Here is a 97,319-nt window from a genome sequence, read left to right on the forward strand (position 1 = left end):
AGGCCTCGAACAGTTCCGCCTGCTCGATACCCGGCTCATCCAGCGCCTTCAGTTCCCGGTCGGCACACTGCCGGACGGGCAGCCGGGATTCGCCACGCAGGCCACGGCGACCCGGCTCACGCTGCGGGTACTGCACCGCCTGGAGGGGCACGGCCTGGTCGCCCGTGTCGGCCGCCGTGTGGGCGGACACGGCCGCGGTTCGGGCCAGACCGTATGGCAGCTGGCTTCGGCCGGAGAACGCCTCCTCCGCGCCCGACGCGGCGAGACCGGCAGGCGGCGCTACGTCGACCCCGGTGCCGGGTTCCTGGCCCACACCCTCGCGGTTGCTCGGTACGCCGCAACCCTCCGCGAAAAGGCACAATCTGACGGCTTCGACATCCTTGAACTGCAGACCGAGCCTGCATCGTGGCGGTCGTTTCAGGCCGCGCAGGGCGGGGCGCTCACCCTCAAGCCTGATCTCGCCGTGGTGACCGCTGATGCTGAGAGCGAGACGCACAGCTTCGTCGAGATCGACCGCGACACCGAGCACCTGCCCGCCGTGCTGCGCAAGTCCGGGCTCTACCAGCGCTACTGGGAATCCGGCACCGAGCAGGCGAAGAACGAGGGATTGTTCCCGCTCGTCGTCTGGACAACCCCAAGCACGGAGCGCGCCGACAAGATCCGGTGCGCCATCCAGGAAGACCGCCGCCTCAACGCCGCGCTCTTCCATGCCGCCACCACCGAGCAGTCGCTCGCCGTGGTCGCCCCCTACACATCACCTAATCCGAAAGGAGGTTCATTATGACTTCACCAACAACAACTTCACCATCAACCGCTCGCAACAAGGCCGCGGCGACTACCCGGACGCGACGAGCGGTAGAGAACATGCTCGCGCTTGACAGGGAAGCCCTTCAGGTCGCGTTCGCCCGGACGGTCGCAGCGATGCTGCATGACGGCCCCGGCACCGCGCTTGAACATTTGGCCTTCACCGGGGAACTGGATGCCGAGGCTCTCCTGGACGAGCTCGACCGGGTCGAGGTGCCCTTCGAGGAGGAGGCGTGGGTCGATGCCCTCGCACGCTATGTGCTGTTCACCAGTGGAGGGCGGTCATGAACGAGTTCAACTATCCCGCACCGCCACCAGACCAGATACCGGGCGAAAAAGACGAGCGCGCCAAGGCTGCTCGCTACTGCGACGAAGCCGCCACGCTCTACCGCACGCATCTGCAGTCGGTCGAACACGCAGCAGAGGCGCTGGAGCCGTTCACCGAATCCTGGCTCGACTTCGAAACCCGCTACGCGGGCAGTTTCGAGGGGCGCCTGGCGTTCGTCGAGCACGTCGCGCACGAGCTCGGCTGGTTCCAGACCATCCACACGATGACCACCCACATGGGCATCCCACTCGCCGCTGTACGGCTCGACCATGCCGCGATCTACGACTATCTCAGCCGCTACTTCCACATCTTCGACACCCCCGAAGGCATGCTGCACGTGTTCACCCGGGACGGCATCAAGCCGATGACCGCCGACATCTCCTGGAAGGGAGGACGGTTGTGATGAACGAACGACACCTCCCGACACCGGGGCAGGGTGAACAACTTTCTTGCTCACCCGACCGACCAGGCATGCCTCGTCCTGTACAAGAAAGTGGAACACCCGACTGGCGACGCTACGAGGTCGCCGCGCGCCGCTTCGGTGAACTCATCGCCTCCGGCATCACCGAGGCGATAGCTGAGAAGCGGGACGTCGACCGAGGAACGGCCCGCTGCATCGCACACGTTCTGGGCCGCAGTCTCGGTCGCCACAGTGCACTGGCGGACTTCGCCCGCACCGGCGAGGGCGACTACGAGACCCTGCGTGAGGAATACCTCCGCCTGCACAACGATGACGGCGTCGCTGCGTCGACGCAGGAACTCATCGACTGGCTCGGCACCCACCTCATCCGCCAGCAGCACCCCGATGCAAGGTCAACGACTTACGTCGAGAGCTACCCGCCCCGGCTGGACAACATCCTCGTCCCGACCGGCGTCGAGGTGGGCGACTGGTACCTGCGCGTCAACATCCCCGGCATCTACAGCGCGAAAGACATCCACGAGTTGACCGAGACCCTTGCGGAGCTCGCTGTCGACAAGGATGCAGCGCTGCGTGCCTACCTCTGCCTGCCGGATACCAACGCGATGAGCGGCGACATCATGGAGGACTTCCACTCGCACTATCTCGGGGTCTTCACGACCACGCAGGAAGCGATCCACGAGCTTGCCGAGGTGGAGGAACGCGAACGCGATGTCTTCACCTACGCCGAGGACCGCCGTCTCGTCATCGAGCAGATGAACCCCGACTACGAGGCACTCCGCGAAGAAGTCGCGGACGCCTTCGACCTTGTCGAGGAGGAGGGCCGGGTCTATGTCTTCCACAAATAGCCGAGCCGTCTCCCGTCGTGATGGGGCGGTGTTCTCGGAGGGCAGACGGAAAGCGATGCGGAATAGTCAACAGCGGCAAAAAGCCTGGTCAGGCGAGGTAAAATGGGGAGGTAAACGGAGAACGCAGCCGATGGCAATTCCTGCTTCGGGCTTGCGCCCCGGCCCGATCAATCTCGGGGCGCCGCTCCCACATCACCGCTCTCTCGAAACGCGAGGCTCTGCTCGCGTCCGGGGGCTGCTCTCACCGGAAGGAGGGCAGTCATGAGCCTGCCTGATACCGACCTCGCGCCGTTCGCCTTCGACGGGATGCCGCCCGCGCTCGCCCCGGTCGAGGAGGAGGACGACGCCCGCACCGATGAGGGCATGGTCTCGTCGCTGCCGACCGGAGCGGTCGACGCACCACCGGGTAGCCGCGCGGTCATCTACCTGCGTGTGTCATCCAAGGGGCAGGTGAACACCGACTACGACCCTGAAGGCATCTCCATCCCAGCGCAGCGCATCTCCTGCCAGCGCAAAGCCGAAGCGCTCGGGCTGACGATTGTGCACGAGTACATTGAGCCGGGCCGGTCAGCAACGGAGATGACCAAGCGCGTCGCCTTCCAGGAGATGCTCGAACGTATCCGCCGCGACCGCGACGTGGACTACGTCATCGTCTACAAGCTCTCCCGCTTCGCCCGTAACCGCACCGATGACGCGATCGTCATGGCCGATCTGCAGAAACGCGGAGTCACCCTGATCTCCGCGACCGAGCAGATCGACGCCACTCCGGTCGGGCAGCTCATGCATGGCATCCTCGCCGCGTTCAACGAATACCGCTCCCGCGAAGACGGGGCAGACATCGCCTACAAGATGAGCCAGAAGGCCAAGAACGGCGGCACCCTCGGCCGCGCACCCATCGGGTATCTCAACGTCACCGAGAACATCGACGGGCGCAAGATCAACACCGTCAAGGTCGATCCCGAACGCGCACCGTTCGTGAAGCTCGCCTTCGAGCTGTACGCCACACGCGACAAGACGTTCCAGGACATCGCAGACGAACTCACCGACCGGGGCCTACGCACCCGGCCCACCCAGCGGCGCCCGGCCGGGCCGATCTCCGACTCGAAGATCCAGCAGATGCTCCGCGACCGCTACTACCTCGGAGAAGTCCGCTACAAGGGCGAGAGCTACCCCGGCCGGCACGAGCCGCTCATCTCCGAGGATCTGTTCAACCAGGTACAACAGCTCACGGACGAACGCGGCTACGCCCGCGAACGCCGTAAACGGCACGACCATTACCTCAAGGGCACCATCTGGTGCGGGCAGTGCCGCCTCGAACAGCACGTCAACCGCCGCATGATCCTCATGCGCACCACCGGCAGGCACGGCAACGCCGACTACGGCTACTTCTTCTGCCGAGGCGTGCAAGACCACGTCTGCGACGCCCCATACTCCTCAATCGACCGCGTCGAGGACGCCGTCGCCGAGCACTACAAGACCATCCGCCTCAGCCCCGCCTTCGTCACCGCCGTGCGCAACCACATCGAATCCGCGCTCAACGACCAGGTCGCCGCGCAGCAACTGCTCCGCAAGAACCTCGAAGACCAACTCGCACAGCTCACCGTCAAAGAAGACAACCTCCTCGACCTCGCCGCCGATAACTCGCTCCCGCAAGAACGCATCCGCCAGCGCCTGCGCGACATCGCCCGTGACCGGCAACGCGTGACCGAGCAACTCAGCCAGGTACACGGCGACCTCTCCAGCGGTCGAGCGTTCCTCGACGCGCATCTGAACCTGCTCGAGAACCCCTACGAGCTGTACCTCCACGCCAGTGAAGTGACCCGACGCAAGCTCAACCAGGCGATCTTCGCCCACGTCTACGTCGCTCACGACGAAGTCATCGGCGACGACATCCGCTCTCCGCTACGGGAACTTCTCGCCGCCGAACGCGGCTGGGAAGCCCTCACAGCGGGCGCAACACCCGAGGCCGCCCGCGCCGCCACCCAAGCCGCGACAGCGCGCCACAGCGGCCCAGAAACGCCAAAAACCGCCCCGAAGGGCGGCCTGGCCGAACTAACAAACCTCTGGCTTGACCTGCCTGGCGGCGTTTACGAGGACGCCAATTGCAGTAAGCCTCTTATGGTGGAGCTAAGGAGAATCGAACTCCTGACCTTTTCATTGCGAACGAAACGCTCTACCAACTGAGCTATAGCCCCGCGCCAATTCCGGTATCCACCACAAGGGCATCACCAAGAACCAACCACACCACTTTAGCAACATTCGCGCCCGAGTTGTTCCCGGCTCCCGCCACACAGGCGAGGCGCGCCGAAAACCCAGCCACTCGCCGTCGTCCATCGCATAAAACCGGTGGCAAAAATTGGCAACCCGCCCTACCGCAATACATCGGATGTTTATACACTGGCCGAATGGCCGCCAAAGAATCCGCCCTGCCCGAATCCCCGCAGCTCGAACCCGACGCCCCCACCCAGCAGCACGCCAACCAAAACACCGACCAACAAGCCAACCTCGCCTGGTTCCGCGAGGCCCGCTTCGGCATGTTCATCCACTTCGGCCTCTACAGCGTCCTCGGCCAGCACGAGTGGGCACTGCAAACCCAGGGCATCCCCTTCCCCGCCTACGAGGCGCTCCGAGCGAACTTCCGCCCCACCCCGGACACCATCCAATCCTGGGTCGACCTCGCGAAAACATCGGGCCAAAAGTACATCGTGCTCACCGCCAAACACCACGACGGTTTCAGCCTCTGGGACACCCAGTACACCGACTACAACAGCCTCAATTCGGCCGCCAATCTTGACGTCGTCAAGGAATTCACCGACCGCGCCCGCGCCGCCGGCCTCAAGGTCGGACTCTATTACTCGCCCGCGGACTGGCACCACCCGGACATCGTCCCCGCCTCCCGCGTCGGCACCCCGGAAGAGCAGCCCACCGACCAACAAGCCCTCGAGCGATTCCGCGAATTTTCCCACGGCCAGGTCCGCGAACTGCTCACTAATTACGGCCAAATCGACGTGCTCTGGTATGACGGCATCCACCCGCTCAACCCCGAGCAATACCGCGCCGAAGAACTCGACGCCATGGTCCGGCAGCTCCAACCCCGCATACTCACCAACAACCGCGGCGGCGTCCCCGGGGACTTCTCCACCCCCGAGGGCACGATTGACCCGGCCGCACCCGGCCGCGGCTGGGAAACGTGCATGACCCTCGGCGGCGCCTGGGGCTACGACGCCTCCAACCCGCCCGGCAAAACCAGCTATGACGTCATCCGCGACCTCGCCGATTGCGCCGCCGGTGACGGCAACTACCTGCTCAACATCGGCCCGCGCGGCGACGGCACCGTCCCGGAGGACCAGGCCCGCACACTCACCGACGCCGGCGCCTGGCTCGCGCGCAACGGCGAGGCCATCTACGGCACCCGCGGCGATAACTTTTCCTTCCACAACTACCTGAAGTACACGCGCCGCGGCACCACGCTGTACGTGATCGTGCACCGGTGGCCCATGCACGACGGCGTTGCCTCCTTTCCCACGGACGCTCACCTTCCAGCCACCACCATTAATATCGGCGGCTTCTCCGGCACCGTGAAGAGCGCAGCATTTCTGGATGGGACACCCATTGATTTTCACCAGGACGAGTTGGCGCTGCGCCTCACCGGCCTGCCTCAGGACGCGCCGGATCCGATCGCTACGGTCATCAAGATCGAGTGCGAAGAGCCGCCAATGATCAACCATTTCCCACTGGCGCGCACCCGTCACCGGTTCGGCGTCAACGCTCTCTGACCGGTGGACTGCTGACCTACACCGGACTTGGCACGTGGACCGCGGGGGAGTGTCATCATGACCGTCCACGTGCGCACACCGGAGACGCCTTTCTGGTCCATCCGGCCAGGGGGCGACAGCCGCGTCTTCACCGACCCGTCCAATGCAACCGCGCGCTCGCGCAGTCCAAGCAAACCGTAGCCGGAATCGCCGATCCCATGGTTCGTGCTCTCGCTCGGAACCACCCCGTTCATCGACGTGATGGTCGTGTCCGCGTCGGTGGCGTTGAGCACAAAGGAAACGGGAACTTTCGGGGCGGCATGCTTGAGAACATTAGTGACGCATTCACGGATAAAGCGTTGCAGTGTCGGTCTGTGCGCCATGGGTATCGCGTCGATCTCGCCCTCAATGGTGACCTCGGAAGCGATCCCGTATCCAGCAAGTGCACTCACCGCATTATCCAGCTCCTCATCGAGACGGACATTGGCAAGCGAGTCCGCCGAGCGCGCTTCCCCGGACTCTTCCCTCATGGTGGCAAGGAGGTTTCGCAAATCGGCGAGGGCGGTACGGGATACGTTCCCAATGTCGTGCAATTCTTCCTGCAGCGCATCAACCGATTGGTTACGCTCCCCCACTCGCGCGCGCACCGCGATGATGGTCAGGTGATGTGCAATGACGTCATGGAGTTCGCGTGCCAGTTCGCTCTTGTGCGCGTTGATGGCATGTTCTCGTGACAGCTCTTCGGCAGAAAGGCGCTGACGGGAGTCCCGCTCCCGCACCGAAATGATGCGGCAGCTCAGCCCGATAAACACCGCGATAAGCCAGATCAGTCCATACACCGGGACGAAGTCCACCAGGCTGACTTCGTTGAACGTAGGCCAACCGAACATCCATGCCAGATACGCCAAGGAAATCGGTATCAGGCTGATCAGCGGCGCCACATAACAGGCCAAAAGCAGGAAGACCGGGAGCAAAAAGGCATAGGCCCCCGGCGAGGTAAAGCTGAAGAGCACGGCGCACTCAAGGACAAACGGGATCCATGCGAACCCCGGGCGCACCGCCAAACACAGGAAACCCGCAAACTCGAGGACCAGGTAGACCACGGTCCACGGCAAGGAATCAAACTGCGCGTCACTCTCATTCGCAACGCGCACGATCGCCAATAGTAATTGCAGTGCCGCCAGCGCGATCAGGACGCCCTTGAGCCGCCCGCCGACCGGTTGCTTAGAGGCAAACCCAGGCGGAAACCTTAGCGACTTCTTGAGCGTGCGTATCGAGTCAGGGTCTATTTGGGGCACAGCCACCCTGCGAGCTTACAAAACATGTCACGCATGTCCATAGGCACAGCAACGCTGGACGCGCTGACCTGATCACCCGACACTCCGCCCGAGCCGCGGGCGTCCGGTGCCATAGGGGTGCTGGTGGCCAGCCCTGCGCTGAGAACGGTTACTGCCAAGGCAACTTTGACGGTGGTGGTCATGAATCTCAACCTTCTGATTGGACGGCAATCGTAGGCGTCGTGGCAACGCCTATCAACAGACTTCCGCATCGAGAAGCGAACACGAAATACCTTTGCATAACTGCGAACTCATCCTTTTGGATGATTGATAGACCGTGACGACCCCGTTTTGGCCTGCGTAGGCTGGAAAACGGGACGCGCCCTGGGGCGCAGGCCAAAGAACAACGAGGATGTGAAAAGAGCATGGCACCAGTCAGCGTCCTAATAGTGGAGGACGAGGCTCTCATTCGACATGCATTGCGGGTCTTCGTGGAACGCGATCCAGAATTGCACGTGGTCGGCGAGGCCGGCGACGGCACCACCGCGATCGCGCAAGCCAGAGCCCTCAAGCCGGACGTGATCTTGATGGATCTGCAACTCCCGCGGATCAATGGGATCGAAGCGACGCGCGCCATCCTGGAGACTCTTCCGGAAACCCGCATCCTCGTTTTGACGGCCTTCCTCACCAATGACTTTGTCATCCCTGCCCTCCAAGCTGGCGCCGCGGGTTACCTCGTCAAGGATGAAGAACCCGAAGTCATTACCAGGGCCATCCACACGATTGTGCGCAACGAGTGTGTCGCGAGCCCTTCGGTGGCAGGTCAACTTGTCGCGCACGTGCAAGAAAGCCCCGGTGATTGGGTTGCCGACCAACAGCAAAGCAAACTTAATGGGCTCAGCGCGGCCGAGGTCGAGGTCCTAGATCTCCTCTGCCAGGGGAAGAGCAATCGGGAAATCGCCAAAGAGCTTTCATTGTCAGAGCCCACCATCAAGCTCCGTCTCTCCCACATTATGGACAAGCTTGGTGCCCGCGACCGGGTGCAGGTGGTCGTGCACGCGTACCAGAACGGATTGGTTACCCCTCCGCAGGCAATGCAGGGGACGTGACGCCGTTCCCCGACGTCGCGGCAGCAAGATCAAAGACCTTCGCCCCGAGGGACAACACTCCATCCGCAGGTGGCCCCTGCTCGTGGTGGGTATAGATAACCGTCGCACCCTCGTGTGCCCAAGCCCTCATTTCCCCGCTCAGTACTTCAGCCGATCCCGCGTCTAGCCCGTTGAAGGGCTCATCTAGGAGATAGACCACGCCGGCCCCGGGGTCACCACGGAACAAGCCACCAAACCCCCCTCCTCCTCCGCTGTTCATCGTATTCAAAATAATGTTGGCCTTTTGCCGATTACCGGCGGACAACTCCGCCACCACAACGTCCACAAATGGCGTGAGCCGATATTGTTCAATCCGGGATTCCAGGCGATGCGCGCTCTCGGGACGTATATGCCCAAACAGCGCCACATGCTGACTCACGGTGAGCTCGGGAAAGAGCGGCGGCTCAGCAGGGACAAAGCGCACCCGACCTCTTACCGCCCCCGAGGCCGGGTCGGCCCCAGCAACACACAGCTCACCGGCAAAGGGTGCCACCAGCCCCGCGCACATCGAAAGAAAGAGTGACTTGCCGCAACCATTTGCCCCCACAATCTGCGTCAGCCCACCAGCGGCATCGAAATTTAGACCAGTAAATATTCTTTTGTGTCCGTATCCTGCCGCGAGTGCTCGCGCGGTAACACCTTCTGACATGGACTCATTACCTTTCGTAGTTCCCGAACGTTCAGCCACAACAACACTGGCAATGGAGCGAGCACCAGTATCGCGGCCGGTCCCGGCAAAAACACAAGCGACTGCGACGCCATGATGAGCACTGGCCCCAAGATCACACCCACCAATCCCGGCTGCACGCTTCCATCCGCTTCTCGCATCGGCCGCGGGTCCCATAATGCCGCCAACTGCATGGCAAGGACCGCGATCGCCGGTGCCACCACCGAAAACACCACTGCCTCCCACCGCTGAATCAGAACGGCCATGCCAAGAAGCAGCGGGATCAGCACCAGGTAGGCCGCCCACAAATAGCCGCCCCAGAAGGTCCACCCAATGCTGGCGATCGAGTCCCCCGCCCGCCAACGCCACCGTGCTGCTGCAAGCCTTGCGCGGATTCCAATGGAGACGCCCAACATCGTGGCCACCAGCACACAGCACAGCGCGCTGAAGCTCACAAAATATCCGACAAGATCCCCGTCAAAGATGGAAATCCACGCGCCGCCGCCCGCGACGAGAACACCGATGCTCAAACCAAGAACCAACCAACCACAAGCCGAAAGCGCCCGGAAGAGCCCGCGCGACGCGACCGCACCGCCCAGGGAGCTCAGGTTAAAAATCGTGGCCATGAACCGCAGGCGCCACCAAATTTCGAGCCACCCCCGGCTCGGCACGGGCCCAAGCTTCAGCCCTTTCGGGGCCTCCGCACAGTCGGCAGGCAGAAATCTAGTTGCCCTGATCGTGGCACGCCGCGAACCTAAGAGACAGATCGCGCCAAGAAGCAGGGCGGACGCGCAGGCGATCGCAAGCAGCGTCCCCGCACCCTCAAGCCACCGCGAAATTTCCGTGATCGGAAGTCCACCTTCTCGAATGCGTCGCCATAGAAGCACGACGGCGATGCCTCCTGATGCCCCACAGCTCGCCACAAGTGCGGCCCGCCAAGGCGAACACACAAATCCACGGCGGGTCACGCGGGGCGGCAGGCTACGCGCGCACACGTAGCAGCATAGGGTTCCGGTGCCGAGTAGCAAGGGGACAATAAACCAACTCGAAGGATCGATAGCGAGGATGGCGCCGAGCGCCAGAGCCCACAGCGGCAGTGTTTTCAGCAATTGCGGAAAGATCACGCGTTGCGTTATCACCGCAGATATCGGGATCCATGCGTGGCGCAGGACGCGCCGATCCTCACTGATCCAGAGTCTGCACCGCGGTCCTGGCGCGGCTCCCACAAGAACAATGCCCACAGTCAGAATGACGAGCATCGGATAGAGGAAACCGTACAACTTCGGCCCATTGTCCACGTCCAGCAATGACCACAGGTCCTGGGCGTGGGAACTCAACCACAGTGTCCCTCCAAAACCAACAATGGTCGCCGCCGGCAGTACCAGCGCATAGAGCGCAGAAGCGATGACAAGACTGTGGAAGAGTGGAAATCCCCATCGGTACCGCCTGGCAAGGATCAGGAATTCAGCTACCAGGAGGAAGCGCAGTGATTGGAGGTAAAGACGCACGGGCGGCTACCCTCGGTCAGCGGGCTTCACCGGGTGCCTGTCCAATTTGGATTGCGGCGGCCGCAATTGCGCACACGATGACCGGCCAACCCAGGACGAACCCGCCGGTATCCGGGATTCTTAGCATGAGAACGCCGGAAATAACCAGTAGAACGCTGGACGCGTACAGGAGAGCACGGCGACCGCGGATAGCTGGCAGAGCTAGTGCCGATGCCAAGAGCCAACTTCCAACGCTCAGCCAACCCAACCAGGCAAAGAGCGGTGTAAAAGCGGCACCAGTGAGCACGGCGATCACAAAGATGATCGAAAAGATTGCGGCCGAGGCCACCCCCAGCAAAAGAAACATGATTCTTGCCGTTTCCCACCGTTGGCCCCGAAGCGCCTGGCTGCTATTTGTCGTCATGGTCTACCTCCATGTAGTGCGCCTGCGTGGCGCTCGGTGATTGTAGATCTTGGAATGTCTAGATGAAGCAGGCCACCGACGCGATGACGATGCTCCCGGCAATTTGCCAAGCTAACATGCCTCTCAAACGCGATCCAGATTTTGCAATCCCTTGACCACCGAAGATGGCAAGCAGCCAATATATGGCGAGCAACGCCGTCGCACTTAAAATCTTGACCGCGACCGGTGTGCCGCCGAGATCGAACGCGAGGTTGGTGACCATCACCAGCACTAACACCACATTGACAAACATGTAGGTGGGGCCGAACGTGTATGCGGTGTGCACGCGGCTGGTGGAACCGGCGCCGCGAAGCCCCTTGTCAACGATGCGGGCCAGAAGTTGAGTGATGAAGACCCCGAACCACACGCACAGTATCAGCGTCACGAATCCGGACATGAGCGCGATACCCGGGAGTTCGCGGGCTGCGGGGCTGTTTTGCTCGTCTATCAATCGTTGCAGTGACGGAAGGAAGAGCACGGCAGCCGCGATGGCGAAGAGCCAAGGAAGCAGACCGAAGACAAGTCGCAAGGCTTGCGAGCGTCCGGTGAGGCGAATATCCACCGAGTCTTCGGCGGATGGCGGGTGGGCGGCTGGTCGAAAACTGATCGGTGTAGCGCTCATGAGTAAGTCACTCCCCAAATGAGTTCGATAACGGCTGCGATACCTAGCAGGCAAGCACCCCACAGAAGTGGTTTTGTACTGTTCCTGATCGCAGAAAAGTATGTGGGCAAAAAGCGGTGTGCGGTCCCAACGCGTAGGGATTGGGTAAGAGGAAGTAGCCCTGCCACCGCAATCAAGGTGAATCCGAGCATTTCTACGGTGGCGAACGGGACATAGCGAAAGAGCCATTCGGGACCCATGACCTCCATGGCCGTTCGTGACATGACCCCGAAAAACAGCGAGATGACCAGAAGGAATACGCCGGAAAATACGCCAAAGGTCACCACTCCGGCCAGCAACGCCGCCGCCGCTAGGGCATTTCGACCAACAATCTCCGCCGCTGCAGCGGCTACGGAGTCATAGGCGCCAACCTCCGCGCGGGGGGCTACGTTGAGTTCGCCACCCACGGCGAAGCCCGCAGCCGCAAGCAGAATAACCGCCGCCAGAACGGGCAGCACCAGGCTGGCTGGCGCTCCCGCAATAGGGAACGCCAACCGGCCAGGCTGCATGGATATAGAGGACATACTCAGGCGATGGCCGCTTTGCGTCCTGCAGTCTTCAGTGCCCACCGGACGGCGGCCAGTCCGATTCCGGCGAAGCCGCCGCTCAGCAGGATTGCGGCAATTGTTGCGGCAGTCGAGCCAGCAATGATGGCGTCGACGACCTTTGTTGCGAGTGCGGCGTTGCCGCCGAGTGCAGCAGCAAGCACTCCGATGGCAGCGGTTCCAAGAATGACGCCGAGGACCGCGATCGAGGAGATGAGGATACTGCTCTTGTGCTTGGACAAACCCGCGGGGGTTGAAATAGCGCTCATAATGCTCGTGACCTTTCTCGATGTGGTGAATCGCCAGACAACTTGCCTGACAACGTTGACGCTACCGATCAGGCACGCGCCGGGCCCCAGCTTTTTGGCTACGCATCTTAACCAAAGGTCTATTGCGCACCGCACAACGCCTACCGTATGGAGCACGCAGGAAATACCCAGCCGTGAAATGCTAAAAGCATGAACGCCCCGGAGCCGCTGATGAGAGCAGAAAACGTCGAGTCCGGCTACGGTTCGCTCACGATCGTCGCCCCCACGAGCTTCACGCTCGCCCCCGGCGAGGCCCTGGCGATCTGCGGGCCCAATGGCTCCGGCAAATCCACTCTGTTGCGCACCTTGATCGGTCGGCAGACGGCGCTTTCCGGTCCCACCTACTTTGCCGACGGACTCCTCGATGAGTCGCGAGCCACGGTACGCCGCGCCCTCGCATCCGTCTTTGACGAGGATGCCTACTTCCCCGAGCTCACCGTGCGCGAGCACCTCGAGATGGTCGCCGCGGCTCACGGCCTCACCGGGCAGGACACGGTGGATCGCGAGTTGGAGTTCTTCGATCTGGTTCCCCTTGCCAACCGCTTTCCCGAGGTGCTTTCTTCTGGCCAACGACGGCGATTCCTCCTTTCTGTCGTATTCCTCCGCCCCTTCGGGTTACTAGTTCTCGATGAACCGGAACAGCGGTTGGATCTCACCATGCGCGCCCGGCTCACCGAGCGCTTGGCTTCCCTTCGCGCCGAAGTTTCTCCGGCGATCTCCGCGCAGCCTCCTGCGCTCCTGTTTGTTACTCATGACCCGCACCTCTTAACCAGCGTCGCCACGCGGGCCCTCTATTTGGAGGACGCCGCTGCTGGCAATGGCATGGCCAGTAGCAAGGCGGTACCGATGACGCCGCGTGAGGCCGCGGAAAGACTGAACCGGGAACTCGCCTAAATGTCCGGGAACGCCACACGCCTGCCGGCACCGACTCGAGACACCACTGCGTTTAACCCCGCTCGCTTCGTGACCGAGCGTGCCCGTGTCAACTCCACTCGCACCGTCGGCGAGCGCCTCTCAGATGTCTACCTCGGCGCGCTGACGCTTCTCACCTTGGGTGCTTACGCATACGGTGTCGCTCTGGGAATCGGCGCCGAACTCACGGTCGGTACCGCTGGACTGCTGAGCGCACCCGTTCTTCCCGATGCTGCTCGGCGTATCACCCCGGCTGGGGTGTCATGGATTGTGCTCCTACTCGTGACGGCCCTCATCATTTCGTGGTGTGCGCGCTTTGGACCGGCAAGTCTGAGCCGGCCGCAAGCGGTGTGGTGGTTACCGCTGCCGATTTCGCGCGCACCGATGCTGTTTCCGAGCGTGCGCGGATTCTTTGCCGCCTGTGCCTTGGTTTATGTGCCGGTTGCGGTGGTTGCCAGCGGCCTCACCTCCGGGTGGCATCTGATTGTGCAATTGTGTGCGGCGGTGCAGGGTGTGGTGTTCGTGGCGGCGCTGGTCGGAACGGCGACGTATCTGCAGTCGCGGGGTTGGCGGGCGAGAACGTTTCGCCGGATATCGGTTCTCACCGCATTGGTGGCAGCCGCCGTCAGCGCAGCGCTCTTCGTGTGGCCCCTACCAAGTCACGCCATGCTGGATCAATCTGGCGGCGTAAGCACATCTGCCACGCCCAGTTGGCTTCAAATCTTGCCACCACTGTGGCCGCTGTTCAATCCGTGGAGTTCGCCGGTGATCGCCGCACTCGCGGTGGTCACTGTGCTCGCATGCGCCGTCTGCGCGGTCTGGGCGTTTCGCACCGCGTTTGCGCACGCGGATGAGTTTAGCGCCGCCGGACTCACCGCGCGTGGCGGAAACCGTGCGCAGATATTCAACGCCGTCTACCTCTTGCGCTTCGATGAGTTGCGCTCGTATCGCGAGCCGGATGACGCCAGCAGGAGATCACCTCGAATCGGAGTTCCGTTTGGCATCCTGGCAAGGCTTGCCCGGCGGCGTTGGTTTCGACACCTCGCGCCCGCGCTGGCCCAGACGCTGGCCGAACTCACCGTATATATGCGCACCCCGCGCATCCTGCTCGCGCTTGCTGCACTGACCCCCGTTCCGATCCTTGTCGCGACGATGGGCCCCTTGGGGTCGCTGATCCTGGTCACCGCCACCGCGCTCGGGTGCGGAGTGGCTATGGCTCACCTCGCGATCGGCCCGTCCTCGCGTCTGGCGATTTCACCCGCGCTCTCGGCGCTCTTTCCATCTTCTGAGGCGCTCGTGAAGGTGAGAAGCGCGCTCGTGGCGAGCATCGCCGTCGTACCCTTCTATGTGGTGATGTGGCTTCCGCTGGTGATTGCCGCGGGACGCAACCCGCTCTTACTGGTTGCGGCCGCGATGGCTGGAATCGGTGTCGCAGCGGCGAGCGTGCGGCTTGCGCTGGCACCGGAGGTCGATCTGACCCAACCCGCAATTCCCACGCCGATGGGCACGGTCCAACGCGGGCTCTGGCGCACCGTGATTCACGGGAACGACGCCGCGGTGATTGCGCAAATTCCGCTCGCGGTGGCGTACCTGTTGGGGCTCGCGTCTCCAGCGCTGTTTGTCATTCAGGCGCTGGCGACTCTCGTCGCGGTATTTCTGGCCGCGCGTCGAGCTACCTAACTGGTTGGAGTCGCTGCGTTGAGCGCGCTCAAGTACTCCTCGCGGATCTTGTCGCCGCCACCGTTACGCCACGCCTTGACGGCATTGTCGAACTCGCTGAACGGTTTACGTCCGGCAATGATGTCGGTGACCGTAGCCCGGAAAGACTCGCCCAGATTTCCACCTTGGCGTACATCGGTGGGCGACTCAATATTGCCGGTCGGGTCCTCGATCGCCATCGGAATCAGCGTGGAGTAGGCCTCGTACAGGGTCTTCGTATCCTCCGGGTATGCAGCGCTGTACAGGAATGGCGCGGGGGCAGCGAGGTAACGCCACGGGACGCCGGTGTTGGCATCGGAGCCCTTGCTGGGAACCGGGTTATTGTTCTCATCCATGGTGTAGTCCTGGCCCTCCACACCGAACGTGTACAACAGGTACTCCGCAGAGCCGAAGGGCGCGGCCATGAAATTCGCGACGCCGAGCGCGGCCTTGATTTTCTCCGGATCATTTTTCTTGAGCGCCACGTTCGAGTACACAATATTGTCCGCATGCGCGATCGGGTCCGAGCCGTCATAGGCGAACGGAATGATGCACTTGAGCGTCTCGTTGCGTCCGGAAACGCGGAAGGACTCGGCGTGCCCTTTCCATCCCGGCAGGCCGTCATAGATCATCGCGACCTGGCCGGTCGCAAAGGCCGAAATCATTTGCGGCTTCGTCCAGGCCTCGGAACCGGGGACGTAGGATCCGTCCTCGCGGAGCTTGATGACGTACTCAACCATCCGCTTGTACTCTTCGGTCTCATACTCTCTGGTGAGCTCGCCGTTTTCGTAGCGCCACTGGTTGGGCAGCTTAAAAATCAGGCGGAAGGGGCTCAGGACGAAGTTGGGGCCGCCGATGGCCCATTGGTTGTTGCCTGTTGACAGCTCTTTGAGCGCGCTGCGGAAGTCATCGGCGTTGGCGACCTTGGAAATGTCGGGGACGCCGACCTTTTCAAAAAGGGTGCCGTTATAGAACCCGGCGCCGCCGGTGATCGGGCGCGGGATGGGCAAAAGATAGAGCGTCCCGTCAAAGACGCCGGTGCGCCAGAATACTTCGGGGATCGCGGCCAAGTTCGGGTAGTCCTTGACTTTGTCTCCGGCCAGGTACTCTTCCAGATTCGCGCACTCCGATTTTAAGAAATCGGTAGCGCCGTCGCCGCCGCCGTAGCTGAAAATGTCCGGGAGCTTGCCCGAGGCTATGTTTGTGGTGAGTTTCTGGTCATAGTCGCTACTCGGCACGGATTGCAGTTCTAGAGTTCCTCCCATGCGCTTATTGATTTCCTGCCACACCGGATTGCGATCCATTTGGTTGGGCGGAGCGCTCGCACTGGCGGCCATGGCAGTCACAGTAGCGCCGTTCAAAAAGGGCTCCGGCACGGTTTGTTTAGGCTCTTTCGGATAGGTGAGGTAGCCCGCAGGAACACCCTGGTCGTTGCCGGGAAGGTCGGCTTGGAGCCCTTCCGGTTCCGTGTAATTCGGCAGGTTGGCGCTCGAGGCACTCGTCACGGTGTTGTTCCGTTGCCCGCACCCGGCGAGCGTTCCGGCACCTAGTACGGCGAGCGCGGACAGACCGAGTCCGCCAAAGAGCGCCTTACGACGGGTGACGCCGTTCTCGATTGTGGTGTTGATCTTCATTGATTCTCTCCTTAGGTTTGGGATGACACCCTGGTGGGCTGCCGCCGGCCAGCGCTTAGCCCTTGATGGCGCCGGTCAGCACTCCCTTGGTGAAGTACTTTTGCAAGAACGGGTAAACGAGCAGGATCGGCACGAGCGATACCACCACCACGGCCATCTGAATGGCTTGGCTTGGCACCACAACCTCGGAATTGAAATTGCCGTCCGCCATAGGTGCGCCGAGCAGCACGTATTCGCGCAGGATCATGGGAAGCGGCCACTTGTCACTCTCCAGATAGAGCAGCGCGCCAAAGTAGGAGTTCCAGAAACCCACCGCGGTAAACAGGGTGATAACCGCAATAACGCCCTTGGAGAGCGGCAAGATGATGCGCCACAGGATAGAGAGGTCGCCGGCGCCGTCGATGCGAGCAGACTCCTTGAGCTCTTCAGGGATGTTCATGAAGAAGGAACGTAATATCACCATGTTGAACGCCGATATGAGCCCGGGGAGAATTAGCGCGGCGTAATTGTTCATGAGGCCTAATGCGTTGACCATCAGGAAGCTCGGGATTAGGCCCGGGCTGAACAGCATGGTGAGCAAAACCGTCATGAGGAAGAACTTGCCTCCCACGAGGTCTCGCTTGCTCAGCCCGTAGGCCATCAGGATGGTTGCCACCACGTGGACTGCGGTGCCGATGACGGTGATAAGTATCGAGCGAATGAGCGCCCCGGATACGGTTCCGCCGGAGAAGATGGCGTAGTACGCGTCCAGGCTGGGACTGTCCGGCCACAACACCAGACCGCCCTTGCGGTTGATTTCCTCGGTGGTGGACAGCGACGTGCCGATCACGAGAACAAACGGGTAGATCGTGACAAAGCAGATGATTGCGATGACCAGGAACTTGCCGACAACCGCGAGCGGATGCGGCTTTTCCATCCACGCCGGACGCACACCGGACTTTCGCAGACCCTCCGGTGTGACCGAGTTGGGCTTGAGGAACCCTGGGACCTTGGGTCCGCCGGGGATTTTAACGGTTGCCACGGGAGTAGATTCCTTCCTGGCCAAAGAGGTGTGCGAGCTTGTTGGCGCCAAGAACCAAGATGGTGCCGATGACGCCCTTGACGAGACCAACCGCCGTGGCCATACCCCAGTTGCCGCCCTGAATACCGTTGAAGTACACGTAGGTGTCCAGCACGTCGCCGGCTTCCGCGCCGACGAAGGGGCGTTGCAAAATGATTTGTTCGAAGCCCACCGAGAGGATGCCGCCGAGGTTCAGGATGAGCAGCAGAATGACTACCGGCAAGATGCCGGGCAGTGTGACCGTCCAGAACCGCCACCACTTATTTGCCCCGTCAATGGCGGCTGCTTCATATAAGTTCGGGTCGATGTTGAGCAGTGCCGCCAAGAAGATGATGGTGCCCCAACCGGTGTCTTTCCAGATGGTTTGCAACGTGAGCATGAACGGGTAGAACTCGGGGCTGTTCATGATGTTGGGCCGCCCCCATCCCCATTGGTCGAAGAGCGTGGGGATAAGACCCGTTGCGCCGAAGATCTGCACAAAGATCGAGACGATAATGACCCAGCCGATGAAGTGGGGCAGGTACACCACCGATTGCACGAACCGTTTGAACTTGGAAGAGAGAATCGAATTCAGCAGTAGCGCCAAGATGATCGGAAGCGGAAAGAACAGCACTAGTTGTAAAAACGTGATGACCAGTGTGTTGCGCAGCGCGGCCCAAAATAACGGGTCATCCAACATACCGGTGAAGTTCTCCAAGCCCACCCAGGCGGAGTCGATGAACCCCAGGTAAGGCTTGTAGTCCTCAAAAGCGACGATGTTGCCCAGCAGCGGGATGTAGTGGAAGACCACGAAGAAGAGGAATCCTGGTAGCACCAACAGGAGCATGATCTTGTCCCGTTTGATGCGCTCCCAAAGGCTCTTCTTGGGATTTGGCTTCGGGGCGCCTTTGTTCGCAGCGCTCGCGGCGCCATCCTCCGCACGGGCCCGATCCTCTGTTTCGGCCTTTGTCCCGGTGGGCAACACGTGCGTCACTCTTTCTCCTCCGCTCGGTTGAAAGCGCGTTGTTGCGAGTCCGGCTTCGTGAACTCGGTAGACGTCAGATGTGAAACGATTCACAGCGACGATTTTGCTCAGCCTAAAGTGACCCAGCTCACAATGTCAATCGTTTGCCAACGTTTGCCATAAATCGTGGCCAAATTGTGGTTCTGAAAATAACGACCCACGTCAGCCCGGCAATGGGCGATTTCATGCGAATGATTCTGAAAATCAATCGCAACTACTGACGGGTACTCCCTTACACTTGTCTGCGTGTCAGTTAGCGAACTCTCCCCCAGCACGCAGAACTACTTGAAGGTGATCCAAAACGCCTCCGAATGGTCCAATGATCCGATCACTACCACTGAACTCGCCTCTCGGCTGGGGCTCAAAACGTCCACCGTGTCCGATGGACTTCGCAAACTTGCCGCGCAAAATCTGGTAGCGCACGCGCCCTACGGCACCATCGAGCTCACCGACAAGGGCCGCAATTACGCGCTCGGCATGATACGCCGCCACCGCCTCATAGAGTCTTTTCTCGTCTCGGTGCTCGGCTACGGCTGGGAAGAGGTGCATGACGAGGCCGACAACCTCGAACACGCCGTCTCCGACTTCATGGTCGATCGCATCGACGCGCTTCTTGAGCATCCCACTAGAGACCCGCACGGCGACCCGATTCCGGATGCCAAGGGCAAGGTGGCGCCCTGCGAAATGCGCCTCTTGGAAGCGGCCACGCCGGACTCGCGCGTCCGGGTGGAGCGCGTGAATGACGCCGATCCCCAACTCCTGACCTACCTCGCCACCGCAGGGATCACCGTGGGGAGCGAAATCAATGTCTCCGGGCGCGACCGTTTCGCCGAAACTCTGGAAATCACCTCGCCCACCGGCAAAGCGATCAACCTCGGTCCGCGCGCCGTGTCCGCCATCCGCGTCAGCGCCCCCCTCTAACCCCCTCGACTGTGTAGCAGTTAATGCCCATGTTTGTGCGTGGAATGGGCATTAACTGCTACATAGATGCGGGGCGGGGAGGTGACGGAAAGGTTAAGTCCGCAGGTTTTCCCACTGAAGCACGACGGCGATGCCTTGCCTTCTTAAGGTGAGTCACCGCCGTCGTACCTCACCAAAGCCAGCCCCGCACCCTCCGCACCTTTTTTGCCCTGGCGCCACCGCCGTTAGACACGTGTGCACCTAATTGGGTGAGAATTACGTGCACACGAGTCTAACGGCGAGCGCGAACACCTTCTCAGGCCGCGTCTGCGAGGAAACCCGCTGTGAGGGCTAGGAGCACCGCGTTGAGCGCGACGATCAGCAGGGCGCTTGTCCATCCGAGGACGCGCACCGCGATGCCGTCGGCGTGTTGTCCCATGAGTTTTCGGTCGCCGGTGAGCCGCAGGAGCGGAATGAGAGCAAACGGGATGCCGAAACTCAGCACCACTTGACTCAACACGAGGGCGAGCGTCGGGTTGAACCCTACTCCCAGGATGACGAGTGCAGGAATGAGCGTCACGGCGCGGCGGGCGATGAGTGGGACGCGGATACGGAGCAAGCCGGACATAATCGTGGATCCCGCATAGGCGCCGACCGAAGTGGACGCGAGGCCGGAGGCGAGCAGTCCGAGGCCGAAGAGCACGCCGATGACGGGACCGAAGGTGTCCGCGATGGCCGCGTGCGCGCCCTCGATGGTGTCGGTGTCGGCGCGGCCGGGGAGGCTGGTTGCGGCGACGAGGAGCAGGCCGATATTGATGGTGCCGGCGATGACCAGCGCGATGATGACGTCGATGCGGGTGTGGCGCAGGAGTTGATCGCGCACCTGTCGCGGGGGCGCGCCAAACCGGTCGAGGACGAGTTGGGAATGGATGTAAATCGCGTGCGGCATGACGGTTGCGCCGATCATCGAACACGCCAGCAGGATGGATTCGGTTCCGTCAAAACGCGGCAGGAGGCCGCCGAGCATGGCGCCGCCGTTGGGCGGCTGGATGAATAGTGCGGAGAGGAAGCCGATCAGAATGACGGCCAACAGCGCAATGATGACACCTTCAAAACGGCGCTGCTGATGGCGAGACTGAAGCAGCAGCAAAGCCAGCGAGACGGCACCGACGATGATGCCGCCGAGAACGAGGGGCAGCCCGAAGAGGATCTTGAGGGCCAGCGCGCCGCCGATCACTTCGGCGATATCGGTCGCGGCGGCGACGAGTTCGGCCTGCAGCCAGTATGCCCTGCGGGTTGTCGGTCGGGTGCGCTCGCCGACAAGTCGGGGCAGGCTGCGCCCGGTCACGAGTCCGAGCTTCGCGGATTGGTACTGGATGAGCATGGCCATGAGGTTCGCGAGGACGAGCACCCAGAGGAGCAGATAGCCAAACTGGGCGCCGGCGGAGAGATTCGCGGCGACGTTTCCCGGGTCCACGTAGGCGATAGCGGCGATGAATGCGGGCCCGAGTGCGAGCAACCAGCGGGGGGATCTGGCCGGTTGGTGCCGGGGTCGGCGCCGCGTCCGGTGCCGGGCTTGAGCGCGGTCGCGAGTCTTCACGAGATCAGTATTATTACGCACTTTCGATCATTCAAGTTCGCTTGTCCAAACAATTGCATCCTGGAGTCCTGAGATTAGCGTTCCCCACCAGGGCTTGCACTTGACGCAACGTCAAGCTCTATCGTGGACTGTGTTCCAAACAGTGAGGGATCGAGGTGTACCGCGTGGACATTTTGAGCATTCAGGAAGTGACCCGGGTGACCGGTGTGACGAGTCGAACCCTGAGGCATTATGACCAGATCGGCCTGTTGCCGCCGCTCGAGGTCGGTCACGGTGGGGTGCGCTACTACGGGCAGTCGGAATTGGTGCGGCTGCAACGCATCCTGCTGTTGCGGGACTTGGGGTTGAGCCTGGAGGCGATTCGTCAGGTCCTCGAGAGTCGCGTGGATGAACCCTCGGCCTTGCGAGCGCACCTGCACTACCTGCGGGCGGAACAAGCGCGGCTCGGCAAACAGATTGCCAGCGTGCAGAAAACCATCACGGCTTTAGAAAAGGAGGAACTCATGATGGCACAGGATATGTTTGACGGCTTTAACCACACACAATACAAGGACGAGGTGGAGCAGCGATGGGGCAAGCAAGCCTACGCAGACTCGGACAACTGGTGGCGCTCGATGAGTGCTGAAGAGCAGGCGGCGTTCAAGAAGCGCGTTGCCGATCTCAGCGGCGAGTGGGAGCGCGCCGCCGCGGATGGCGAAGACCCTACGGGCGAGCACGCGCAGGACTTGGCCCGCCGCCACGTCCAATGGCTCTCTGGGGTACCGGGCACACCCGGCGCTGGCGCAAACACCCCGGATAGGGACTACATCTTGGGACTTGCGGACATGTACGTCGCGGATGAGCGCTTTGCCGCCAACTACGGAGGCATCACCGGCGCCGAGTATGTCCGGGATGCGCTACGCGAATACGTGAAGAACAGTCTCTAGCGTTCCTTGCTCATGAGGTTTAGCGCCGTGGAATAGCCGTTTCGTTCATAGAATGGGACGGCTTTTTCTCGTGGATGCAAGATCGTGCGCGTGACGCCCACGCTTTCGAGGTAACGATCGGCCGCCGCCAGCACATCAGCGCCCACTCCCGCATTGCGGTATTCGGGACTGACGTACAAGGAATTGATGTACGCGTTTCCCGTCGGCGCCAGTACCCCGGGACGCGGCGGGCGGGTCATGACTCGGGCGATCACCATGCCGACGGCGCGATCCCCGCCGCGGTTCATCGCCAGAAAGCCCACCGTGTAGTTCTCCACCTCGTTCCACCACTGCAAAAATCGGTCAGCGTAATCCGCGAAGCCCTCAGCATCCACCGCATCGCCAGGCGACGCATCCGCACGCGGATCGTTGCCAGTCTGATCGCTCTGCCATTCCCAGCGCAACCGTGCCAGTTCGCGAACCTGCTCTTCAGTCACAATCTGCACCACATCCATACCCGCCACGCTACCGCGCGCGATAGGGTCAACATATGACTGACACCACTCCCCCTACCAAGGATGCCGCGACCGAACCGGAAACCACTGAACCGCCGAAAGTCAGTGACGACTTTGTGCACCGCACCCACACCCACAAGCCGTCCGGGCTCGAATACACCACCACTACTGGGCGTCTGGTCATTCGTCACGAAGGCATCAAAGACGGCAACGTTGAGGCCGTCAAGCCCAAGGCCGAAATTTTCATTACCGCATACACCGCCAACCTCCCGGAAGGAACCAACCCGGCAAGCCGCCCGGTTACCTTCGCGTTCAACGGCGGCCCGGGTTCCGCCTCGCTGTGGCTCCACCTGGGGCTGCTCGGCCCGCGCCGAGTCGACTCGGGCGATGTCGGCGCCCTCACCCCGCCGCCCTTTGGCATTACAGACAACGTCGAGACGCTCCTCAAACACTCCGACCTTGTCATGATTGACCCGGTCAACACCGGTTACTCGCGTGTTGTCGAGGGCGGGAAGGCAGACGAATTCCACGCCTTCGTCGAAGACCGCGACCTCGTCGCCGAAGTCATCCGCCTCTGGACCACCCGCAACAATCACTGGCTCTCCCCGAAATACCTCGTCGGCGAATCCTACGGAACCTTGCGCGCGGTGGCGGTCGCCGGTCGGCTCTTCGACGCCTACGGCATGGCCGTCAACGGTCTCGGGTTGATCTCCTCGGTCCTGAACCTGAGCACGGTCAGCTTCCCGCACGGCGCCAATGACGCCTACCCGTTGCACCTCCCCACGTACGCGGCGATCGCCCACTACCACGGCCTCCTCCCCGACAAGACTCTCGAGGAAGCGGTCCGGGATGCCGAAGAGTTTGCCCGCAAGGATTTCACCCTGGCACTTGCCGAAGGCAACCGTTTGGCACCCGAGGCGATGAACGCCGTCGTGCTTAAAATTGCCGAGCTGACCGCACTTAGCCCGGAATTCATCCGGCGCAAGAACCTCCGCTGGACCTACATCGAGTTTGCGCACGAACTGCTGCGCGAGAAGGGGCTCATGGTCGGGCGGATTGACGGGCGGTTTAGTTTTCAGCCGAGCGATCTGCAGGCCTCGGACGCGTACGAGGACCCGTCGATTGACGCGATCACGGGGCCGTATGCGGCGGCGATCAATCACTATATTCGCAGCGAGCTCGGCTATGAGAATGACCTGCCCTATGAGGTGCTCTCCGGGCGCGTGCAACCGTGGAGTTACCGCACGTTTGAGGGCGAGCCGATCGATGTCTCGCGGACCTTGGAACGGCTCATGGTGCGCAATCCGCACCTTCGCGTGCACGTAGATTATGGCTATTACGACGGCGCCACTCCCCATTTCGCGGCAGAGTTCACTTTTGCGCAACTTCAGTTGAGCGAGGACGCGAAGGCCCGCTTTTCGCATCACTATCACGAGGCTGGGCACATGATGTATTTGTTGCCCGAGGCGCGTGAGGCCCAGTTGGCCGCGTTGGCAGATTTTGTGCGTGTGTCCGGAGGCGAGGCGTAATGGCGGAGGCGACCCGGCTGGAATATCTGGACGGCTTTGACCTGGTTTCGGGGTCGGCCTCGGTGGTGTCTGTGAGCGCGGCCGAGGGGGAGGACGGGTTGCTCGACGTGGTGCTGGATTCGACAGTTTTTTATCCGCGCGGCGGCGGGCAAGACTGGGATTTGGGGGTAATTCGCTCTGGCGCCACCGAGTTTATTGTTGAGTCGGTGACGCTCGATGACGGCGGTGTGGCGCATCACTACGGGAGATTTGGCGGCGGGGCGCCGGAAACGGCGGATTTTGGTGCCGGCGCCGAGGTGTCGCTCGAGGTGGATCGGCCGCGACGCAACGCGAACACCCGATTGCACTCGGCAGGTCACATTATTGACCGGGCAGTGGAGAACTTAGGGCTGGATTGGGTTCCCGGGCGTGCCGGACACTACCCGCATATGTCTTTTGTGGAATATGCCGTGCAACTGGATCCGGAGGAGACGGAGAAGTATCGCGAACTCCTCGAAGCAGAGGCGAATGCCATCATCACGGTGGGGAGCGAGAACACCGTGCGGTTCATGCCAGCCGAGGAACTCTCGACGGTGGTCAAGCACGTTCCGGACAACCTGCCGACCAACAAGCCGACCCGCTTGGTCATGTACGGCACGGATTTCGGTATCCCCTGCGGCGGGACGCACGTGAAGGATGTCAGTGAGATCGGCGGCATGCTGATCACCAAGATCAAGTCGAAAAAGGGCGTCACCAAGGTTTCATATGCCGTACTCGGGATAAACGCCCCCGCCTAATTTCCCATCTATGTAGCGCGACACGCCGAGGAAACCGGGGTTTCCTCGGCGTGTCGCGCTACATAGACGAGGGGGCGGGGGGAGGTATGCGGCGAGGGGCATATACGCGTGACTACCGCACGCCCTTGATCCGCGTGACAAAGACCGCCCCAATTACCGCTGCGATCGCCCCGAAAACAAACAGTCCCGAGTACCCGAAAACGCTCGTCGTCACAAAACCAGCCACCACGGGTGCAATCACTTGCGGCAGCGAGGCCGCAACGTTGATGACACCCAGGTCCTTGCCTCGATCCGCACTCGAGGGCAGCACTTCGGTCAACAGCGCAAAGTCCACCGCCAAGAACGTGCCGAATCCTGCACCCAGAATGGGCGCCGCAATAAGCGCGCCGGTCCAGTCCTGCGTAAACAGCACAATCATGAACGCCACGCACACCACCGCAGCGGCCGCAATCACAAACACCTTGCGCCGCCCCACGCGGTCGCTCAAGAATCCGCCCACCACCGAAAAAAGCACCACAGAAAGCGCATATTCCACGGTCAGAATGAATACGCCGCCCGCCGGGTCCGGGTATTTCACGCGGTCGGACAGGAAGAAGAACATGTAGTTCGTGAAGGAGAACACGCCAAGGTTCACCATGAATCGGGTAAACCACGCCCAGGCGAAATCCGGGTGTTTCCGCGGCGAGATCCAAAACGAGCGCAGAAACGGCAACCACTCGAACCGTGACACCGAACCAGGCGCAATCACCACATCCTGACGGCGCAAAACAAACCACGACATGCAGGCCGCGAGCGCCACCGCCGCAACCACATACCCCACCGCATACCCGGAAACCACGGCCCCGATCAACGCGCCCAACATGATTCCCACGGTCTGCCCCATCGCGAACAGCCCACTCACCGACCCGCGCTGCGAACTCGGAACCTGATCCGGAATCGCGGCACTAAGCGCCGCCAGCGCCGCATTCGCCCCGGTCTGCACCAAACACCACGCGGCCACCATGACAAAAACGCCCGGCGCCCCGGACAAGACCAGCAACGCCACCACGGCCAGTAGCGTCCCGCCCACAATCCACGGCAGGCGGCGCCCAAAGCGCGAGGCCGTCCGGTCTGACAGCGCTCCGAAAATCGGCGTCACCACGAGGGAGACGATCGCCCCGGTGGTCAAAGCCAGAGACAGCACCGCCTCTTTATTAGCGGGATCAAACGCTTCGGCCTGTTGCGGCAGGAACACCTGAATAGCAGAGAAGAACGCGATATTAATGCCCATATTGGCGAGCACCAGCGAAGAAATCCATGCTGGCTTAGCCCGCTCAGTTGGCTCGTTTGACGCGGAAGGAGGCAACGCCGTCGTGCTTTCCATGCTTTTGATCCTAGACCGCGGCACTCACTTTCGCGCCACACGGCGCCGCGCCATCTTTTTCATGCCGTCGGCCGGGCGGATCGGTTCCGGCCATTTGGCTTCGAGCGCGTCGCCGAGCGTCACGCCGCGCAGTCGGCGTCCAAACATCGGGAGCACCCATTCGCCGAGCCACTCGCGTTCGCGGCGTACCCACGCGCGCATGCCGGGCGGCGCCGGGTCCGGGACGGCTGGAGGCGAAATCGTGTGCGGCACGCCGATGTGCGCAAGGACATGCGCGGCGAGGACGCGATGCCCGGCGCTGGACATGTGCAGGCGGTCGACGTCCCACAGTCTGCGGTCGTGAAATTCCTCGAAGCACCAATAGTCGATGACTTCGGCGCCCTCTTCGATCGCGATGCGCCGCACATTCGCGTTGTAAACCCAGTTGCGGCGCTTGAGCGGTTCCAGCGCGGGGTGGAGCGGTACGTCGAACCCGGTGAAAAGCAGGACGCGCGCGCCGGTTGATCGTAGCGTCCGCACCATGCTTTGGTACCCGGCCATCAGGGTGTCCATATTGTTGCGGACCTCGAGGATGTCGTTGCCGCCCGCGTACAGCGTGACGAGCGTGGGGTTCATGGCGATGGCCGCCTCGAGCTGTTCATCGCGGATTTGCGCGAGCCGTTTCGAACGTATAGCCAAATTGGCATATTCGATGGTGGGGTCGTTTTTGGACAGCTGTTTTGCGACGCGATCGGCCCACCCGCGCACCCCGTTCGGGAACCGCGGATTCCAATCGCCGACCCCCTCCGTGAAGGAATCCCCCAGCGCTACATAGCGTTCCGGCACACGCCCACGGTAGACGGGGCAAGTAAACGCCCGGTGAACCGGAGCGGCTCGCGTTACTGAAGCACGACGGCGCGTCCCCGACTTCCGCGCCACGCCTCACCGCGGGCTCGGGCTACTTAGGCGTTCCAGAGACCGTACGAATCGGCGAGTTCGGAGATCTTTTGGGCTCGGGCCAGACGCGGCAAGTACGAGCCGTCACCGACAACGGCACCCGCGGCGTGTGCGTCAAGCAGGTCATGCGCCCAGGTGATTTCGTCTTCGCTGGGAGCGAGTGCCTTATTGATGGTGTCGGTTTGGGCGGGGTTGAGCGTGAGCTTCCCGGTCATCCCCATGGAACTTGTGACCTTGCACGCGTCAATGAGCGCTTGGCCCTCGGCGCCAACGGCCGGGCCGTCAATGGGACCCGGCAACCGTCCCACGCGCGAAGCCACCACGAGCTTCGAACGGGCGTAGGCGAGTGCCATCGGGTCATCCGAGGCGCCGGTGTCGCGGCGGAAATCGCCAATGCCGAAAGCCAGGCGGAAGGTCCCGGGCGCGCACGCAATGTCGGTGGCATTTTCGATCCCCGCGGCCGACTCGATCAGCGCCAGCACCGGCGTACCGGCTTGTAGCCGCATCGCGGTGTAGGTGACTTGCTCCGGTTTTTCCGTCATGGCCAGAATGACTCCGCGGAGCCCGGGCGCCTTGGACAGCGCCGCTAAATCATCGGCCCAGTACTCGGTATCGATGCCGTTCACGCGTACCCATGCGGTCATGCCATTGGACAGTGCGTCCACCACGCGCTCGCGTGCCGCCGCCTTACCCTCGGCCGGCACCGCATCCTCAATGTCAAAGGCCACCGAGTCCGCTTCGGAGGCGAGCGCCGGCGCGAAATTCGCCTCATTCGCCGCGGACGCCAAGAGCCAGGATCGGGACAGTTTTGCAGGCAGTGCGGCGGCGCGGGTATTCCGGAAAGGAGGCATAGTCAAACCCTACCTGCGATCCAGTCCGCTCAGGTATTTGTTGTAGTCATCAAGCTCAACGTCGCTTCGCCCGGACCGATCGCGCGCCCGGGTCGACCGCGTTTCCTCCCGCCGCCAACGCACCAGCACATACATCAACATGAGCACGCTAGGCAGTTCGCCGTAGGACCACGCGAGCCCGCCGGCCAAGTATTGGTCGCCCATGACGTTCACGCCCCACTCCGCGGGAGGCGTGGCGAACCACGAAACCAGCGGCAGCGTCGCCATCATGACAACCACGCCAAAGAACGCATGGAGCGGCATCTCCAAAAACATGTCGATGAATCGACCGAAATGACCCTGTTTTCGCGGTAGCGGATCGTGCGAAAGGATCGGGATCGTGAACAGGATCCCGGCAATGAGGAACAGCACCTCGAGGGAAATGTGCCCGTACCAGTTCCACAAGAATTGGTCGGCGAGCGTGCTCAAGTACAGCCCGTAAAACGAAACCAAGAACAGCGGAATCATAAACGCCGGGTGCAGGAGGAACCGCCCGAACGGCGAGCGCAGCCCCCACACCGCGCCCCGCAGCACCGGCACCCCCAGACCGCGATGCGGTGTGGCCCGCAGCAGCAGTGTCCCCGGCGAGCCCATCACCAGCAGCGGCGGCACCGCCATCATGAGCGTGAGTTGCTGAAACATGAAAACCGAGAACATCTTGTACCCATAGCCCTCGACCTGAAACCCCATCACCACAATGAGGATCACGCACCCGGCCAGGAAGGACACGGTGCGCCATTTCGGCCAACCGCGCCCGCTGCGCCACAGTCGAATCGCCCCGGCGAGGTAGAAAATGCCCATGAGCGCGGCGATCACCGGGATGACCGGGATCGGCTGGAATGCGGGTACTAAGAAGTTGAAGAACGACGGCGCGTCCCCCGGTAACCACGCGGGTCCAGGAAAATCAGCGGTCGCCAGGGCGGTTTGGGTAAAGCTCACCCCTCTATTAAGTCACATATTTGTATATCCCAATACTTCCCCGCAAATTTCATGGCTTCCCGTGCGTTTCATGGCCTCCCAACGGCATGAAAGGTGAGTTAGGCCATGAAAATTGCCTAGGGGGAGCGGGGGTCGGCTAGGTCGCTACCGGTAAGCAGACCCCCGAGTCCACGCTTGTCCCGGGTGAACGGGACGCACAACACCGACAGCGCCACGAGGACCGCCTGCAACCCGACCAATCCCAGAGAAACAAAGGAGAGCGTCTGCGAATTTTCCGGCGCGAGTACGGCAATCGCCCCCAACAAGGCCATAAAGAGGCCACCGCTAAACGTCGCCCTCAGGAGCCGTTGCCACAAACTCCCGCGCCGCGGCGACCCGTCGGCGCCGCGCCACACCGGCTCCAACCACACTGCTCGCTTGCCCAAGGACGCCCCAGAGCCAAACAGCGCCGGAAGATAGAAAACCACCAGCGCCGCAACTCCGAGCGACACCAGGTTCTGTGCCCGCCCATCGGCTTCCCAGGGCAAATAGTTCACGGGCGATTGGGCCACTGAATCCGCGTACGCCCCCACGTCGCGCGCAATGTTCCACGTCACGACCACAGTGGTCGTGACGATCCCCAACAAAATCCAGTCCACCAATTGCCCAAACCATCGCCGCAGCGCGGTGATCTGCCGGGGCACATGCCGCTGGTCGGCCAGTTCGTCATGCGAGGGCATCCAGTGCAGAACCAGTGGAGCCAGGGCCACTCCAATCACCGTGCCGAGCGAGTTTGTGATGACGTCATCGACATCGGCGACCCGCCACGCACACGGGAACAGACCCCAAAACCCGGTGTATTGCGTTGTCTCAATGAGCACCGACGTCAATACTCCCAGCAGAATTGCGAGCGCCCAGTGGATCTTCAAGTACCCTCGCGCCAGCACACCAAAGGGTATAAACAGCAGAACATTGAACAGCACCTGCAAAACCGTGAAGGTCTGCAAACTCTGGCGCCACCCCATGCCAGCGGTGGCCTGCCGAATCTCATCCAGCGAGTGGAAGGGCTGCGTGAATACCGCCTTCGGGTGCGCAGCGCACCAGGCCGCATCGATATCCGGCACGGGAAGCATCGTGAAAACGAACAACGCCACGCCGTAGACAGCCACCGCACCGGCACCCAGCACGCGCGCGAAAGATAGACCGCCAAAACGTCGATACTGAATGATCAAAATCGGAATCAGAAGCGCCAGGAAGAGCGCGAGGCCAATCAGCAAGGAGGACTGCGTTTGCCACGTCCAAGTCCTCATCGGCTCCCCCTTTCGCCCCTACAATCTGGGCCGCTTAGCCCATCGGTCCATTTTTAGCGCAAGATGCAACTCTAACCGAGTCTGCCCGCGCATGGGGTCAAACCCGAGTAGTTTACGGACACGCTCCAATTTGTTGTACACACTGGACCGATGTTGGTGCAGGGCCTTAGCGACTTCGGCAACCGAACCATCGCGCTCATACATGATTTCCAGCATGGTCCGTAGCGACTCGTCCCAGTCGTACCGACTGAGCTTTTCGTAGATGATGGACGCAGTGGGCGCGTACTCGGCACGAGAAAGCGCCGGATATATGCCAGTATTTGCATATTCAATCGTGCGGTTTGTGGCGTGCAAATGAGGGTCGACGGCGGCGGCTTGCGTTGCGATCACGGCCTCACCATAGCGTGTGGGCATCTCACGCAGTTCGCGGCCTGGGGTGCTCGCACCAAAGGACGTTTCGCCACCGTCGATGCCCGCGTTCTCGCGCATATGGCGGGCGATTCGCCGATGCAAATCTTGGAGATCATCGCCCACGACGTTGCCCTTCAGCAGAAGCGTGGCATGCGTCGGATGACCGGCGCTGAAGGCGACGCGATCGTCGCCAACTGTCGCCTTGAGTGCGGCCAGACTATAGGCGTGCATGCGGTCCGCGGAACTTGCGCGCGGCCCCCGGGTCACCTCTCGTTCGTGAAATATGCCAATTGAGTAATACTCGAGGTCTTCGAAGGCTTCCCACCCGACAACGTATTCCAGAGCCGCCTTGTTTCCGGCGAGAGCTTGCGCAAACGCGTCCTCGCGTTCGCGGCGGAATGCCGACTCAGCCGTCGTGCCGCCCAAAAGATATTCGGCAAGTTCATCGGTGAGTTCCCTGATCGCAGGCAATTTTGCGACGATGGCGCCTCCGTTACGGTCATCGGGACGCTCCTGAACCCACATATATCCGACGCGGAATCCACGCACCAGCAGCGGCAGACAGACCCGGCCGCGCATTCCCAATTCCACGTTCGCCGGGATCTGCACCGGGGTCACCGCAGTGGAAATTCCGTGGGAATTCTGCCAAGAGCGCACCTCATCGCTAACGACTTTGGTGAGGAGAAACTGGGTACGAACCCGGTCTGTGGGATCCTGGTGCGAGCTATAGGCGATCAAATGACCATCCAGATCTTCCACCGAGATGGCGCGCTCGACGTACTCTGCAATGGTCTCCACAAGCTGGTCGACGCCTTTTTCAATCACGCACCAATCGTAGTCGCGATTCGACATTGGTCGACAATTCGCACAGCCCACCTCGACATTTGTTCACACGGTGCGCGCGGAGGCGCCATGGCGACCCGCGCAAAACCGCGAGTTCGGCGCTATGGCGAGCATCGCCGTCGTAATTCAGCCCCGGAACCGGCCGAAAACTGGGCCTACGCTGGGATCAAAGCGAGCCCCCTACCCGAGGAGTCATCATGATTGTTGGCGTGCCCACCGAAATTAAGAACAACGAGTTTCGCGTCGCGATCACCGCATCCGGCGTGCTGGAACTAGTGAGCCACGGACACCAGGTATTGGTGCAGTCCGGCGCGGGCAAAGGTTCAGGCATTTCCGATGAGGAATACGCTGCCGCCGGCGCGGAAATTGTGAGCGCGGCGTCCGAGGTGTGGAACCGCAGCGAGATGGTGATGAAGGTGAAGGAGCCGATCGCCAGCGAGTACGGATATTTTCGCGAGGGCCTGATCCTCTTCACGTATTTGCACCTGGCGCCGGAGCCAGAGTTGACCAAGGCGCTTGTCGATGCGGGCGTGACCGCGATCGCGTATGAAACCGTTCAGGACGGGCGTAAGCTGCCGCTGCTGGCACCCATGAGCGAGGTGGCCGGTCGCCTGTCGGTGCAGGTTGGCGCACAATGCCTGACCGCTGTGGGGATGCGCGGCGAACACGCGGGACGCGGTGTCCTGCTCGGCGGCGTGCCGGGTGTACGCCCGGCGAACGTTGTGGTGCTGGGTGCCGGTGTGGCGGGAACGAATGCCGCCGAAATGGCGATGGGCCTCGGCGCGGACGTCTCGATTTTGGACATTAATATTGATCGCCTCCGCGAACTCGATGCGCTGTACCACGGCCGCATCAAGACCATTGCGTCCAACAAGCTTGAGGTGGAGCGCGCCTGCATTAACGCGGACCTGGTGATCGGTTCCGTGCTGATTCCGGGGGCGAAGGCGCCCAAGCTCGTGTCGAATGAATTGGTCGCGAAGATGAAGCCGGGTAGCGTGCTCGTGGACATCGCGGTGGATCAGGGCGGCTGCTTTGAGGACTCGCACCCGACCACCCACGAGAATCCGACCTTTATGGTGCACCAGTCGGTGTTCTACTGCGTGGCGAACATGCCGGGCGCGGTGCCGAACACCTCGACCTACGCGCTGACGAACGTGACCCTGCCGTACGCCTCGATGCTTGCCAACCGCGGTGTTGCAAGTGCGCTTGCCGTGAATCCGGCTCTCGCCGCCGGGCTCAATGTGGCCGGTGGAAAGGTCACCAACGCGTCCGTCGCCGTGGCGCATGGTTACGAGTTGTCGACCTGGAATTCTGTTGTCGCATAACTCGAAATGTAAAGACCGTGGCGAGGTGGCCCGTGGGGGTGCCGCCTCGCCACTTTTTTAGCCGAGCAATCCGTTGATGAGTTCCGTCCAGCCCGTTGCAAGGCGCTCGGGAGTGACGTCCAGGTCGGTCTGCATGACATCGAGACCGCCGGGGTTTAAGTACGCAAGCAAGGTGTAGATGGCAACCTCGGTGTCCCCAGTGAACCCCGCGTCTCGCAAGAGCATGGTCAGGTGCGTAGAAGTGAGTCGGCGTGCGGGGTGGGAGAAGTAGCCGCGAAATTGGCCGGCGGTGGCCGCAGCGAGCGGACCCAGGGAACGGTTGAACGCAATGTCTGCCGCACCGAAGGCGAGGAGGCGATCGCGGGCTGGCGCGCCCGGGCCCAACGGGGGCGGGCCGAACATGAAGTCATGCTGAAACTTCTGGGTACGGTAATCCAGTAGGGCATCGAGGACGCCCTGGCGGTTTTCGAAGCGGCGAAAGATGGTGCCCTTGCCAACCCGGGCGGCGCTCGCCAACTCATCCATGGAGAAGTTCACGTCACCGGTATCTTCAATGATTCTCCGCGCCGCGTTCAGGATCGCCTCGCGGTTACGCGCCGCGTCGGCACGCACGGCTCGCGGCGGATTAAGGAGCTCGTGTGGCGAAGGCGACATAGAAAGAGTGTAACCGGCTGAAATATAACCGGACTACAGTCCGTTTATAGGTTAGGCTCGTCGAGAGCTGGCTTTTCTCTCAGGAACTCACGCATGACCCCTCAGCAATAGGAGTAACCATGTCCACTCGCATTCTTGCCCTGGTTGGCAGCGTCCGCGCAGCTTCCACCAACCGCCAACTTGCCGAAGCGGCCAGGGATGTAGCTCCTGAGCACATTGAGGTTCTCACCTTTGACGGCCTGGCGGAGCTACCTTTTTATAACGAGGATCATGACAATGACGCCGAACGGCCCGAGGCGGCAAACCGGCTCCGTGCGGCCGCCAAGGACGCGGACGCGCTCCTCTTGATTACCCCCGAATACAACGGCACCATCCCCGCCGTGCTCAAAAATGCGATCGACTGGCTGTCCCGTCCCTTTGGTGCGGGGGCGATCAAGGGCAAGCCCGCCGCCGTCATCGGCACGTCGATGGGCCAATACGGCGGCGCCTGGGCGATCGCCGACGCGCATAAGTCGCTCAAAATTGCCGGCGCCTCGGTCATCGAGGATATTGACCTGAAGATTCCGGGCTCGGTGCGCCGTTTCGCCGAGGTGCACCCGCGCGAGGATGCTGAAATTGCTCAGCAGTTGCGCACTGCGCTTGAGGATTTGGCCGAGTTCAGTTCGGCGGCGCTCGTCTAACCTCCCTGCGGATCATCCCAGCAAACATGTAGCGGGGCCGACCACCGGTGTTGGTGATCGGCCCCGCTTCGTGTTTTTAGCTACTTGCCTGCAACAATCCGTTCCTGCTCCGGCCCCCACAGCTTCGCGTAGAGCCCCAAAATCGCTTCATCGGTAGTGTTGAAACCCAGTTTCCGCATCAGATGGTGGGCTTGTAAAACGGTCAAGTGTTGGGCCGGGCGGGAGACGTTCGCGCGGTCTGCGCGGTGCAGGTACATGTCGATCGCCATGCGCCAGCGCCTACGCCAATGCTTCACAGCCGCCTCCGCACCCGTGGCCATCATGACCGAGTGCATCAGCTGGCTCTTGCAACTCACTTGATTACTCAGCCCGTCGCGTAGATGGTGTGCGTTTTGCCCCCAGTACTGCGTACATGAGCGCAAATGCGAGTCCCAGTAAAAATCCCATGAAATACGACGGCGGTCCCTCCAACGCGCGGAATGCTTACCTTCACGCATGGTGTGGGCGGAATCAAACATGAGCAGGGCAGCGAGCGCCATCCGGTTTTGCCCGGGGGCAAAACGCTCGGTTGCCCAGGCGGCGAGTTCAGAGGCAACTTCAAAGACCTCGTGAGCAAGATCCAGTCCCTCTTGGCCGCCGAAAGCGGCCAGTTCCGCCTCGTGCTGGGGGTCCAATGCGGTGTCCCGCAGGTAGCCGCGGTCGGTCTTGAATTCGCGATGCGAGACCTTGATGATCCCAAATTCGTGACCCATGCGCAGTTGCAGGGCCGATTGCCGCGATTGCAGTTGAGAAATTGACGCCTTGGGCCCGAGGATGCGCATCCACACCTGGGAGCGCTTCGGGCTGTCGGTGCGTCCAAAGTACCAGCGTGCCACGCCGAGCTCTTGGGCGAAGGCCGACAGTGGGGTGACCAACTCCTTGATGATGCCGTCCGCTACATCAGGAGTATTGGAGTCAATATGGAGATGCCACCACAAAGGGCTATCTTGACTTCGTGAGGCGGGTCGAAGCGATGATAGCTGACTCAAAACATCTCCTGTCGATCCGTGGTCACCCCACCGACGATGGGGGTTCACTATATACTACGTTTTGGGGGTTGCTCTTAGCCCAGCAACCTGTTTTTGGGCGCACTGATCTACAACAAAAATTTGTTGTAGATCAGTGTGTGGGTAGTTGCTAGCGTTACGCTACAGTTGGCCAGTCATAGATGCCGCCACTGCGCAGAATCTGGCTGAAAGTTGCTTCCATGATTCTCAAACATCCTTGTTGTGGTGGTTACATTTGCTACAGAACGTGTGTCCTGTATGAACTAGATAACGCCACCGACTCGGCGCCTGTCCACTTGAATCGGTGTCATTTTTAGGCCAGTTGCAACTTTAGGTCAGTTTTCTTAGTTTGTGCACTCTGCACTCATTCAGCCGTACCCCCTAAATTCAAGCGGATGCACTACGATCGGGTGTGTTAATATGGGATCGGACACCGTGGCAAGTTTATGCCAATGTCCTAATTCGGAAGCGGAAAAATCCCGGCATGAGTCCAGAATCTAAGCAAGACCGAGCACCTCTCGCAGTCGATCCAGGAGCTATTTATCGATTTATCGCGGCGAATCGGTCCGCCCTTCCAGCCGAGATATCCGAATCCCTTGGTTTCTCTGAACGACGCCTCTCCCCGTCCATCGAATACCTTCTAGAGCACAACCTCATCGATCACGATCCAGAGTCGTCGGACCGGCTCATCGCGTACTCCCCGGAGACTGCGCGACTGCGAGCCACCGTCGCAACCGAACTCAAGCTCGCGGAAGCGCGTAGAGAGTTGTTGAATCTCAATGCCCAGTACTCTGCCATGGAAAATAGCTTTACCGAGATCTACCGCGAAGCTCATCAGGGAAGCGACCTCGAACATATTGAGTCAGGTCGATTTGTTCTTCCCGTGCTTCTCAACGAGGTGGCAAACGCAACAAACAGCGTACTGACGTATCAGACAGGTCCAGGGTCGACAGCTGACCGGCTCGAAGACACCATTCAAACAGATGAAGAGCTCAGGTCTCGCGGAGTTACCCGTAAGACTATTCTTCAGTCCGCGCGTAAATCACACGCTCCTACGCTTCGCATGGTCGACGCACTGAGTCCTCTTGGTTGCGAATTTCGCATGAACGATTCCATGCCGAATCGATTGGTCATCATTGACAACAAGGTTGCGATCATCGGCAATCGGGGTGAGGGAAGCGAGCACGGCAGCGGCACCATCATCCGCAACCCCGAATTAGTCGGCATGTTGTCTGATTATTTCTTGCAAGTGTGGGGCTCGTCCCCTGAATTTAGTACCGGGGACGCCGGTGAGAAGTCCACTCTGGGGGAACTGTCTCGTATCGAGCTCTCTGTGCTGGGACTACTTTCGGCAGGTAAGTCCGACGATACGATCGCGAGAACACTACAGATCAGCGTGCGAACCTGCCGCCGCTATGTGGCGAATATTTTGCAAGCGCTGGGCGCAGAATCGCGATTCCAAGCAGGTTTCAACGCGGCAAACTTTACGCCGGCGCGAGCTCAGGCCTCTAAGGGAAACAGGCGCGGCTAATCGCCAAAAGGTACTTCATCTCGGAGCGGGTCGCGTTTCTGTTTAGCCCAAAAGCTCCTCGACCGCATCGCGCTCCGCTTCCAGCTCAGCCACAGACGCCGCGAGCTTCCCGGCTGAGAATTCATCCATCGACAAATCTTCAACCACGGACCACCGGCCACCCGAAGACCGCGCCGGGAAGGAGCAAACCAGCCCCTCCGGCACACCGTACCACCCCTCGGATGGCAGCGCGACCGACGTCCACCGCTCACCAGTACCGAGCACCCAATCCCGAATGTGGTCGATGGACGCCCCGGCGGCAGAGGCGGCAGAAGAGCTCCCGCGCACCTCGATAATTTCGGCGCCGCGCTTGGCCACACGTTCCACATACGGCCCTCGAATCCACTCCGGGTCGGCGACCTCGTAAGCCGGCCGCCCGCCAACGGTGGCGTGGGTCAGATCGGGATACTGTGTGGGCGAGTGGTTCCCCCACACGCTCACGCCTTCCACATCCGCGACGGGCGCACCGACATGCTCGGCCAAAATCCCAGCCGCACGGTTGTGATCCAGGCGGGTGAGCGCCGTGAACCGTTCCGCAGGCACATCCGGCGCATTGCGCTGCGCGATCAGAGCGTTGGTGTTGGCCGGGTTGCCCACCACCAGCACGCGCACGTCCGACGCCGCGTAATCATTAATCGCTCGACCCTGCGGCGCAAAAATCCCGCCGTTTGCCTCCAACAGGTCACCACGTTCCATGCCCTTGGTGCGCGGCCGCGCTCCCACCAGCAACGCCACATTCGTGCCGTCAAAACCGGCGGCGATATCGGTGGTCACCTCGACGTTCTGCAGCAGCGGAAACGCGCTGTCGGTCAATTCCAGCGCAACGCCCTCGGCCGCCCGTACTCCCTCCGGAATCTCAAGCAGCTTCAGCGCGACCGGTTGATCCGGCCCCAACATGTCACCTGCAGCAATACGAAACAGCGCGGCATACGCAATCTGGCCGCCGGCACCGGTCACGGTCACAGTCACTGGATTTTTCCCCATGTTCGCAGTCTATCCCTGCCCCCTTCGGCCCACCCAAGTGCCGCTCAAGTAGCCCAGTACGACGGCGACTCCCGCACTTAAGTGCGGGAGTCGCCGTCGTACTTCTCAGCAAAAATTACTTGCGCAAGGCGGCGAGAGTGTTGAAAAGCTCGCCGGTGAGGCGGGTGGCGCCGTTGCTGGAGCCGCCCCAAATGTGGATGCCGGTCGAGACATCCTCGTTGGTGGTGGTCACGGCCGAGCCGCTTTGGCCGCCGTAGGTGTCGGTTTTGTAGTAGAAGTTGCGGGCGTCGGCGCCGGTGAGGGCGTCGGTGTCCTGCCACATGGTGCCGCGCGGTTTGTCACCGGGGTACCCGACCACGGTCGCACTGCCGCTTTGCAGTTCCGCTTGGCTCGCGGGGGCGAGGCCATACCAGCCGAGGCGGTCGCCGATGGGTTGGTCGAGGACGATCACGCCCCAATCGCCTCCGTTGCCCAGGCCGCGTGCGTCCACCCAAATTTCGGTGGCGTTGAACTTACCGTAGGGGTCGGTGGAACCATTGCGTGCGGGTGCGAAGGTGATGTTGGAGACGTTGCCTTCGAGGCAGTGACCGGCGGTGGCGACCGAGCGGGACGAGATGAGCCAACCGGTGCAGATGTAGGTGCTGCCGTTGCGGGTGAAGTTGATTTGGCCGATGCGGCGGTACTTGGGGGCGCGCGTGTCGGCAACCTGCTCGCGGCCGTCGGGGCCGATGAGGGAGCGGGATACCGGTTCGGTGCCGCCGAACGCCCGCGTCGAGGCGAGGCCCTTGTCTGCGGTCAGGCCCGCACCGGACATGGGGTTGGCGCGGTCCGGGGCACCGTTAGCGATCTTGTACCCGACGGGCTGGATCGGCAGGTTTTCGATGGGGGCGGCGGTAGCGCCGGAGGCGGAAGCGAAGAGGCCGACGGCGAGAAGGCTCGCGGCGCTCACGGAGGCAAAGGTGCGTTTCAGTGATTTCATAAAAGGATTTAGTATCAGGATTCCTGGGCGTTTGGGCAAGGTTTTTCTCGGGTTTTTTTGTTTGTGCGCGGGGGTATTGACGGTCCGGTGGTCGCGTGATTAGATATGCCGTTTGGCGGCGCTCAGTGGGGCGTGCTGAGCCCCACGCATCCCGGCCTTTCTCGGGGCGGATACCATAGTCCAGTGAGTACCGAAGCCGAATCCACTTTGCCCGCCGATGAGGACATTGCCCTGCGGCATGCAGAACTTTTCTCCACCCGAAGCGCGGGTATCAAGCAATCCCCGATTAGGGATGTTTTTGACATCTCGGTCCGCCCCGGCCTGATCTCCTTGGCGGGTGGAAGCCCGAACTTGGCCGCACTGGATCAGCAGACGCTGATCTCCGGGGCGTCCACAATTCTGTCCGAACACGCTGCCGAGGCGCTCAATTACGGCGGCGGTCAAGGGACCGAAGCATTGCGCCAGCTCGCCGTGGAGATCATGGCCTCGGAGGGCATCACCAACGCGGATCCGGCGAACATTGTGATCACCACCGGCTCGCAGTCCGCGCAGGATGTCGCGGCCAAGGTGTTCTGCGATCCCGGGGATGTCGTGCTGACCGAGGATCCCACCTACGTGGGTGCGCTGAACACATTTGAGGCGTATCAGGTAGACGTGCAACCGGTCGCGATGGACCATGACGGCCTCATTCCTAAGGCGTTGCTGGCGCGGATCGAGGAGCTGCGCGCGGCCGGCAAACGCGTCAAACTGCTCTACACCATTCCGAGTTTTGGGAACCCCAGCGGAATCACCATGAGCGCGGAGCGGCGGCAACGCATCATTGATATATGCCGTGAGAACAATATTTTGGTTCTTGAGGACAACCCCTACGGCCTGCTGAAGTTCGATGGCGCCCCGCTGGTGCCGTTACGCGAAGGCAACGCCGATGACGTCATTTATCTGGGCTCATTTTCCAAGATCCTGGCTCCGGGTATGCGCCTGGGTTGGGCGTTGTTGCCCGAGCACCTCTTGCGGCGCTTTTACTTGGCGGCGGAAGCGGTAGTGCTGTGCCCCTCGCCGTTGACGCAAATGCTGGTCGAGTACTATTTCCGAAACTCGGATTGGCAGGCCCAACTGGCAGAGTCACGAGCGGAATATCAGAAACGGTGCGATGCCATGTTGGCCGCCCTTGAGTCCGAGTTTGCCGGCTTGGATGTGACCTGGACCGTCCCCGATGGTGGATTCTTCATCTGGGTGACGTTGCCCGAGGGCGTGGATACATACCCGATGTTGCATGAAGCGATCGATGCGGGGGTGGTGTTTATTCCGGGTGCGGCATTTTCGCCGGTGGAAGGGCCCTCGAATAATCTGCGCCTTGCGTACAGCACGGTGCCGGTGGAGAACATTCGCGAGGGCATTGCCCGGCTCGCGCCCATCATCAAGCGCGCCCTCTAGCCTCGACTGTGTAGCAGTTAATGCCCATGTCACGCCGAACATGGGCATTAACTGCTACACAGTCGAAGGGCGTGGCCTTGATGGGGGGAGCTAGTCGAGGAGGAGCGCCGGCTCTTCCAGAATCGCGGCGACATCCGCCATGAAACGCGCAGACAAATCGCCGTCCACCACGCGGTGATCAAACGAGCCGCCAAGCGTTGTCACCCAGCGCGGAATGACCTCGCCATCAAGCACCCAAGGCTTCTGTTTGATCGTGCCAAACGCCACGATCGCCACCTCGCCGGGATTGATAATCGGCGTCCCGGTGTCAATCCCGAGCGCCCCGATATTCGTCACGGTCAGCGTCCCGCCGCTCATTTGCGCCGGAGTGGTCTTGCCCGCGCGTGCCGTCTCGGCCAGGTCCCCGAGCGCCACCGCAAGTTCACGCAGACTCAACTCCTGCGCGTCCTTGATGTTCGGCACCAAGAGTCCGCGCGGCGTCGCCGCCGCAATACCCAGATTCATGTAGCGGTGCAGGGTGATTTCGTCATCATTCCAGGTCGCGTTGACCTGCGGGTTGCGCGCGGCCGCCCAAATCACTGCCTTCGCGAGAATCAGCAGCGGGGACACCTTGACGCCGGCAAAGTCGCGGCTTTCCTTGAGCCGCTTCACAAACTCCATCGTGCGGCTCGCGTCCACATCCACAAAGATCGAGACGTGCGGCGCGCTGAACGCGCTCTCCACCATGGCCTTCGCGGTGGCTTTGCGGACGCCTTTGACCGGGATCCGCTCTTCACGGTCTAGCACCGAGGAGGGCAGCCAAAACGGTTCATCGTCTGAGCGCGGTGCCGCCGGGGCGCTCGGCGCGGCCGGCTTTGGCGCCGGGCTCGCGTTGCCGTTGGCCCCCGCAGTGAGGTTCGACGGCGCGTGCCCGCCTTGGGCGTGCTTCTCCAGATCCGCGCGGGTCACCTCGCCACGCGGTCCCGTGGCGGTAACGTCGGCGAGGTTGATGCCGCTCTCCTTGGCACGCTTGCGAACCGGGGGCTTTGCCAGCGGTCGGGAAGGCAGCGCGGCGGACGCGCTTGAAGTGCGCTCTTCCTCAAGGGAATCTGGTGACCCGGTTTCGGGTGCGGTACGCACCTGAGGTTGGTATCGCCGTCGTACCTTGCGGCCGGAAGATTCGGCGACCGGACCGCTGCCCACCAGGGATGCGCCGCCGGTTTCTGCCGCGGCGGTGTTGATCGAGATGATCGCGTCACCTACCGGAACGGTCTCGCCTTCAGCGGCGAGCAGCGATTCGACGGTGCCGACAAACGGCGAGGGCAGTTCAACCAGGGACTTGGCGGTTTCGATCTCAACGATCGGCTGGTTCACGCCGACGGTGTCGCCGACCGCGACTTTCCAGGCGACGATTTCGGCTTCGGTCAAACCTTCGCCGACGTCCGGGAGGTTGAAAGTTTGGCTGCTCATAGGGCTCCTGGCGCGGATTTAGTAGCTCAGTGCGCGGTCGAGGGCGTCGAGAATGCGGTCCTGGTCTGGCACATAATCGGCTTCGACGCTCGCGGTCGGGTAGGGCATGTGGAAGCCGCCGACGCGGATGATCGGGGCTTCGAGGGAGAGGAATGCTTCGTCGCCCACGCGCGCCGCGATCTCCCCGCCAATGCCGCCGAAGGTGGGGGCCTCGTGGGCGATGATGAGGCGGCCGGTCTTGCGGGTGGAGTCGACAATGGTCTCGAAATCGATGGGGGAGAGCGAGCGCAGATCAATGACTTCCACGCTGGTGCCTTCCTCAGCGGCGGTCTCGGCCGCGGCGAGAGCTACCGGCACGAGTGGCCCGTAGGTGGCGATGGTGGCATCGGTGCCCTCGCGCCGTATCTGCGCTTGGGCGGCGGGCGGTGCCGGCGTTTCGGTGTTGACGGTGTCCTTGAGCCAGTAGCGGCGCTTGGGCTCAAAGAAGATGACGGGGTCGTCGCTGGCGATTGCTTCCTGGATCATCCAGTAGGCGTCGCTAGGGGTGGAGGGGGTCATCACGCGCAAACCCGCGGTGTGCGTGAAATAGGCTTCCGGGGATTCTGAATGGTGTTCGATCGATCCGATGGCGCCTCCGTAGGGGATGCGAATGGTCACCGGGACGCTGAGGTTGCCGCGGGTGCGGGCGCGCAATTTGGCCAATTGCGAGGTGATTTGGTTGAACGCCGGGTACACGAATCCGTCGAATTGGATTTCGCAGACCGGACGGTAGCCGCCCATCGCAAGGCCGATTGCGGTACCGACAATGCCGGATTCGCCGAGTGGGGTATCGACGACGCGATCTTGGCCAAAGTCACGCATGAGATGTTCGGTGATGCGGTAGACTCCGCCGAGGCTGCCGATGTCTTCGCCCATGAGCAAGACCGTGGGGTCGGTTTCCAGAGCCCGCCGCATTCCTGCGTTGAGAGCACCGGCAATCGTCATGGGCTTCGTTGCCTGCTCGGCCACAGTGGTACTCACGCTTGACCGCCTTGGTGGGTATCGCCGTCGTTCTTGTAATCCAGGAAGTCCTCGCGCTCCGCGGCAACCAAAGTATTCTCTTCCGCGTATATATTGGCGAAGTGTTCGCTGAAAGTGGGGGACGTGCTCGCCAGGACGGCCTCGCGGACGCGCTCCGCCTCGGCGTCGGCCTCGGCAGCGATGCGCTGCTCTTCGCCTTCGGTGAGGATGCCTTCTTTGCGCAGGTACGTGCGGAACCGGGCGAGCGGGTCGCGTGGGGTCCAGTCCTGCTCTTCCAGTTCGGTGCGGTACTTCGTCGGGTCATCGGCCGTGGTGTGCGCGCCCATGCGGTAGGTCATGGCCTCGATCAGCGCCGGTCCCTCCCCGTTTTTGGCGCGCTCAAGCGCCCAAGCGGTCGCGGCGTAACTCGCGAGGACGTCGTTGCCGTCAATGCGGAGGCCCGGGAATCCGTAGCCGGCGGCGCGGGTAGCGAGCGGGACTTTGCTTTGCACGCTGAACGGCACCGAAATTGCCCAGCCGTTGTTTTGGCAGAAGAAGACAACGGGCGCGTTGAACGATGCGGCGAACACCATGGACTCATGGACGTCGCCTTCCGAGCTGGAACCGTCGCCGAAGTAAGCAACGACGGCGCGGCGGTTGCCTTGCGTGCCCCGGGTCGCCGATCCGGAGGTGCTTTGCGTAGCGGTCGCGTCCGTGCTGGCGATGCCGCGCTTCGCGTCGCGATCAAAAGCCATGGCCATACCGACCGCGTGCAGGGTCTGCGCCGCGAGGACAAGGGTGTAGATGTGAAAGTTGCTGTCCTGGGGGTTCCAGCCGGCGTGTTCGTTGCCGCGGAAGATTTGGAGAAGTTCCTCTGGCTTTACCCCGCGCTGGAAGGCGATGCTGTGTTCGCGGTAGGTGGGGAAAATGTAGTCGGCGCGCTCCGTGGCGTAACCGGAACCGACTTGGGCGGCTTCTTGCCCAAGACTTGGAACCCACATATGTAGTTCGCCCTGACGCTGGAGTGCGGTGGCTTCCTGGTCGATGCGCCTGGTGGTGACCATGTCGAAGTACATGCGCAGGAGATCCTCGGCACCAAGCGCATCGAGGTATTTGCTGAACTCCGGGTGACGTTGGAGTGTGCCGTTGGGATCAAGGAGTTGAACGGGCTCGGAGCTGGCATTCCATTCTGGCGAGTTCGCTGTTTTTGACGCGGCGCGGTGCTCTGTCATTGTCACAGGTTCTCCTGGGTCAGGTAGCTGGTGGCGGCAGTCCCGAGATATATTCTTTTATTGACATATATCGTGACGGCCAGCATCAACCGTAACCCAGTTTCGGCGTAGCGCGAAAGAGGTCTTATGAATTGCGTCGAATTACGTATTCCTGATTTGGAATTTATCGATGTGGTGGGTATGCGGGGCTATCTACTTTTCAGAGTCCTTGAACTCCCGCGCCACGCTGAGGAAAACGTCATTGGCTTCCGGTTCTCCGATGCTGACGCGGACGCCTTCATCGCCGAATGCCCGGACCGAGATCCCGCGCACTTCCGCTTGATCGCGGAACTCTGCGGTGCGTGTGCCTGTTTCCAACCACACGAAGTTGCCCTGCGGATCGGGGATCGCCCACCCGGCCTCGGCTAGCGCAGCCTTGACTCGATCGCGTTCTTGGACAATCTGCTCCACGTTCGCGAGAATCTTGTCCTTCACCTTCAAGCTGGCCACGGCCGCGGATTCCGCAACCATGTTCACGCCGAATGGCGTGGCTGCGGCACGCAAGTGCTGGGTGACGGGGGCTTGCGAGACCGAGTACCCGACTCGCAATCCGGCCAGACCGTAGGCCTTAGAGAAGGTGCGTAGGACAATGACGTTCGGGTACTCACGGTAAAAGTCGAGGCCCTTCACCGCCTCGGGGTCGCGGACAAATTCGACGTACGCCTCATCGATAACCACCACCACCTTCGCGGGGACCTTCGCGAGAAAGTCCTGCACCGCACCGGTGTGAAGCGTTGGCCCCGTGGGGTTGTTGGGGGTGCACAGCAAGATGACTTTGGTGTTTTCGGTGATGGCGGCTGCCATGGCGTCAAGGTCGTGAGCGCCATCCGTCCTATTGGGGATCTGCACGCTCTTTGCGCCGGCCAGTCCTACCAGAATCGGGTAGGCCTCGAAGGAGCGCCAGGCGTAGAGAACCTCGTCTTGCGATTCGCCCTCGCCATCGCCGGCGAACGCCGCAAGAATTTGCTGTAGCGCGCCGAGGCTCCCACCTCCGGTCACAATGTCTTCCACCGGGACACCGAGATCCTCTGCGAGCGCCGTGCGAAGCGTCAAAACTTGCGGATCCGGGTACCGGTTGATAGCGCTCGCTTCGGCAATGGCCGCTGCCACTTCCGGCTCCATCGGGTACGGGTTCTCGTTCGACGAGAGCTTGAAAGACTTCACGCCCGGCGGGGTTACGGGAGGCTTGCCCGCAGCGTATTTGGGAAGGGCAGAGACCGCGTTGCGGGGTTGGGGAGTCGTCGTTGAGCTCACGGCTACCTTTCGGTGAATGATCCGTTGGTTTGTTTGTAGCCTATGCAAGGATGGTCACATGGGAAAATTCCTCGTTCGCGTCGGCATTAACGCATTGGCAGTTTGGCTCGTGGCACTGTGGTTGCCTGGCATCACCGTGGTCTCTTACGGCGCCAGCAATGACACGCTCGCGACAGTGTTGTCCTACCTGCTCATTGGGCTCATTTTCGGCATTGTGAATGCCATCGTCCGGCCCATTGTGAGGGTGCTCTCGCTTCCCATCACAATTCTCACTTTGGGCCTGTTCACCATCATCATCAACGCCGCGATGCTCATGCTCGTTGCGTGGATCACTACAGCAACAGCGGTACGTCTCGAGGTTGATAGCTTCTTCTGGACCGCGATTCTCGCGGCCCTGATTATCAGCATCGTCTCGCTCATTGCCGGGACCATCACGCGCACCCGGAAGTAGCGCTCTTAACCCCGTGGCTGCTTCATCTTGAAGAGGTGCATTTTGCCAATTGACCCCGGCGGAATCACTTTCACTAGGTCCTCCTCAAGTTTCGCGATTTCGCGGTGCTCGGTTCGATCCAACTTCATGAAGGAACGAATGTACTGGTCGAGATCGTGAGTTGGCCCCAGGATGCTGGAGTCATCCTGGTAGTCGGGGTTGAGCATCTTGGGATTGATCGGCAGGCGATCAAAGCGAACCTCAATATTTTTCTCATCGGCGGGAATGATCTTGCCGTCGGTAGAGGGCGTGTAATCGGATGAATCGATGGTGTCGAGGTACGTCGTGTTCGGGTCCCGCTCCGAGTAAAAGGGGTCCGGGGAACCAACGGCCCAGACCAACTGGACGTCGTACTTTTCAAATTCCTTGCTGTTCACCAGGTTCTTCGCCACAATGCCACCCTGACTGAAGCCGTTGATGTAGACCTGGGACCCGGCGGGCGGCGGGGGCTCCATACTCTCCATGGCCTGCGCGACCGCAGCGGACATTTTCTTGCTATTGAGGAACATGGCGTCGAAAATTCCGCGCATATCAAAAGGATTGTCATCCGCCCCACCTAGCTGAGTTCCCGGGAGGGTGACGATGTAGACTTTTTTGTCCTCGGGAGTGGTGACCTCAGAGATGGCGATCTCACCGGGATAGTCCTCGAGAATCTGCGCGGGCCGAAGGATGTCCTCTAATCTGCCGTTGAATTCTAGGGGCGGCTCCTCACGATCAACCTTTGACACCGAAATATCGGCCGGGGCGATGAAGTCATCAATATTGTCCTCAACGGTATCCAAAAGGTCGGCGAGCGGCTTAGGAAGGTTGAGGCTCTTGAGCCTGTCGACTTGCTCCGCGGCGCGATTCTTGTCGTGATCAAAGGCGGCCTGGCGCAGAAGCAAGGCTTCCTTTTCTATATTGAGTTTGCTGATCGCGCGGTCGACCACGAACGCGGAGGGGCGTCCTCGCCGCACCCAATCCTGTATCGCCCAAAAAAGCGAGACCGCTTCAAACCCTTGGATGTTTCCCTGTTCGGCTTGGCGGTAGTTGGCGTAGGCAGTACGCGCCGAATTCTGGAGGGATCGCACTTCTTCCACGGTCCTATCCAATCTCCGTTTCGCCTCCATCGCTGCGGCACCGGCACGCAACGGTGCGGTCGGCGCGGCGGCAATTCCATAGGTGCCATTCGCCACCGCGACAATACGCCTGCCCACCTCATCCAACTCCGCGATCATCCCGTCCATGCGGGGCGGGATGGCCTCAATGTCCTCCATTTCGGCCGCAATTGAACCTTCCCCTCCGCGTACTACGGCTCCGTCACCCATGACTGTCCTTTCCTAAATGCCTACTGGCCTACAGGTTGTAGCGTCGCTAAGATCCTGACGCAGCGACGCCCACACTTGGTCGAGTGCTGTGAGTAAGTCCCCCGCCTGACGCGCGGCAATTTCGTAGACCTTGTCTCGATACGCGGTGGCGGCTCTCGATTGCCAATTCACATCCGTTAAACCGCGTAGACGATCGAAGATACGAAGCGCCTCCGCACTGATGTTTTCGACTTCCGTCACAAGGCTCTGCAACCTCTCCAGGTCTTCTGGGCTCGCCAGAATCCCGTTTGACCCCGTTCCCGACATGCGACGCTCCTTAAAATCGACCTGCCTTTGAACCGCAACTTTAGGAGCGGGCGCTCGGCTATGTTCGGGCATCGGAGCCGGTTGTGGATAACTTCGCCGATTTTCGCGAAATTGGCCGCCTGTGTAGGAACAGCGCGCTGGGGTGCGTACACCTGGTAGGCACGCGAAGGCAGGTGGACAGGGATCACCCACTGAAGCACGACGGCGGTGACTCGCCTTAAGAAGGCGAGTCACCGCCGTCGATCATCACCACCGCGCACACCCGTACCCCGCCCCTCGACTATGTAGCGCCAAACGCCCATGTCACCCGCTCGCATGGGCGTTTGGCGCTACATAGTCGAGGGGTGGGAGAATGAGGGACGTGGCTAATCCAGATTCTGCACCTCAGTCTTCCGCGCCCGCCCCTGCCGTAGAAAGCGCCGTGAGTTTCGCCGACCTTGAGCCGGCAATCGCGCTCGGTCCCTTGGATGGGCGGTATCGCAAGGCCGTCGCACCGCTGGCGGATCACCTCTCCGAGGCAGCGCTGAACCGCAATCGTCTCAAGGTCGAGACCGAGTGGTTCATCTACCTTGCAGATAACCAGGTTCTTCCCGGGCTTAAGCCGCTCACCGACGCGCAGCGCGAGGGTCTTCGCGCCATCGTCACCGATTTTGACGCCGACGGTATCGCGGAAATGGCCGAGATCGAGCGGCAGACCGTTCACGATGTCAAAGCCGTCGAATATTACATCGGCCGCCGCCTGGAACCGCTCGGTCTTGCCGCCCTCAAGCCGCTCGTGCATTTTGCGTGCACCAGTGAGGATATTAATAACTTGGCCTACGCGCTCGGGGTGCGTGACGCCGTCGCACAGGTGTGGGAGCCGGCCGCACGGGAACTGGTCGATGCCATCGAAACCCTGGCCGAGCGCACCGCGGACGTGCCAATGCTCTCACACACGCACGGGCAGCCGGCCACGCCCACCACGCTCGGCAAGGAGATGGCCGTCACCGCGCATCGCCTCCACCGGCAGTTGAAACGTATTACCGAACAGGAATATTTAGGCAAAATCAACGGCGCCACCGGCACGTACTCGGCGCATCTCACCGCTGAGCCGAATGCCGACTGGCAGGGTATTTCGCGTGCCGTTGTCGAGGGGCTCGGTCTGACCTGGAATCCGCTGACTACACAGATCGAATCGCACGATTGGCAGTCCGAGCTGTACGCGGATATTGCCCGGTTCAACTCGATTCTGCACAACTTCTGCACCGATATTTGGTCCTACATTTCGATCGGGTACTTCCGGCAAATACCCGTCGAGGGCGCGACCGGGTCCTCCACCATGCCGCACAAGATCAACCCGATCCGGTTTGAAAATGCCGAGGCGAACCTGGAGCTGTCCAACGCCATCCTTGGTTCGCTCGCCTCAACCCTGGTGACCTCGCGCTGGCAGCGGGATCTCACCGATTCGACCTCGCAACGCAATATTGGCGTGGGGATTGGGCATTCGCTGCTCGCAATCCGCAACGTGATTGGTGGGCTGGAGAAGCTGGATGTCGCCACCGATGTGCTGGCTAATGACCTCGAGGGCAATTGGGAGGTGCTCGGTGAAGCCATCCAAACCGTGATGCGCGCCGAGGCGATCGCGGGGGTGCCGGGCATGGATGACCCGTATGAGCGGCTCAAGGAATTGACCCGTGGGCATCGGGTCGACGCCGAGCGCATGCGCGAGTTTGTCACGGGACTGGGTTTGACTCACGACGCCGAGGCTCGCCTTTTGGCGCTCACCCCCGCCTCCTACACGGGGCTGGCCGGCGAACTCGCCCGCTCCCTCTCCCGCTAACGCAATTTTCAGCGCCTAACTCACGTTTCAGCGCCTTAGAAGGGGATGAAACGTGAGTTAGGCGCTGAAAATTGCCAGGGGCCCGGGGCTAGGGGGTGTTGCGCAGCATCCAGACGAGTGCCCAGTCTTGATCGTTCGCGAGCGAGTCCGCCACATACGCGGGCGAACCGTTGACGGCGCTCGGGAAGATAAACGCGCACGTCGCCGAGCCGTCGTCATAAAAACTCGCCAAATTGCTCACGTACACCGAGCGCGCATCGGCATCCAGCGCATCGCTGCGCAAGGCCGGCGGCAACGCCAGGTAAGCGTTCGCGCTCAGCACCGACCAGTAGTGCGGGAACGTGTCGCCCCACATTCGCTCGCGCCCAAACCAGTAACCATCCCAGTGCCGGATCCCCACTTGGTACAACCTGGCGTGCGGCTGCGGTCCGCCAAAGCCGCGCAACCACCCAAGGGCACGGGCAATGTGAGGCAACCACGCGTCGTCGTTCTCCTGACCCTGCGCAGAGTGCGCCCAGCCCGCGCTCAACGCCCGCACCAGCGGTGCCACCATCGATTGCTCATACGCAACCTCATGCGCCACGAGCTTTTCACCCACACCCCGGAAATACTCGGCATGCGAGACGATCATCTCCCGCACCGTATCCGCCCGCGCATCCCCGGCCGCCTCAAAGATGGCCAGTAGCGCCTCCATACCTTCGATCTGATCGATGGAAAGATGCTCACGCGCACCGGCGGCAAAGGACGCCTCCAACATGTTCCACGCCGCCTCCAGGTGCCGCTCTTGGCCGTCCAACAGGTACTGATCGGCAAAAACATGTATTAGCCACGGCGCGTTGTAGAGCCGCACCTCGATGACCTGATCCTGCGATCCGCGCTTGGGCAGCCAGGTCTCCGGGTTGTACAAATTCGCGTGCGCAAAGTCCATCCACGCCGCAAGCGCCGCGTCAATTGCGGCCGCGTCCCCCCACCCGCGCCGCCGCGCCTGTTGCAACAGCGCCGCCATCCCGATCCGCTCTGCACCGTCCGAATGATCACCCCACGCGGCGTATGGCACGCTCAACTTGTTGGATGTATCCGTGACCAAAAACGCCCCCGAGTCCGGCGCGTCCCGGTGCGATGCCCGTTGAAATTCGAGCAGGTACGCGATTCGCGCCTCGACCAACTCACGCACATCCCGGTACATGAGCGCCGCCGTGCGGTGCCCGTCCAACTCCAGGTTCTGGATGCCGTGCACTGGGGCGACAAGCGCACCACTTTCCACGCGGGCGGCGGGGATTTGGGTACCGTCGGCCGCCTTTTCGGTAGCGAGCACCCTGATGTCCGACGGCGTGTACCCGGCTTTTACCTCCAGCGGCAGCGGGTCTGTTACTCGCCCCATCAAGGGGCGTGCCGGCCACGGGGAGTCGATCTCGGCGAGGAAACTTTCGCGGTCGGGGTACCAGGCAAGTTCCCAGGAGAGGGTGAAGGTCTCGCCCGGTGCCAATTCGATGGGGCTTTGCCCACCGAACGCGTCTGGATTGCGCCCGTCGGTGGGGTGTAGCACAAAGAATCCGCGGTGGTGGGAACTGTAACCGATGTGCCGTCCTTCCACGGAGTAGGCGTTGAGGTACCCCTCGGTGACCTTGAGACCCAGTCGCGGACCCTGGAAGCTCATCGCTTCGGCAAGTACCCACGCAGAGCGGCCGCCTGGGAAGAGGTGCGTATTGACCGAGTGCGTGAAGGAACGGCCCTCGGATTCGTACACGTCGCGGAACGGCGTGTAGATGCCGATAGTGTCCAGCACCACCGCGTTCTTGGAAATATTCTTCCATTGGAATACTTCGGTCATCCGCTCGTCCGCGGCGCTGACCGTGCGCACCAACTCGAGTTGGTGACCGAACGTAAAGGTGGCGGTGAGCGCCCGAGGTGAGTCATCGCCGTCGTGCTTTACCTCCAGCGCATCCGGGGTCAGCCAGCGAAAGCTGCGGCCGTCAATGGTGACAAAGCCCGATCCCCAACACATCTCGCGGCCGAATTTCTTGTCATTAAACTCGCTGGAGAGAAACGCCTGATCCGGATGCTCGGGGTGCTCAAAGCGTTGAAGGGCGCCCGTGTGTGGGTCCGCAAGCGCGCGTCCGGCGCCGAAGGCAAGGGGGATGAGGGCGGAAACATCGGATGTCATGATCCGAGCTTATCGCATCGCTTGCACCATACCCCAGGGGGGTATAAGCTTGCGGTACCGGAAAGGAGCGTCATGAGTACAGACGTCGAGAATGCCCACCACGGCTACACCTCAGACAAGGCGGCGTATGAACGCCGGCTCAAACGCATTGAAGGTCAGATTCGCGGAATTGCGCGGATGGTTGATGAAGACAAATACTGCATCGATATCCTCACCCAAATTTCCGCAGTCAATAAGGCGCTGCACGCGGTCAGCATCGGTCTTTTGGAAGACCACATTAACCACTGCGTGATAGACGCCGCGCAAGAATCTGCCGATGCCGGGGCGGCCAAGGTGCAAGAGGCGACCGATGCCATTGCCCGCCTGCTCCGCTCATAGAAACCCTGAGGAAAGAGGGCTATCTCATGGAAACCACCGTTTCAATCTCCGGAATGACCTGCGGCCACTGCGTCGCCTCCGTGACCGAGGAACTGACCGCGATCGAAGGCGTTGAGAACGTCTCGGTCAACCTGAACCAGGGCGGCGTCTCCGAGGCCACCATCACCTCCTCAAGCGAAATCGACCCCGCCGCCATCGGCGAAGCCGTCGCAGAGGCGGGGTACACACTCGTCTCCAACAACGCTTAGGGGCGCGCGATGAGCACTCCCGTCACTGATAGAGATGCGGGTGCGGATGCGGCGCAGCAGCGTACCGTTGAGCTCAATGTCGAGGGCATGACCTGTGCCTCGTGTGTGGCGCGCGTGGAGCGTAAGCTCGGCAAGCTTCCCGGCGTGAGCGCCAGCGTGAATCTGCCGCTCAAGTCCGCAACCGTGCGGGTTCCGGCCGGCGTGAGCGACCAGGACCTTCTCGACACCGTCAAGGCGACCGGCTATCAAGCGAGCCTCAAGGCCGCGCCGGTTGTGCCGGGCGCGTCTGCCGCGCCGGTCACGGCCACTGCGCCCACTCGCGGGCGCGCGGGCACGCCCGCGGACACGTCTGCGGGCGTTGCGCTCAACACCGCGCATGAGACTGCGCCCTCCGAACCTCGTAGCGATGCCGCCCGCTACCTCCCGCGCCTGATTGTGGCCGCAATCTTGACCATCCCGGTGGTCCTGATTTCGATGATTCCAGCCCTGCAATTCCCCCACTGGGGCTGGACCGTCTTTGCGCTCACCACGCCTGTGGTGCTCTATTCCGCATGGCCGTTCCACCGCGCCGCCGCGATCAATGCGATGCATGGCGCGTCCACCATGGACACGCTTGTCTCCATCGGCGTGGCCGCCGCGTACCTCTTTTCCACCGTCCAGCTCATTGTGGACCCCGGGTTGACGGAAATGGCTGGAATGTCTGGCATGGGCGGTATGGCCTCGATGACCGAGCACCAGTTGTACTTCGAGGTCGCCGCAGTCGTCACGACGTTCCTACTTCTTGGCCGCTACCTGGAGGCACGCGCCAAGCACGGCGCCGCCGACGCGCTGCATTCCCTTCTCAATCTCGGTGCCCAACGCGCCCGCGTCTTGCGCGGCGGCACCGAGGTCGAGGTCCCCATTGGCGAGCTGGCGGTCGGTGAGATCTTCATCGTCCGCCCGGGCGAGAAAATCGCGACCGACGGTACCGTCCGCGCAGGCTCCTCCACCGTGGACACCGCCATGATCACCGGCGAATCGCTCCCGGTGAGCGTGCGCGCCGGCGATACCGTCACCGGCGCCACCATCAACGTCGACGGGCGGCTCGAGGTCGAAGCGACCCGCGTCGGCCAAGACACCACCCTCGCCCAAATGGGCCGGCTGGTCTCCGAAGCGCAGTCCCAAAAGGCTCCCATCGCGCGCATCGCCGACCGGATCAGCGCCGTCTTTGTGCCGGTTGTGCTGGTGATCGCGGTCCTGACCTTCCTCGCGTGGTGGCTCATCGGCGCGAACCTGCCGATGGCGTTCACCGCCGCAGTGACGGTACTCGTGATCGCGTGCCCGTGCGCGCTCGGCCTCGCCACCCCGACCGCACTCTTGGCGGGCACCGGCCGCGCCGCGCAAAAGGGCATCCTCATCCGCGGCCCGGAAGTTCTGGAGAGCACGCGTAAGATCAGCGCGATCGTGCTGGACAAAACCGGCACGGTCACCGAGGGGAAATTGTCGGTCGCCCAGGTTGTGCCGGCACCGTCCGCCTCGGGCACCCAGTACGACGGCGATGCCTCCTCAGCCCTGCGCCTCGCCTCCGCGCTGGAGACACAGAGCGAACACCCGGTGGCGGCCGCCATTGTGCGAGCGGACTCCGCGCTTCTCGAACCTTCAGCACAGCAGTCGGCCCCGGTCGTTGACCAATTTAGGGCGTCGATTGGCGGCGGCGTTTCCGGGCTGGTTGATGGGCAACGGGTGCTGGTCGGTAAGCCGGGGTGGCTCGCCGAAACCGGAATCTCACTCACCGACGCCGACCGGACCGCGTTCTCCGAGGCCGAATCTGCCGGCACCACCGTTGTCGGCGTCGCCGTGGACGGTGTCCTCGCCGCGATCATCTCCATTACGGATACCATCAAGCCGACAAGCAAAGAAGCGATTGCCCAGCTGCAGAGCCTCGGGCTCACGGTGTACTTGCTCACCGGAGACAACATTGGCACCGCGGCGCGCGTTGCTCAGGAGGTCGGCATTAGCCCCGAGCACGTCTTTGCCAACGTCTTGCCGGAGGATAAGGTCGCGAAGGTCGCCGAACTGCAGGCTGGGGGTGACGTCGTGGCGATGGTCGGAGACGGTGTTAATGACGCTGCGGCCCTGCTCAAGGCGGACCTTGGCATTGCCATGGGGTCCGGCACAGACGTCGCACGAGACGCTGCCGACCTGACCATCATGGGCAATGACCTGAATCAGGTCGCGACCGCGATTGAGCTCTCGCGCAAGACCCTGAGCACCATCAAGACCAACCTGTTCTGGGCATTCGCCTACAACGTGGTTGGCATTCCAGTGGCGGCTCTGGGGCTGCTCAACCCGATGCTCGCCGGGGGCGCAATGGCGGCTTCGTCGGTGCTGGTGGTGGCCAACTCGTTGCGGTTGCGCCGCGCCTGAGCCGGTCGCTAAGGTTTGCCGCCCCGAGAAGGCGGGGCATCGCCGTCGTTCTTTTCCTCGGTGGGTGCGGAACTATCCGGCACATTGTCCGCATTTGCCGCCCCGCCGGGAATCTTCGCCGAGACCCGGTGCACGCCCGAGCCCTCGCCGAGTTGGGAGGGGTTGGGCTTCTCAATCATCATGAGCATCGCGCAGACCACCAAGCTGACAATGAACGCGATCCCGAACCCAATAAACGCGAGGTCCCATCGCGTGCGGTTCTCACTTCCGCCGCTCGCCGCAAACAGCGTCACGACGAACGCGACGATGCCCAGCACAAAGGAAAAGAGCAGGGGCGGCTTTACGGACTCGCGCCAAGAGCGCTTGGAATTCTTGGGGTTGCTCACAAATCTCTCCGGGAGGAACTTCTACGCACGGTAGAAAACAGATGTTTCTAGTGTACGTCCTTGGCGCTGTTGAACCGGAATGTGAGCGCGGCCAGGATCAGCACGACGGCTACGATCGTCATCGCGCCGCCGCTAACCCCGAGCAAACCCCGCGGGCCAACGGACGTGACGAACGGCAGGATCACACCGGCGAGCGCGGTCACGGTTCCGGTGATGAGCCAATCTCGGGCGAGCGGGAATGCCCCTCGCGTGAGCCACCCGAGCGCGGCCTCGCTGGCCCCGGAGACGATCAGCGAAATCGAACCGGCGATCGCGAACGCCACCGTGTCCCCGGTCAGCGCGATGATGGCCCCGGCCACGAGCATTGGCGCACATACCAGGATCGCGAGCAGGCCCATCGCCGGGCGCGACGCGACCGCAGGGCCGGCCAGTCGGCGCAAGATCGGTAGCGCGGAGAACCCGTACAGCACCCAAAACGCGCCGGCCCACACGCCCATAAATTGCGGGCTCAAATCGGTCAAGAATACGGGCAGCAAGGCAAAAATCGCCGCGAGGACGCCGCGCCCGAGGACCGGGGTCCAAAGTGCGGAGTTGGGTGTGGGGTTATCGGTGCTCATGTCGCCTTCGAGTTGGGGTGTCGCCACGATTCTAGTTGCCCGCGCCGAGCACCATCCACCGCTCGCCTCGCACCCGCAGGCCGAGGGTCACCGCCCGGGCGGCCATCATCGCCACGCTAAAGGCAATCCACAGACCAACGACGGCGTTTACCCCGCTAAGCCCCGAAGCGGAAAGAATCCATAGGGTCACCACAAAGACGGCCAGGTTAGCCAAGCCCACGAGCGCGAGATACCGGGCGTCTTGGGCGCCAATCAGAATGCCGTCGAGAACGAAGACAATGCCGCACAGCGGTTGCGCGGCGGCAAGGACCCACAGTCCCGCGGTAGTCGCGTCAATGACGGCTCGATCCGAGGTGAAGATGAAGCCAACCCACGGTGCCACCGTGGCCAAGATCACACCGGTCACCACCCCGGCTCCGGCGCCCCACCAGCACAGTTTTGCGATGAGTTCCTTCACGACGCTGGTGCGCGCCGCACCGAGTTCCTTGGACACGAGAGACTGGGCGGCAATGGCAAGAGCGTCGAGGGCGAAGGCGAGAAAAGTGAAGATGGTGAGGACCAGTTGGTGCGCGGCGAGCACAACCGCACCTTGGGAGGTGGCGACATACACCATGATGATGAGCGCGGCACGGAGAGTCACGGTGCGGAGCATCAGGTAGCCACCAATGTGCGCGGTGGCGATCACGCCTCGGAGGCTGGGACGCCAACCCACCTCGTGGTGCCGGTGTCTGCGGGTCAAGATGACAAGGTAGACCGCCGCCATGCCCCACTGTGCGATGGAAGTCCCGATCGCGGATCCGGCAACGGAGAGGTTGAAGCCATAAACCAGCGCGAAGTTCAACCCGATGTTGGCGGTGAACCCGATTCCGGCGACCAGCAACGGGGTTTTACCGTCCTGCCAGCCGCGCAACGCACCGGTTCCGGCCAATACCAAGAGCATGGCGGGAATCCCTGGCATCGACCAGCGCAGGTAGTCGATGCCAAAGCCCTGAACCGCTCCGCCCGCGCCCATGAGTGCGAGCAATTGCGGGGCGAGCGCCCAGCCGATCAGTGCAATTGCGACACCCAAGAGAAAGGCCAGCCAGAGACCGTCTCGCCCGGCAGCCGAGGCCCGGGCGTAAAGACCGGCACCGAAGGCTCTGCCAACCGCTGGAGTGACCGAGTATGCCAGGAAGATGAGCAGCCCGACGGCGGTTTGCACCAGCGTTGATGCGAGCCCAACCCCGGCGAGTTCATCGACGCCCAGGTGTCCAACGATCGCGGTGTCGGCGAGAAGGAACAGCGGTTCGGCGATGAGCGCGCCGAGCGCCGGAAGCGCAAGAGCGAGTATCTGGCGCCCTAACCCGCGCTGGGAGTTTTGGGGCGTATCCCGTTTCGGTGTCGTCGCGCTCACCCGGTCAGGCTAAACCTTCCGTGCTGCCGGAATCGTCTTCGTCCCGGAATTTGGACGCAATCCAGGTGTTCCAGATCCACATTGCCAGCAAGGCTCCAGCAGTAGTGATGAAAAGGGCGCCAATGACGTCAGTGGGATAGTGCACGCCCAAATAAATCCGGGATAACGCCACCACCACAAAGAGGAACGGTAACCCGATCGTGGCCGCGCGCTGCCAACGGGTTCGCCAGGCCAGGAGCCACAGCCCAATTGCCAGTGCCGCGCTGATGGAGGCGTGCCCGGACGGGTATGAGTAGGAGAGTGGGATCGACACGATCGGATCGGTGAGCACCGAGAGATCTGGGCGGGGCCGCTGGAAGATGAGCTTGAGAATCTGATTACCGCCCCACGCCACCGCCACGACAAAGACAAACGCGGAACCGGTGCGCATGGTCCGATCGCGGCGCCGGGTCAATAGGAGGGTCGCCACCAGAATAATGATTGCACCCAGCGGCGAAAATATCCGTGCAATGGCGATGGCTATCCAGTCCACGACCGGCAGGCGATGTTCGTCGAACCAGCGGTTCAAGGTGTAATCGACGGTGGCGAATTGCGGGTCGGAGGTGACAAAGATGCCGAGGGCCACCGCAAGGAGAACTCCGGCGATCGTCCACACCCACCAATGGCGTGGCAGCGGCAACATGCGAAGCGGCGGCGCAAGGTCTGTTTTAGTGGTCACCGTTGGCTCCTTTCGGCTGACGGGTTCCGTGTGCGGCTCAGCCACCCGGGCAACCCGTCGGTGTAAAGTTCCAGTTCGCGTGCGAGGTTCTCGCGTGCGGGCGTCTCCCACAACAATTTTCCGGTGTCGGTGTGGAACAACTGGGGCAACTCTTGGAGCGAACGCAGCACCGCCGCGCGTCCAGCGGCAAAGTCCGTGTCTGGCACGTGCGCGTAGTCGCTGCGCACCCCGATGAGATAACGCTCATACGCATTCCACGGGGAGGCGAGGATGGCAAGGTCGGCATCGCACAGAATGTGGCCGATGTGATCTCCCGGCTCTGGAGCATGGGTGGCGGTGAGCCGTACCAGCCGTGCCACTTCGGCGACCTCCCATTCAGCCACGCCGGCAGCGCTCAGTTCGCGCTCGGCCAGTTGGGCGCTGGCTTCCTCATCCTGCGCGTTGCCACGATACACCGCGTCATGGAACCATGCGGCAAGCCTGAGGCATCGAACGTCAGGGGCGGCCGGTGACAATAGATCGATATTCTCTAGCACCGCAAACAGGTGGCGGACATCGTGATAGTACCGACCTGGTTCGCGCCACAGCGCTAAGAGTTGCGCGCCCAACTCGGGTTGGCCGGGAAGCAATTCATCCCACTGGTCACGGAGCCTGCGTTCCAAGGCACCCCCGCGATCATGGCGCGGCAGGCGCAACCCGGACGAAATTAATTTCCGGGTCAGTTCATTGGCTGACACCGGCCGCGCCCCGGCGTTAATGAGTGCCCGGTAGCGTTCGGCCGGAACATCAAAGTGGTCCAAATCAAAGGCGCGCCACCGCACACCGACCCGGTGCGCAAACCCATGCAACTCGGAGAGCGACTCATCGGAAATGACGTGGCTAAAGGTCGTCCCGTGGGCGGCCCAGAGCGGCGGGTCAATGTAGATAGTCATAGCACCGTGATTCCCAGTTGCTCGGCGAATTGCGGCGCCAATGCGGAAAGCTGGTATTCGTCAATCACCGTGCCGCGCAAGGACTCAACCCCTACAACGCGCCGGATGTCGGCGCCGCGCAGATCCACGTGGGCTAAATCCGCCGAATGCAACACCAGCTCATCGATCCGGCAACCAATAAAACTCACGCGTTCCGCCCGAGCGTGCGCCAGGTCAACGGTCCCGAAGGTGGTGTCGCTGAAACGCACATCCTTGATCGCGGAATAGCGCAAATTCAGTTCGTTGGTTTTGCCGCCGCGGATCACCACCTGCTCCCAGCCGGCCCCCGAAAAATCGGCGACCCCCACACGCGACCCCTCAAACTCAACCTGCTCCAGGCGCGCATCCATGCCCTGCAACGCCACGGCCGAACACGCCTGAAACGCGGACTCCCGCACTCGCGCCTGACCCCACTGGGCGCCGCTGAGATCCAGCCCTACACCCAACACGCCCACCAGATGCACCCCGCGCGCGTTCCACGGTTCCCCACTACCCGCCGCGAGCCGCACCGCCTCCACAAACGTCTCTGGCGCGATCTCATCGAGAGGCACCTCCGCCATCTCCGCGCCAAATTCCAGCGTGAATTCCTTAGGCGCCTTGATTGGGGCCGAGTCGCGTTGTGCCATGGATCCCAGTCTAGGTACCGGGACCGGCACCAAGCGTGTGCACCTGGTGTTAGCGTGGGAACAACTCGTCACAGACCCGCTCGGAGGCGCCCGTGAACCAGCCACTTGTGCTCATCGGAAACTATTCCACCGACACCAACCCGGGCTCGGTAGCGTCGGTTGCTCTCGGCCAGGCGGGGCGTCTCGGCGCCCGGTTGAGCACCATCCCGCTTCCGAGCCCGTCCTTTGTGGCTACCGCCGGCAACCACGTTCTCGCGGTACTAGAGGAGGAGGCGGGCGCTCTCACGGCTCTTCCGCTCAACGAGCATGAGCTTGGCAACCCGGCTTGGACGGTTCCCAGCGGCGGCCCGATCCCCTGCCATCTCGCCGTCGATGGGGATAAGGTGGGTGTCGCCCATTATGGCGATGGCACCTTCGCGCTTCACACCCTGGCGCACGACGGCGATGCTCACCTTTCCGAGCTCAGCATCCGGGGCGAGGGGTCGGGTCCCATTCACCCAGATCAAGACAATTCGAGGGCGCACTTTGTGTTGCCGTGGGCAAACGGCTATCTCGTGAGCGATCTCGGCGCCGACCGGGTGTACTTTTACGAGGTGCCGGACGCAGCGACGCTCAACCGGGTGGCGGAGGTCGAGTTCCCCGCCGGCACCGGGCCCCGGCATCTTGCGATCAAAGACCATTACCTCTTTGTGTCCGGCGAACTGGATTCTCGGCTGCATTTGGTGGAGCTTGCCGATCCGCAGGATCCCGAGTCGAGTGGTGACTACGCCGACCTTATGACCTACCTAGGTTCGGAACCAAGCACGGAGTCTCCGGGGGTACGGAGCGCCCCTTCGCACCTGGCTCTCGATGTCGCCGGCGAGTTCCTCTACTTCGCCAATCGTTTCCGCGACACGATTGCGGTCTTCGACGTGCGCGATCTGGGCTCCGATGGTCTGCCGATGCTCGTCGGCGAGTTTGATTGCGGCGGTCACATTCCGCGCCACTTCGCGATCCATGAGAGCAAGATCTACATTGCGAATCAGGGCTCGGATTCGATCGACGTTTTTGACCTACTCCCGTACACCGGGTTTCTCGGCACCAAAGTACAGTCCGTTGACTGGCAGGCGCCCTCCTGCCTTGTATTCACCGGGGAAGAGGGCACCGACTATTAGTCGTCGAAGCCTTGGCTCTTGGCGAGGTTGGAGAACTTTGAGTAGTGCCCTTGGAATGCCAGTGCGATAGTTTTGGTCGGGCCGTTACGGTGCTTGGCGACAATCACATCGGCTTCGCCGGGGCGAACTTCCGCATCATAGACCGAGTCGCGATGGAGCAAGATCACCATGTCAGCGTCCTGCTCGATCGATCCCGATTCGCGCAGATCAGACACTTGGGGGCGCTTTCCGTCACGCTGCTCGGCGCCGCGGTTCAGCTGGGACAGCGCGATCACCGGGACATCGAGTTCCTTGGCCAACAACTTCAGGGCACGCGAGAATTCTGACACTTCTTGCTGACGGGACTCGACCCGTTTACCGGAGCTCATGAGCTGCAGGTAATCCAACACCACCATGCGCAAATTATCGGTCTGCTTGAGCCGACGGCACTTGGCTCGGATCTCCATCAAGGTCATGTTAGGACTGTCGTCAATGAAGAGCGGCGACTGATTCATTTTGCCGGTCGCGGTCGCGATCTTGGTCCACTGCCGGTCTTCGAGACCGCCCTTACGCAGTATGTGCAGGGGGATTTCCGCTTCGGCGGAAAGAATCTTGGTGCCAATTTCATTGGCGCTCATTTCCAGCGAGAAAATCACCGTCGGCATGTTGTGGTGAATGGCCGCTGAGCGTGCCAGGTCAATGGCGAAGGTGGACTTGCCGACCGCTGGGCGCGCCGCAATCACGATCATCTGTCCGCCATGGAGCCCCTGAGTCAACTCATCCAACTCTTCAAAGCCGGTAGGCACGCCGGTCATGCCGCCGCCGTGACTGTCTGCGGCTTCGATTTCGTCGACGGTGCCTTCCATGACTTCGCTGAGCGGACGGTAGTCGTCGCCGCCGCGGCGTTCGGCGACGGCGAAGAGCTCGGCCTGGGCCTGGTTGACGATCGCCTCGACCTCGCCGTCATGCGAATGGCCCAGCTGCACCACACGGGTACCGGCGTCCACAAGTCGGCGCAGGACCGCGCGTTCGGCCACAATCTCGGCATAGAAGGAGGCGTTTGCGGCCGTAGGCACAGCTTGAATCAGGTCATGAAGATAGGAGGCGCCGCCAATCCGCCCCAGCTCGCCAATTTTGGTGAGTTCATCCGCGACCGTCACCGCATCGGCAGGCTCGCCATGCGAATACAGCGAGGCAATGGCCTCAAAAATGATTTCGTGGGCGGGACGGTAAAAGTCCGGGCCGCGCAGGGCTTCGATGCAGTCGGCAATGGCGTCCTTGGAAAGCATCATGGAACCCAAGACCGAGCGTTCAGCCGCAAGATCGTGCGGCGGCATGCGCGTGACATCGGAACTGCTGAACGATTCCTCGTCGGTGGCAGCGTAAGACACTACAAGATTCCCCTTCATGCTCAGTTTCGCCCGCTTCGACGTACCCGAAACGGTCCGTGATTCAGTTGTAGCGCACGGCACTGACATTGAGAGTGGCACCGTGGTCTGACCACGAGAATCGACTGAAAGACTTCAGCAACACTAGTCGGTGGCAAACGCATTTCCAAAGGAGTTATCCACAGGCCATGTGGATAACGTGTTGATTACTGAGGAATGCTTGTGCACAGTCATGGGATAACCCTGGGGATAGTCCACAATTTCCATCCTCAAACCCGCTCTGACTAGGCAAAACACCATTTTTGGGCTGTTGATTGAGCCAACATTCAACCTCAGATTCATGCTTAAACGGGGAGTTGACACGTGCCCGCAACCGCGATATTCGAGCTGTTATCCACAGCCCCTGTGAATAATTCTCAAAAGCGAGAGACCCTATCCAGAGTCCCAAGAACACTGCCATACTCGAACGCATGGCAGAGAACGTCATGCAACCCACCACCGCAGATCCGGGAGCCTTCATCGCCGCGCTGGAGAACCGGACGCGTCAAGCGGACGCGGAACTCCTCCTCGAGATGATGACCTCCATTTCGGGGCAACCGCCGGTGATGTGGGGCTCCTCGATCATCGGTTTTGGAAGCTTCCACTACAAGTACGCATCCGGACGCGAGGGCGACACCCCGATGATTGCCTTCGCACCCCGCAAGGCTCACCTTGTCCTCTACATTTCGCTCCGGGCCGAGGACAACCAAAAACTCTTGGAGACACTCGGAAAACACAAGACGAGCGTCGCCTGCCTGTACATCAATAAGCTCGCCGACATCGACCTGCCCGTCCTGCAAAAGATGGTGAAAAACAGCTTCCGCGCCGGGAATCCCTATTGCTAACCTCCCCGGAAGAACGCCCCTAGAGCAGTTTCGGTGACGTATTTTCGGGGAAACCTGCCACGCACGTCACATTATTACGTAGCATTAACCGAGATTCGTCGAGTTTGCCAAGGAGGGACTGAAATTGGGGGACGGCATGAATTATGGGTGCCGCCGGAAATGAATTGGCGCACCTCTTGCGTTCGGCAATAAGTGAGCAACACGGAATCCCCCACGGTGTTGGTCATCGGCGGCCCATAACAGCACTACACCATTAAGGAGCGGGAGAGCAGTGTCCAGTGCGTCCATGCCCTTAGAGCCGGTGGGTGACAAACCCGCAGGCGGCTCTTCCGCGCCCCACGATGACCCCGGTCCACCGCACAACGCGACGGAAAGGGCCGCTACCGATCAGAACACTCCGGTCTGGCGCGCCCTACTCGCGGACCGCACCGCGGTCATCAGCCTCGCAATCATCGCGATCTTCGTGCTCGCGGCGATCTTTGCCCCGCTCATCACCGCGATCAACGGTCAAGACCCATATCGGTTTAACACCAACGCCCTGGACGGCTCCGGGCTCCCCATCGGCCCCTTCGGCGGGATCAGCGCCGAACACTGGTTCGGCGTCGAGCCGCAAAACGGCCGCGATCTGTTCTCGATCGTCATTTTCGGTGCCCAATCATCCCTGCTCTTTGGCCTGGCCGCGACCGTCGTCTCCATGCTCTTAGGCGTCGCGTTCGGCATTTTGGCCGGATTCCTCGGCGGCTGGTGGGACCGCATCACTAGCCGCGCCACCGACGTCATCATCGCCTTCCCGAGCCTCATTTTCCTCATTACCTTGGGCGCGATCGCCCCGGACTGGCTGCCCAAACCTCTCCTCTTGGTCATTGTGGTCGGTTTCTTCGGTTGGCCTTCCATCGCCCGCGTTGTTCGCTCGCAAGTGCTGAGCCTGCGTTCGCGAAACTTCATTCAAGCAGCTCAAGGCATGGGCGCGAGCAACTGGCACATCATGACTACCGGGCTGCTCCCGAACCTCTGGGCCACCATCATCGTCTTCACCACCATTTCCATTCCCGGCAAGATCGGCATGGAAGCGGCGCTTTCTTTTCTCGGGGTCGGGCTGCCGCCGCCCACACCGTCCTGGGGCCGTTCCATCGGCACCGCCGTGAATTGGGTTCAGACCGACCCTTGGTTCCTGATCTTCCCTGGCGCCGCGCTCTTTCTGATCACGCTCGCTTTCAACCTGCTGGGCGATTCGTTGCGCGACGTGCTGGATCGGAGGCGCTAAGTGCTGACGAAAACCTCCGCTAAACTCGCCCGCTTCGTCGCCGGGCGCATTGTGACCATGATCGTGGTACTGCTGATCATCGCCGCCATCACGTTCTTCACCTTCACCTTGCTCCCCACCGACGTGACCACGCTCGCGTGCGGGCGGCCGTGCACCCCGGAGCGCATGGCCGAGGTCCGCTCACTCATGGGCTATGACCTTCCGGTCTGGCAACAGTTCCTGAACTTCTTGGGCGGCATTTTCGCCGGCCGCACCTACGGCGAGGGCCCGGCCGCAGTGTCCTGCTCGGCACCGTGCTTTGGCTACTCGTTCCAGCGCGCCGAAACCGTCAACACCCTGATCGTCCAGGCGCTCCCCGTGACCGCATCGCTCGCGGTGGGCGCGGTCATCCTTGCGCTCATTATCGGCATGGTCGCCGGAACCGTCTCCGCGCTCAAGCCGCGTAGCTTCCTGGACCGTTTCTTCATGCTGTTCGCCATCACCGGCGTCTCCGCGCCCGCCTACCTGGTGGGTCTGCTCGGCATCCTGTTTTTCGGATTCTTCCTCGACATCGTGCCCGTCTCGGGGTACGTGCCGTTCACCGAAAACCCGGTCCGCTGGCTCTGGTCGCTCGCACTCCCCTGGGCGACGCTCGCCTTCATTTCCGCGGCCACCTACGCGCGCCTGACCCGCACCCAAATGTTGGAGGTCATGAGCGAGGACTTCATCCGCACCGCCCGCGCCAAGGGTCTCAAAGAATCTAAAGTGATCGGCGTACACGCGCTGCGCAACGTCTCGCTGCCGATCATCACGGTCTTCGGTCTGGAACTCGGCAGCCTGCTCGGCGGCGCGGTTATTACCGAGAAAGTCTTCTCCATGCCCGGGCTCGGCTCGCTCATGATTGACTCTGTGGGCATGCTCGATCTTCCCGTCCTGCTCGGCATCACCGTTTTTTCGGCGTTTGCCGTCGTCATTATCAATATGCTCGTGGACATCGTCTACGGCATCCTCGATCCAAGAACCATCAAGTGAGGAATCATGAACTCTCGTAACCACACGCCAAGGCGAGTTGGCCGCTTAAGCGCGGTAGTCGCCGTCGTACTTGCCTTTGCCTTGTTGCTCACCGGGTGCGGTGCGAACTCCCAAAACAACGCGAACGACGGCGATGGGGGCCAAGGCGGGGATCTCACCATTTTTTCCCAATCCAGTGAGATGAGCTTTGACCCGGCCAAGTCGCAGAGTTTGGCGATCACCTCGATGGGCCTGGTAGTGCGGCGGCTCACCACGTGGGAGGTGCCCAAGGATGGCGGGCCGACCAAGGTGGTTCCGGACCTCGCGACCGATACCGGCACGCCCTCGGACGATGGGCGGACCTGGACGTTCACGCTCAAGGACAATCTGAAGTTCCAGGACGGGTCCGAGATCACCACCGCGGACATCAAGTACGGCATTGAGCGCTCCTTCGCGCCAGAGCTGTCCGGTGGACTGGGCTATCACAAGACCCTGTTGGCCGGTGCCGAAAATTACAAGGGGCCGTATTCGGGGCAGTCGCTGGATTCGATTGAGACGCCGGATGCGAAGACGATTGTGTTCAAGCTCAATGCGCCGTACGGTGACTGGCCGTGGATCGCGTCGATGCCCGCGTTTGGGCCGGTGCAAAAGTCGATGGACACGGACCCGCAGAAGTACGGGGAGAAGCCCTCGGCGTCTGGGCCATACCAGGTCGAGTCTTACCGTCAGGGCGTTTCGATGGTGCTCTCGCGAAATCCGGGGTGGGACAAGGCCACCGATCCGGTGCGCTCGGGCGGGCCGGACACCGTGACGTTCGCGCTGAACCAGAATGCGACCGTGGCCGCGCAGAAGCTGATTGCAGATTCGGGTGCGGATAAGAATGCGTTTGGCGCCAACTTTGTGCCGCCGTCGCAGCTGGCGCAGGTGCAGGGTAACCCGTCGGCGTCCAAGCGGCTGGTGACCTCCAAGTCCGGTGCGTTGGCGTACCTCGCGATGAACACGCAGCGGCCCTTGCTCAAGGACTTGAAGATGCGTCAGGCAATCGAGTATGCGGTGGATAAGAACTCATACCGAATTGCCTCCGGCGGCGAGTTGGCCGGTGACTTTGCCACGACGCTGATTACCCAGGGCATTGCCGGGCGCCAGGACTACGACCTCTATGAGACGGACCCGTCTGGCGATGTTGAGAAGGCAAAGGCGCTTTTGGCTGAGGCGGGATATTCCGGTGAGACGTTGAAGTTCATTTCCCGTAATGACGCGCAGTCGATTGCGCAGTCCGAGGCGATTCAGGCCGGGCTGAACCGGGCAGGGATCAAGACCGAAATTGTGCCGCTGGAAGAGAATGCGTGGACGGATGCGGCGACCGGTGCGGCCGGGGACTATGACCTGACTTTGGGTTCATGGCAGCCGGACTTCCCGAGCGCGAACGCGAACATTCAGCCGCTCTACGACTCGCGGGAGATCGGCAACGGCGGATACAACGTGTCCCGCTACTCCAACCCTGCCGTGGACGCCGCGATCAAGGATGCGTTGCAGGCGGTGGACCCGAATGTGGCGCAACAGAAGTGGGCCGAGGTGGATCGCACCATCGCCGAGGATGCGCCCGTGGTGCCGCTGATTTACACGAAGAACTCGTTCCTGATCGGGTCAAATGTGCGCGACTTCTACATTGGCGAGTTCCCGGCGTACCCGAACTATTTGGCGGTGACGCTGGCGCAGTAGCGTCGGCGTGCTGGTGAGCAGGGATCGACATGAGTGAACAACCGTCCGGCGATTCGCGGGGCCTGGAGTACCGCGACGTCTCGGTCGCCTTTCGGGTGCGCTCGGGGGCAGCTGCCGGGCGCGGCCGTGGCGAGCGCGGCCCTGGCGAGCGTGGCCGCGGCGAGCCGGCTTGGCGGGAGGTTGTGCACTCGGTTTCGCTCTCCGTGCCGCGCGGTCGTGTGGTTGCGCTGGTGGGCGAGTCCGGCTCCGGGAAATCCGTGTTGGCAATGTCGGCGCTCGGGCTCTTGCCGACAACGGCGCGAGTGACCGGCTCCATCATGCTCGATGGGGTGGAGCTCGTAGGCGCGCCCGCGGAGGAGCTCCGATCGTTACGCGGAAGCGCCATCGGGTCCATTTTTCAGGAGCCCATGACCGCGTTTGATCCGCTGTTTCGGGTGGGTTATCAGATTGCCGAGGCGATTACCGCGCACCGCTCCGTGCCGGATGTGCGGGGTGCTGTGTTGGATCTGCTTCGCGCAGTGGGTTTGCGGGATGTGGAACGCATTTACGCGTCCTACCCGCACCAGCTCTCCGGCGGGCAATTACAGCGGTGCATGATCGCAATGGCGATATCCAATAATCCGGATGTGCTCATTGCCGATGAGCCCACGACCGCCTTGGACGTCACCGTGCAGGCGGGGATCTTGGACCTCTTGCGCGTCACCCGCGAGCGCACCGACTCGGGAATCCTGTTGATCACACACGATATGGGGGTCGTTGCCGATATCGCGGACGAGGTTGTGGTCTTGCGCGACGGCTCGGTGTTGGAGCGGGCGCCGGTGGCGGAGCTGTTTGCACGGCCGCAACACGAGTACACCAAGATGTTGCTTGCGGCCGTGCCAAGTTTGGGGGGATCGAGGCCGGGGTCGGAGGGGTCAGGGTCCGGGCGCGGGCGCGAGGCCAACGGAAGCCGTGAGACGAGCGGGGACACTGTTATCTCTCTGCGGGACGTCGCGGTCACCTACCCCGGCAAGAGCGAGCCTGCGGTCCCCGACATCACCTTGGCGATCCGTGCCGGCGAGACTCTGGGGCTGGTGGGCGAATCCGGTTCGGGGAAATCGACGGTTGCCCGCGCCGTGACGGGTCTTATCCCTGTTTCGCACGGTGAGATCACGTTGGCCGGTGTAACGCTGTGCCGGAGCGAACCCGACGGCTCGGAGTGGATGGCCCCGCGCTCCGAGGTGCGCAAAGCGCAGAGCGAGTTAGGAATTGTGTTCCAGGACCCGGCGTCCTCGCTGAACCCCAAACGCACCATTGCCGAGGCGATTGCCGAGCCGCTCAAGGTGCACACCGATCTGGGCCGTGCCGCCCGGCTGAAACGCGCCAATCAACTCCTGGATGCCGTGAAACTTTCTGGGCTCGGATCGCGCTACCCCAACCAACTCTCCGGCGGACAGCGGCAACGCGTGGCGATTGCTCGAGCGATTGCCCTGGACCCGAAGGTCCTCGTCGCGGATGAGCCAACCAGCGCCCTGGACGTCTCGGTGCAGGCCGGAATCATTGAGCTTTTGCGTGAACTGCAGGAGCGCATCGGATTTGGGTGCCTGTTTATCAGTCACGATCTGGCGGTCATTGAACAGGTCGCCAATGAGGTGGCCGTGTTGCACAAGGGGCGGATTGTTGAACACGGTCCGACCGCCGACGTTCTTGGCAACCCCCGCGATCCGTACACGCAACGGTTGCTCGCCGCCGTCCCGGTCGCCGATCCGGCGCTGCAGGCCGAGCGCCGCGCCTCCCGCCCCTCGACTGTGTAGCAGTTAATGCCCATGTTCGGCTAAGAATGGGCATTAACTGCTACACAGTCGAGGAGAGTGGCCGTTCGGGTTCGCCGGTGGGGCGCCTTCCCACGCGAATATCGTCGAGTCGCACCAACACAATTCCGGCCGCAATGATGATCGCTCCCAAGAGTTGCATCCCCTGGGGTACTTCGGCGAGTAACAGCCACCCGCCGAGTGTCGAGAACACCACCTCTGCCAGCCCCACGAAAGATGCCATCTTCGGTCCGAGCCGTTGTGCCGCGACAATCCCCGTGGCATACGGGATCGCCGTCGAAATCACCGCAATTCCCAGCAAGGACACCCACCACGGCACATCAAATCCCGCCAACACGGCGGTCTGGTTGCCAAACGTCAGCGGCAATATACCGAGCAGCCCCAACCCCGTGAGCGTGACCCCGCCAATCAATGTGCCCAATCCGGCGAGCGCCAAGGGGGGCACCCCATCGGTCTGGCCGGCCGCAATCACAAAATAAAACACCAAGCAGACCGCCGCCGCCAACCCAAAGACCACTCCGATCGGATCAACGCCGCGATCCCCACCCGGATTGACCACCACGACCAGACCGACGAGCGCGAGCACCGACCCGGCAATGGTCAGATTCTGCGGACGCGCCCGATGCCGCACCCACAACCACAGCACAAACAGCACCGGCGCCAGAAACTCCAACACCAGCGCCACGCCGACGTTCATGCGCGCGGCCGCATTGAAGTAGAAGAACTGGCACCCCGCGACCGCAATCAGCGCGAACCCCAGCACCGGCCCCCAGTGACGCTTCACCATTGCCCACTTGCCACGCAGTAGCAACAGCGTTGGCACCATCAACACAGCGGCCGCGGTCAGCATTCGCATCCCGACGACAGCCCCGGGTGAATACCCCGCGTTCAGCAGTGACTTACCAAATCCACCAGAGAGTCCAAACGTCATGGCAGACCCCAAAGCGTACGCCACTCCCACGCGGAAGGTACTCGGCGAGGCATTCACAAAGCGGCTCACGGCGTCTTCCCCTCAGCTCAGGTAACCAGTAAAATTGATTTCACTCCTTACAGTAAAGGCGGGTCGCGTAAGTGGTCAATACCCTTTTTGCCCATGACACAATCGAGGCGCTACAGCTCTCGGTGGGCCTCGTGAACACCGGGCGCAACGGCAAAGACTCCCTTCCGGATGTCTCCGCGCTCAACGCCTTCCTCGATGACCACGATTTCAGCGGCCGCCGCACCGGGAGCTCGGATGAGCTAGCTCGCGTTAAGGCCGTTCGCGAGCGGTTGGACTATCTCTGGGAGGCCACCGAAGATGACGCCGTGCGCGTCGTCAACGCGATCATGCGCGATGCCAACGGCGTCCCCCAACTCGTCAAACACGACGGCTACGACTACCACCTGCACGCCACCACCCCGGACGCACCGCTCTCCGATCGCATCGCCACCGAGGCTGCCATGGCATTCCTCGACGTCATCCGCTTCAAAGCCCTCGACCGCCTCCAGGTGTGCTCTGCCGAAGACTGCCAAGATCGCTTCATCGACTACTCGAAAAACCGCTCAAAGCGCTACTGCGACGCCGGCAACTGCCAAAACCGCTCCAACGTGCGCGCCTACCGCGCCCGCATATCCTCGAGCCCCAACTAACTACCGCGTTTCGCATCCCCGTACCGCATTCTAAGACCCGCGTACAGCTCTTAGAATGCGGTCAGGGGATGCGAAACGAGAGGCACGACGGCGATGCGCACCTTTATCGCGCGCCTCGCCTTGACCACGGGTTCAGTGGGCGCTTACCGAACCGGGGGATTCGGCGGGCTTCCGGGATCTGTGGGGGACACGCCGTCGTGCTTCTCATCGGTGAGGCCAGGCGCCACGTTGAGCGGGCGCGAAAGCAGCGGCGGGAACGTCTGTATTTGCCGGATCGTGTCCATGCCGGCGTAATCGACGCCCGGGAAGCGGCCGAACTGCTCGCCGATGCCCGCCGGGCGCTCCGTGGCCGCGGCGTCCAGCATCGCCAGAACTTGTGGGGGCGTTGGCCATTTGCGCGAAAGCTGGCTTCCCGACGGCAACGGCGAGGAGAACGCCGCATTCTTGGGCCGGAAGAAAAGCCGACCGGCGCGCGATCGGTCCATCAGTGCGTGTGCGCGCCAAGTCAGCACGGGGTGGCTCGCCAGCCAGTTCGTGAGGTGGACCCAGAGGCCCTTTTCGGTGACGGCGCGGTCGGCCATTTCGAAGATGTTGACGTCCGCGTTGAGGTATTTACCCGCGCCGAGAACGCCGATGACGCCCGGGGCTGCGTTCGGATACATGCCGTAACCGCAATTGTCCGCGGTGTATTCTTGGGCCCGCGATAGCGCTGGGCCGAGGATGGGGACGTTGGCGAAGAGGTTTGTGAAGATGAGGCGGATGTAGGAGACGTGGCCGGCCGCCAAGTGCCCTACCTCGTGAGCGAGGACAAATCGGAGCGCATCGGGATCGCGGACGCTGCCGCCCACCTCGAACAGATCCGAATACACGACCACAAAACGCCGGAACCCGTGCCCGGACGCGAATGCGTTGATGGTGCCGCTACCCGAGACGACGTATGCGTCGGGTACTTTGCGGAGCCCGTAATGAGCGGCCGCCTCCACCACCATGCGGTAGCCCTCCGGGAACTGCGTCGGTGACATGCGCACGCCCTGGGCGCGTTGCTGCGCATACATCATTGCGCGGGCAACCCAAATGATGATCGGCAATATCCCGAGGAGCACGATGAATTGCGTCGTCGGGTTGTCCGGATTCGCGAGGTCCTCGGTGCCCTCTTCCGGGGTAAACGTTTCGGTGCCGTCTTGCAGTCCGTTAATCACGCCGATCAGGCTGAACGTCCACACCGTGTAGAAGATGAGTGTGACCACCACGCCGATCCACATGAGCGGCAGCTCGCCGGGGTGCCTTATGCCGCGCGGGCCCCAGATTCCGTAGACCGTCGCCCCGTTGAATGGCGTGGGCTGCTTGATGTCCGGCAGGCCGAGCTGCGCGCCCGTTTGCGGGGGCTGCTGCCCGCCCGGGCGCGGTGGCTGCGGTGGTGGGATCTCGCTCATGTGTGTTCTCCGCTCTTTTCTCATTCCAGGCTATCGGTTGCTTTTAGCGAACCGTCTTAGGCGGCGCGGCACGTGCCGTTCCACGTGCTGGTTCGGTGCGCACCCGGTACCGCGCCCGGCGCTCCTAGCCTGAGCGCTCTCGGACAGAGCGCCCCAGGGAAAACACAAGGGCCGGCTCCCACTAGGGGAACCGGCCCGTCATGCGCCCGAAAAGTCCCGGGCTTTACTTGTGCAAGCGTTAGCCAGCCACAACCTTCAGGTTGATGGTCGCAGCGACGTCGGGGTGCAAACGCACAGACGCGGTGTAATCGCCGAGCGACTTAATGTGCTCGGGGATTTCCACCTTGCGCTTGTCGATCGAACCAAGACCGGCGGCTTCAACAGCCTCGGCCACGTCGGCGGCCTGAACCGTACCGAACAGACGACCGGAATCGCCAGCCTTCACGGTCAGCACTACCGGGTTTGCCGACAGCGCCTCGGCCTGAGCCTTAGCGTCATCCAGCGATGCGCTTTCGCGTGCGGCACGCGCGGCGCGAATGGTCTCGACCTGCTTCTCGCCACCCTTGGTCCAAGCCAGCGCGAATCCGCGGGGCAGAAGGTAGTTACGCGCGTAACCGCCCTTGACCTCGACGACGTCGCCTGGTTCGCCCAGACCGGTGACTTCCTGAGTCAAAATAAGTTTTGCCATGTCAGTTTCTCTCTTTCGCGGCTCGCGGCTTAGCGGCCTGCGCCGGAGTAGGGCAGCAGTGCAACTTCGCGGGCGTTCTTGATTGCCTGTGCGATCTTGCGCTGTTCCTGCACGGTCACGCCGGTGACGCGACGCGCACGGATCTTGCCGCGGTCGGAGATGAACTTGCGCAGCAATGCGACATCCTTGTAGTCGATGACAGTGATGTCAGCGGCCTTCAAGGGATTGGACTTTGGTTTGGGCTTGCGAATTTCAGCCTTAGCCATCGTGGAGCTCCTTGTGTTGAGTTGGAGCCCGCAGAACCTTTCTGCGGGATGGTTGCGTGAACCTGGTGTCGGCTCACATGATGTACGACGGCGCGTGGTCGCCATACCTGATAGCACTCACGGTGAGTGCCGGGAGACGGAATTTAGAAGGGTGGTTCCGAGTCGGATCCGGTGCCCCAGTCGGCGCCGCCAGCACTTGGCGTGCCCCAGGGGTCTTCGGCTTGGCTCTGCTGGCTTTGCTGGCCCTGGTTGGGTTGGCCCCAGCCCTGACCACCGGCATTTTGGCCACCGCCGCCGAAACCTCCATTGTTGTTTCCGCCGAAACCGCCGCCTTGGCCGCCCGAACGCTGGGTGCGGGTGACTTTTGCGGAAGCGTAGCGGAGCGAGGGGCCGATCTCATCGACCTCAAGTTCCATGGAGGTGCGGCGTTCGCCTTCCTTTGTCTCATAGGAACGCGACTTCAGTCGTCCTTGTGCCACAACGCGCATGCCCTTGGTGAGCGTTTCCGCCACGTTCTCGGCAGCTTCACGCCAGACCGATGCGCGCAAGAATAGGGTTTCCCCGTCCTTCCACTCATTGGTTTGACGATCAAAGGTCCGCGGGGTCGAGGCGATCGTGAAGTTCGCGACGGCCGATCCCGACGGGGTGAAACGCAATTCTGGATCGTTGGTCAGATTGCCAACGACGGTGATGATTGTCTCGCCTGCCATGATTCTCCTGGGTTGCTACCGGCTCACCGAGCCGATATCGCGTTGTCTGAAAGTTGGTGCCAGCTTATTACTTGGCACTGACTTTCTGGTCTTCGGGGCGAATGATCTTGGTGCGCATAATGGTTTCGTTCAGGCTCAGCTGACGATCCAATTCTGCGGCGGTTTCCGGAGTAGCGGTGAAGTTGACGACGGCGTAGATGCCCTCGGACTTCTTCTGGATTTCGTAGGCGAGGTGACGGCGTCCCCAGATGTCTACGTTGTCCACGGTGCCGCCATTGTTGCGGACCACATTCAGGAACTTCTCCAGAGTCGGTTCAACGGTTTTTTCCTCGACCTCTGGGTCGATGATTACCATCAGTTCGTATGCACGCATGTATGAACCCACCTCCTTTGGGCTAAACGGTCACGGTCTTTCCGTAACAGGAGGTTCAAGTGCAGTTGTCTGTGAAGAGCACAGACCTATCAATCTTACCGGACAACCGCACCCCCGCGCGACTCCTCCCCTCCCCCGCAAATTTAAGCGTCTTTCTCGGTTTTCAGCGCCAAGTACGGCGCTGAAAACCGAGAAAGACGCTTAAATTTGCTTGAGGCTAGGGGGACTTGGGGTGGATGAGCCCGGATTCGTAGGCGTACACCACGGCTTGGACCCGGTCCCGCACCCCGAGCTTGGTCAGCACCTTGCGCACATGGGTCTTGACGGTCGCCTCAGAAACGAAGAACTTTGCCGCGATTTCGGCATTGGACATACCCTCGGCGATCGCCAAGAGCACCTCGAACTCGCGTGGCGTCAAGTCCGCCAGCAACGGATCGTTGGCGGGGTCCAGCGGCTCGGGCTCGACCGGCCGGTTGCGGACATAGGTTTCCAAGAGCCGCTGGGTCACCCGGGGCGCGACAACGGCATCACCGGAAGCGACCAAACGCACCGCATCTACTAGGTCTTCGGGCTCGGTGTCCTTCAAGAGAAACGCCGAGGCCCCCGCTTGAAGCCCCTCGAAGGCGTATTCGTCGAGGTCGAAAGTCGTCAGGATGATCACTCGTGCGTGCGAGTTTGCGGTTACCTCTCGTGTGGCGGAGATCCCGTCCATATTCGGCATCCGCACGTCCATTAAGATGACATCGGGTGCCAGCACCTCGTTTTGCTTGAGCGCCTGCACACCGTCGGAGGCTTCCCCAACGATCTCCATGTCATCCTCGCCCTCAAGGATCAGCCGGAATCCCATCCGCAGCAGGTGCTGATCGTCGACGAGCAGGATCTTTATGGGGCCGCGTGGCGGCTCCGCGCCGTCCGCGTCCACGCCGTCCGCGTCCACGCCGTCCGCGTCCACGCCGGACTGGCGTTCTGCCTCACTCACAGTTTCTCCCCGCGCTCTCTTCCTTGTTCGTTCAGTATCTCTGAAGGAATCTTCAGCAGCACGTCAACGCGCCACACATCGCTCGCACCAACCTTGGGCCCCACCTCGGCCGTGCCACCGTACACCGCGGCCCGTTCCTTCATCCCCTTAATCCCGCGACCGGTACCCAGCGAGGAAAACTCTTGCGGCGTGGTGGCCGCACTGTCTCGACGCAAAAGCGAACCCATATCGTTTTCGGCAACAATCCGCACCGTATCTACCGTCACCGCAATCGACACCTCAACACGCGTCGAGCCCGGTGCGTACCGCAGGATATTCGTCAGCGCCTCCTGCACAATCCGATACACGGTCAGCCCAAACGCCGGATCGGTGGGCAACGGCGGCCCCACGGTCGTGAACGTCAACGGGAGACCGGTATGCCGGAACGTGCCGATCAGTTCGGCAATAGAGTTGCCCGCCGGAACCGGGTTCTTGCTGGGGTCGCTCCCGTCCTCGCGCAGCACGCCCAGCACCCGCCTCATATCGGCGAGCGCAGCGCGCCCGACCCCTGAAAGTTGGCCGAGCACCTCGGGCACCTGCTCCGGCCGGCGTTTTTGCAGCGAACGCGCACCCTCGGCGAGCGAAATCATGACCGAAAGCGAGTGCGCAACCACATCATGCATTTCCCGCGCGATGCGTGTCCGCTCGTGCGTTCCGGCGAGATTCTGCGCCTCGGCAACCCAGGCGGCAAGTTCCTTCTCGTGTTCGCGATCCTTGCGAATGGTGGCACCGATAAAAACCATAAGGAAATATGTCGCGGCAATGAACCCCAGCAGAATCAGGATCAGCGGCGTTCGGATCTCCGGCACGTCGCTGCGCAGCCGCTCCGACGTCAGCAAAAAGGACACGACGGCCAGCACAAAAGCCCCCAGCGCCAGCAAATACGCCAGCCGCGGCTTGAGTAGAGAACCTACCGTGTACAGCACAATGTAGGTGCCCACATAGGACGTTCCGCCCACGTTGAGCAATACCGTTGCAGCTTGCTCCAAAAGTACGACGGCGATAAACACCACGATCGGGTATCGGCGCCTAAAAAATATGGTCACCACGGTGACGACGCCCATCGCTAGCGCGAGAATTCCTTCCCCACCCGGGGACACGGCAAGGAACAGCGCGCTGAGGAGGACGGGAACGGCGGCGACCAGACACGCGAGCAAATCGGTCGCGACCGGGTGGCGACGCATGTATCGCCGAACCGGCCCGCGCCCGCGTTCATACAATTCTGCGAAGGTGCGGGCACCCGTTCGATTGCCCGCAACCTTCGCAGAAGTTGCCTCGGGTTTACTCATGGATTGAGCCTAACTCGAGTGGTAAGGGCGGGCACCGCGCTCAGGGGGTGCGCGGTGCCCGCCGGGTCGAAGAGGTCGAATCGTGTCACTACTTGATGTCGCGTGCCTTATGCACCACGACGGCCAGAATCAGCGGGATGAGAGCCCACACACCCATCGCGAGCGCCGATTGCAGTTGGGTGAGTTGACCTTCGGCCGCGTCGCCAATCGCCGTCATGGAATTACCAAGGTTCATCGGCAGGAACCGGGCAGCGTCCTGCACCCACTGCACGCTTTGGACAAAGCTCGTAATAATTGGAACGACGAACCACAGTCCCACGAGCGTCACAATGCCGCCGGCCGAATTTTTCAGCAGGGTGCCCACAGCTACCGCGAGGATCCCGGAGATGGCCACGTATAAGCCGGCCCACAAGATGGCGGAAAAGACGCCGTCATCGGCGAGGCTAAAGCCTTCACCTTCGACGCCGAGAATCGGTTGCGCCACCAGGTAGCTGGCCAGGCCGGCAAGGACGGTAATAATGAAGCCTGCAATAGCGACAATGACCGCCTTTGCCACAATGGACTGCCAGCGGGTCGGAATTGCCAAAGTGGTAGAGCGGATCGCTCCGGTCGACATCTCGGAGGCGATGAACACAACGCCGAGGGCGAGAAAGACCAGCACCCCGAAGAGCACTCCGGAAACGGGCAGACCCAAAATCATGGATCGAACCCCTTCCATGCTGGAGCCGAACTGCTCAGCCTCTTGGGGGTTCTGCTGGATGAAATTGATTTGGCTGAGCGTCGCCCACGACAGAAGAGCTGCCACCCCGACCATCACCACAAAAGTGGCGGCCAGAAGGATGGGCGTCGAGGGGACGGAGCGGAATTTAATCCATTCGCTGCTCAGCGCGCGCATGAAGTTCGGTCCAGACTGATTGCTGTGTGCTGCTGAGCGACGCTCAGGAGCTTGAGCCATGGTTGTCATTTCTGATCTCCTAATTCTTCGAGCGCCGCTTAGCGGACCGCCGCGTTATCGTCATGAGCCGGAACTTCGGGAGCACCAGGGCCGGTAGCCGCGCCTGAGTGGTACTCCACTTCGTCGCGAGTGAGGTCCATGTAGGCCTGCTCCAGCGACGCTTGGATGGGGGTGAGTTCATAGATCAGGATGCGGTTATCGAGTGCAGCTTGCGCGATCGACTTGGGATCCAGTCCCGCGACCGTCAGCACGTTCGGCTCCACCGACTGCACGCTGACACCGTCTCGGGCAAAGATCTGGCCCAGCGCGTCCGGGCTTTCGGTTGCCACGCGCACGGTCTGGCGACCCTTAGAGGCCAAAATGTCCGCAATTGGGGCGTCAGCAATGATGCGTCCGCGTCCAATAATGACCAGGTGATCCGCGGTCTGCGCCATCTCGCTCATTAAGTGCGAGGACAAGAAGACCGTGCGCCCCTCGGCAGCGAGTCCGCGTGCCAGGTTGCGCACCCACATCACGCCTTCGGGATCCAAACCGTTGACCGGCTCATCCAAAATCAGCGTGTGCGGATCACCCAGGAGAGCAGAGGCGATACCCAACCTCTGCCCCATACCGAGCGAGAACCCCCCGGCACGCTTCTTCGCCACTTGGGTCAGCCCGGTGATCGAGAGCACCTCATCGATCCGGGATTTTTCGATGCCGTGGGTTGCGGCCAGAGACAGCAAGTGATTGCGAGCGCTCCGGCTCGTGTGCACGCCCTTGGCATCCAACAGCGCACCAATTTCCCGCAACGGCGCATGCAACTGGTTGTACTGTTTCCCGTTTATGGAAACGGCACCGCCGGTGGGTTTATCCAGCCCCACCATCATGCGCATGGTCGTGGACTTTCCGGCACCGTTGGGCCCCAAGAAGCCGGTAACTTTACCCGGCTGAACGTCAAAAGAAATGCCACTGACGGCCTGCTTATCGCCGTAGCGCTTGCTGAGATTGCGAACTTCAATCATGTCCCGCCCCAATTTCGACTGTGGTGATTATGTCCCTTCCAGCCTAGGAAGCTCGCGGGAGAAAAGGGATGCTCGGAAGAATGAAATGGGCCGCGGCGCCTTCACCCTTATGGATGAGAGAAAGCACCACGGCCCATGACTTCTGGTTGAGACGGTGCCCAGCGCTAGCGCGAGCTAATAGCCCTAAACCGAGCGGTAGCCAGCGGCACAAAGATGACCAGCAGGATCGCCGACAAGACAACGACGCCCAGAATCGAGTTCTGCATGAGCCAGGTATCGGGCACCGGCATGGTGCCCGTATTGCCAAACAGTTCACGCGTTGCCTGACCCAGCGCAGACACCGGGTTCAGGTTTTCGGCAAACCAGCGCAACGGTCCGGGCAAGCTCGCGCTCATGACAAACGCATTGGAGATCATGGTGATTGGAAACAGAATGATGAAGCTCGCATTATTAATGGTTTCCGGCGAGCGCACCAGCATCCCCAAAAGGCACATCACCCAGCTAAACGCATAACTGAAAAGCAATAGCAGTGCCATGGCGACGAAGAATTCACCCAGCCCCTTATTGAACCGCCATCCGACCACAAACCCCGACAACACCATGATCAGCAGGGACAGCGCGTTTAACACCAGGTCGGAATTTGTGCGCCCAATGAGCACCGCGGTCGGCGACATCGGCAAGGTGCGAAAACGATCAATCATCCCGGATTTGAGATCTTGGGCCATAAACGAACCAGAAAACGTCGCCCCAAAAACCACGGTCTGGGCAAAAATACCGGCCATCAAATATTGGGTGTAATCGATACCCTCAATGGGAATTGCATTTCCATACACCTGGGTGAACAACAAAATAAACATGATCGGCTGAATGATCGCAAAGATGAGAATATCGGGCGATCGCCACATGCGCAGCAGATTACGCTTGGTCACCACCCAGCCGTCCGAGATCCAATTTACGACGGCGGGGCGCGCGGCAGGTGCCAGGGTGACGGTGCTCATTTGGTGACCTCTTTCTCGCGAGGTGAGGGCTCGTCGTCGTTCTTTTCTTCCTCCGCCACGTGCCCGGTGAGCTTGAGGAACACGTCATCCAGTGTGGGCCGGCGCATGCCTGCGTCATGGAGGGCGATTCCCGCGTCCTCCAGGTCCGCGAGCACGCGCTGGAGGACGGCGGGCCCGTCGGTGACCGGAATGTGCACGGTGCGGCCGTCGCCAGAAATGCGCGCCTCGCCGTTGCCGTGCCGCTCCAGGATCGCGCGGGTGCCTTCGATGTCCGCCGCATCCACGAGCGTGACCTCAACCTGGTGTCCGCCGACCTGGGCCTTGAGCTGGTCGGCGGTACCCTCGGCGATCACCTTCCCGGTGTCGATGACCGAGATGTGGTCGGCGAGCTGATCCGCCTCCTCCAGGTACTGCGTGGTCAAGAGCAAGGTGGTGCCGTCGGAGACGAGGTTGCGGATGATGTCCCACATCAGGATGCGGCTACGCGGATCGAGTCCGGTAGTCGGTTCGTCCAGGAACAGCACGCGGGGCTTGATGACCAGGGCGCAGGCCAGGTCGATACGCCGACGCATGCCGCCGGAGAAGCCCTTGACCGGGCGATTTCCGGCTTCGGTGAGATCGAAAAGGTCGATGAGTTCGTCGGCACGGGCGCGGGAGGTCTTCGCGTCGATGTGGTAGAGCCGGGCGACCATGTCCAGGTTTTCCCGGCCGGTCAGGTTTTCATCCACGGCCGCGTACTGGCCCGAGGCGCCAATGATGCGCTTGATCGCTTGGGGTGTCTTGAGCACGTTGATGCCGTCAATGGTGGCGGTGCCGCTGTCTGGTTTGAGGAGTGTGGTCAGGACCTTGACGGTGGTGGTTTTTCCGGCCCCGTTGGGACCGAGCAGCGCCTTGACGGTCCCCTCCGGTACTTCGAGGTTCAGCCCGTCGAGGGCGTGCACCGGCCCGCTCTTGGACTTGTAGGTTTTGCGCAATTCGTGCGCTTCAATCAATGGCATGGGTGCCTCGGTTCCCCTTTGCGGTGGCGAGTGTGGGTACAGCTACGGTGACAAACTCACGATATATCGTGAGTTGTCCGGTTGGCAAGAGTGACCTTCATGATTTTGGCAGGAAGGGGGCGCGGACGTCACGCGCATGCGGTCAGTATGCGGCCACCTACGGTCCGCAATCCAAGTTGGCGCAGATCGCCGAAGTTGTACGGAATTCCGTACAACTTCGGCGATCTGCGCCAACTTTTTTCTTGGGGCGGCTAAATGCCGAAGGAGTAGACATCGATCGCTTTCGGCTCCACCCGAATCTGCACGCGCGTGGCGTTGTCATACACCTCGCCGTCCACCGCGAAGCTGAACGGCACGTCGGAGGACGCCTCGAACGTTGGCTTATGCTCAAAGACCGTCGCCTTGGAGCGCTCCAACGTCCCGGTCAACGCCGCCCAAATGGTCCGTACTTGAGCCCACGGCAAGGACGCGCTGACGCTACGGATATCCAGCAAACCATCGTTGATCGAGGGGCGCACCAACGGCGCCAAATCCTCCGGGTAGTACCGTCCGCGTCCCACGAAAACCATCCAAACCTTGCGGACTCCGCCGCCCACATTGAGCACGGTCGGACGAGCCCGCACAAACGTCTCCAGCCCGGCGAGCAACCCGGCAACCGGTTTGCCAAGCACCCCTTCAAGGCGCTCCCGGCGCCGCACGAGCTCGGGATAAACCCCCACACTTGCGGTGTTCAGCATGGTGACGGTGCGGGAAGAAGGTGAGGCATCGCCGTCGTTCTTTGTGGCACCGGAGGCAAATTCCAAGGTGACCTGGCCCAAGTCGGAGCGCACGACGCGCCCCAGGCGCGCGGCCTCCAGCGCGCTGTCCGGACTCTCGACCGCGACATCGCGCGCATAGTGATTGAACGTGCCACCGGGCATGACCATGAGCGGCAAATCCTTATCGGCGGCCACGTCGGCAACCGTGCCAGCGGTGCCGTCGCCGCCCCACACGCCGAGCATAGTGAGTCGGGAATCGTCAGCGAGCGCGGTCAGGATATCGGATTTGAGGTCGTGCCCCTCGCGCAACTCGACAAAGGTGGCCTCCGGCATGTTCTCGTGGAGCCAACCCTCGACGCCCTCGGTGTAGGAGCCGCCGTGCGGGTTGACGACCATGAGCATCCCCTCGCCGCTCTCGGGCAGGTGCTGGCGCTGGCCCTTCTCCAGTTCGCGGTGCGGGATCGGCGGGCGCAGCGTCCACCAGTGCCGGGTGAGAAATCCGCAGCCCACCCCGAGCGCAGAGCCGATGAGCACGTCGGAAGGCCAGTGCGCCCCGGTGTGCACGCGCGAATACGCCACCGCGGCGGCCAGCGGCACAAAGACCAGCCCGAGCCGCGGTGAATTGATGGTGACTGCGGTCGCGAAAGCAAACGCCGACGCGGAATGCCCGGATGGCAGCGAGGAACTACCCGGTTGCGGGTTCAGGAAGCGGAAGACCGGAAGATCCTGCTCATGCGGGCGGCGGCGCGGAAGCACGCGCTTGAGCACCCCGCTCGTGATCGCGGACGCAACACCCACCGAAAGCAGGCCCCGAATTGCGGCCTGGCGCGGGTTGCCCTTGACCGCATACATCGCCGCCGCGGAACCGATCCACAGTTTGGAATGATTCGCGGCGTTCGTCAGGGCCAGCATGGCGCGGTCAATCTCGCCCTGGGGCAGTTTGCCGATCTGTCCTATCCCGGCCCGATCCCACGCGCGCACCAGCGCATTGACCCGCTTGCCGTGCGACTGCACGTGCCGGAACCCTCGTTTCGCCTTTTCCCGCTTCGACATAGTCCTCCCCTTCCCTCAGGTTTTGAGTTTACGTCCCGACGGGCAGGTGGTGTCGCGGCATGATGCCGCCCGGCCGTCGCGGCACCTCCGGACCGTCCGAGTTGTACCAGATCACCGAAGTTGTACGGGATCCCGCACACTTTTGTTAATCTGCGCCTACTTAGTGGGGTTAGGGGAGGGAGAGCGGGCCGGTTTCCGGTCGACGCGGTTCCCCGTCCGATCCAGCCGGTCCCGCCGCGCCCGGCGCCTGCGAGTGTGCCGGAATCGCGGGCCGCACCAGCAACATCGAGAGCAGCATCGGCACCGCAATCACCAACAGCGCGTTGCGGATTCCCCAGTGGTCGCCCAAGAATCCGAGCAGCGGCGGCCCTGCGAGGAAGGCGATGTACCCGATAGTCGCAATGACGGAAACGCGAGCGGCGGCGCGCTTCGGATCATCCGCGGCTGCGGACATCCCCACTGGGAACCCGAGCGCCGCCCCAAATCCCCAGAGCGCGGCCCCGGCCATCGCGAGCCAGAGCCACGGTGAGAACACGAAGATCACGAGCCCGACCAACGCCACGGCAAAGCTCGCATACAGCGCCGGTGCACGGCCAAAGCGGTCCACCACGGCGCCGCCGACGTATCGGAAGAGGGTCATCGCGCCCACGAACACGGCGAACATGATCGCGCCGACCGCTTCGGTCTGATCCAACCCGGTCACGGTGGCCTTGGCGATCCAGTCGTTCGCGGCGCCCTCGGTGATCGCCGCACCCAACACCATGAACCCGATCGCCAGGATCCGCGGCTCCCGCCACGCGGCAAATCGACTGATGTTCGACGGCGCGTCCCCGGCTTGACCACGCACCTCGCCGCCGCCTGGCTCACCAAGGTGAGCATCGCCGTCGTGCGTTTGTGGGGTGGCCACCGGAAGGAACTTTGCGGTGGCCCACAGAATGATCGCGACCTCGGCGATGGCAAGGCCGATCAAGTGCGTGGATAACGAGATGTTGAGGCGCGTCAAGAGCCAGCCGATGAGCGCGCCGACAACCGCTCCGCCGCTGAAGGCCGCGTGCATTTTGGGCATGTAGGTTTTGCGGGCGAGCCGCTCGACTTCGGCGCCCTCGATATTTTGGGCGACATCCCAGAGGGCGATGCCCATGCCGAAGATGAACAGGCCGATTCCGGTGACCGCGAAGATGCCGATGCTCAAGCCAAGCGCCATCACGAGGGCACCGACGCCACAGATGATTGCGCCGAGGCGGACGGTGTTCGCGGTGCCGACCCGCGCCGCGACGGAGCCCGCGAGCGGGAGGGTGATGATGGAGGCGATCGCGCCCATGATGAGCAAGAGACCGGTTTGGCCGTCGGTGATGTTCAGTGCGCTGGAGGCCGCCGGAATACGGGCGGCCCAGCTGGCGAAGGCCAGGCCGTTCAGCCCAAACACCACCATCGTTGCCCAGAGTGCTGAGCGCACGCGGGATTCGGTCATGATTGGCCCCTCTATGGCGGTGTGACTGTGGATGGCAGGTAGTGCGCCCGAATGGACTGTTGTGGCAGTCCTGGCAGTTTAGCGCTCGCGGGCGACGCGAGCCTCATTCCAGACGGGCGCGTCCGATTCGTAGACATTTCCGTCCTCGCCGAAGACGAGGAATCGTTCGAATTCGTTCGCGAACCAACGGTCGTGGGTGACTGCGAGCACCGTGCCCTCGAATGCGGCTATGGCCGCTTCGAGCGCTTCCGAGGAATCGATGTCCAGGTTGTCGGTGGGCTCATCGAGTAGGAGCAAGGTGGCGCCGGAGAGCTCGAGGAGCAGAATCTGCAACCGCGCTTGCTGACCTCCGGAGAGCGAGTCATAGGTCTGTTCGGCTTGGCGGGCTAGGCCGTAGCGGTCCAGGACTCGACCGGCTTGCTCACGGCCCATTCCGGCGCGACGTTCGTCTCCGCGGTGCAGAATGTCGATGAGGGTGCGGGCGCTCAGGTCTTTGCGGACGTGGGTTTGGGCGAAGTAGCCCGGACGCACGCGAGCCCCGAGCTTCGCGGTGCCGCTGTGCTCAACCGGGTCGATCTCGATTTCGGATACCGGGAGGTGTTCGCTTTCGGGTGCGGTGCCGCCGGAGGCAAGCAGCCGCATGAAGTGGGACTTCCCGCTACCGTTAGAGCCGAGAATGGCCACCCGGTCGCCGAACCAGATTTCGGCGTTGAAGGGTTTCATCAGGCCGGTGAGTTCGAGGTTGCTCACCACGATGGCGCGTTTTCCGGTGCGACCGCCGGATAACCGCATCGACACCTTTTGCGCGAGTGGTACTTCTTCGGGTGGTCCGGCGGCCTCAAACCGTTCCAGCCGGGTCTTTGCGGCCTGGTAGCGCGAGGCCATATCCGAGTTGTAGGCGGCCTTGTTCTTATACATGAGCATGAGTTCGCGCAGTTTTTGCTGCTCTTCGTCCCAACGCAATCGGCGTTCGGCGAGTTTGGCGTTGCGGTCTTCGCGCGCCTCGAAGTAAGTGGCAAAACCGCCGCCGTGCGTCCAACTGCTGGCACCGGCTTTTCCCGGCTCCAAGGTAATGATGCGGCTCGCGGCGCCGGCGATGAGAGCGCGATCGTGGGAGATGAAGAGTACCGACTTGTCGGTTTCTTGCAGTTGGCGCTCCAGCCAGAGTTTTGAGGGGACGTCGAGGTAGTTATCCGGCTCGTCGAGGAGGAGCACGTCATGGTGCGAGGTGAACAGCGCCTGAAGGAAGAGCCGCTTCTGCTCGCCGCCGCTCAACGTTGCCGCGTTGCGGTACTGTGCGCGGTCATAGTCGATGCCGAGCGCGTGATGCGTCACGAGGTCCCACTGGGTTTGTTGATCGTAGCCGCCCACGTCCGCCCAATCGGCGAGCGCGTTCGCGTAGGCCATCTGGGTTTTCTCGGTGTCCTCGACCATCATCGCCTCTTCGGAGCGCGCCAATGCGAGCGCGGCGTTTTTAATGGCCGGCGTTGCGGTGAGCAAGAGCAAGTCCCCGACCGTCATGTCCGCGCCCGCCGACCCGATGAATTGCGGCATGTATCCTACCGTCCCCGAGGTGGTGACCGCGCCCGCATGAGGGGTTAGCTCCCCGGCCAGAATGCGCAAGAGAGTGGTCTTGCCGGTACCGTTGGGACCAATCAGTGCGGCCCTATGGGATTCGCCGACGCGAAACGTCACACCGTTCAACAGTTGCCTGCCGTCGGGTAAAGCGTATTGAATAGATCCGACATCTATGTGTCCCATCTCACTATCATCACAAACCTGATTGATTTTTACCAATCAGTGCGGTTTGAGAAAGGTTTGGCGTGAGCCAACTCAAAGTAGGTATCGTCGGGGCCGGCGGTATTTCCAATGCACACTTACCGTCCTGGGCCGCCTACGGCGCAGACATCACCGCGTACTCGCTTGATGGCAAAGCCCCCGAATTAGTGGAACGTCATGGCGCCGGGGTCGCCGTGGACTGCCTGGAGGAGCTGTTAGACGCGGTGGATGTCGTGGACATTTGCACGCCGACCTTTGCGCACACCGAGGTCGCCCTGGCAGCCATCGCAGCGGGCAAGGATGTGCTGTGCGAGAAGCCGCTTGCGCTCACCGTCGAGGATGCCGAACGCATCGCGGCCGCGGCAAAGGACAAGGGCGTGCAGCTCTATCCCGGACATGTGGTCCGCTACTTTCCGCAGTACGCCGCGCTCAAGGCCGGAGTGGATTCCGGGGAGATCGGCGAACCCGCGGTTTTACGTTATTTGCGTGTCGGCGAGCGGCCTGGACAAGGTTGGTTTGCCGATCCGGCACTCTCCGGAGGGATCATCATGGACCAAATGATCCATGACCTGGATTCCGCCTACTGGATTGCCGGGGAGGTCGCTACCGTCTACGCCCGGTTAATCGATTCAGACCCGCAGTTGACTCACCGCGGCACCTGTACGGCGCAAGTCACCATGACACATACCAGCGGTGCCATCAGCTACATCACTGGAGTGTGGGGCCGGGTTGGCACGGCGTTCCGCTACAGTTTCCAAGTCGCCGGAACCAAAGGGCTCTTGGAATTCGATTCGGCAAAATCCAACACCTACATGGTGGATTCGGGGACTCAAGAGGACGGTGCCGGAGGGCTCCTTCCCGGGTTTGCGATGATCGACAGCCCCTTCTACGCAGAAATCGGCGAAATGGGCGACGCCTTTACCGGCGGCAAAACACCCCGCGTCTCGGCAAGCGATGGTGTGATGGCCGTCAAGCTCGCCCACGCCGCCAACCAGTCCATAGCGTCCGGCCGCGCCGTCTCGATGGAGGAAATCTCACGATGAAACCCTTGAAAATTGGCGTCATGTCCTTTGCCCACGTGCACGCTGGCGGTTACGCCTACATGCTCAACTCCATGCCGGATGTTGAGGTCGCCGCCAGCGACGAGGACTACCCCCAACGCCCGCAAACGGAATCCGGTGGCGCGCAGTTCGCCAAGGATCTCGGCATTGACACCTACTTTGACACCTACCAAGAACTCTTGGACTGGGGTCCGGACGCGGTCGTCATCTGCGCCGAGAACTCCAAGCACCGCGAACTCACCGAACGCGCCGCCGCCGCAGGAGTGAACGTGCTGTGCGAGAAACCGATCGCCACCTCGGTGGAAGACGGCCAGGCAATGGTGGATGCGTGCCGTGAGGCCGGTGTTCAGCTTATGATCGCCTACCCGGTCCGCTTCTCCGCTGCGTTCAACCGCCTTCAACGCGACTACGATGACGGAAAACTCGGCGAAGCGGTTGCCGTTTCGGGAACCAATAACGGCGGTGTCCCGGTCTCGCGACGCGCCTGGTTCGGTGAGAAGGAGCTTGCCGGCGGCGGCGCGATTACCGATCACACCGTGCACGTGGCGGATCTGTTGGATTCGCTCTTTAACGGGAGCGCCGCGAAAGAAGTGTACGCGGTCAGCAACCATATGATCCGGGCCGATGAGACCGATCTGGAAACTGGCGGGCTGGTGTCCATTACCTACGAGAACGGCGTCATTGCCACGATCGACGCGTCCTGGTCTAAACCCGTGGGGTACCCGACGTGGGGCGGGCTGACCCTCCAAGTGGTCGGAACCGGCGGCATCGCGGATATCGACGCCTTCGGTCAGCGCGTTGACGGTTTCTCCGCGGTCACCGGTAAAACACTGTGGCACGGGTTTGATCCCAATAGCGATAAGACGCTCTTGCGCGCATTCATCGATGCCGTACGGAGCGGTAATCCAGCCCAACCCGATGGCGAGTCCGGTTTACGCACCATGCGCATCGTCCAGGCCGCCTACGAGTCCTTGGAGTCAGGGCAGCCGGTCACGCTCTAACGGATGAGGCGGCGGGCACGCGCTTCGGCCACCGCGCCGGAGCGCGAGTCCACGCCCAGCTTAGAAAAAATGTGTACCAGGTGGGTTTTGACGGTGGACTCAGAAATGAACAACTTCTGGGCAATAGCTCGATTGGACTCGCCCGCGGCAACCTCGGCCAGGATTTCACTTTCGCGGGCCGAGAGGGCGGCGGCCGGATTACGTAACCGTGCCGCCATCTGTTGCGAAATGCGGCTCGAGAACGCGCTTCCCCCGGCCACGACCGCCACGAGCGCCTCACGAATCTGTTCCGGGCTTGCGTCTTTGAGCAGATAACCGGAGGCGCCCGCGTCCAGGGCGGCCAACACGTCCGATTCGGCGTCAAAGGCCGAAAGAATCACTACCGGAATCCGGTTGCCGTCCCTGACCAGCTGGCGCGTGAGGTCGATTCCGGACATGCTCTTGGTGATCCCAACCCCTTCCCCCAGATTCACGTCCATGAGGATGACTTCCGGAGCCGAGGTCCCGGCGAGCGCAAGCTCCCGCACCGCCTCCTCGGCACTACCGGCCTGAAGGGTGACGCGAAAATCGGCGAACCCGTCAACGAGCGCTTGCAATCCGGCACGCACCACCGGGTGGTCGTCCACGAGCATGACCTCATGCATTGCCATCGTTCATCCCCAATTCCACCGAAACACTCGTGCCAGACCCCCCGGCACCCGAGTGGCTCTCAAGCGCCACCCTGCCGCCCAAGGCGAGCACGCGCCGTCGTAATAAATCTATGCCGCGCCCCCGGCTCCGTTCGGCGTCCGCCTCACTCATTCCCGCGCCGTTGTCCACGATGTCCAGGCGCACGCCCGGCGTGAAAAAACTGAGAGTTACGACGGCGATGCTCGCCTTGGCATGCAGGATCACGTTGGAAAGGGAAGCCCGGGCGGCATTCTGGAGCACATCGTTCCACGAATCGGGGAGTGCCACGGGATCGCCCTCAATCACGAGGTCAATCCGCAAGGTCGGCTGAGCGATCTTCGCCTGGGCGCGCACTTGATCCACCGTTTCCTGGATCCGCGCGCTCGTTTCTTGGGAGGGCGCGCCAAGCTCGCGGACGAGCCGCCGTGTGTTGACCAGCGCCAACTGCGCACTCTGTTCGATGGTGCCGAGAGTTTCAGAGCCTCCGGGGCTCGCGCGTGCCATGAGCACAATACTCGCCAGTTCCTGGGCGATGGTGTCATGAACTTCCGCGGCTATGCGCTCGCGCTCGGCCAGGCGAACCGCGGTGCGTTCGGCGGCCGCGAGATCGGAGCGTGCCGCGCGCAGGTGTTCAAGTGCCAGGCGCTGCGCCTCAGCTTCGGCGAGAAGCGCGCGGTACACCTGAAAGACCACGATCGCGAGCGCCGCGCCGATGAGTGTTCCGAGAAGCGCGGCGGGTATGGCGAAGGCGGTGTCACCCAGAATGGTGTGCGTATTCGCCAGGATGACCGTGGCAGCTACGCCGAGGAGCCCCCAGCGCGGACCCAGCACGTGAAGACACAGAAAAAACATGGGGAACGCCAGCCACATGAAGTTTTCCGAGAGCACGACGAGAATGCCCCACATCGCGAAAGTAAGGGCAAACCATAGTCGGGTGGCGCGCGCCGTGTTGATCTCACGCAACTCTGCAAAGCGGCGTTGGGCGCGGCGCATTCGGCCCTGCGCGTACCGCTTTTCTAGAACCGTTCCGGCCAGGTACACGATGGCGAGCATAATGCTCACGGCAATGACTGCGGTCCGCTGACCCGCCGGTAACGCCGAGTCAGCGATGGTTCGGTACATACCGAGCCCCAGAAGTAGGGCAAAAGTGACGTGCAGAGCTACCCGCATCTGAATCAGGATGCGAGATGACGAGGGTGAGGTTTCCCGAACTACGGCAATTTCCGGTGCCGGATCCTCATCGAATGTGCTCATGAATCCAGGGTAATTCCCCGCTCTGACATTCTGGACTGCTCGAGGTGGGATTGCGAGTAGCACTTTTGGACTACCCAGGTCCGATCCTTTGCTCGATGTACACCGTATTTAACCGCGCGAGAGTGGATATAGAGGTCCAAACGGCCCTACGAATTTCCAGGCCGCAGACGTTGCGGCAGAGGCGGTAGAGAGTGTTTCTAGCAATGCGCGAGCTTCGATTCGCTCGCACTCGGTTTGTTCTCTTGGGCGCGGTTGTCGCGCTCATTTCCACGCTCTTGGTCATGTTGACCGGGCTGACGGCCGGGCTGGCGTCACAGTCGGTATCGGCGGTGCGGGATTTGGATGCCGATCGCGTGGTCTTTTCCACCGGCGAGGGCGCGAGCCCCAACTTCACCGAGTCCGCGTTAAGTGCGGATCAACTGGAGAAGTGGAAGATGGCTCCGGGTGTCACCTCGGTCAGCCCCATGGCGATCTTGCAAGGTAAAGCGGAGTCCGCGGATTCCACCTCCGTCAATGTTTCGGCGTTTGCGGTATCGGGTGAAAAGACGCCGCAGGGGGTCTCCACCGATTCCACCGTGATTTCGCAAACCATCGCCGATGATTTGAAAGTCGCAGCGGGGGACACAATCTCGCTGTTCGGCTCCAACTATCGGGTTGACCGCGTGGTTGCCAATGAGTCCTACAGCCACACACCGGTCATGTGGATCCCTCTTCAAGCCTGGCAAGAGGTCACCGGAACCGATGCCGCCGCGAGTGTGCTGTTGGTGGACATCGTTGCGGGTGCGGACCCGATCGTCGCCGGGACTGAAGCCCTCACACCGAGCGCCGCGGTGAGCGCTGTGCCGTCCTTCAAGTCGGAGAATGGCTCGCTCGTGCTGATGCAAGTGGTGCTTTACGGTGTGAGCTCCCTGGTTGTTCTCTCCTTTGTCTCGCTGTGGACGCTGCAGCGCAGTCGCGACCTCGCCGTGTTGAGGGCCCTGGGCGCCTCACGTGGATTTCTGCTGCGCGACTCACTGATCCAAGCCGCTGTGGTCTTGATTGTCGGTGCGGGATTAGGGGCCCTACTCGGTTGGCTGCTGGGGCTCGGTGCGGCCGCCGTGGTCCCGTTGGAGCTTGGCGGCGCGACCGTCATGCTCGTGGTCTGCGGGCTGGTTGGTCTGGGACTGGTGGGTTCAGCCCTTGCCCTCAGCCGGATCCGCAAGACCAATCCCATGCAGGCACTCGCCAGCAACTAAAGAATCGCCGCCCAATTCCACGAAGGAAACAAAAACAATGACTCACAACCCTGATCACACAGGCGCGCCGACCTTGCGTCTGGAAAACGTCACGGTGGAATACCCCGACGGCACCGGTATCCTCCGAGCCGCCGACCATGTGACCCTCTCCGCGAAGAAGGGCGAACTTGTGGCGCTAAGCGGGCCAAGCGGTTCGGGCAAGTCCACGGTGCTTTCGGTGGCTGCCGGGCTCCTGCAACCCAGCTCCGGCTCCGTCCACATCAACGGCACAGACATGTACGGGCTTTCGGGCCGTGAACGCGAAATATTCCGTGCAAAGAATATTGGTTTTGTGTTTCAGCAACCCAACCTCCTTCCGGCGTTGACCGCCCAAGAACAGTTGGAACTGGTGCCTCTGCTCCAGGGTGCCGATGAGTCTGCAAACGCGCGCCGTGAACGGGCCGCCGACTTGCTGGATAGCGTTGGTCTGGGGTCACAGCTGAAGCGCCGCCCGGCCCAGCTTTCCGGCGGTCAAAAGCAGCGCGTCAATATTGCGCGGGCTTTGATGGCGAACCCGGATGTGTTGTTGATTGACGAGCCGACGAGCGCCCTCGATCACGAACGCAGCGAACTGATCATGGACCTGTTGGCAAGCCTGGTTCACGAGCGAGACGTCGCCGCCATTCTGGTCACCCACGATCGCTCCCAACTTGGAAACTGCGATCGCGTGGTGGAGATTGCTGACGGCCGCATCCGCACCGCCGAACCCGCCCTCACTTAAACTCGTTTCGCATCCCCGTACCGCGTTTTGAGAGCCGCATACGGGTCGTGAAACACGGTACGGGGATGCGAAACGCGGGAGAGTGAGAGGTCAGCTCGACGGCGAGAGATCCGGGAAGGGCAACCCGAAATCGCGCAACGCCGTCGCCGCCGCGTGGTAGCCGCCCATGCCGTGCACTCCCGGTCCCGGCGCCACCGACGCCGAACACAAGTACACCCCGTCCAAGGGTGTGCGCCACGGTTCCCGGCTGAGCCACGGACGCGCCAGCGCTTGGCGAGTGGTCATGGCTCCGGCAAAAATATCCCCACCAACATAATTCGCGTTGTGTAAAGGCATCTGAGCGCCCGTCGTCGCCACCGAATTCACGATGACGTCGCGGAATCCCGGGGCAAAACGCTCAATCTGGCGGATTACCGCCTCGGTCCGATCCTCACCGGAGCCGCGCGGCACATGAGTGTACGTCCACAAGACGTGCTGGCCCGCTGGAGCGCGGCTTGAGTCAAAAAGGCTCGGTTGCGACACCAGGACATATGGTGAATCGGGCATATGTCCGTTCGCTACCGCGCGAGCCGCCAGTGCCGCGTCGCTGCGGGTGCCCACGCAATGCACCGTCCCACTCGCCTGAATTCCCGGATTGGCCCACGGAACCGGTTCGCTCAGCAGAAAATCCACCTTGCATACAGCGTTCCCGTATTGAAATCTGTCGATTCGACGCCGATACGCAACAGGCAACGCGTCCCCCGCCATCTCGCCGAATCCTTGCAACGAGGTGTCGACAAACACCGTGGAGTTGGCGGGGAGCTCGCTCAGACTTGTGATCCTGACCCCAGGGTGCACCGTCCCGCCATGCCGCTCGAGATCGGCAACGAGAGCATCGCTCAACGCTTGCGCCCCGCCCACCGGAATCGGCCATCCGGCTCCGTGCGCCAACATCGCAAGCACCAACCCAGCGCCCGTCGAGGAGACACTCGGCATCACATTAATGTTGTGCCCAAACACCCCGGAAAGCATTGCGGGCACCGTCTCTTCGCGAAACCCCGCATTCCACCACCTTGCGGACTGCCAGAGCGTTCCGAGCCCAAACGGCACCATCGTCAGCGGCTTCTGGGGCATCCTCGCAAACGAGCCCAACAAATATTCCAAAATGGGAATACTGCTGTCCACTAACGGTGCCAAGAGCTTCTTATAAAGTTTTCCGTCACGCCCAAGCCCGGCGACCGTCCGGTCCAGATCGCGAAACGCCAGAGCCGCCTGCCCCGCATCGAGCGGATGCGCAAATGACACCTCCGGGGTCACAAGATTCACGCGCTCGCTCATCTGGAACTGACTGAAAAAAGGCGTGGAATGCACCATCGGATATACCGCGGAGCAGACATCACTCGTCACACCGGCACCCAGAATGTCCGCGCTACGCACGCCCCCGCCCAGCGTGTCCTGCGCTTCAAACACGCTCACGCGCGCGCCAGCCCTGGCCATAATGACCGCAGCTGCCAAGCCATTGGGCCCGGAACCTACGACGGCGATATCCACCTTTTGCGCGCTCCTCACCGACATTGCTGGTTGGCAGGGCGATCGCTCCTACCGGCTGTTTCCAGCCTAGCCCGTCACGTATGCACATTGAGGAATGCACGATGCGAGTTAAGTCTTAGACTAGGTGAGGTCCACCCATGCCGCGCATCCTAGGAGAATTGTGTCCGAAAACCCCATTCGCGTTGCCCTTGTCGGTGTTGGCAATTGTGCCGCTTCCTTGGTGCAAGGGGTGGAGTATTACAAGGACGCGCCGGCGGATCAGATCATCCCTGGGCTCATGCACACCGTTTTTGGCGACTACCATGTGGGTGATGTGCAGTTTGTAGCCGCCTTTGACGTTGACGCCAAGAAGGTTGGAACGGACCTTGCGGATGCGATCCTCGCCAGCGAGAACAACACCATAAAAATAACCGATGTCCCCGCGACCGGTGTCACGGTGCAACGCGGCCCCACGCTGGATGGTCTTGGCCGCTACTACCGTGAAACCATCACGGAGTCCCAAGAATCTCCGGTTGACGTCACGCAGGTCCTCAAAGACGTCGATGCCGATGTGCTCGTCTGTTATCTGCCGGTGGGAAGCGAAGACGCCGCCCGCCATTACGCCCAGTGCGCCATTGACGCGGGAGTCGCTTTCGTCAACGCCTTGCCCGTGTTCATCGCGGGCACCGAGGAGTGGGCGCAAAAGTTCACCGATGCCGGGGTGCCAATCGTCGGAGACGATATCAAGAGCCAGGTCGGCGCCACGATCACCCACCGAGTCCTCGCAAAACTCTTTGAGGATCGCGGCGTCACCCTGGACCGCACTTATCAGTTAAACGTCGGCGGAAACATGGACTTCAAGAACATGTTGGAGCGGGACAGGCTCGAATCCAAGAAGATTTCCAAAACTCAAGCGGTCACCTCTAATACCAGCGCCGATCTCGGCGAGCGCGACGTTCACATCGGCCCGAGCGATTACGTGCAGTGGCTGGACGACCGTAAGTGGGCGTACGTGCGCCTCGAGGGCCGCAATTTTGGCGACATCCCGGTCTCGCTCGAATACAAGTTGGAAGTGTGGGACTCGCCCAACTCGGCCGGCGTCATTATTGACGCGATCCGCGCAGCTAAGATCGGCCTCGATCGCAAGATCGGCGGCCCACTGGTGAGCGCTTCTTCCTACTTCATGAAGAGCCCACCGGAGCAATTCGCCGATGACCTCGCCCGGGAGAAGGTCGAGCAGTTTATTCGCGGTGAGATTGACCGCTAACTGAGCCGGGCACGCTCGAGGATAAAGTCGATCATTGGCCGATACAGGCCTGGGTGCACGTTGTCATCAATGGGCACAGCAACCCGTAGCTGGCCCTGCTCCTCGGACACGAACAGCCCCGGATCATTGCAATCGGCAATACCGATCGTCTCAATCCCGGCGTCGGCTGCCGCACCTGCCCAACCGTGGTCTGCCACCACAAGATCCGGCAAAGCAACATCATGTGCACTCATCCACTCCAACACCAGGCGCATGTGTTCCGGGGAATGTGAGTGCAACAGGGACCCGTGCTTGTGCCACACCTTCACCCCCATGATTTGCCGCAAGTGACCCCCCTGAGACGCAAGTCCCTCCGGGATGGCGATAACCTCGGCTCCATGCTTGCGCGCAGCCTCGGCCAATTCGGCGTACACCGGCAGCAGCCCTCCCGGATGCCCGGTAGCGAACAAAATCCGCGCCCCAGCACGCGCCCGCTCGCCAAGAATCGCGGCGTACTCCTCAAGTTTGGCCACAGCCAGCGCGGTTCCGATGGTGTCCTGACCGCTCACATGCGAGGGCTCCGGGTTGATCCCGACCCGCTCCACCATGAGTGCAAACACCGAGTCCGCATCCCACTCCTGCGTCCAGGTCACGCCAAACTCTTCGTGCTCGGAATGATCAATAAAGCGCTGAATCTTCAACATATTGTCTTCGCGGGTGGTTGCCACCTCCCCGGTGATTCGCGCCGCCTCCAACGCCACCGCCAACTCGTCCCGATTCACCGATTCAGCCCTTCCCGTGCCCGCCGATAGCTGGCCACTGTCTCTTCCGCGTTGCGTTCCCAACTAAATTTTCCGGACTGTACCGAAGCACCCCGGGACAACCGGGACCAAAGGCGGGGACCGCCGTCGTACATCTTCTCTAAGGCGAGCGCAAAGCCGCCTGCCGATGCGCTAGCGGTTGTCCCCAAAGGCACCAGGTATCCCGACTCGCCGTCCGCGACCGCGTCCTGTAGCCCGCCGACCTTCGAGGCAATCACCGGCGTGCCGCACGCTTGAGCTTCCAGCGCCACCAACCCAAAGGACTCTGCGAGCGAGGGCATGACCACCACGTCGGCGCTCCGGAAGAGTTCGGCCAGGCGCGCGGGCGGCATCGGCGGCCGGAATGTGAGTGCACCGGCCAGCCCTTCCGCCTCCGCGAGGGCCGGCAAATCCATGGCCGTCGAGCCGCTTTGCTCGCCGGTGATCGTCAGGTGGAACTTGATGTCCGGAGGCCGGCGTCGCAATTCGCCGAGCGCGCGCAGGAGCACGTCCGGGCCCTTGAGCGGCTGGATCCGTCCGGCAAAAACAATGTGCATGACTCCCGGGTCAACACCGGAGCGCGCCCGTGCCGCGTCTCGGCGGGAAGCGTGAAACACCGTCGCGTCCACGCCGGGCGGGATCACGTCGATGCGCTCGGGTGCCACGGCGTAGAGCTCGGTGAGCTCGTGGGCCTCGTGGTCGGTATTGGCAATGTACCGGGTTCCCGCCGCGGCGATCGCGTCCTCGCTTGCGAGCCGATCAGCGGGCTCATCCTCGAGTCCGACGGTTGCGGCCTTCACCTTACCGAGGGTGTGCGGGCTGTGGACGTGCGGGATGCCAAGCACGTCGCTAAGGGCGACCCCGGCCAGCCCGGAAATCCAATAGTGCGAGTGCACCACGTCCCACTCACTCCCGCATCCGCGCATCGCCGCCACAAACTCGCCCATCCGCGCCAACAGGTCCTCCTTGGGGATGCGCTCGGGTGGACCCACGTCCAGGTAATGGATGCGGATGCCGCAATCCAGTACCAGGGTGGCTGGCTGGTTTTCGGTTGTGCGGCGGGTGAAAAGTTCGACGGCGAGTCCCCGGCTTTGGAGCCTCAGGGCAAGTGAGCGCACATAGACATTGAGACCGCCAGCGTCGCCTTGGCCCGGCTGATCGATGGGAGAAGTGTGCAGGGTGATCAACGCGACCTTGCGCGGCCAATCCTGCTCCATTCGGTGCTCCTTCTCTTCATCTCGAGGCTATCGCGCTCCGCGCGGGGGCTGAAACCGGAACATTATGTGACAGTTTCGCCACCGAAACTGCCACATAATCGATTCCGTGGCACTTCCGCCCGCCAAACTGCCACATAAAATCTGTGCACGCGCGGGCTTTAAAAGGCGGAAGCCCGCGCTGGGAAGCGCGGGCTTCTCTGGCTTGGCGGTCATGACTGTGCACGGCCCACTCCTTTATCTAGTGCCGCTCGGGGCGGCCTGTCAGCGCGCATCAGTTGACCTCAGCGGATGAAACGTACCGTGGAGATTGCCTCGGTGCGCAGGGCTTCGAGACGTTCTTCATTGATCGGCGAGTTTGCCATCCGGTTCAGGTAGGCCAAACCGTCTTTGAGCTTGCCCAGCGTGGAGCGAACCTCTGCCCGTTCCAGGTACGCCGGAATCTGCTCGGGGACATCCTGAGTCTCTGCCTGGATCATGCGTTGTTGCGGATCCGGTAGCGGCGTCAGGCTGCCCGTGATGATGAGTTCTCCATGCCCGCATCCAGGCATGGGTTCGGCAACCTGCGTTGCCTGCTCCACCGCACCCGGACTAGGGGGTTGCAATGGCGCTGGAGGTTCTGGGATCTGTTGCTCAGAAACCTCTGCGGAAGCTGATACCAGCGTCACGTGGTTCTCCTTGTTTTTCATGGTGATTTTTCCTGATATTTAGAACACTAGTTCCATTTCCGGACACCTTCGGTCCGGGTTGGATTCTCGTTTAAAGGTGCAAAAGCGAGAGTCCTGGATGGTGTGTTCTGGGGGTTGAAGAAAGAGGTGCACGGCCTTGCGGTCGGTGCAGTGGGACCACAAACACAGCCACTTTTGGCAGTGGAGTGAGGGTCGCGAGGAGCTTAGATCAGCTAAGACTCAACGGTCCGAAAACACGACACCGGGGGTAATCCCGGCCAAGGTCTTGATTCGATCGAACCAGACGCCGGAGCCGTTGGCAGAGCCGAGGAAAGTCTCGCCCTTCTTCAACAGATTTGTATTCATGATTACCCACCTCCTTTTGTGTCGTGTTGTGCCGTTGTCATTCGCAGATTGGTAATTCCCAACTGCGATATTTCAACGCTACCGCATGCTTTGCGCAAATTCCTAGCGAGTTGGCAAAAATTCTCGGAAGTTTTTTGTGAACGCGCGCATCGGCGACTGCGCCGGCGTCTCCCCCACCCCGCCACACTCCGCGACTTGCCACCTACAACGCGTATGCCGCCGGTGGTTTCAAGGGGCTAGTGCAACACCTGAATTTTTTTGGAGTGTGTGTCGTGCCTGCTGTGATTCCGTGGTGGAAGGTTTCGTTGTGCCTTGATTTGCTTGCTCGGGGTGTTATCGCGGTGCGGGTGGCTGAGCGTGTCGGGGTGGCGCGCACGAGTGTGAACAGGTTTGCCAGACTGGCTGGTATGGAACTGGTGTATGGCTCCCGCGGGGGCATGACGGGTCCTCGTGTACCGGACACGGCGTTGATGGAGAGCGGCGGGGGCGTGAGGGCGCGGGGGAGGGCGTATTCGCGGTTGAGTTTTGAGCAGCGAGTC

The 97,319-nt window shown here is 61.8% G+C and carries 93 protein-coding genes, 1 tRNA gene and 2 pseudogenes (1 of these 96 cut by a window edge); 35 read left to right on the forward strand and 61 right to left on the reverse strand.

The features are described from left to right. The 5 genes and pseudogenes from O148_RS15155 to O148_RS18235 form a co-directional block, all read left to right on the forward strand. A protein-coding gene (locus tag O148_RS15155) for a replication-relaxation family protein (RefSeq protein WP_051619912.1) crosses the window boundary here: on the forward strand, nt 1-784 show its 3' portion. The gene continues 74 nt to the left of window position 1, outside the view; the window shows 784 of its 858 coding nt (coding positions 75-858); the start codon falls outside the window, past its left edge; its stop codon occupies nt 782-784. After that, nucleotides 781-1,092, forward strand: a complete 312-nt coding sequence (locus O148_RS0106010) for a hypothetical protein (protein ID WP_157374528.1) — start codon at nt 781-783, stop codon at nt 1,090-1,092. Before O148_RS15155 ends, O148_RS0106010 begins: the two co-directional genes overlap by 4 nt. Continuing rightward, nucleotides 1,089-1,535: a hypothetical protein gene (locus O148_RS0106015; protein WP_026530187.1), complete on the forward strand. Its 447-nt coding sequence runs from the start codon at nt 1,089-1,091 to the stop codon at nt 1,533-1,535. The genes O148_RS0106010 and O148_RS0106015 overlap by 4 nt, the downstream gene beginning before the upstream one ends. 68 nt (nt 1,536-1,603) lie before the next feature. Next, the gene (locus O148_RS0106020) at nt 1,604-2,398 is read left to right on the forward strand and encodes a hypothetical protein (protein ID WP_026530188.1); all 795 of its coding nucleotides are present in this window, start codon (nt 1,604-1,606) and stop codon (nt 2,396-2,398) included. 363 nt (nt 2,399-2,761) lie between these two features. Further along, nucleotides 2,762-3,214 (forward strand): annotated as a pseudogene (locus O148_RS18235) (recombinase family protein); the annotation flags it as partial. 26 nt (nt 3,215-3,240) lie between these two features. Here O148_RS18235 and O148_RS0106030 read toward each other — a convergent pair. Then, a complete protein-coding gene (locus tag O148_RS0106030) occupies nt 3,241-3,441 on the reverse strand; it encodes a hypothetical protein (protein ID WP_157374530.1) in 201 nt (66 codons plus the stop codon). Here O148_RS0106030 and O148_RS18240 point away from each other — a divergent pair. Further along, nucleotides 3,374-3,577: pseudogene (locus O148_RS18240) on the forward strand (recombinase family protein); the annotation flags it as partial. The gene O148_RS0106030 and the pseudogene O148_RS18240 overlap by 68 nt on opposite strands. A gap of 255 nt (nt 3,578-3,832) precedes the next feature. On the opposite strand, the gene O148_RS0106040 reads toward O148_RS18240, so the two are convergent. Further along, the gene (locus O148_RS0106040) at nt 3,833-4,267 is read right to left on the reverse strand and encodes a hypothetical protein (protein WP_026530192.1); all 435 of its coding nucleotides are present in this window, start codon (nt 4,265-4,267) and stop codon (nt 3,833-3,835) included. A 250-nt stretch (nt 4,268-4,517) separates the two neighbouring features. Continuing rightward, nucleotides 4,518-4,593 (reverse strand) — tRNA-Ala (locus tag O148_RS0106045). A gap of 210 nt (nt 4,594-4,803) precedes the next feature. Between O148_RS0106045 and O148_RS15160 the strand changes: the two genes are divergently transcribed. Then, on the forward strand, nt 4,804-6,174 hold the full coding sequence (locus O148_RS15160; protein ID WP_051619913.1) for an alpha-L-fucosidase: 1,371 nt from the start codon (nt 4,804-4,806) through the stop codon (nt 6,172-6,174). Here the strand turns inward: O148_RS15160 and O148_RS0106055 are convergent. Together O148_RS0106055 and O148_RS0106060 are read right to left on the reverse strand one after the other, a co-directional pair. Further along, the gene (locus O148_RS0106055; RefSeq protein ID WP_157374532.1) at nt 6,147-7,457 is read right to left on the reverse strand and encodes a sensor histidine kinase; all 1,311 of its coding nucleotides are present in this window, start codon (nt 7,455-7,457) and stop codon (nt 6,147-6,149) included. The two genes, O148_RS15160 and O148_RS0106055, sit on opposite strands and share 28 nt — an antisense overlap. Further along, a complete protein-coding gene (locus tag O148_RS0106060; RefSeq protein WP_026530194.1) occupies nt 7,439-7,633 on the reverse strand; it encodes a hypothetical protein in 195 nt (64 codons plus the stop codon). Before O148_RS0106060 ends, O148_RS0106055 begins: the two co-directional genes overlap by 19 nt. A 222-nt stretch (nt 7,634-7,855) precedes the next feature. Here O148_RS0106060 and O148_RS0106065 point away from each other — a divergent pair, with 222 nt between their 5' ends. Beyond that, a complete protein-coding gene (locus O148_RS0106065) occupies nt 7,856-8,539 on the forward strand; it encodes a response regulator (protein WP_026530195.1) in 684 nt (227 codons plus the stop codon). On the opposite strand, the gene O148_RS0106070 is transcribed toward O148_RS0106065, so the two are convergent. Genes O148_RS0106070 through O148_RS0106095 form a run of 6 tightly spaced genes read right to left on the reverse strand, consistent with a single transcriptional unit; the run spans nt 8,508 to nt 12,670 of the window. After that, the gene (locus tag O148_RS0106070; RefSeq protein WP_075204296.1) at nt 8,508-9,227 is read right to left on the reverse strand and encodes an ABC transporter ATP-binding protein; all 720 of its coding nucleotides are present in this window, start codon (nt 9,225-9,227) and stop codon (nt 8,508-8,510) included. The genes O148_RS0106065 and O148_RS0106070 overlap by 32 nt on opposite strands. Beyond that, nucleotides 9,158-10,753, reverse strand: coding sequence for a hypothetical protein (locus tag O148_RS17910; protein ID WP_026530197.1), 1,596 nt, complete (start codon nt 10,751-10,753; stop codon nt 9,158-9,160). The genes O148_RS0106070 and O148_RS17910 overlap by 70 nt, the downstream gene beginning before the upstream one ends. A 16-nt stretch (nt 10,754-10,769) precedes the next feature. Beyond that, nucleotides 10,770-11,156 carry a hypothetical protein gene (locus tag O148_RS0106080; protein ID WP_157374534.1) on the reverse strand — a complete coding sequence of 129 codons (387 nt, stop codon included), beginning with the start codon at nt 11,154-11,156 and terminating at the stop codon, nt 10,770-10,772. 58 nt (nt 11,157-11,214) lie between these two features. Then, on the reverse strand, nt 11,215-11,817 hold the full coding sequence (locus O148_RS0106085; protein ID WP_026530199.1) for a hypothetical protein: 603 nt from the start codon (nt 11,815-11,817) through the stop codon (nt 11,215-11,217). Next, nucleotides 11,814-12,350 carry a hypothetical protein gene (locus O148_RS0106090; RefSeq protein ID WP_169737508.1) on the reverse strand — a complete coding sequence of 179 codons (537 nt, stop codon included), beginning with the start codon at nt 12,348-12,350 and terminating at the stop codon, nt 11,814-11,816. Before O148_RS0106090 ends, O148_RS0106085 begins: the two co-directional genes overlap by 4 nt. 32 nt (nt 12,351-12,382) lie before the next feature. Next, nucleotides 12,383-12,670: a hypothetical protein gene (locus O148_RS0106095; protein ID WP_026530201.1), complete on the reverse strand. Its 288-nt coding sequence runs from the start codon at nt 12,668-12,670 to the stop codon at nt 12,383-12,385. Between the two features lie 189 nt (nt 12,671-12,859). On the opposite strand from O148_RS0106095, the gene O148_RS0106100 reads away from it, so the two are divergent. Then, nucleotides 12,860-13,603 carry an ABC transporter ATP-binding protein gene (locus O148_RS0106100; RefSeq protein ID WP_026530202.1) on the forward strand — a complete coding sequence of 248 codons (744 nt, stop codon included), beginning with the start codon at nt 12,860-12,862 and terminating at the stop codon, nt 13,601-13,603. Further along, nucleotides 13,604-15,301 carry a DUF6297 family protein gene (locus O148_RS0106105; RefSeq protein WP_026530203.1) on the forward strand — a complete coding sequence of 566 codons (1,698 nt, stop codon included), beginning with the start codon at nt 13,604-13,606 and terminating at the stop codon, nt 15,299-15,301. Here O148_RS0106105 and O148_RS0106110 read toward each other — a convergent pair. From O148_RS0106110 to O148_RS0106120, 3 genes are read right to left on the reverse strand one after another with little or no spacing between them, the layout of a single operon-like run. Further along, entirely contained in the window at nt 15,298-16,953 is a 1,656-nt protein-coding gene (locus O148_RS0106110; protein ID WP_026530204.1) for an extracellular solute-binding protein, read from the reverse strand. The genes O148_RS0106105 and O148_RS0106110 overlap by 4 nt on opposite strands. A gap of 55 nt (nt 16,954-17,008) precedes the next feature. After that, nucleotides 17,009-17,974, reverse strand: a complete 966-nt coding sequence (locus tag O148_RS0106115) for a carbohydrate ABC transporter permease (protein WP_240470805.1) — start codon at nt 17,972-17,974, stop codon at nt 17,009-17,011. Beyond that, the gene (locus tag O148_RS0106120) at nt 17,961-18,986 is read right to left on the reverse strand and encodes an ABC transporter permease (RefSeq protein WP_240470806.1); all 1,026 of its coding nucleotides are present in this window, start codon (nt 18,984-18,986) and stop codon (nt 17,961-17,963) included. Before O148_RS0106120 ends, O148_RS0106115 begins: the two co-directional genes overlap by 14 nt. Nucleotides 18,987-19,262: 276 nt before the next feature. Here O148_RS0106120 and O148_RS0106125 point away from each other — a divergent pair, with 276 nt between their 5' ends. Next, on the forward strand, nt 19,263-19,937 hold the full coding sequence (locus O148_RS0106125) for a metal-dependent transcriptional regulator (protein ID WP_026530207.1): 675 nt from the start codon (nt 19,263-19,265) through the stop codon (nt 19,935-19,937). 295 nt (nt 19,938-20,232) lie between these two features. Here O148_RS0106125 and O148_RS15165 read toward each other — a convergent pair whose 3' ends face one another. Next, nucleotides 20,233-21,516: an Nramp family divalent metal transporter gene (locus O148_RS15165; protein ID WP_075204297.1), complete on the reverse strand. Its 1,284-nt coding sequence runs from the start codon at nt 21,514-21,516 to the stop codon at nt 20,233-20,235. A 164-nt stretch (nt 21,517-21,680) separates the two neighbouring features. On the opposite strand from O148_RS15165, the gene O148_RS0106135 reads away from it, so the two are divergent. Next, the gene (locus O148_RS0106135) at nt 21,681-22,442 is read left to right on the forward strand and encodes a MerR family transcriptional regulator (RefSeq protein WP_026530208.1); all 762 of its coding nucleotides are present in this window, start codon (nt 21,681-21,683) and stop codon (nt 22,440-22,442) included. On the opposite strand, the gene O148_RS0106140 is transcribed toward O148_RS0106135, so the two are convergent. After that, a complete protein-coding gene (locus tag O148_RS0106140) occupies nt 22,439-22,936 on the reverse strand; it encodes a GNAT family N-acetyltransferase (RefSeq protein ID WP_026530209.1) in 498 nt (165 codons plus the stop codon). The genes O148_RS0106135 and O148_RS0106140 overlap by 4 nt on opposite strands. Before the next feature lie 35 nt (nt 22,937-22,971). Here O148_RS0106140 and O148_RS0106145 point away from each other — a divergent pair, with 35 nt between their 5' ends. Next, the gene (locus tag O148_RS0106145) at nt 22,972-24,465 is read left to right on the forward strand and encodes a S10 family peptidase (protein ID WP_026530210.1); all 1,494 of its coding nucleotides are present in this window, start codon (nt 22,972-22,974) and stop codon (nt 24,463-24,465) included. Next, nucleotides 24,465-25,241, forward strand: coding sequence for an alanine--tRNA ligase-related protein (locus O148_RS0106150; protein WP_026530211.1), 777 nt, complete (start codon nt 24,465-24,467; stop codon nt 25,239-25,241). Before O148_RS0106145 ends, O148_RS0106150 begins: the two co-directional genes overlap by 1 nt. A gap of 112 nt (nt 25,242-25,353) precedes the next feature. On the opposite strand, the gene O148_RS0106155 is transcribed toward O148_RS0106150, so the two are convergent. The 6 genes from O148_RS0106155 to O148_RS0106180 form a co-directional block, all read right to left on the reverse strand. Next, on the reverse strand, nt 25,354-26,604 hold the full coding sequence (locus O148_RS0106155; protein ID WP_026530212.1) for an MFS transporter: 1,251 nt from the start codon (nt 26,602-26,604) through the stop codon (nt 25,354-25,356). A 24-nt stretch (nt 26,605-26,628) separates the two neighbouring features. Continuing rightward, entirely contained in the window at nt 26,629-27,429 is an 801-nt protein-coding gene (locus O148_RS0106160) for an SGNH/GDSL hydrolase family protein (RefSeq protein WP_026530213.1), read from the reverse strand. Nucleotides 27,430-27,545: 116 nt separating this feature from the next. Beyond that, nucleotides 27,546-28,391 (reverse strand): HpcH/HpaI aldolase/citrate lyase family protein, encoded by an 846-nt coding sequence (locus O148_RS0106165; protein WP_026530214.1) that lies wholly within the window; start codon nt 28,389-28,391, stop codon nt 27,546-27,548. A gap of 9 nt (nt 28,392-28,400) precedes the next feature. Next, complete coding sequence (locus O148_RS0106170) at nt 28,401-29,369, reverse strand: cytochrome c oxidase assembly protein (RefSeq protein ID WP_240470807.1); 969 nt, start codon at nt 29,367-29,369, stop codon at nt 28,401-28,403. A 116-nt stretch (nt 29,370-29,485) separates the two neighbouring features. Next, the gene (locus O148_RS0106175) at nt 29,486-30,658 is read right to left on the reverse strand and encodes a VanZ family protein (protein ID WP_084157130.1); all 1,173 of its coding nucleotides are present in this window, start codon (nt 30,656-30,658) and stop codon (nt 29,486-29,488) included. A gap of 18 nt (nt 30,659-30,676) precedes the next feature. Next, nucleotides 30,677-31,894 carry a PucR family transcriptional regulator gene (locus tag O148_RS0106180; RefSeq protein WP_026530217.1) on the reverse strand — a complete coding sequence of 406 codons (1,218 nt, stop codon included), beginning with the start codon at nt 31,892-31,894 and terminating at the stop codon, nt 30,677-30,679. Between the two features lie 215 nt (nt 31,895-32,109). Between O148_RS0106180 and ald the strand changes: the two genes are divergently transcribed. Beyond that, entirely contained in the window at nt 32,110-33,237 is a 1,128-nt protein-coding gene (gene ald / locus O148_RS0106185) for an alanine dehydrogenase (RefSeq protein WP_026530218.1), read from the forward strand. A 57-nt stretch (nt 33,238-33,294) separates the two neighbouring features. Here the strand turns inward: ald and O148_RS0106190 are convergent, their stop codons facing one another. Continuing rightward, the gene (locus tag O148_RS0106190) at nt 33,295-33,891 is read right to left on the reverse strand and encodes a TetR/AcrR family transcriptional regulator (protein WP_026530219.1); all 597 of its coding nucleotides are present in this window, start codon (nt 33,889-33,891) and stop codon (nt 33,295-33,297) included. A 119-nt stretch (nt 33,892-34,010) separates the two neighbouring features. Here O148_RS0106190 and O148_RS0106195 point away from each other — a divergent pair, with 119 nt between their 5' ends. After that, nucleotides 34,011-34,571, forward strand: a complete 561-nt coding sequence (locus tag O148_RS0106195) for an NAD(P)H-dependent oxidoreductase (protein ID WP_026530220.1) — start codon at nt 34,011-34,013, stop codon at nt 34,569-34,571. Between the two features lie 80 nt (nt 34,572-34,651). Here the strand turns inward: O148_RS0106195 and O148_RS0106200 are convergent, their stop codons facing one another. Beyond that, nucleotides 34,652-35,548, reverse strand: a complete 897-nt coding sequence (locus O148_RS0106200; protein WP_026530221.1) for a lantibiotic dehydratase C-terminal domain-containing protein — start codon at nt 35,546-35,548, stop codon at nt 34,652-34,654. Nucleotides 35,549-36,101: 553 nt separating this feature from the next. Here O148_RS0106200 and O148_RS17540 point away from each other — a divergent pair. Then, a complete protein-coding gene (locus tag O148_RS17540; protein WP_084157134.1) occupies nt 36,102-37,148 on the forward strand; it encodes a LuxR C-terminal-related transcriptional regulator in 1,047 nt (348 codons plus the stop codon). A gap of 42 nt (nt 37,149-37,190) precedes the next feature. Here O148_RS17540 and O148_RS0106215 read toward each other — a convergent pair whose 3' ends face one another. Next, nucleotides 37,191-38,171: a malate dehydrogenase gene (locus tag O148_RS0106215; protein WP_026530224.1), complete on the reverse strand. Its 981-nt coding sequence runs from the start codon at nt 38,169-38,171 to the stop codon at nt 37,191-37,193. A 115-nt stretch (nt 38,172-38,286) separates the two neighbouring features. Further along, a complete protein-coding gene (locus O148_RS15175; protein WP_035745139.1) occupies nt 38,287-39,150 on the reverse strand; it encodes a trypsin-like serine peptidase in 864 nt (287 codons plus the stop codon). 183 nt (nt 39,151-39,333) lie between these two features. Here O148_RS15175 and O148_RS0106225 point away from each other — a divergent pair, with 183 nt between their 5' ends. Continuing rightward, entirely contained in the window at nt 39,334-40,584 is a 1,251-nt protein-coding gene (locus O148_RS0106225) for an aminotransferase-like domain-containing protein (RefSeq protein WP_026530225.1), read from the forward strand. 90 nt (nt 40,585-40,674) lie between these two features. Here the strand turns inward: O148_RS0106225 and O148_RS0106230 are convergent, their stop codons facing one another. From O148_RS0106230 to hisC, 4 genes are all read right to left on the reverse strand, one after another. Further along, a complete protein-coding gene (locus O148_RS0106230) occupies nt 40,675-42,033 on the reverse strand; it encodes a dihydrolipoamide acetyltransferase family protein (RefSeq protein WP_026530226.1) in 1,359 nt (452 codons plus the stop codon). Nucleotides 42,034-42,051: 18 nt separating this feature from the next. Then, complete coding sequence (locus tag O148_RS0106235) at nt 42,052-43,017, reverse strand: alpha-ketoacid dehydrogenase subunit beta (protein WP_035745223.1); 966 nt, start codon at nt 43,015-43,017, stop codon at nt 42,052-42,054. Nucleotides 43,018-43,049: 32 nt separating this feature from the next. After that, complete coding sequence (pdhA, locus tag O148_RS15180) at nt 43,050-44,264, reverse strand: pyruvate dehydrogenase (acetyl-transferring) E1 component subunit alpha (RefSeq protein WP_051619915.1); 1,215 nt, start codon at nt 44,262-44,264, stop codon at nt 43,050-43,052. 192 nt (nt 44,265-44,456) lie between these two features. Further along, the gene (gene hisC, locus O148_RS0106245) at nt 44,457-45,557 is read right to left on the reverse strand and encodes a histidinol-phosphate transaminase (RefSeq protein WP_026530228.1); all 1,101 of its coding nucleotides are present in this window, start codon (nt 45,555-45,557) and stop codon (nt 44,457-44,459) included. Between the two features lie 58 nt (nt 45,558-45,615). Between hisC and O148_RS0106250 the strand changes: the two genes are divergently transcribed. Continuing rightward, complete coding sequence (locus O148_RS0106250; RefSeq protein WP_026530229.1) at nt 45,616-46,008, forward strand: phage holin family protein; 393 nt, start codon at nt 45,616-45,618, stop codon at nt 46,006-46,008. Between the two features lie 5 nt (nt 46,009-46,013). Here O148_RS0106250 and O148_RS0106255 read toward each other — a convergent pair whose 3' ends face one another. Then, nucleotides 46,014-47,354, reverse strand: a complete 1,341-nt coding sequence (locus tag O148_RS0106255; protein WP_026530230.1) for a hypothetical protein — start codon at nt 47,352-47,354, stop codon at nt 46,014-46,016. Nucleotides 47,355-48,081: 727 nt separating this feature from the next. On the opposite strand from O148_RS0106255, the gene purB reads away from it, so the two are divergent. Continuing rightward, entirely contained in the window at nt 48,082-49,479 is a 1,398-nt protein-coding gene (purB, locus tag O148_RS0106265; RefSeq protein ID WP_026530232.1) for an adenylosuccinate lyase, read from the forward strand. A gap of 88 nt (nt 49,480-49,567) precedes the next feature. Here purB and O148_RS15185 read toward each other — a convergent pair whose 3' ends face one another. Further along, the gene (locus O148_RS15185) at nt 49,568-51,643 is read right to left on the reverse strand and encodes a hypothetical protein (protein ID WP_035745141.1); all 2,076 of its coding nucleotides are present in this window, start codon (nt 51,641-51,643) and stop codon (nt 49,568-49,570) included. Between the two features lie 72 nt (nt 51,644-51,715). On the opposite strand from O148_RS15185, the gene O148_RS0106275 reads away from it, so the two are divergent. From O148_RS0106275 to O148_RS0106285, 3 genes are read left to right on the forward strand one after another with little or no spacing between them, the layout of a single operon-like run. Further along, nucleotides 51,716-52,021, forward strand: a complete 306-nt coding sequence (locus O148_RS0106275; RefSeq protein ID WP_026530233.1) for a metal-sensitive transcriptional regulator — start codon at nt 51,716-51,718, stop codon at nt 52,019-52,021. 26 nt (nt 52,022-52,047) lie between these two features. Beyond that, nucleotides 52,048-52,269: a heavy-metal-associated domain-containing protein gene (locus O148_RS0106280; RefSeq protein WP_035745145.1), complete on the forward strand. Its 222-nt coding sequence runs from the start codon at nt 52,048-52,050 to the stop codon at nt 52,267-52,269. Nucleotides 52,270-52,278: 9 nt separating this feature from the next. Then, a complete protein-coding gene (locus O148_RS0106285; RefSeq protein WP_026530235.1) occupies nt 52,279-54,675 on the forward strand; it encodes a heavy metal translocating P-type ATPase in 2,397 nt (798 codons plus the stop codon). An 8-nt stretch (nt 54,676-54,683) separates the two neighbouring features. On the opposite strand, the gene O148_RS0106290 is transcribed toward O148_RS0106285, so the two are convergent. The 6 genes from O148_RS0106290 to O148_RS17035 are packed head-to-tail and all read right to left on the reverse strand — an operon-like array spanning nt 54,684 to nt 59,386. Further along, nucleotides 54,684-55,061 (reverse strand): hypothetical protein, encoded by a 378-nt coding sequence (locus O148_RS0106290; RefSeq protein WP_026530236.1) that lies wholly within the window; start codon nt 55,059-55,061, stop codon nt 54,684-54,686. Between the two features lie 47 nt (nt 55,062-55,108). Further along, entirely contained in the window at nt 55,109-55,678 is a 570-nt protein-coding gene (locus O148_RS17025) for a hypothetical protein (RefSeq protein WP_051619916.1), read from the reverse strand. A 31-nt stretch (nt 55,679-55,709) separates the two neighbouring features. Continuing rightward, nucleotides 55,710-57,071: an MATE family efflux transporter gene (locus O148_RS0106300; RefSeq protein WP_026530237.1), complete on the reverse strand. Its 1,362-nt coding sequence runs from the start codon at nt 57,069-57,071 to the stop codon at nt 55,710-55,712. Between the two features lie 4 nt (nt 57,072-57,075). Next, nucleotides 57,076-57,789, reverse strand: a complete 714-nt coding sequence (locus O148_RS17030; RefSeq protein WP_051619917.1) for a phosphatase PAP2 family protein — start codon at nt 57,787-57,789, stop codon at nt 57,076-57,078. Then, complete coding sequence (locus O148_RS15200; RefSeq protein WP_075204298.1) at nt 57,786-58,721, reverse strand: DUF4031 domain-containing protein; 936 nt, start codon at nt 58,719-58,721, stop codon at nt 57,786-57,788. Before O148_RS15200 ends, O148_RS17030 begins: the two co-directional genes overlap by 4 nt. Further along, a complete protein-coding gene (locus O148_RS17035; RefSeq protein ID WP_051619918.1) occupies nt 58,718-59,386 on the reverse strand; it encodes a pentapeptide repeat-containing protein in 669 nt (222 codons plus the stop codon). Before O148_RS17035 ends, O148_RS15200 begins: the two co-directional genes overlap by 4 nt. A gap of 92 nt (nt 59,387-59,478) precedes the next feature. Here O148_RS17035 and O148_RS0106320 point away from each other — a divergent pair, with 92 nt between their 5' ends. Continuing rightward, on the forward strand, nt 59,479-60,540 hold the full coding sequence (locus tag O148_RS0106320) for a lactonase family protein (protein ID WP_026530238.1): 1,062 nt from the start codon (nt 59,479-59,481) through the stop codon (nt 60,538-60,540). Here the strand turns inward: O148_RS0106320 and dnaB are convergent. Next, nucleotides 60,537-61,856 carry a replicative DNA helicase gene (gene dnaB / locus O148_RS0106325; RefSeq protein WP_240470811.1) on the reverse strand — a complete coding sequence of 440 codons (1,320 nt, stop codon included), beginning with the start codon at nt 61,854-61,856 and terminating at the stop codon, nt 60,537-60,539. The two genes, O148_RS0106320 and dnaB, sit on opposite strands and share 4 nt — an antisense overlap. Before the next feature lie 521 nt (nt 61,857-62,377). Here dnaB and O148_RS0106330 point away from each other — a divergent pair. From O148_RS0106330 to O148_RS0106350, 5 genes are all read left to right on the forward strand, one after another. Further along, complete coding sequence (locus tag O148_RS0106330; RefSeq protein ID WP_026530240.1) at nt 62,378-62,791, forward strand: DUF1801 domain-containing protein; 414 nt, start codon at nt 62,378-62,380, stop codon at nt 62,789-62,791. Nucleotides 62,792-63,062: 271 nt separating this feature from the next. Continuing rightward, entirely contained in the window at nt 63,063-64,055 is a 993-nt protein-coding gene (locus tag O148_RS15210) for an ABC transporter permease (protein WP_240470808.1), read from the forward strand. Further along, nucleotides 64,056-65,066 (forward strand): ABC transporter permease, encoded by a 1,011-nt coding sequence (locus O148_RS0106340; RefSeq protein WP_026530241.1) that lies wholly within the window; start codon nt 64,056-64,058, stop codon nt 65,064-65,066. Between the two features lie 6 nt (nt 65,067-65,072). Beyond that, a complete protein-coding gene (locus O148_RS0106345) occupies nt 65,073-66,767 on the forward strand; it encodes an ABC transporter substrate-binding protein (RefSeq protein ID WP_026530242.1) in 1,695 nt (564 codons plus the stop codon). 29 nt (nt 66,768-66,796) lie between these two features. Continuing rightward, the gene (locus O148_RS0106350) at nt 66,797-68,560 is read left to right on the forward strand and encodes a dipeptide ABC transporter ATP-binding protein (RefSeq protein ID WP_084157142.1); all 1,764 of its coding nucleotides are present in this window, start codon (nt 66,797-66,799) and stop codon (nt 68,558-68,560) included. Nucleotides 68,561-68,600: 40 nt separating this feature from the next. Here O148_RS0106350 and O148_RS15215 read toward each other — a convergent pair whose 3' ends face one another. After that, a complete protein-coding gene (locus O148_RS15215; RefSeq protein WP_051619920.1) occupies nt 68,601-69,578 on the reverse strand; it encodes an EamA family transporter in 978 nt (325 codons plus the stop codon). Nucleotides 69,579-69,649: 71 nt separating this feature from the next. Between O148_RS15215 and O148_RS0106360 the strand changes: the two genes are divergently transcribed. Further along, entirely contained in the window at nt 69,650-70,207 is a 558-nt protein-coding gene (locus tag O148_RS0106360; RefSeq protein ID WP_026530244.1) for a CGNR zinc finger domain-containing protein, read from the forward strand. A gap of 143 nt (nt 70,208-70,350) precedes the next feature. Here the strand turns inward: O148_RS0106360 and O148_RS15220 are convergent, their stop codons facing one another. The 14 genes from O148_RS15220 to O148_RS0106435 form a co-directional block, all read right to left on the reverse strand. Beyond that, the gene (locus O148_RS15220; RefSeq protein ID WP_051619921.1) at nt 70,351-71,640 is read right to left on the reverse strand and encodes a M48 family metallopeptidase; all 1,290 of its coding nucleotides are present in this window, start codon (nt 71,638-71,640) and stop codon (nt 70,351-70,353) included. A gap of 238 nt (nt 71,641-71,878) precedes the next feature. Beyond that, nucleotides 71,879-72,328, reverse strand: a complete 450-nt coding sequence (gene rplI / locus O148_RS0106370; protein WP_026530245.1) for a 50S ribosomal protein L9 — start codon at nt 72,326-72,328, stop codon at nt 71,879-71,881. Between the two features lie 29 nt (nt 72,329-72,357). After that, nucleotides 72,358-72,594: a 30S ribosomal protein S18 gene (rpsR, locus tag O148_RS0106375; protein WP_026530246.1), complete on the reverse strand. Its 237-nt coding sequence runs from the start codon at nt 72,592-72,594 to the stop codon at nt 72,358-72,360. Between the two features lie 143 nt (nt 72,595-72,737). Further along, a complete protein-coding gene (locus O148_RS0106380; RefSeq protein WP_026530247.1) occupies nt 72,738-73,304 on the reverse strand; it encodes a single-stranded DNA-binding protein in 567 nt (188 codons plus the stop codon). A gap of 67 nt (nt 73,305-73,371) precedes the next feature. Beyond that, the gene (gene rpsF / locus O148_RS0106385) at nt 73,372-73,677 is read right to left on the reverse strand and encodes a 30S ribosomal protein S6 (RefSeq protein ID WP_026530248.1); all 306 of its coding nucleotides are present in this window, start codon (nt 73,675-73,677) and stop codon (nt 73,372-73,374) included. Between the two features lie 217 nt (nt 73,678-73,894). Next, a complete protein-coding gene (locus O148_RS15225) occupies nt 73,895-74,599 on the reverse strand; it encodes a response regulator (RefSeq protein WP_075204306.1) in 705 nt (234 codons plus the stop codon). A 53-nt stretch (nt 74,600-74,652) separates the two neighbouring features. Then, entirely contained in the window at nt 74,653-75,984 is a 1,332-nt protein-coding gene (locus O148_RS15230; protein WP_075204299.1) for a sensor histidine kinase, read from the reverse strand. Nucleotides 75,985-76,072: 88 nt separating this feature from the next. After that, nucleotides 76,073-76,948, reverse strand: coding sequence for an ABC-2 transporter permease (locus O148_RS15235; RefSeq protein ID WP_157374540.1), 876 nt, complete (start codon nt 76,946-76,948; stop codon nt 76,073-76,075). 29 nt (nt 76,949-76,977) lie between these two features. Continuing rightward, the gene (locus tag O148_RS0106410) at nt 76,978-77,940 is read right to left on the reverse strand and encodes an ABC transporter ATP-binding protein (protein ID WP_026530250.1); all 963 of its coding nucleotides are present in this window, start codon (nt 77,938-77,940) and stop codon (nt 76,978-76,980) included. A 164-nt stretch (nt 77,941-78,104) separates the two neighbouring features. Continuing rightward, nucleotides 78,105-78,938, reverse strand: coding sequence for an ABC transporter permease (locus O148_RS0106415; RefSeq protein WP_051619924.1), 834 nt, complete (start codon nt 78,936-78,938; stop codon nt 78,105-78,107). Next, entirely contained in the window at nt 78,935-79,936 is a 1,002-nt protein-coding gene (locus O148_RS0106420) for a daunorubicin resistance protein DrrA family ABC transporter ATP-binding protein (protein ID WP_026530252.1), read from the reverse strand. Before O148_RS0106420 ends, O148_RS0106415 begins: the two co-directional genes overlap by 4 nt. A 251-nt stretch (nt 79,937-80,187) precedes the next feature. Beyond that, on the reverse strand, nt 80,188-81,747 hold the full coding sequence (locus O148_RS0106425; RefSeq protein ID WP_051619925.1) for a bifunctional phosphatase PAP2/diacylglycerol kinase family protein: 1,560 nt from the start codon (nt 81,745-81,747) through the stop codon (nt 80,188-80,190). Between the two features lie 169 nt (nt 81,748-81,916). Continuing rightward, complete coding sequence (locus tag O148_RS0106430; protein WP_051619926.1) at nt 81,917-83,218, reverse strand: MFS transporter; 1,302 nt, start codon at nt 83,216-83,218, stop codon at nt 81,917-81,919. A 78-nt stretch (nt 83,219-83,296) separates the two neighbouring features. Then, a complete protein-coding gene (locus O148_RS0106435) occupies nt 83,297-84,979 on the reverse strand; it encodes an ABC-F family ATP-binding cassette domain-containing protein (protein ID WP_026530255.1) in 1,683 nt (560 codons plus the stop codon). A 62-nt stretch (nt 84,980-85,041) separates the two neighbouring features. Here O148_RS0106435 and O148_RS0106440 point away from each other — a divergent pair, with 62 nt between their 5' ends. Together O148_RS0106440 and O148_RS0106445 are read left to right on the forward strand one after the other, a co-directional pair. Beyond that, nucleotides 85,042-86,040: a Gfo/Idh/MocA family protein gene (locus O148_RS0106440; protein WP_026530256.1), complete on the forward strand. Its 999-nt coding sequence runs from the start codon at nt 85,042-85,044 to the stop codon at nt 86,038-86,040. Further along, the gene (locus O148_RS0106445) at nt 86,037-87,059 is read left to right on the forward strand and encodes a Gfo/Idh/MocA family protein (protein WP_035745147.1); all 1,023 of its coding nucleotides are present in this window, start codon (nt 86,037-86,039) and stop codon (nt 87,057-87,059) included. Before O148_RS0106440 ends, O148_RS0106445 begins: the two co-directional genes overlap by 4 nt. Here the strand turns inward: O148_RS0106445 and O148_RS0106450 are convergent. Next, entirely contained in the window at nt 87,056-87,709 is a 654-nt protein-coding gene (locus O148_RS0106450; RefSeq protein ID WP_026530258.1) for a response regulator, read from the reverse strand. The two genes, O148_RS0106445 and O148_RS0106450, sit on opposite strands and share 4 nt — an antisense overlap. Continuing rightward, nucleotides 87,696-88,982, reverse strand: a complete 1,287-nt coding sequence (locus O148_RS0106455; RefSeq protein WP_026530259.1) for a sensor histidine kinase — start codon at nt 88,980-88,982, stop codon at nt 87,696-87,698. The genes O148_RS0106450 and O148_RS0106455 overlap by 14 nt, the downstream gene beginning before the upstream one ends. A gap of 203 nt (nt 88,983-89,185) precedes the next feature. On the opposite strand from O148_RS0106455, the gene O148_RS0106460 reads away from it, so the two are divergent. Both O148_RS0106460 and O148_RS0106465 read left to right on the forward strand, forming a co-directional pair. After that, nucleotides 89,186-90,217 carry an ABC transporter permease gene (locus O148_RS0106460; protein WP_051619927.1) on the forward strand — a complete coding sequence of 344 codons (1,032 nt, stop codon included), beginning with the start codon at nt 89,186-89,188 and terminating at the stop codon, nt 90,215-90,217. Nucleotides 90,218-90,254: 37 nt separating this feature from the next. Then, nucleotides 90,255-90,977 (forward strand): ABC transporter ATP-binding protein, encoded by a 723-nt coding sequence (locus O148_RS0106465; RefSeq protein WP_035745149.1) that lies wholly within the window; start codon nt 90,255-90,257, stop codon nt 90,975-90,977. A 90-nt stretch (nt 90,978-91,067) separates the two neighbouring features. Here O148_RS0106465 and O148_RS0106470 read toward each other — a convergent pair whose 3' ends face one another. Continuing rightward, the gene (locus O148_RS0106470) at nt 91,068-92,507 is read right to left on the reverse strand and encodes a phytoene desaturase family protein (protein WP_240470809.1); all 1,440 of its coding nucleotides are present in this window, start codon (nt 92,505-92,507) and stop codon (nt 91,068-91,070) included. Between the two features lie 160 nt (nt 92,508-92,667). Here O148_RS0106470 and O148_RS0106475 point away from each other — a divergent pair, with 160 nt between their 5' ends. Next, nucleotides 92,668-93,753: an inositol-3-phosphate synthase gene (locus tag O148_RS0106475; protein ID WP_026530263.1), complete on the forward strand. Its 1,086-nt coding sequence runs from the start codon at nt 92,668-92,670 to the stop codon at nt 93,751-93,753. On the opposite strand, the gene O148_RS0106480 is transcribed toward O148_RS0106475, so the two are convergent. From O148_RS0106480 to O148_RS18175, 4 genes are all read right to left on the reverse strand, one after another. Continuing rightward, entirely contained in the window at nt 93,750-94,514 is a 765-nt protein-coding gene (locus O148_RS0106480) for a phosphatase (RefSeq protein ID WP_026530264.1), read from the reverse strand. The two genes, O148_RS0106475 and O148_RS0106480, sit on opposite strands and share 4 nt — an antisense overlap. Continuing rightward, the gene (locus O148_RS0106485) at nt 94,511-95,749 is read right to left on the reverse strand and encodes a glycosyltransferase (RefSeq protein WP_035745153.1); all 1,239 of its coding nucleotides are present in this window, start codon (nt 95,747-95,749) and stop codon (nt 94,511-94,513) included. Before O148_RS0106485 ends, O148_RS0106480 begins: the two co-directional genes overlap by 4 nt. Nucleotides 95,750-96,030: 281 nt before the next feature. Continuing rightward, entirely contained in the window at nt 96,031-96,414 is a 384-nt protein-coding gene (locus O148_RS0106490; protein ID WP_169737509.1) for a hypothetical protein, read from the reverse strand. A 240-nt stretch (nt 96,415-96,654) separates the two neighbouring features. Next, entirely contained in the window at nt 96,655-96,780 is a 126-nt protein-coding gene (locus tag O148_RS18175; protein ID WP_276203064.1) for a hypothetical protein, read from the reverse strand. Nucleotides 96,781-97,319: the final 539 nt, after the last annotated feature.

This window comes from Haematomicrobium sanguinis DSM 21259 (genome assembly GCF_000688395.1).
Lineage (GTDB): Bacteria > Actinomycetota > Actinomycetes > Actinomycetales > Micrococcaceae > Haematomicrobium > Haematomicrobium sanguinis.

What these genes read in the sequence shown, in the direction of transcription:
- O148_RS0106010 (WP_157374528.1), top strand. Translation starts at nt 781, where the DNA reads ATGACTTCACCAACAACAACTTCACCATCAACCGCTCGCAACAAGGCC.
- O148_RS0106015 (WP_026530187.1), top strand. Translation starts at nt 1,089, where the DNA reads ATGAACGAGTTCAACTATCCCGCACCGCCACCAGACCAGATACCGGGC.
- O148_RS0106020 (WP_026530188.1), top strand. Translation starts at nt 1,604, where the DNA reads ATGCCTCGTCCTGTACAAGAAAGTGGAACACCCGACTGGCGACGCTAC.
- O148_RS15160 (WP_051619913.1), top strand. Translation starts at nt 4,804, where the DNA reads ATGGCCGCCAAAGAATCCGCCCTGCCCGAATCCCCGCAGCTCGAACCC.
- O148_RS0106060 (WP_026530194.1), bottom strand. Translation starts at nt 7,633, where the DNA reads ATGACCACCACCGTCAAAGTTGCCTTGGCAGTAACCGTTCTCAGCGCA.
- O148_RS0106065 (WP_026530195.1), top strand. Translation starts at nt 7,856, where the DNA reads ATGGCACCAGTCAGCGTCCTAATAGTGGAGGACGAGGCTCTCATTCGA.
- O148_RS0106070 (WP_075204296.1), bottom strand. Translation starts at nt 9,227, where the DNA reads ATGTCAGAAGGTGTTACCGCGCGAGCACTCGCGGCAGGATACGGACAC.
- O148_RS0106080 (WP_157374534.1), bottom strand. Translation starts at nt 11,156, where the DNA reads ATGACGACAAATAGCAGCCAGGCGCTTCGGGGCCAACGGTGGGAAACG.
- O148_RS0106085 (WP_026530199.1), bottom strand. Translation starts at nt 11,817, where the DNA reads ATGAGCGCTACACCGATCAGTTTTCGACCAGCCGCCCACCCGCCATCC.
- O148_RS0106095 (WP_026530201.1), bottom strand. Translation starts at nt 12,670, where the DNA reads ATGAGCGCTATTTCAACCCCCGCGGGTTTGTCCAAGCACAAGAGCAGT.
- O148_RS0106100 (WP_026530202.1), top strand. Translation starts at nt 12,860, where the DNA reads ATGAACGCCCCGGAGCCGCTGATGAGAGCAGAAAACGTCGAGTCCGGC.
- O148_RS0106105 (WP_026530203.1), top strand. Translation starts at nt 13,604, where the DNA reads ATGTCCGGGAACGCCACACGCCTGCCGGCACCGACTCGAGACACCACT.
- O148_RS0106110 (WP_026530204.1), bottom strand. Translation starts at nt 16,953, where the DNA reads ATGAAGATCAACACCACAATCGAGAACGGCGTCACCCGTCGTAAGGCG.
- O148_RS0106140 (WP_026530209.1), bottom strand. Translation starts at nt 22,936, where the DNA reads ATGGATGTGGTGCAGATTGTGACTGAAGAGCAGGTTCGCGAACTGGCA.
- O148_RS0106145 (WP_026530210.1), top strand. Translation starts at nt 22,972, where the DNA reads ATGACTGACACCACTCCCCCTACCAAGGATGCCGCGACCGAACCGGAA.
- O148_RS0106150 (WP_026530211.1), top strand. Translation starts at nt 24,465, where the DNA reads ATGGCGGAGGCGACCCGGCTGGAATATCTGGACGGCTTTGACCTGGTT.
- O148_RS0106155 (WP_026530212.1), bottom strand. Translation starts at nt 26,604, where the DNA reads ATGGAAAGCACGACGGCGTTGCCTCCTTCCGCGTCAAACGAGCCAACT.
- O148_RS0106165 (WP_026530214.1), bottom strand. Translation starts at nt 28,391, where the DNA reads ATGCCTCCTTTCCGGAATACCCGCGCCGCCGCACTGCCTGCAAAACTG.
- O148_RS0106175 (WP_084157130.1), bottom strand. Translation starts at nt 30,658, where the DNA reads ATGAGGACTTGGACGTGGCAAACGCAGTCCTCCTTGCTGATTGGCCTC.
- ald (WP_026530218.1), top strand. Translation starts at nt 32,110, where the DNA reads ATGATTGTTGGCGTGCCCACCGAAATTAAGAACAACGAGTTTCGCGTC.
- O148_RS0106190 (WP_026530219.1), bottom strand. Translation starts at nt 33,891, where the DNA reads ATGTCGCCTTCGCCACACGAGCTCCTTAATCCGCCGCGAGCCGTGCGT.
- O148_RS0106195 (WP_026530220.1), top strand. Translation starts at nt 34,011, where the DNA reads ATGTCCACTCGCATTCTTGCCCTGGTTGGCAGCGTCCGCGCAGCTTCC.
- O148_RS17540 (WP_084157134.1), top strand. Translation starts at nt 36,102, where the DNA reads ATGAGTCCAGAATCTAAGCAAGACCGAGCACCTCTCGCAGTCGATCCA.
- O148_RS0106215 (WP_026530224.1), bottom strand. Translation starts at nt 38,171, where the DNA reads ATGGGGAAAAATCCAGTGACTGTGACCGTGACCGGTGCCGGCGGCCAG.
- O148_RS15175 (WP_035745139.1), bottom strand. Translation starts at nt 39,150, where the DNA reads ATGAAATCACTGAAACGCACCTTTGCCTCCGTGAGCGCCGCGAGCCTT.
- O148_RS0106230 (WP_026530226.1), bottom strand. Translation starts at nt 42,033, where the DNA reads ATGAGCAGCCAAACTTTCAACCTCCCGGACGTCGGCGAAGGTTTGACC.
- O148_RS0106235 (WP_035745223.1), bottom strand. Translation starts at nt 43,017, where the DNA reads ATGACGATTGCCGGTGCTCTCAACGCAGGAATGCGGCGGGCTCTGGAA.
- pdhA (WP_051619915.1), bottom strand. Translation starts at nt 44,264, where the DNA reads ATGACAGAGCACCGCGCCGCGTCAAAAACAGCGAACTCGCCAGAATGG.
- O148_RS0106250 (WP_026530229.1), top strand. Translation starts at nt 45,616, where the DNA reads ATGGGAAAATTCCTCGTTCGCGTCGGCATTAACGCATTGGCAGTTTGG.
- O148_RS0106255 (WP_026530230.1), bottom strand. Translation starts at nt 47,354, where the DNA reads ATGGGTGACGGAGCCGTAGTACGCGGAGGGGAAGGTTCAATTGCGGCC.
- O148_RS15185 (WP_035745141.1), bottom strand. Translation starts at nt 51,643, where the DNA reads ATGACATCCGATGTTTCCGCCCTCATCCCCCTTGCCTTCGGCGCCGGA.
- O148_RS0106275 (WP_026530233.1), top strand. Translation starts at nt 51,716, where the DNA reads ATGAGTACAGACGTCGAGAATGCCCACCACGGCTACACCTCAGACAAG.
- O148_RS0106280 (WP_035745145.1), top strand. Translation starts at nt 52,048, where the DNA reads ATGGAAACCACCGTTTCAATCTCCGGAATGACCTGCGGCCACTGCGTC.
- O148_RS0106285 (WP_026530235.1), top strand. Translation starts at nt 52,279, where the DNA reads ATGAGCACTCCCGTCACTGATAGAGATGCGGGTGCGGATGCGGCGCAG.
- O148_RS17025 (WP_051619916.1), bottom strand. Translation starts at nt 55,678, where the DNA reads ATGAGCACCGATAACCCCACACCCAACTCCGCACTTTGGACCCCGGTC.
- O148_RS15200 (WP_075204298.1), bottom strand. Translation starts at nt 58,721, where the DNA reads ATGACTATCTACATTGACCCGCCGCTCTGGGCCGCCCACGGGACGACC.
- O148_RS17035 (WP_051619918.1), bottom strand. Translation starts at nt 59,386, where the DNA reads ATGGCACAACGCGACTCGGCCCCAATCAAGGCGCCTAAGGAATTCACG.
- dnaB (WP_240470811.1), bottom strand. Translation starts at nt 61,856, where the DNA reads ATGCCGCCGCACGATCTTGCGGCTGAACGCTCGGTCTTGGGTTCCATG.
- O148_RS0106330 (WP_026530240.1), top strand. Translation starts at nt 62,378, where the DNA reads ATGGCAGAGAACGTCATGCAACCCACCACCGCAGATCCGGGAGCCTTC.
- O148_RS0106345 (WP_026530242.1), top strand. Translation starts at nt 65,073, where the DNA reads ATGAACTCTCGTAACCACACGCCAAGGCGAGTTGGCCGCTTAAGCGCG.
- O148_RS0106350 (WP_084157142.1), top strand. Translation starts at nt 66,797, where the DNA reads ATGAGTGAACAACCGTCCGGCGATTCGCGGGGCCTGGAGTACCGCGAC.
- O148_RS15220 (WP_051619921.1), bottom strand. Translation starts at nt 71,640, where the DNA reads ATGAGCGAGATCCCACCACCGCAGCCACCGCGCCCGGGCGGGCAGCAG.
- rplI (WP_026530245.1), bottom strand. Translation starts at nt 72,328, where the DNA reads ATGGCAAAACTTATTTTGACTCAGGAAGTCACCGGTCTGGGCGAACCA.
- rpsR (WP_026530246.1), bottom strand. Translation starts at nt 72,594, where the DNA reads ATGGCTAAGGCTGAAATTCGCAAGCCCAAACCAAAGTCCAATCCCTTG.
- O148_RS0106380 (WP_026530247.1), bottom strand. Translation starts at nt 73,304, where the DNA reads ATGGCAGGCGAGACAATCATCACCGTCGTTGGCAATCTGACCAACGAT.
- rpsF (WP_026530248.1), bottom strand. Translation starts at nt 73,677, where the DNA reads ATGCGTGCATACGAACTGATGGTAATCATCGACCCAGAGGTCGAGGAA.
- O148_RS15230 (WP_075204299.1), bottom strand. Translation starts at nt 75,984, where the DNA reads ATGAGTAAACCCGAGGCAACTTCTGCGAAGGTTGCGGGCAATCGAACG.
- O148_RS15235 (WP_157374540.1), bottom strand. Translation starts at nt 76,948, where the DNA reads ATGACAACCATGGCTCAAGCTCCTGAGCGTCGCTCAGCAGCACACAGC.
- O148_RS0106410 (WP_026530250.1), bottom strand. Translation starts at nt 77,940, where the DNA reads ATGATTGAAGTTCGCAATCTCAGCAAGCGCTACGGCGATAAGCAGGCC.
- O148_RS0106415 (WP_051619924.1), bottom strand. Translation starts at nt 78,938, where the DNA reads ATGAGCACCGTCACCCTGGCACCTGCCGCGCGCCCCGCCGTCGTAAAT.
- O148_RS0106420 (WP_026530252.1), bottom strand. Translation starts at nt 79,936, where the DNA reads ATGCCATTGATTGAAGCGCACGAATTGCGCAAAACCTACAAGTCCAAG.
- O148_RS0106425 (WP_051619925.1), bottom strand. Translation starts at nt 81,747, where the DNA reads ATGTCGAAGCGGGAAAAGGCGAAACGAGGGTTCCGGCACGTGCAGTCG.
- O148_RS0106430 (WP_051619926.1), bottom strand. Translation starts at nt 83,218, where the DNA reads ATGACCGAATCCCGCGTGCGCTCAGCACTCTGGGCAACGATGGTGGTG.
- O148_RS0106435 (WP_026530255.1), bottom strand. Translation starts at nt 84,979, where the DNA reads ATGGGACACATAGATGTCGGATCTATTCAATACGCTTTACCCGACGGC.
- O148_RS0106445 (WP_035745147.1), top strand. Translation starts at nt 86,037, where the DNA reads ATGAAACCCTTGAAAATTGGCGTCATGTCCTTTGCCCACGTGCACGCT.
- O148_RS0106450 (WP_026530258.1), bottom strand. Translation starts at nt 87,709, where the DNA reads ATGGCAATGCATGAGGTCATGCTCGTGGACGACCACCCGGTGGTGCGT.
- O148_RS0106455 (WP_026530259.1), bottom strand. Translation starts at nt 88,982, where the DNA reads ATGAGCACATTCGATGAGGATCCGGCACCGGAAATTGCCGTAGTTCGG.
- O148_RS0106460 (WP_051619927.1), top strand. Translation starts at nt 89,186, where the DNA reads ATGCGCGAGCTTCGATTCGCTCGCACTCGGTTTGTTCTCTTGGGCGCG.
- O148_RS0106465 (WP_035745149.1), top strand. Translation starts at nt 90,255, where the DNA reads ATGACTCACAACCCTGATCACACAGGCGCGCCGACCTTGCGTCTGGAA.
- O148_RS0106485 (WP_035745153.1), bottom strand. Translation starts at nt 95,749, where the DNA reads ATGGAGCAGGATTGGCCGCGCAAGGTCGCGTTGATCACCCTGCACACT.
- O148_RS18175 (WP_276203064.1), bottom strand. Translation starts at nt 96,780, where the DNA reads ATGAATACAAATCTGTTGAAGAAGGGCGAGACTTTCCTCGGCTCTGCC.